The organism is Saccharopolyspora flava (assembly GCF_900116135.1).
GTDB classification, from domain to species: domain Bacteria; phylum Actinomycetota; class Actinomycetes; order Mycobacteriales; family Pseudonocardiaceae; genus Saccharopolyspora; species Saccharopolyspora flava.
Window position 1 is genome coordinate 1 of record NZ_FOZX01000006.1, and the last position, 115343, is coordinate 115343.

General features: G+C 70.7%; 100 protein-coding genes, 4 tRNA genes and 1 pseudogene (1 of these 105 running past the window's edge). 42 read left to right on the forward strand and 63 right to left on the reverse strand.

The window, feature by feature from the left end; genetic code table 11:
• Window positions 1-620: 620 nt before the first annotated feature.
• A complete protein-coding gene (locus BM424_RS17960; RefSeq protein ID WP_245775938.1) occupies window positions 621-1004 on the reverse strand; it encodes an HAD-IA family hydrolase in 384 nt (127 codons plus the stop codon).
• Window positions 1005-1115: 111 nt separating this feature from the next.
• Between BM424_RS17960 and BM424_RS17965 the strand changes: the two genes are divergently transcribed.
• A complete protein-coding gene (locus tag BM424_RS17965; protein ID WP_245775939.1) occupies window positions 1116-1544 on the forward strand; it encodes an Rv3235 family protein in 429 nt (142 codons plus the stop codon).
• Window positions 1545-1568: 24 nt separating this feature from the next.
• Here the strand turns inward: BM424_RS17965 and BM424_RS17970 are convergent, their stop codons facing one another.
• The 7 genes from BM424_RS17970 to BM424_RS18000 all read right to left on the reverse strand — a co-directional run bounded on the left by BM424_RS17970 (window position 1569) and on the right by BM424_RS18000 (window position 11514).
• A complete protein-coding gene (locus BM424_RS17970) occupies window positions 1569-2717 on the reverse strand; it encodes a GAF domain-containing sensor histidine kinase (protein ID WP_093419393.1) in 1149 nt (382 codons plus the stop codon).
• Window positions 2718-2773: 56 nt separating this feature from the next.
• Window positions 2774-6034 carry a thiol reductant ABC exporter subunit CydD gene (gene cydD, locus BM424_RS17975; protein ID WP_245775940.1) on the reverse strand — a complete coding sequence of 1087 codons (3261 nt, stop codon included), beginning with the start codon at window positions 6032-6034 and terminating at the stop codon, window positions 2774-2776.
• Window positions 6031-7038 (reverse strand): cytochrome d ubiquinol oxidase subunit II, encoded by a 1008-nt coding sequence (gene cydB / locus BM424_RS17980; protein ID WP_093419396.1) that lies wholly within the window; start codon window positions 7036-7038, stop codon window positions 6031-6033. Before cydB ends, cydD begins: the two co-directional genes overlap by 4 nt.
• Window positions 7039-7059: 21 nt before the next feature.
• Window positions 7060-8571 (reverse strand): cytochrome ubiquinol oxidase subunit I, encoded by a 1512-nt coding sequence (locus tag BM424_RS17985; protein ID WP_093419398.1) that lies wholly within the window; start codon window positions 8569-8571, stop codon window positions 7060-7062.
• Between the two features lie 171 nt (window positions 8572-8742).
• The gene (locus tag BM424_RS17990; RefSeq protein WP_093419401.1) at window positions 8743-9426 is read right to left on the reverse strand and encodes an IclR family transcriptional regulator; all 684 of its coding nucleotides are present in this window, start codon (window positions 9424-9426) and stop codon (window positions 8743-8745) included.
• A gap of 4 nt (window positions 9427-9430) precedes the next feature.
• Window positions 9431-10636, reverse strand: coding sequence for a fumarylacetoacetate hydrolase family protein (locus BM424_RS17995; protein ID WP_093419403.1), 1206 nt, complete (start codon window positions 10634-10636; stop codon window positions 9431-9433).
• The gene (locus BM424_RS18000; RefSeq protein WP_175548151.1) at window positions 10633-11514 is read right to left on the reverse strand and encodes a hypothetical protein; all 882 of its coding nucleotides are present in this window, start codon (window positions 11512-11514) and stop codon (window positions 10633-10635) included. The genes BM424_RS17995 and BM424_RS18000 overlap by 4 nt, the downstream gene beginning before the upstream one ends.
• A 345-nt stretch (window positions 11515-11859) precedes the next feature.
• On the opposite strand from BM424_RS18000, the gene BM424_RS18005 reads away from it, so the two are divergent.
• Entirely contained in the window at window positions 11860-12642 is a 783-nt protein-coding gene (locus BM424_RS18005; protein WP_093419406.1) for a DUF2470 domain-containing protein, read from the forward strand.
• A gap of 89 nt (window positions 12643-12731) precedes the next feature.
• Here BM424_RS18005 and BM424_RS18010 read toward each other — a convergent pair whose 3' ends face one another.
• Window positions 12732-13106, reverse strand: a complete 375-nt coding sequence (locus BM424_RS18010; protein WP_139274095.1) for a hypothetical protein — start codon at window positions 13104-13106, stop codon at window positions 12732-12734.
• A gap of 124 nt (window positions 13107-13230) precedes the next feature.
• On the opposite strand from BM424_RS18010, the gene BM424_RS18015 reads away from it, so the two are divergent.
• From BM424_RS18015 to BM424_RS18025, 4 genes are all read left to right on the forward strand, one after another.
• On the forward strand, window positions 13231-14040 hold the full coding sequence (locus tag BM424_RS18015) for a CPBP family intramembrane glutamic endopeptidase (protein WP_093419411.1): 810 nt from the start codon (window positions 13231-13233) through the stop codon (window positions 14038-14040).
• A 120-nt stretch (window positions 14041-14160) separates the two neighbouring features.
• A complete protein-coding gene (locus tag BM424_RS18020; RefSeq protein ID WP_093419413.1) occupies window positions 14161-15381 on the forward strand; it encodes an arginine deiminase in 1221 nt (406 codons plus the stop codon).
• A gap of 19 nt (window positions 15382-15400) precedes the next feature.
• Window positions 15401-15553: a hypothetical protein gene (locus BM424_RS28910; RefSeq protein ID WP_175548152.1), complete on the forward strand. Its 153-nt coding sequence runs from the start codon at window positions 15401-15403 to the stop codon at window positions 15551-15553.
• Between the two features lie 100 nt (window positions 15554-15653).
• The gene (locus BM424_RS18025; protein ID WP_093419416.1) at window positions 15654-16214 is read left to right on the forward strand and encodes a ferritin; all 561 of its coding nucleotides are present in this window, start codon (window positions 15654-15656) and stop codon (window positions 16212-16214) included.
• A 27-nt stretch (window positions 16215-16241) separates the two neighbouring features.
• Here the strand turns inward: BM424_RS18025 and BM424_RS28915 are convergent, their stop codons facing one another.
• From BM424_RS28915 to BM424_RS18100, 15 genes are all read right to left on the reverse strand, one after another.
• Window positions 16242-16907: a hypothetical protein gene (locus BM424_RS28915; protein WP_175548153.1), complete on the reverse strand. Its 666-nt coding sequence runs from the start codon at window positions 16905-16907 to the stop codon at window positions 16242-16244.
• A complete protein-coding gene (locus BM424_RS18035; RefSeq protein WP_425442027.1) occupies window positions 16907-17485 on the reverse strand; it encodes a SigE family RNA polymerase sigma factor in 579 nt (192 codons plus the stop codon). Before BM424_RS18035 ends, BM424_RS28915 begins: the two co-directional genes overlap by 1 nt.
• A gap of 152 nt (window positions 17486-17637) precedes the next feature.
• Window positions 17638-18591, reverse strand: a complete 954-nt coding sequence (locus BM424_RS18040) for a DUF5926 family protein (RefSeq protein ID WP_093419424.1) — start codon at window positions 18589-18591, stop codon at window positions 17638-17640.
• Between the two features lie 24 nt (window positions 18592-18615).
• Complete coding sequence (locus BM424_RS18045; RefSeq protein WP_093419426.1) at window positions 18616-19401, reverse strand: glycerophosphodiester phosphodiesterase; 786 nt, start codon at window positions 19399-19401, stop codon at window positions 18616-18618.
• A gap of 59 nt (window positions 19402-19460) precedes the next feature.
• The gene (locus BM424_RS18050; RefSeq protein WP_093420076.1) at window positions 19461-20336 is read right to left on the reverse strand and encodes a DUF4328 domain-containing protein; all 876 of its coding nucleotides are present in this window, start codon (window positions 20334-20336) and stop codon (window positions 19461-19463) included.
• A gap of 32 nt (window positions 20337-20368) precedes the next feature.
• Window positions 20369-20719, reverse strand: coding sequence for a rhodanese-like domain-containing protein (locus BM424_RS18055; RefSeq protein ID WP_245775941.1), 351 nt, complete (start codon window positions 20717-20719; stop codon window positions 20369-20371).
• 175 nt (window positions 20720-20894) lie between these two features.
• On the reverse strand, window positions 20895-22418 hold the full coding sequence (locus BM424_RS18060) for a solute symporter family protein (protein WP_245775942.1): 1524 nt from the start codon (window positions 22416-22418) through the stop codon (window positions 20895-20897).
• Between the two features lie 104 nt (window positions 22419-22522).
• On the reverse strand, window positions 22523-22837 hold the full coding sequence (locus BM424_RS18065) for a DUF485 domain-containing protein (protein WP_245775972.1): 315 nt from the start codon (window positions 22835-22837) through the stop codon (window positions 22523-22525).
• A gap of 350 nt (window positions 22838-23187) precedes the next feature.
• Window positions 23188-24930: a sodium/solute symporter gene (locus BM424_RS18070; RefSeq protein ID WP_093419433.1), complete on the reverse strand. Its 1743-nt coding sequence runs from the start codon at window positions 24928-24930 to the stop codon at window positions 23188-23190.
• Between the two features lie 269 nt (window positions 24931-25199).
• Window positions 25200-25604 (reverse strand): DUF485 domain-containing protein, encoded by a 405-nt coding sequence (locus BM424_RS18075; protein WP_093419435.1) that lies wholly within the window; start codon window positions 25602-25604, stop codon window positions 25200-25202.
• Between the two features lie 10 nt (window positions 25605-25614).
• Window positions 25615-26454, reverse strand: coding sequence for a LytR/AlgR family response regulator transcription factor (locus tag BM424_RS18080; RefSeq protein ID WP_093419437.1), 840 nt, complete (start codon window positions 26452-26454; stop codon window positions 25615-25617).
• Window positions 26455-26754: 300 nt separating this feature from the next.
• Window positions 26755-27666 (reverse strand): S49 family peptidase, encoded by a 912-nt coding sequence (locus BM424_RS18085; protein WP_093419439.1) that lies wholly within the window; start codon window positions 27664-27666, stop codon window positions 26755-26757.
• A gap of 9 nt (window positions 27667-27675) precedes the next feature.
• Window positions 27676-28926, reverse strand: a complete 1251-nt coding sequence (locus BM424_RS18090) for a histidine kinase (protein WP_093419441.1) — start codon at window positions 28924-28926, stop codon at window positions 27676-27678.
• 168 nt (window positions 28927-29094) lie between these two features.
• Entirely contained in the window at window positions 29095-29946 is an 852-nt protein-coding gene (locus BM424_RS18095; RefSeq protein WP_093419443.1) for an Fpg/Nei family DNA glycosylase, read from the reverse strand.
• A gap of 79 nt (window positions 29947-30025) precedes the next feature.
• Complete coding sequence (locus BM424_RS18100) at window positions 30026-30463, reverse strand: DUF983 domain-containing protein (protein ID WP_175548154.1); 438 nt, start codon at window positions 30461-30463, stop codon at window positions 30026-30028.
• Window positions 30464-30679: 216 nt separating this feature from the next.
• On the opposite strand from BM424_RS18100, the gene BM424_RS18105 reads away from it, so the two are divergent.
• Together BM424_RS18105 and BM424_RS18110 are read left to right on the forward strand one after the other, a co-directional pair.
• Complete coding sequence (locus tag BM424_RS18105) at window positions 30680-31078, forward strand: PPOX class F420-dependent oxidoreductase (RefSeq protein ID WP_093419448.1); 399 nt, start codon at window positions 30680-30682, stop codon at window positions 31076-31078.
• Window positions 31079-31169: 91 nt separating this feature from the next.
• Window positions 31170-31242 (forward strand) — tRNA-Gly (locus tag BM424_RS18110).
• Between the two features lie 206 nt (window positions 31243-31448).
• Here BM424_RS18110 and msrA read toward each other — a convergent pair.
• Window positions 31449-32105, reverse strand: coding sequence for a peptide-methionine (S)-S-oxide reductase MsrA (gene msrA / locus BM424_RS18115; RefSeq protein ID WP_093419451.1), 657 nt, complete (start codon window positions 32103-32105; stop codon window positions 31449-31451).
• 20 nt (window positions 32106-32125) lie between these two features.
• Window positions 32126-33490 (reverse strand): acyltransferase family protein, encoded by a 1365-nt coding sequence (locus BM424_RS18120; protein ID WP_245775943.1) that lies wholly within the window; start codon window positions 33488-33490, stop codon window positions 32126-32128.
• 221 nt (window positions 33491-33711) lie between these two features.
• Here BM424_RS18120 and BM424_RS18125 point away from each other — a divergent pair, with 221 nt between their 5' ends.
• Window positions 33712-35031 (forward strand): hypothetical protein, encoded by a 1320-nt coding sequence (locus BM424_RS18125; protein WP_093419453.1) that lies wholly within the window; start codon window positions 33712-33714, stop codon window positions 35029-35031.
• A gap of 67 nt (window positions 35032-35098) precedes the next feature.
• Here the strand turns inward: BM424_RS18125 and BM424_RS18130 are convergent, their stop codons facing one another.
• The 3 genes from BM424_RS18130 to BM424_RS18140 all read right to left on the reverse strand — a co-directional run bounded on the left by BM424_RS18130 (window position 35099) and on the right by BM424_RS18140 (window position 42126).
• Window positions 35099-38317: a glycosyltransferase gene (locus tag BM424_RS18130; protein ID WP_093419456.1), complete on the reverse strand. Its 3219-nt coding sequence runs from the start codon at window positions 38315-38317 to the stop codon at window positions 35099-35101.
• A gap of 99 nt (window positions 38318-38416) precedes the next feature.
• A complete protein-coding gene (locus tag BM424_RS18135) occupies window positions 38417-39484 on the reverse strand; it encodes a class I SAM-dependent methyltransferase (protein ID WP_093419459.1) in 1068 nt (355 codons plus the stop codon).
• Complete coding sequence (locus BM424_RS18140) at window positions 39481-42126, reverse strand: HAD family hydrolase (RefSeq protein WP_093419460.1); 2646 nt, start codon at window positions 42124-42126, stop codon at window positions 39481-39483. The genes BM424_RS18135 and BM424_RS18140 overlap by 4 nt, the downstream gene beginning before the upstream one ends.
• Window positions 42127-42515: 389 nt before the next feature.
• Between BM424_RS18140 and BM424_RS18145 the strand changes: the two genes are divergently transcribed.
• The 5 genes from BM424_RS18145 (at window position 42516) to BM424_RS18165 (ending at window position 47926) form a co-directional block, all read left to right on the forward strand.
• Window positions 42516-42830, forward strand: coding sequence for a hypothetical protein (locus BM424_RS18145; protein WP_093419463.1), 315 nt, complete (start codon window positions 42516-42518; stop codon window positions 42828-42830).
• Window positions 42820-44277 carry a sensor histidine kinase gene (locus BM424_RS18150; protein ID WP_093419465.1) on the forward strand — a complete coding sequence of 486 codons (1458 nt, stop codon included), beginning with the start codon at window positions 42820-42822 and terminating at the stop codon, window positions 44275-44277. Before BM424_RS18145 ends, BM424_RS18150 begins: the two co-directional genes overlap by 11 nt.
• Window positions 44274-44936 (forward strand): response regulator transcription factor, encoded by a 663-nt coding sequence (locus BM424_RS18155; RefSeq protein ID WP_093419468.1) that lies wholly within the window; start codon window positions 44274-44276, stop codon window positions 44934-44936. Before BM424_RS18150 ends, BM424_RS18155 begins: the two co-directional genes overlap by 4 nt.
• Window positions 44937-45151: 215 nt before the next feature.
• Window positions 45152-46573: an SLC13 family permease gene (locus tag BM424_RS18160; protein ID WP_245775944.1), complete on the forward strand. Its 1422-nt coding sequence runs from the start codon at window positions 45152-45154 to the stop codon at window positions 46571-46573.
• A gap of 216 nt (window positions 46574-46789) precedes the next feature.
• Complete coding sequence (locus BM424_RS18165; RefSeq protein ID WP_093419470.1) at window positions 46790-47926, forward strand: glycerate kinase family protein; 1137 nt, start codon at window positions 46790-46792, stop codon at window positions 47924-47926.
• Here the strand turns inward: BM424_RS18165 and BM424_RS18170 are convergent, their stop codons facing one another.
• Together BM424_RS18170 and BM424_RS18175 are read right to left on the reverse strand one after the other, a co-directional pair.
• On the reverse strand, window positions 47927-49729 hold the full coding sequence (locus tag BM424_RS18170) for a gamma-glutamyltransferase family protein (RefSeq protein ID WP_093419472.1): 1803 nt from the start codon (window positions 49727-49729) through the stop codon (window positions 47927-47929).
• A 302-nt stretch (window positions 49730-50031) separates the two neighbouring features.
• Entirely contained in the window at window positions 50032-51339 is a 1308-nt protein-coding gene (locus BM424_RS18175; RefSeq protein ID WP_093419474.1) for a UDP-glucose dehydrogenase family protein, read from the reverse strand.
• Window positions 51340-51499: 160 nt separating this feature from the next.
• Here BM424_RS18175 and BM424_RS18180 point away from each other — a divergent pair, with 160 nt between their 5' ends.
• Window positions 51500-52456: an aldo/keto reductase gene (locus BM424_RS18180; RefSeq protein ID WP_093419476.1), complete on the forward strand. Its 957-nt coding sequence runs from the start codon at window positions 51500-51502 to the stop codon at window positions 52454-52456.
• A gap of 50 nt (window positions 52457-52506) precedes the next feature.
• Window positions 52507-53265: an SDR family NAD(P)-dependent oxidoreductase gene (locus tag BM424_RS18185; RefSeq protein WP_093419478.1), complete on the forward strand. Its 759-nt coding sequence runs from the start codon at window positions 52507-52509 to the stop codon at window positions 53263-53265.
• A gap of 195 nt (window positions 53266-53460) precedes the next feature.
• On the opposite strand, the gene BM424_RS18190 is transcribed toward BM424_RS18185, so the two are convergent.
• A complete protein-coding gene (locus tag BM424_RS18190) occupies window positions 53461-55086 on the reverse strand; it encodes a TM0106 family RecB-like putative nuclease (protein WP_425442038.1) in 1626 nt (541 codons plus the stop codon).
• Window positions 55087-55270: 184 nt separating this feature from the next.
• Between BM424_RS18190 and BM424_RS18195 the strand changes: the two genes are divergently transcribed.
• On the forward strand, window positions 55271-55963 hold the full coding sequence (locus tag BM424_RS18195) for a DUF6474 family protein (RefSeq protein ID WP_342742630.1): 693 nt from the start codon (window positions 55271-55273) through the stop codon (window positions 55961-55963).
• A gap of 70 nt (window positions 55964-56033) precedes the next feature.
• Here BM424_RS18195 and BM424_RS18200 read toward each other — a convergent pair whose 3' ends face one another.
• From BM424_RS18200 to BM424_RS18220, 5 genes are read right to left on the reverse strand one after another with little or no spacing between them, the layout of a single operon-like run.
• A complete protein-coding gene (locus BM424_RS18200) occupies window positions 56034-57029 on the reverse strand; it encodes a glycine betaine ABC transporter substrate-binding protein (protein ID WP_093419482.1) in 996 nt (331 codons plus the stop codon).
• A complete protein-coding gene (locus BM424_RS18205) occupies window positions 57026-57793 on the reverse strand; it encodes an ABC transporter permease (RefSeq protein ID WP_093419484.1) in 768 nt (255 codons plus the stop codon). The genes BM424_RS18200 and BM424_RS18205 overlap by 4 nt, the downstream gene beginning before the upstream one ends.
• A complete protein-coding gene (locus BM424_RS18210; RefSeq protein ID WP_093419487.1) occupies window positions 57790-58992 on the reverse strand; it encodes an ABC transporter ATP-binding protein in 1203 nt (400 codons plus the stop codon). The genes BM424_RS18205 and BM424_RS18210 overlap by 4 nt, the downstream gene beginning before the upstream one ends.
• Window positions 58985-59632: an ABC transporter permease gene (locus BM424_RS18215; RefSeq protein WP_093419489.1), complete on the reverse strand. Its 648-nt coding sequence runs from the start codon at window positions 59630-59632 to the stop codon at window positions 58985-58987. The genes BM424_RS18210 and BM424_RS18215 overlap by 8 nt, the downstream gene beginning before the upstream one ends.
• A 4-nt stretch (window positions 59633-59636) precedes the next feature.
• On the reverse strand, window positions 59637-61241 hold the full coding sequence (locus BM424_RS18220; RefSeq protein ID WP_217649754.1) for a BCCT family transporter: 1605 nt from the start codon (window positions 61239-61241) through the stop codon (window positions 59637-59639).
• Window positions 61242-61562: 321 nt separating this feature from the next.
• Between BM424_RS18220 and BM424_RS18225 the strand changes: the two genes are divergently transcribed.
• The 3 genes from BM424_RS18225 (at window position 61563) to BM424_RS18235 (ending at window position 63499) form a co-directional block, all read left to right on the forward strand.
• Window positions 61563-62159 carry a hypothetical protein gene (locus BM424_RS18225; RefSeq protein ID WP_139274096.1) on the forward strand — a complete coding sequence of 199 codons (597 nt, stop codon included), beginning with the start codon at window positions 61563-61565 and terminating at the stop codon, window positions 62157-62159.
• 72 nt (window positions 62160-62231) lie between these two features.
• Window positions 62232-62960, forward strand: a complete 729-nt coding sequence (locus BM424_RS18230) for a YcnI family copper-binding membrane protein (RefSeq protein ID WP_093419497.1) — start codon at window positions 62232-62234, stop codon at window positions 62958-62960.
• Entirely contained in the window at window positions 62957-63499 is a 543-nt protein-coding gene (locus BM424_RS18235) for a copper resistance CopC family protein (RefSeq protein ID WP_093419499.1), read from the forward strand. Before BM424_RS18230 ends, BM424_RS18235 begins: the two co-directional genes overlap by 4 nt.
• 146 nt (window positions 63500-63645) lie before the next feature.
• On the opposite strand, the gene BM424_RS18240 is transcribed toward BM424_RS18235, so the two are convergent.
• The 4 genes from BM424_RS18240 to BM424_RS18255 all read right to left on the reverse strand — a co-directional run bounded on the left by BM424_RS18240 (window position 63646) and on the right by BM424_RS18255 (window position 69300).
• On the reverse strand, window positions 63646-66063 hold the full coding sequence (locus tag BM424_RS18240; RefSeq protein ID WP_093419502.1) for an L-tyrosine/L-tryptophan isonitrile synthase family protein: 2418 nt from the start codon (window positions 66061-66063) through the stop codon (window positions 63646-63648).
• Between the two features lie 197 nt (window positions 66064-66260).
• On the reverse strand, window positions 66261-66569 hold the full coding sequence (locus tag BM424_RS18245) for a hypothetical protein (RefSeq protein WP_093419504.1): 309 nt from the start codon (window positions 66567-66569) through the stop codon (window positions 66261-66263).
• 392 nt (window positions 66570-66961) lie between these two features.
• Complete coding sequence (locus BM424_RS18250; RefSeq protein ID WP_093419507.1) at window positions 66962-67870, reverse strand: phosphotransferase enzyme family protein; 909 nt, start codon at window positions 67868-67870, stop codon at window positions 66962-66964.
• A gap of 59 nt (window positions 67871-67929) precedes the next feature.
• A complete protein-coding gene (locus BM424_RS18255) occupies window positions 67930-69300 on the reverse strand; it encodes a helix-turn-helix domain-containing protein (RefSeq protein WP_093419509.1) in 1371 nt (456 codons plus the stop codon).
• A gap of 210 nt (window positions 69301-69510) precedes the next feature.
• Here BM424_RS18255 and BM424_RS18260 point away from each other — a divergent pair, with 210 nt between their 5' ends.
• Entirely contained in the window at window positions 69511-69777 is a 267-nt protein-coding gene (locus BM424_RS18260) for a hypothetical protein (protein WP_245775947.1), read from the forward strand.
• A 12-nt stretch (window positions 69778-69789) separates the two neighbouring features.
• A complete protein-coding gene (locus BM424_RS18265) occupies window positions 69790-70128 on the forward strand; it encodes a hypothetical protein (RefSeq protein ID WP_093419512.1) in 339 nt (112 codons plus the stop codon).
• A gap of 579 nt (window positions 70129-70707) precedes the next feature.
• On the opposite strand, the gene BM424_RS18270 is transcribed toward BM424_RS18265, so the two are convergent.
• Window positions 70708-74058 (reverse strand): L-tyrosine/L-tryptophan isonitrile synthase family protein, encoded by a 3351-nt coding sequence (locus BM424_RS18270; RefSeq protein WP_093419514.1) that lies wholly within the window; start codon window positions 74056-74058, stop codon window positions 70708-70710.
• A gap of 479 nt (window positions 74059-74537) precedes the next feature.
• On the opposite strand from BM424_RS18270, the gene BM424_RS18275 reads away from it, so the two are divergent.
• Window positions 74538-75161: a TetR family transcriptional regulator gene (locus BM424_RS18275; protein ID WP_245775975.1), complete on the forward strand. Its 624-nt coding sequence runs from the start codon at window positions 74538-74540 to the stop codon at window positions 75159-75161.
• On the opposite strand, the gene BM424_RS18280 is transcribed toward BM424_RS18275, so the two are convergent.
• Window positions 75131-76336: an amino acid deaminase/aldolase gene (locus BM424_RS18280; RefSeq protein ID WP_245775948.1), complete on the reverse strand. Its 1206-nt coding sequence runs from the start codon at window positions 76334-76336 to the stop codon at window positions 75131-75133. The genes BM424_RS18275 and BM424_RS18280 overlap by 31 nt on opposite strands.
• A gap of 106 nt (window positions 76337-76442) precedes the next feature.
• Between BM424_RS18280 and BM424_RS18285 the strand changes: the two genes are divergently transcribed.
• The gene (locus BM424_RS18285) at window positions 76443-77807 is read left to right on the forward strand and encodes a D-arabinono-1,4-lactone oxidase (RefSeq protein ID WP_093419519.1); all 1365 of its coding nucleotides are present in this window, start codon (window positions 76443-76445) and stop codon (window positions 77805-77807) included.
• On the opposite strand, the gene BM424_RS18290 is transcribed toward BM424_RS18285, so the two are convergent.
• The 4 genes from BM424_RS18290 to BM424_RS18305 all read right to left on the reverse strand — a co-directional run bounded on the left by BM424_RS18290 (window position 77808) and on the right by BM424_RS18305 (window position 81000).
• Window positions 77808-78464: an SDR family oxidoreductase gene (locus BM424_RS18290; protein WP_093419522.1), complete on the reverse strand. Its 657-nt coding sequence runs from the start codon at window positions 78462-78464 to the stop codon at window positions 77808-77810.
• Window positions 78465-78750: 286 nt separating this feature from the next.
• On the reverse strand, window positions 78751-79392 hold the full coding sequence (locus BM424_RS18295) for a hypothetical protein (RefSeq protein WP_093419524.1): 642 nt from the start codon (window positions 79390-79392) through the stop codon (window positions 78751-78753).
• A 357-nt stretch (window positions 79393-79749) separates the two neighbouring features.
• Entirely contained in the window at window positions 79750-80538 is a 789-nt protein-coding gene (locus BM424_RS18300) for an IclR family transcriptional regulator (RefSeq protein ID WP_093419527.1), read from the reverse strand.
• Between the two features lie 379 nt (window positions 80539-80917).
• A tRNA-Leu gene (locus BM424_RS18305) sits at window positions 80918-81000 on the reverse strand.
• Window positions 81001-81216: 216 nt separating this feature from the next.
• On the opposite strand from BM424_RS18305, the gene BM424_RS18310 reads away from it, so the two are divergent.
• From BM424_RS18310 to pknB, 7 genes are read left to right on the forward strand one after another with little or no spacing between them, the layout of a single operon-like run.
• Window positions 81217-82539 carry an FhaA domain-containing protein gene (locus BM424_RS18310; protein ID WP_093419529.1) on the forward strand — a complete coding sequence of 441 codons (1323 nt, stop codon included), beginning with the start codon at window positions 81217-81219 and terminating at the stop codon, window positions 82537-82539.
• Between the two features lie 45 nt (window positions 82540-82584).
• On the forward strand, window positions 82585-83046 hold the full coding sequence (locus BM424_RS18315; protein ID WP_093419532.1) for an FHA domain-containing protein FhaB/FipA: 462 nt from the start codon (window positions 82585-82587) through the stop codon (window positions 83044-83046).
• Window positions 83043-84524 (forward strand): PP2C family serine/threonine-protein phosphatase, encoded by a 1482-nt coding sequence (locus tag BM424_RS18320; RefSeq protein WP_093419535.1) that lies wholly within the window; start codon window positions 83043-83045, stop codon window positions 84522-84524. Before BM424_RS18315 ends, BM424_RS18320 begins: the two co-directional genes overlap by 4 nt.
• Window positions 84524-85948 (forward strand): FtsW/RodA/SpoVE family cell cycle protein, encoded by a 1425-nt coding sequence (locus BM424_RS18325; RefSeq protein ID WP_093419537.1) that lies wholly within the window; start codon window positions 84524-84526, stop codon window positions 85946-85948. The genes BM424_RS18320 and BM424_RS18325 overlap by 1 nt, the downstream gene beginning before the upstream one ends.
• Window positions 85945-87399 carry a peptidoglycan D,D-transpeptidase FtsI family protein gene (locus BM424_RS18330; RefSeq protein WP_093419540.1) on the forward strand — a complete coding sequence of 485 codons (1455 nt, stop codon included), beginning with the start codon at window positions 85945-85947 and terminating at the stop codon, window positions 87397-87399. The genes BM424_RS18325 and BM424_RS18330 overlap by 4 nt, the downstream gene beginning before the upstream one ends.
• A gap of 3 nt (window positions 87400-87402) precedes the next feature.
• Complete coding sequence (locus BM424_RS18335) at window positions 87403-88827, forward strand: serine/threonine-protein kinase (protein ID WP_093419542.1); 1425 nt, start codon at window positions 87403-87405, stop codon at window positions 88825-88827.
• Window positions 88824-90782, forward strand: a complete 1959-nt coding sequence (gene pknB / locus BM424_RS18340; RefSeq protein WP_093419545.1) for a Stk1 family PASTA domain-containing Ser/Thr kinase — start codon at window positions 88824-88826, stop codon at window positions 90780-90782. Before BM424_RS18335 ends, pknB begins: the two co-directional genes overlap by 4 nt.
• A gap of 65 nt (window positions 90783-90847) precedes the next feature.
• Here pknB and BM424_RS18345 read toward each other — a convergent pair whose 3' ends face one another.
• The 3 genes from BM424_RS18345 to BM424_RS18355 are packed head-to-tail and all read right to left on the reverse strand — an operon-like array spanning window position 90848 to window position 92505.
• Window positions 90848-91486: an aminodeoxychorismate/anthranilate synthase component II gene (locus BM424_RS18345; protein WP_093419547.1), complete on the reverse strand. Its 639-nt coding sequence runs from the start codon at window positions 91484-91486 to the stop codon at window positions 90848-90850.
• A gap of 39 nt (window positions 91487-91525) precedes the next feature.
• Window positions 91526-91681: a hypothetical protein gene (locus tag BM424_RS28920; protein WP_093419550.1), complete on the reverse strand. Its 156-nt coding sequence runs from the start codon at window positions 91679-91681 to the stop codon at window positions 91526-91528.
• A complete protein-coding gene (locus tag BM424_RS18355) occupies window positions 91681-92505 on the reverse strand; it encodes a class E sortase (RefSeq protein ID WP_245775949.1) in 825 nt (274 codons plus the stop codon). The genes BM424_RS28920 and BM424_RS18355 overlap by 1 nt, the downstream gene beginning before the upstream one ends.
• A 163-nt stretch (window positions 92506-92668) precedes the next feature.
• Between BM424_RS18355 and crgA the strand changes: the two genes are divergently transcribed.
• Together crgA and BM424_RS18365 are read left to right on the forward strand one after the other, a co-directional pair.
• Window positions 92669-92935, forward strand: a complete 267-nt coding sequence (crgA, locus tag BM424_RS18360; RefSeq protein ID WP_093419552.1) for a cell division protein CrgA — start codon at window positions 92669-92671, stop codon at window positions 92933-92935.
• Window positions 92936-93177: 242 nt separating this feature from the next.
• On the forward strand, window positions 93178-93576 hold the full coding sequence (locus BM424_RS18365) for a PH domain-containing protein (protein WP_245775950.1): 399 nt from the start codon (window positions 93178-93180) through the stop codon (window positions 93574-93576).
• Between the two features lie 7 nt (window positions 93577-93583).
• Here BM424_RS18365 and BM424_RS18370 read toward each other — a convergent pair whose 3' ends face one another.
• Both BM424_RS18370 and BM424_RS18375 read right to left on the reverse strand, forming a co-directional pair.
• The gene (locus tag BM424_RS18370; RefSeq protein ID WP_093419556.1) at window positions 93584-94501 is read right to left on the reverse strand and encodes a rhomboid family intramembrane serine protease; all 918 of its coding nucleotides are present in this window, start codon (window positions 94499-94501) and stop codon (window positions 93584-93586) included.
• Between the two features lie 27 nt (window positions 94502-94528).
• Window positions 94529-95041, reverse strand: a complete 513-nt coding sequence (locus tag BM424_RS18375) for a peptidylprolyl isomerase (RefSeq protein ID WP_093419559.1) — start codon at window positions 95039-95041, stop codon at window positions 94529-94531.
• A gap of 209 nt (window positions 95042-95250) precedes the next feature.
• On the opposite strand from BM424_RS18375, the gene BM424_RS18380 reads away from it, so the two are divergent.
• On the forward strand, window positions 95251-95823 hold the full coding sequence (locus BM424_RS18380; protein ID WP_175548156.1) for a hypothetical protein: 573 nt from the start codon (window positions 95251-95253) through the stop codon (window positions 95821-95823).
• A 165-nt stretch (window positions 95824-95988) separates the two neighbouring features.
• Here the strand turns inward: BM424_RS18380 and BM424_RS18385 are convergent.
• From BM424_RS18385 to dnaA, 11 genes and pseudogenes are all read right to left on the reverse strand, one after another.
• Window positions 95989-96061: transfer RNA gene (locus tag BM424_RS18385), tRNA-Ala, on the reverse strand.
• A gap of 45 nt (window positions 96062-96106) precedes the next feature.
• Window positions 96107-96214: pseudogene (locus tag BM424_RS29230) on the reverse strand (DLW-39 family protein); the annotation flags it as partial.
• Window positions 96215-96286: 72 nt separating this feature from the next.
• A tRNA-Ile gene (locus BM424_RS18390) sits at window positions 96287-96360 on the reverse strand.
• A gap of 127 nt (window positions 96361-96487) precedes the next feature.
• Complete coding sequence (locus BM424_RS18395) at window positions 96488-97396, reverse strand: DUF3566 domain-containing protein (RefSeq protein WP_093419561.1); 909 nt, start codon at window positions 97394-97396, stop codon at window positions 96488-96490.
• Between the two features lie 84 nt (window positions 97397-97480).
• Window positions 97481-99976 (reverse strand): DNA gyrase subunit A, encoded by a 2496-nt coding sequence (gene gyrA / locus BM424_RS18400; protein WP_093419564.1) that lies wholly within the window; start codon window positions 99974-99976, stop codon window positions 97481-97483.
• A 49-nt stretch (window positions 99977-100025) separates the two neighbouring features.
• Window positions 100026-101996: a DNA topoisomerase (ATP-hydrolyzing) subunit B gene (gene gyrB, locus BM424_RS18405; RefSeq protein WP_093419566.1), complete on the reverse strand. Its 1971-nt coding sequence runs from the start codon at window positions 101994-101996 to the stop codon at window positions 100026-100028.
• A 378-nt stretch (window positions 101997-102374) separates the two neighbouring features.
• The gene (locus tag BM424_RS18410) at window positions 102375-102974 is read right to left on the reverse strand and encodes a DciA family protein (RefSeq protein ID WP_425442029.1); all 600 of its coding nucleotides are present in this window, start codon (window positions 102972-102974) and stop codon (window positions 102375-102377) included.
• 82 nt (window positions 102975-103056) lie between these two features.
• A complete protein-coding gene (gene recF, locus BM424_RS18415) occupies window positions 103057-104244 on the reverse strand; it encodes a DNA replication/repair protein RecF (RefSeq protein WP_093419569.1) in 1188 nt (395 codons plus the stop codon).
• 259 nt (window positions 104245-104503) lie between these two features.
• Window positions 104504-105391, reverse strand: coding sequence for a phosphogluconate dehydrogenase (NAD(+)-dependent, decarboxylating) (gnd, locus tag BM424_RS18420; protein ID WP_093419572.1), 888 nt, complete (start codon window positions 105389-105391; stop codon window positions 104504-104506).
• 187 nt (window positions 105392-105578) lie between these two features.
• Window positions 105579-106706 (reverse strand): DNA polymerase III subunit beta, encoded by a 1128-nt coding sequence (dnaN, locus tag BM424_RS18425; RefSeq protein ID WP_093419574.1) that lies wholly within the window; start codon window positions 106704-106706, stop codon window positions 105579-105581.
• Between the two features lie 1289 nt (window positions 106707-107995).
• Window positions 107996-109918 carry a chromosomal replication initiator protein DnaA gene (gene dnaA, locus BM424_RS18430; protein WP_093419577.1) on the reverse strand — a complete coding sequence of 641 codons (1923 nt, stop codon included), beginning with the start codon at window positions 109916-109918 and terminating at the stop codon, window positions 107996-107998.
• A 664-nt stretch (window positions 109919-110582) separates the two neighbouring features.
• On the opposite strand from dnaA, the gene rpmH reads away from it, so the two are divergent.
• The 8 genes from rpmH to BM424_RS18470 all read left to right on the forward strand — a co-directional run.
• Complete coding sequence (rpmH, locus tag BM424_RS18435; protein WP_093419580.1) at window positions 110583-110726, forward strand: 50S ribosomal protein L34; 144 nt, start codon at window positions 110583-110585, stop codon at window positions 110724-110726.
• A 12-nt stretch (window positions 110727-110738) separates the two neighbouring features.
• Window positions 110739-111167: a ribonuclease P protein component gene (rnpA, locus tag BM424_RS18440; RefSeq protein ID WP_093419583.1), complete on the forward strand. Its 429-nt coding sequence runs from the start codon at window positions 110739-110741 to the stop codon at window positions 111165-111167.
• A gap of 17 nt (window positions 111168-111184) precedes the next feature.
• A complete protein-coding gene (yidD, locus tag BM424_RS18445; RefSeq protein ID WP_093419585.1) occupies window positions 111185-111514 on the forward strand; it encodes a membrane protein insertion efficiency factor YidD in 330 nt (109 codons plus the stop codon).
• A 5-nt stretch (window positions 111515-111519) separates the two neighbouring features.
• A complete protein-coding gene (gene yidC / locus BM424_RS18450) occupies window positions 111520-112458 on the forward strand; it encodes a membrane protein insertase YidC (protein ID WP_093419588.1) in 939 nt (312 codons plus the stop codon).
• A 33-nt stretch (window positions 112459-112491) separates the two neighbouring features.
• Entirely contained in the window at window positions 112492-113043 is a 552-nt protein-coding gene (locus BM424_RS18455) for a Jag family protein (RefSeq protein ID WP_093419591.1), read from the forward strand.
• Between the two features lie 520 nt (window positions 113044-113563).
• Window positions 113564-114259 carry a 16S rRNA (guanine(527)-N(7))-methyltransferase RsmG gene (gene rsmG, locus BM424_RS18460; RefSeq protein ID WP_093420101.1) on the forward strand — a complete coding sequence of 232 codons (696 nt, stop codon included), beginning with the start codon at window positions 113564-113566 and terminating at the stop codon, window positions 114257-114259.
• 62 nt (window positions 114260-114321) lie between these two features.
• Window positions 114322-115251 (forward strand): ParA family protein, encoded by a 930-nt coding sequence (locus BM424_RS18465; RefSeq protein WP_093420098.1) that lies wholly within the window; start codon window positions 114322-114324, stop codon window positions 115249-115251.
• A protein-coding gene (locus BM424_RS18470) for a ParB/RepB/Spo0J family partition protein (protein ID WP_093419593.1) crosses the window boundary here: on the forward strand, window positions 115248-115343 show its beginning. 915 nt of this gene lie beyond the right edge of the window; the window shows 96 of its 1011 coding nt (coding positions 1-96); it begins with the start codon at window positions 115248-115250; its stop codon lies beyond the right edge, outside the window. The genes BM424_RS18465 and BM424_RS18470 overlap by 4 nt, the downstream gene beginning before the upstream one ends.

Below are 115343 nucleotides of genomic sequence, written 5' to 3' on the forward strand. Positions count from 1 at the left end.
TGTTAAGCACGCCGCCAGCGTTCGTCCTGAGCCAGGATCAAACTCTCCAACAATGCCTTGTTGAAACAATCCCAGCACACACTCAACAACCCAAAGGTCGGAGCGTGATACTCAAAGAAACCACCAACCACCAAGACACGATCACTCGTGCCCAGTTGGTTAGGGGCATAAAAGAACACTAACCAAAACAGTCCACTGTTGAGTTCTCAAAGAACACACCCACACCATCGCCACAGGCCCTCAAGCCCGCCCACTCCGGGGAGTCATTTCTTCGGTGATTCCCGCTCTCGCGGTGATTCCTACTTTAGACCATCCTGATTTCCTCGGTCAAACCGGGGGTCTCAATCTCGGCCGTTGCTTTTCCGTGACCTTCAAGCAAGTCCCGTACTCACCAACATCAAGCGAATCAACCGCTCAAGCAGTATTCACATTATCAAAAGGTCTTACCCGTTTTTCTCGGGCTCCGAACACGCTACCACCCGAAGGTTTAAGCGAGGTTCTCGGGGCCCCGTCAGGCCCGGCCCGGTTTTTCCCGGCCCGTGTCGCGCTGACATGGAATACTTTACGCACACCCCAAAACCCCCTGAACACCACCCCCCCTTTAAGGGTGAAACCCCAGGTCAGAGGTCTAGGTGGGCCTCGAAGAGCGCTTCCAGCTCCACGGTAGTGGAATCGCGGTCGGAGTGGTGGATCCCGACCATTCCCGTCGCGACCGCGCCATCGACGTTGCGCCGGAGATCGTCGACGAAGACGCACTCCCCCGGTTCGAGCCCGAGCCGCCGCGCGGCGAGCCGGTAGATCTCGGCATCGGGCTTGGCGAATCCGACGGCTCCGGAGAGCACGACCGAATCGAAGCCCTCCGCCAACGCGGGTTCGGGCAGCCGGTCGGCGTTGGAGACGACGGCGACGCGCACCCCGGTGGCCCGGAGCGCGCGGGCGACCGCGCCCATCCCGGGTTCGTCGAGCACGCCGGCGTAGTCGAGAAGCAGTCCGCGCAGATCCACGTTGAGCACCGTAAGGCACACGATCGGGTGGTACCGGCCGAAAAGTGACCGGATTCAGGGGTCTCGCGCCTCTTTCACGTCGAGGGAGGAATCAACGACCGAGGAGGACCCATGACCGCGATCCAGAGCGGCACCGCTCTGCAACCCCGCACCACCTTTCCGCCCCCGGCCCCGACGACCGGGCCTCGCGCCGAGCCACCGCGAGTCCGGCCCGCGGCTCACCGCAGCGCCGTGGCGGTGGCCTCGCTGATTGGCAGACAGGTCTTCGACGTGCTGGCCGGGCGCACGCGCCCGGACCGGGTGCGCGAATCGCTGACGGCCACCGTCTTCGGGAACCTGATCGGCGTCCGGCTGCACGGCGCTCACCACCCGGACTACCGGCTGCACTCGGTGCACGCGTGCGCGGTCGACGACTCCGTGGTGGAGGCCTGCCTGATCGTCGGAGCCCACCGGTTCCGCGCCCTGGTGCTGCGCATCGAGCGGCAGGCGCAGCGCTGGGTCTGCACCCGGCTGGCGCCGATCGAGCGCGGTGCTTTCTAACCGGGGCCTTCTAGCCGGGCCCTTCTAGACCAGCGGGACTTCCCAGGTGACGGTCGTGCCGCTGTCCGGGGAGGAGGCCAGGGTGCACCGCCCGCCGGCCGCGGCGGCGCGTTCTTCGAGGTTGCGGAGACCGCGCTTGCTCACGTCGCGCGGGATGCCGCAGCCGTCGTCGACGACCTGCAGCCGCAGCCCGGACTCCGATCGCCGGACCCGGACCAGGACGGTGCGGGCTCCGGAGTGCCGGACCACGTTGGACAGCGCTTCGCGCAGCGCCGCTCGCGCGTGGTCGGCCACCGGGACCGGGACGTCGGTGAGGTCGCCGTCGATCTCCAGCTTCGGCGGCCTGCCGAGCAGCTCGCCGGCGATCTGCACCTCGGAGCGGATCGAGTCGTCGAGCGCGGGTGCCTGGGTGGGCGTCTCGGGGTCGGCTGAGCGCAGCGTGCGGGCGGTCGCGCGGACCTCGGCGATGGCCTGGTCGATCTGCTCGACGGTCTCGGCCAGCCGGTCGGCGTCGGCGGGGTCGAGGCTGCCCTCGACGCGGCGCTGCAGCACGTCCAGCTGCACGCCCGCCGCGTAGAGCCGTTGCACGATCACGTCGTGCAGGTCGCGGGCGATGCGCTCGCGCTCCTGGTAGACGGCGATCCGCTGCCGGGCGGTGGAGCCCTCGGCCAGCACGAGCGCGAGCCCGGCCTGGGCTGCGAAGGAGGTGAGCACGTCGACCGCGACGCGGTTGAAGGTCGACGCCCCGCGTCGCCGGTAGACGGCGAGGGCGCCGAGGCGCCGCTCGCGGGTGCCGAACGGGGCGACCGCGAACGGGCCGTACACCCGCAGCGACGCGGGCACGTACGGCGCGGTCAGCGGGTCGTCGATCAGGTCGTCGACCACCACGGGAACGCCGCTGCGCGCGACGCGGGCCGCGGCGGAACGGGAGGAGAGCACGGTTCCGACGGGATCGGCGAGCGGGCCGGTCGCGCTCGGGGCGCCGTAGGCGGCTTCGACGGTGAGCCGCCCGTCGTCGGAGCGGACGGTGACCACGCCGAGGTCGGCTTCGGCGAGTTCCGCGGCGCGGCGGACGACCAGCGGCAGCACCGCCTCGGGATCCTCCGCGGACAGCGCCACCCTGGTGATCTCGGTGGACGCGGTGAGCATCCGCCTGGCGAGGGTGGAATCCATGACGCTTTCGAGGCTATAGCGCCCGTGCACGCGATGAAGGGAGTTGCTCGTGCGCTTCATGACACATCCGCCGTGGTCGCGGTGCGGACCCGTCCCCCATCGACCCGGCCGCCGTCCACGCGGATCACGAGGTCGCTGCCCGCGGTCTCGGTGATCCGGTGCGTCACGTGCACGACGGTGCGGCCGGCGAGCCGGTCGCGGAGCCGGTGCAGCAGCGCGTCCGCGGTCTCGGCGTCGAGGTGCGCGGTGGGCTCGTCGAGCAGCACCAGGTCGGCGTCGGAGAGCAGCGCGCGGGCGAGCGCGAGCCGCTGGGCCTCGCCGCCGGAGAGCTCGGTTCCGCCGCTGCCGACCGGGGTGTCGAGGTCCCAGCCGGGCAGTCCGGCGGTGTCGAGCGCGTCGGTGAGCTCGGCGTCGCTGGCGCGGGGCGCGGCGAGCCGGAGGTTCTCGCGGACGGTGGTGGTGACCAGCTGCGGGTCCTGCGGGCACCAGGCCACGCGGCCGGGCACCCGGGCGAGACCGCGCGCGGCGGGCACGAATCCGAGCAGCAGCGCGAGCAGCGTCGACTTGCCCGCGCCCGAGGGGCCGACGACGGCCACGTGCGACCCGGCGGGCACGTGCAGGTCGACGCCGGACAGCACCACCGGGCCGCCGGGCCAGGCGATGTCGGCACCGGCCAGGTCGATCTCGCCGTCGGTCCCGGCCGGGCGCCGCTCGGGTTCCGGGGCGTCGAGCAGCGGCGCGAGCCGGTCGTGGGCGGCGCGCAGGGTGCGCCACTGCTGCGCGGCCGGCGGCAGCAGCGACACGGCCTCGGCGGCGGCGAGCGGGACGAGCGCGAGCAGCGGCGCGAGTTCGGGCGCCAGCCGGCCGTCGGCGACGGCGGTCGCGGCGAGAGGGACGCTGCCGAGCACGGCGGCGCCGATCAGCAGCGTGTGCACGGCGGTCGCGGCGCCGGTGCCGAAGGCGGCGCGGCGGGCGCGGGCGGCGAGCCGCGCGTCGGCCTCGGCGAGCTCGGCGCGGCGCCCGGTGTGCGCGCCGAAGGCGAGCAGTTCGGCGGCGCCGTCGAGCAGCGCGAGCACGCGGGCGGCCACGGCGCGGCGGCCGTCGGCGACGGCGGCGCTGGCGCGCTGCTCGGCGAGCACCGCGACGGCCGGGGTGGCCACGCTCGCCGCGGCCAGGGCGAGTCCGAGGACGAGTCCGGCTTCGGGCAGCACCAGTGCCTGCACGACCACGGCGGCGACGAGCACGACGAACGCGATCAGCGGAGGGAGGACGACGCGCGGGATCTGGTCCCGCACCTCGTCGACGTCGTCGACGAGCCGGGCGACGCCTTCGCCGCGCCGCAGTCCGGCGGTGCGGACCGGACCGAGCCGGACCAGCGCGGCCCACAGCCGTTCGCGCAGGTCACCTGCGGTTCGGAAGGCGGCGTCGTGGGTGACGAGGCGTTCCAGGTAGCGCAGCGCGGCACGCGAGAGCGCGAAGGTGCGGACCCCGACGACGGCCACGGACAGCGTCAGGATCGGCGGCTGCTGGGAGGCGCGGGCGATCAGCCAGGCGGAGGTGGCGGCGAGGGCGAGCCCGGACAGCAGCGACAGCGCGCCGAGCGCGGCACCGGCGAGCGTCCGGGCTCCGATCAGGTCGCGCAGCCGGCCGCGCGCGGCGCGCTCCGCTCCGGCGGGCGCCTCGACGACCGGTGCGGGCGCGTCGGTTCCGGTGTCCGCGGAGGTGGTCCGGTGGCTGGCCAGCACGACGGTCGCGCCGCGCCGGGCGGCGCGGTCGATGGCGGCGTCGACGTGCCGGGCGCTCGCGGCGTCGAGGTGCGCGGTGGGTTCGTCGAGCAGCAGGAACGCGGCCTCGCCGCGGAGTCGCAGCAGGGCGCGGGCGACGGCGACGCGCTGCCGCTCGCCCGCGGACAGCTCGTCGATGCGGCGGTCCGCGAGGTGTCCGGCGGCGGCCTCGGCCAGCGCGTCGTCGAGGTGGTGGGCGAGGTCGGGCTGGTCCGCGGTGGCGACCAGCAGCTCGTCGCGGACCGTGCCGCCGGTGAACGTGGGGCGCTGCGGCACCCAGGCGACCCGGCGCCGCCACTCCTCGACGGTGGGCGTGGCCCCGCCGCAGGTCACGGTGCCGGAGTCGGGGTGGGTGAAGCCGAGCAGCACGGCCAGCGCGGTGGACTTGCCGCTGCCGCTCGGCCCGATGTCGCCGGACCCGACGTCGCCGGCGGCGAGGCGCAGCACGGTTCCGGGCCGGGCGGTGAAGCTCAGCCCGTCCGGCACGAACGCGTCGCGCCGCCGGACCCGCAGCCCGGACACCCGCAGCACGCCGGGCTCGTCGTCGGGGTTGCCGGTGATCGCGAACCCGGCCGGTTCGGGTGCGGACACGATCTCGTCGACCCGGCGGACCGCCTCGACGCCGTCCTCGCTGGCGTGGTGCGCGGCGCCGACCGCGCGCAGCGGCAGGTAGCACTCCGGGGCCAGGACCAGCACCAGCAGCCCGGTCGCCAGGTCGAGGTCGCCGGAGACGAGGCGCAGCCCGATGCCGACGGCGACCATCGCCACCGACAGCGACGAGAACAGCTCCAGCACCAGCGCGGACAGGAACGCGATCCGCAGCGTGGCGACGGTGCTGCGGCGGTGCTGCTCGCCGACCTCGCGGACGACCGCGCGCTGGGCCCGGGCGCGGCCGAACGCGGTGAGCACCGGCAGTGCGCGGATCAGCTCCAGCAGCCGGGCCGACAACCGGTGCTCGGCGTCGGTGGCGCGGGCGGTGCGCTGCTCGGTGTAGCGGCCGACGAGCCACGCGAACAGCGGGATCAGCGGCACGGTCAGCACCACGACCAGCGCCGACACCCAGTCCGACCAGAGGATCCAGGCGCCGACGAGCGCGGGCACGATCGCGGCGGTGACCAGCGCGGGCAGGTACTTGGTGAAGTAGGCGTCGAGCGCGTCGAGGCCCCGGGTGGCCAGGGCGGTGAGCTCGGCGGGACCGCGCTTGCCGATCCACTCGGGTCCGCGCCGCAGAGCGGAGTCGAGCAGCAGGGCGCGCAGCTCCTCCTTGGCTCCCGCGGCGGCGCGGGCGGAGACCGCTTCGGTGGCCCAGCCGAGCGCGGCGCGGGCGAGGACGGCGACGGCCAGCACGACCAGCCGGTCGCCGATCTCGGTGGCGGGCACGCCGCGCACCACGACGTCGGCGAGCGCGCTGCCGATCGCCCAGGCCTGGGCGATGAGCGCGACGGCGTTGCCGGTGGCGAGCAGTCCGCCGACGAGCAGCGCGCGCCGCGCCGACCGGGACAGCCGGGGCAGGGCGCCGAGCGGGCCGCTCACGGGGCGTGCACCGGCGGGATGTGCTGGGTGCCGATGCGCTTGCGGAACACCCAGTAGGTCCAGCCCTGGTAGATCAGCACGGCCGGAGTGCCGAACGCGGCCACCCAGGTCATGACCATCAGCGGGTAGTCGCTGGCGGCGGTGTCCTCGACGGACAGCGAGAAGGCCGGGTCCAGTGTGGACGGGATGACGTTCGGCCACAGCGAGCCGAACAGCGTCACCACCACGCCGGTGAGCGCCACGCCCTGCAGGAAGAACGCCTGGCCCTCCCGGTCCGCGGCGACCCTGGCGAGCCCGAGCAGTCCGGCGACCAGCGCGATGACCAGCGGGATCCAGGTCCAGGCGGAGCCTTCGCGGAGCTGGGCGAGCAGCACCAGCGCGACCACCGGCAGCAGCAGCGGCAGCCCGGCGCGCAGCGCGAACCGGCGGGCCCGCGCCCGCATCTCGCCCTCGGTCTTGAGCGCGAGGAACACGGCGCCGTGCAGCATCGAGAAGGTGACCACGGCGAGGGCGCCGACGACGCTGGGCACGCTGAAGATCGTCCACCAGCCGCCGACCCGGTCGCCGTTGGCGTCCAGCGGCAGCCCGAAGACGTTGGCCGACAGCACCAGCCCGACCATCGCGGGCGCGATCCAGGACGCCAGCACGATCACCGCGTCCCACGCGCGCCGCCACCGCTCGCCGTCGACCTTGCCGCGGTACTCGAAGGCGACCCCGCGCCCGATCAGCACGAGCAGCAGCACCAGCAGCGGCAGGTAGGCGGTGGAGAACAGCGAGGCGTACCAGCCGGGGAAGGCGGCGAAGGTGGCGCCGCCGGCGACGATCAGCCAGACCTCGTTGCCGTCCCACACCGGTCCGATGGTGTTGATCAGGACGCGGCGCTGCGTGTTGTCGCGCCCGAGGATCGGCAGCAGCATCCCGACGCCGAAGTCGAATCCCTCGAGGAACAGGTAGCCCAGCCACAGCAGGGCGATCACGAGGAACCAGAAGGTGGGCAGGTCCATCTCGGCCTCTCAGCAGGACGGTCAGTAGGCGAAGGACAGGGCGTCGTCGGATTCGCCCTCGTGCTTCTCCGGTGGCATCACGGCGTCGAACCCGCCGCGCGAGTAGCGGATCATCAGGAAGATCTCCACGACCAGCAGCACCCCGTAGAGCGCGGTCAGGCTGATCACCGAGGTCAGCATCTCGCCGGGCGTCACGCCGGAGGACACGGCGGAGGCGGTGTACATGTACACGCCGTCCACACCGGACGGGTTGGGGTTGGGCGCGACGACGAACGGCTGGCGGCCCATCTCGGTGAACACCCACCCGGCGATGTTGCCGCCGAACGGCGCCCCGATGCCCAGCAGCGCCAGCGGCGCCCAGCCCTTGCCGCTGGGGAAGCGCTGCTTGCGGGTCAGCCACAGCACGGCCACGCCGCCGAGCGCGGCCAGCCCGCCGAAGCCGATCATGAACCGGAATCCCCAGTAGGTCACCGGCAGCAGCGGCTGGTAGTCGATCGGCTGTCCGGCGAACGCGCCGAGCCGCGGGTCGTCGGGGTAGTGCGTGCCGTACGCGGCCTGGTACTTCGGGATGAGCTCGTTGACCCCGTCGACCTCGCTGGTGAAGTCCCCTTCGGCCAGGTAGGACAGGATGTAGGGCACGGTCAGGCTCTTGACGTCCTCGCAGTTGGGGCGGCTGACGTCGCCGACCGCGAAGATCGAGAAGCTGGCGGGCGCCTCGCTGTGGCACAGCGCTTCGGCGGAGGCCATCTTCATCGGCTGCTGGTCGAACATCAGCTTGCCCTGCACGTCGCCGGTGATCGCCAGCCCGGCGAAGGCGATGACGGCGACCCAGGCGCCGAGCCGCATCGACCCGTGCCAGGCGCGCCGGTCCTCCTCGTCAACGGGTTGGCCCGCGCTGTCGGCCTGCTTGCGCTGCCGCACGATCTGCCAGGCGGCGATGCCGATGAGGAAGCCGCCGGCGACGGCGAAGCAGCCGAAGATGGTGTGCGGGAAGGCCGCCAGGACGGTGGAGTTGGTCAGCACCGCCCAGATCGAGATCAGCTCGGGCTTGCCGTCGACGAGCCGGATGCCGACGGGGTGCTGCATCCAGGAGTTGGCGGCCAGGATGAAGTACGCGGAGAGCACGGTGGCCAGCGAGAACGCCCAGGCGCAGGCGAGGTGGACGCCCTTGGACAGCCGGTCCCAGCCGAAGATCCACAGGCCGAGGAAGGTCGACTCGACGAAGAAGGCCAGCAGGCCCTCCATCGCCAGCGGAGCGCCGAAGACGTCCCCGACGAAGCGCGAGTAGGAGCTCCAGGCCATGCCGAACTGGAACTCCTGCACGATCCCGGTGACCACCCCCATGGCGAAGTTGATCAGCATCAACTTGCCCCAGAACTTGGTCATCTTCAGGTATCGGCGGTTCCCGGTGCGGTACCAGGCCGTCTGCATCCCGGCGACCAGGATCGCCAGTCCGATGGTCAGCGGCACCATCAGGAAGTGGTAGACGGTCGTGATCCCGAACTGCCAGCGCGCGATGTCGAGCAGATCCACGCCCCCACACTGCCGCGCGCACGCGTGCGGGCGCAGAGGCAAGGGCCCCCAATCGCCCGGTCGAGCGTCCCGATCTCAGCGGGACCTAGGTCCTCATCCACGCAGCGCGACCTCGACGCCCACGGGGGACGAAACACCCGAACGTTCAGGTGTCGGGCCCGAAGCGGACCGTCACCGGAGCGCTTCGGCGACCGCCTCCGCCGTCTCGACCACCATCGGCCCGATCTCGTCGGCCACGAGCGGCTGCAGCGCCACGACGCCGACGCTGGCGCGCAGCCCGGGCACGCCGCGCACCGGCGCGGCCACCCCGAAGGCGCCCTGCTGCAGGTCACCGCTGCTGGAGATCCACCGGGGCGCGCCCGCGGGCAGGTCCACCGCCCGCCCGGCGGCGCCGCGCTGGATGGGGTGACGGGTGCCCACCCGGTAGGACACGTGGTAGCTGGTCCAGGACGGTTCGACGACGGCCACGGCCTGCGCCTCGCTGCCGTCGGCGACGGTGAGGTGCGCGGTCGCGCCGACCTTCTCGGCGAGCGCGCGCAGCGCGGGCGTGCAGGCGACCCGCAGCTGCGGCAGGACCCGTCCGGCCAGCCACAGCACGCCCAGCCCCAACCTGACCCGAGACCCTTCGCGCCGCACCAGCCCGCGGCTCTGCAGCGGCCCGAGCAGCCGGTACACGGCGGCGCGGCTCACGCCGATGCGCGCGGCCAGGTCGCTGATCGTCGGCGCCTCGCTCTCCGCGTCGGCCACCGCCTGGAGCAGGCTCAACCCGCGCTCCAGGGTCAGCGAGCTCTCCTTGGTGCCCGCGGGCACCTCGTGCGCCAGGCGCGGGACGTGCGTCGGATCGGGTTGGGCCATCGCGTCACCTCCGAGCCGCCGCGAGCACCGTGCCGGTCACCTCGCCGAGCCCCACGATCGAGCCGCCGGGACCCGGCGCGCTTCCGCTCAGTGTCACCCGGTCGCCGTCCTGGAGGAAGGTCCGCTGCTCGCCGTCGGACAGCGTGATCGGGTCCGATCCGCCCCAGGTCAGCTCCAGCAGGCAGCCGCGCTGCTCGCGCTCGGGCCCGGACACGGTGCCGGAGGCGAACAGGTCGCCGGGCCGCGCCGGGGCGCCGCCGACGGTCATGTGCGCGAGCTGCTGCGCGGGCGTCCAGTACATGTCGGCGAAGCGCGGGTGCGCCAGCGTCGTCTCGTTGCAGCGCACCTCCAGCCGCAGGTCCAGGCCCCACGGCTCGGTCTCCACCAGGTACTGCTGCAGCGGGTGCTCCGGCGGAGGGGCGGGCACGCGCGCGTGCTCGAAGGCCTCCAGCGGGGTGATCCAGCCGGAGATCGAGGTCGCGAAGGACTTCGCCAGGAACGGGCCGAGCGGCTTGGACTCCCAGGCCTGCACGTCGCGGGCCGACCAGTCGTTGACCAGCGCGACGCCGAAGACGTGATCGGCGAACTCCGAGGTGGGGATGCGCGACGCGGCCTCGCCGCCGCAGACGAACCCGACCTCGGCCTCGAAGTCGAGCCGCCGGGTGGGGCCGAACGCCGGGTGCGCGTCGCCGCTGGCCTTGCGCTGCCCGCTGGGCCGGTGGACGTCGGTGCCGGACACGCGCACCGTCCCGGCGCGCCCGTGGTAGCCGACCGGCAGGTGCGTCCAGTTCTCCGGCAGCGGCGCCGCGCCCCGGCTGAGGATGCGCCCGGCGTTCTCGGCGTGGTGCCGGGAGGCGAAGAAGTCGACGTAGTCGCCGACGGTGAACGGCATCGACAGCGTGTGCCAGTCGGTGCGCACCAGCTCGGCACCGGCCGGGGCGCGCTCGGCGGTCACGATGCCGACGAGCCGTTCCCGCAGCTCGCTCCAGATCTCCCGGCCCGCCGCCAGCAGCGGGTCGAGGGAGTCGCCGGAGACCAGGTCGGCCAGTCGAGGACCGAGTTCACCGGAGATGCCCCGCAGCGGCAGGGCGTGCCGCCCGACGCGCACCGCGACCACCGGACCGGTGCCGGTGACGAGCACGCCGTACGGGAGGGTCTGCGGGCCGAACGGTTTGTCCGGGGCGAACTCCGCGTCCTCGATCCAGCTCAAAGCAACCCCAATCCTTCCAGTTCGGCGACGGGGTCCTTCAGCGAGCACGAGCCGTACGAGGCGAAGACGTCGCGCACCGCGTTGGCCGCGTCGTCGGACAGCGAGCGGGCCTCCTCGGCCAGCGCGGCGCCGTCGGTGCTTTCCAGCGCCGCCCGCACATCCTTGCCGGAAAGGGAGCGCGCGGTCGCGACGAGCAGGTTGAGGAAACCGTGATGGGTGAATCCCGTTTCCGGGTCTTCGCCCCGGACGGCGGCGTTGAGGCCGGTGGTGGCCTTGAACGGGACGTCCAGCGATCCGGCGACGGCGAGGAACTCGGCGACCTCGTCGACGGTGGGCACGGCCACGGCGGTCTGGCCGCCGGTGCGCAGCTTGGGCCAGCAGCCGTGCTCGGCGACGCGGCGGATGCCGTCCAGCCAGCCCTCGCCGCCGCGGCGGGGCTCGACGACGCGGGTGATGTCCTCGGGCACGAACTCCGAGACGCGCTCCAGCCAGATGTCGTCGACGTCCGACGGCGCGGGCATCTCGACCATCCGCAGCGCGAGCAGCTCCTGCCTGCCCTCGATGATCGACAAGGCCTTGGGCACGCCGCCCAGGCCGGTGTCGCACACCAGCGACAGCGGGATCGGCGAGGACGGCTTGGCCTTGGCCAGCTCGGTGATCAGCTCGGCGAGCCGGGACGCCTGGCACAGCATCGGCCCGAGCAGGCCGGCGAACTCACCGGCCCGCGCGTCCAGGTGGTCGGCGACCGCCTGCGGTACCGGGGTGGCCACCTCGTTGCGGTTTCCGGGTGGGAAGAGCGCGGCGTCATCGACCAGTCGGGCGAACAGGGGCGGGATGCCGCGCGGACCTGGCGCGCGAAGCTCAACAGCGCTTGACACGGTGGACACGCTAGTGCCGTTGCGCCGAGTGAACAAAGATGCCCGATAAACGGACGTCTGACCGGGTCATATGCGCCTCCCTGGGACGAGTTTGGCGGCCATCATGCACCTCTGCGTAGTCGGCTCACCCACCACCCGGGTGGATTCGTCCGGATGACCACCCGCTCGGACCTGCGCTCACTGGTCCGGTCGGCTCCCCACGGCCACGTCGCACCTGGTAGTAAGGGGTCGGCGGGGAGTCCCGCAGCGCGTTCGAGATCCGCGATTCCGTGATCCGCTCACCGGGACGGGGGCTTTTCCCGCGCTTCAGCTTAAGTTAGGCTTGCCTAAGTTGGAGGTGAGCAGGTGGGCGAGCAGACGATCCGCAAGCCGGCCCGGCCGAGCGCGGCGGAGCGAGCCAGGAGCATTGCCAAGCGCGGCGGGAAGGCGGCACTGCTGCCGTCCGGCGAGGTGTCGGCCCGCGTCGCCCCCTTGCTGCACCACGTGCACCCGGACGGGACCGCGACCGTGCTGCTCGCCGACGACCACCCGCTGGTCGCGGCCGGCTGGCACGCCCCGCGCGGCGAGCTCGCGGCGGTGCTGGAGGTCGCCGACCCGACCCCGGTGCGGCTGCGCGAACCCGTCCGCGGCCTGCTGTGGCTGACCGGCTGGCTCCGGCTGCTCAGCGCCGAGGAGGCGCACCACGAGGTGCTGTCCATCGTCGACGACCGGCCCGACCCGCGGCTGCTCGACGCCGGGCACGGCGCGAGCGTGCTGCGGCTGGAGTCCGCCTCGATCGTGCTCGCCGACGCCGAGGGCACCGACTCGGTGGACGCGACCGAGTTCCAGGCGGCCACGCCCGACCCGTTCTGCACCTTCGAGGACGACTGGCTGCGGCACCTGGAGCTCTCGCACCGCGACGTCGTCGGGCTGCTCTCCCGGCACCTGCCGGAGCAGCTGCGCGGCGGCCACATCCGCCCGCTCGGCCTGGACCGCTACGGCCTGCGGCTGCGCGTGGAGTCCTCCGACGGCGACCACGACGTCCGGCTGGGCTTCTCCCGCCCGGCCGACACCACCGAGCGCCTGGGCTTCGAACTCCGCCGCCTCGTCGGGTGCCCCTTCCTCGCCCAGCAGCGCAACGGCTCCTGACGAGATCGGTGACAGTTTTCATGAAAACTGTCCCCACCACCGAACCCCCCATCCCGAGGTGGGGAAGTTTTCATGAAAACTGTCCCGGGTCAGGTGAGTTCGTCGGAGAACCAGGTCGCCGCGCGGGTGATGCGGCCGTGGCGGAAGCGCAGCGAGCCGTCCTCCCCCACGAGGACCGCCTCGGCGACCTGCTGCTGCCGGGTCACCAGCCACAGGAAGGCATGCGCCACCCGCCACGCCTGACCCTCGGTCAGACCGTCGGAGAAGCGGACCTGCAGACCGCCCGGCTCCGCGTACTGCAACTCCACCAGGAGCCCGTCGCGGATGCCGAAGAAGTCCGTGGCCCCCAGCGCGCTGTTGATCGAGTCGAAGTCGCGCACCTCCCGCAGCACGCGCATCGCCAGCGCGGGCAGGTTCTCGGCCAGCGGCTCGGCTTCCTGCGTTCCCCACACGTAAACGTCCACGCGCACCCTCTCGCGTCGGCGGCACTCATGCGACGGAGCGGGAGCCCTCAGCGGTTCCCCCTCTCTCCGGATCCAGTCGCGACGGGCATCCGGTGACGGCACCGCTGCGGGTACGGTGCGTCCGGTGAGCATCCTGCGCGCCTGGCTGAGCCCTACACGCCCCGATGAGCCCCAGGAGTTCACCGATTCGGCGGAGCGCAAGGCGATCGGTATCGAACTGCTCGTCGTCTTCGCGGTCACGCTGGGGATGTCGGGGCTGCAGAGCCTGATCTCGCTGCTCGACGCGCTGCTCCAGCCGACGCCGCTGGCGCAGCAGCAGGTCGCGATCAACCAGCCGCAGGCCGACCTCGGGCTGCTCGACCTGCTGGCGCAGCTGGTCAACGTGCTGCGGCTGGTCTCGTGGGGCGCGCTGGGGGCGTTCCTGCTGTGGCGCGGCGGGATGGCGCTGTGGCGGATCGGCCTGGACCGGACGCGGCTGGGCGACGACGCGCTGCGCGGGGCGGGACTGGCCGCGCTGATCGGGATTCCCGGGCTGGGCCTGTACCTGCTGGCGCACGCGCTGGGCCTGAGCCTGACCGTGCAGCCCTCGACGCTGACCGACGCGTGGTGGCGGGTGCCGGTGCTGGTGCTGTCGGCGTTCGGCAACGCCTTCGCCGAGGAGGTCCTGGTCGTCGGCTACGTGCTGACCCGGCTGCGGCAGCTCGGCTGGGGCGAGAACCGCGCGCTGTGGCTGGCGGCGGTGCTGCGCGGCAGCTACCACCTGTACCAGGGCTTCGGCGGGTTCGTCGGCAACGTGGTGATGGGCCTGGTCTACGGCCGGATCTGGCAGCGCACCAACCGGCTGGTGCCGCTGGTCGTCGGGCACACGCTGATCGACGTCGTCGCGTTCGTCGGCTACGCGGCGCTGCGGGGTCACGTCGGCTGGCTGCCGTGATCTTGGATTCCGGCACCGCGCGCAACGCATCGCCGGTTCAGGTCCCGGGAAAGTTAATGATCCATCGAAATCGCGCGTGATCAGCGACGATTACGTTCGCCCCGACTAGGCTCTGCGGTTGTGACTCGACCGCACGTCCAGAGCGAGGTCGGACCGCTCAACTCGGTGGTGCTGCACCGCCCCGGTTCCGAACTCAAGCGCCTCACCCCGCGCAACAACGACCAGCTGCTGTTCGACGCGATCCCCTGGGTCGACCGGGCGCAGGAGGAGCACGACGCCTTCGCCGAGGTGCTGCGCGGACGCGGCGTCGAGGTGCTGCTGCTGCGCGACCTGCTCACCGAGGCGCTCGCCGACGCCCGCGCGCGGGCCGCCGCGGTGCACACCGGCGTCGACGAGCTCAAGCTCGGCGCGGACGTCGCCGACACGCTGCGCTCGCACCTGTCGGGCGTCACCGACGCGACGCTGGCCGAGGTGCTCATCGGCGGCATGACCTTCGAGGAGCTGCCGGAGGCGGAGGGCCGCTCGCTGGTGCGCCGGATGCACCGGCCGCACGACTTCGCCGTCGAGCCGCTGCCGAACCTGCTGTTCACCCGCGACTCGTCGGTCTGGATCGGCGACCGGGTGGCGATCGCGGCGCTGGCGATGCCCGCGCGGCGGCGCGAGTCGGCGATCACCGACCTGATCTACGCCTACCACCCGAGGTTCTCGCACGCGGCCCGCGCGTACGGCGCCCACTCGGCGCCGGTCGAGGGCGGCGACGTGCTGCTGCTGGCGCCCGGTGTGGTCGCCATCGGCGTCGGCGAGCGCACCACCCCGGCCGGCGCCGAGTCGCTGGCGCGGTCGATGTTCGCCGACGACCTCGCGCACACCGTGCTGGCGGTGCCGATCGAGCAGGCGCGCGCGTCGATGCACCTGGACACCGTGTGCACGATGGTCGACCGCGACGCGGTGGTGATGTACCCGGCGGTCCAGCACTCGCTGACCGCCTACGCGCTGCGCCCGAAGGACGGCGAGCTGGACGTCTCCGGGCCGGCGCCGTTCCTGGACGCGGCGGCCGAGGCGATGGGCATCGACCGGCTGCGGGTGATCGACACCGGCCTGGACCCGGTGACGGCCGAGCGCGAGCAGTGGGAGGACGGCAACAACACGCTCGCGGTCGCCCCGGGCGCGGTGGTGGCCTACGAGCGCAACGCCGAGACGAACGCGCGGCTGGAGGACGCGGGCATCGAGGTGCTGCGGATCAGCGGTTCGGAACTGGGTTCCGGGCGGGGCGGTCCGCGGTGCATGTCGTGTCCGATCAGCCGGGCCCCGCTCGGTGACACGCGAATCGCGTCCACCTGATCGGGCGAACAATTCCGGTGTGATCGAGAACAACCGCAGAATTTCGGCGGCACCCATAAGCGGAACCCGATATGTTGCTTCGGAGAACGACTTCGCCGCCGTTCCCGTTTTCCCCGGCAGCAGCGCTTCCACCTGCGGCGATGGCAAGGTGTGGCTCACCTTGATTAATTGAGGCAAACCTTTCTCCAGGGCCCCGAGAACTAAGGTTACCCATACGAGAATTAGGTTCGCCTTGAATGTGATTGGACTGGTTCAAAACTATATTGAGCCCCATGGCTGTCACCGCGAAGAAGATTCAGCACAAGGAATCGAAGTTCGAGCACCTGCTGCAGGAACAGGTCAAGAACGAGTTCACCGCCTCGCAGCAGTACATCGCGGTCGCGGTCTGGTTCGACGACAACGATCTGCCGCGGCTGGCCTCGCACTTCTACCAGCAGGCGCTGGAAGAGCGGAACCACGCGATGATGATCGTCCAGTACCTCATGGACAACAGCATCACGCCGCAGATCCCGGCCATCGAGCAGGTCCGCAACGACTTCACCGAGACCCGGGAGCTGATCGCGCTCGCCCTGGAGCAGGAGCGCGAGGTGACCCGCGAGATCGAGACGCTGGCCAAGACCGCCCGCGAGGAGGGCGACTACATCGGCGAGCAGTTCATGCAGTGGTTCCTCAAGGAGCAGGTCGAGGAGGTCGCCTCGATGTCCACCCTGCTCAACGTCGTGGACCGCTCCAAGGGCAACCTCTTCGACGTCGAGAACTACCTCGCCCGCGAGCAGGTGGGCGACGAGGGCGCGGACCCGACGGCCCCCAAGGCCGCGGGCGGCGCGCTCTGACGTCCCGCTCCGATCACCCCGGGTGGCTCAGCCGCTCGGGGTGATCTGCAGTTCGCTGGGCGAACCGTCGTCGGAGGAGCCCCCGCCGCCGGGCGAGCCCCCGCTCGACGGACCCCCGCCCGAGGAACCCCCACCGGACGGACCGCCACCGGACGGTCCCTCGCCGGACGGTTCCTGCATCTTGCTCGGGCTCTGCTGCTCCGACGGTCCCGGCTGTTGCTGCTGCGAGGTCTCCGGAGCCGGCTGCTGCTGGGAGGTCTCCGGGTCGGCGCTCTGCGACGGCGCGGTGCGCAGGATCGACGGGTCGTGGCTCTCGCTGATCGACGGCTCCGGCTCCTGCGGCGAGGTCTGCTGCCAGCGGGTGTCCGGCGGGGACGACGGCGGCGGGAGGTGCCCGGTCGGCGGCACCAGCGTGCCGGTCGACGGCAGCGGCGGCGGGACCTGCGGTCCGCCGGGCTGCTGGATCACCGGCTGCCGCGACGGCGACAGCGGCGACTGGTCGTTGCCGACCAGCGCGACTCCCCCGCCCACCAGCAGCACCGCCCCCAGCGCGACGCCGGTGGCGGCGAGCATCGAGTTCCGCTGACGGCGGCGACGCGCGGCGGCCACCAGCGACCACTCCGCGCCGGTGCGGACCGGGACGTCCAGCCGGTCGTCGCGCAGCAGGCGCTGCAGCTCGTCGTCCAGATCCATCACACGTCACCTCCCTCGACGGTCTCGCCGAGCCGCTTCCGCAAGGACGACAGAGCCTTGCTCGCCTGGCTCTTCACCGTTCCGCAGCTCACGCCGAGGGTCTCGGCGATCTCCAGTTCGGACAGACCTTCGTAGTAACGCAGCACGACCACCGCGCGTTGCCTCGGCGGGAGATCTCGCAGCGCCTGCCACACCGGCTCGTTCTCCAACCGGTCGTGCTGCGGCACCGCGGGCACGTCCGGGAACTCGGCCAGCAGCGTCTCGCGGCGGGTCCGGCGCCAGCGGCTGATGTGCGCGTTCGCCATCGCCTTGCGCACGTAGGCCGTGGGGTCCTCGGTGGTGCGGCTGATCTTGCTCCAGCGCGCGCCGACCTTCTCCAGCACGGTCTGCACCAGGTCCGCCGCGTCGTGCGGGTTGCCGGTGAGGGCATGGCCGTACCGCATCAGCCCAGGTAGTGCCACCCGGACGAAGTCGGCGAAGTCGTCTTCTGTCGCAGCCATGTCCCCCCGGCGCGCCTGCCCAACAGGAAGCCCGGACGCCTCGGCAGCGGCCGGCACGGCAGGCGAGTGCGCGGTCACCCCTCCACCCCCTCGACGCCGGGTCCCACTGTGGAGGGATACGCACCGCCGCGCCACTTCGTTGCCCGCAAGAACGAGATCACCCGAACGGAGCAGAAAAACGTGAAGGCTCGTTTGTGGTCGCCTTGCTCGGCGGTGCGCTGAGGGTCGAGTCAGCGGATGGTGATCTGGCGTCCGCGCAAGCCGTCCCGAGCGCGCCTCTCCGTGCTGGTGAGGGGCTCGTCTTCGAGGGAGGCCAGGGCCTCGTCGAGGCGGGAGCCGAGGGCGGCGGCCGGTTCGTCCCACTCGCGGGCGTGCAGTTCGCGGTCGAGGTCCCAGACCGGGACGAGCAGGCCGTGCGCGCGGAACGAGCCCGCGTAGCGGCTCTCCTCGCCCAGGGCGAGCTCGCCGCGGGCCGCGAGGCGGGCCAGCGCGGCCAGCAGCTTCTCCTCCGGTTCCGGGCGGACCCAGCGCAGGTGCGCCTTCTCGCCCGCGTCGACCCAGTAGGCCGAGTCGACGCCCTCGCCGCGGAGGCGGTCGGTGGGCATGATCGCGGCGTTGGCGCGCTCCAGCGACAGGGCGACCTCGCCCGTCGGGTCCACGTCCTCCGGCAGCCACCAGGCGAAATCGCCGTGCAGCTCGACGTCGAGGGCGGCGTCGGTGTCGATCAGGTCCTGCAGCCGGGTCGGCACCGCGCCGGCTTCGGCGGTCTCCGGGCCGACGACCGACAGCGACTGGCCCTCGCCGGCCTCCTGCACCCACTCGATCGCGCGCGCCAGGTCGCGGCTGATGTCACCGGAGTGCGTCTGCACCTGCAGGCCGACGAACCGGATGCCGTCGTTGCGGTGCAGCGCGGCGGCGGCCATCGGCAGCACCGTGGCCAGGGTGATCGCCGAGCCGTCGCGCATCGGCAGCGTCGCCGTCGCCGACGGGACGAACTCGCGCAGCGCGACCAGCTCGCACTCGGCGGCCAGGCCCTCGAACGGCCGGGTCACGATCACGTCAGCGGCGCCACCGGCCTTGCCGTGGCAGGCCTTGTAGCGCTTGCCCGATCCGCACGGGCAGGGCTGGCGGGGACCGACGGCCCCTTCGGTCTGGGCTGGCTTGGTCGCGGCTCGCTTCGACACGGCTGATCCAATCGCTGACGGTGACTACAGCGCGACGCTACCGAATCGGGAGGAATCGGGATCAGCCAGGTGGAGGCGGGTCGCCTCGGGCGAGTTGGTCGCCAGGTAGCGCACTCCGGCGCCCCGGCACAGCTCGATGTCGGCGGGTTCGTCGACCGTCCAGCAGTAGGTGTCCCGGCCCAGCGCGGCCGCGCGCGCCACGAACCCCGGGTCCTCGCGCAGCAGTCGCACGTCCGGCCCGGCCAGGTCCGCCCACGACGGCAGCACGCCGCCCCGGCGGAGGCCGGTGAAGCGGGAGAACAGCAGGACCGTCGGCACGTCCGGCGCGGCCTCCTTGAAGCGGCGGACCGCGGCCGGCGCGAAGGACATCATGAACACCGGGGATTCGGCCGGGTCAGCGGGAGCGGACAGGCCATGCCGGGCCAGCAGCGCGACCAGCTTCTGCTCCACCAGACCGCCGTAGCGGACCGGGTGCTTGGTCTCGACGAACAGCCGCGTCCGGCGCGGGCTCGCGCGCACCATGCCGAGCAGCTCGTCCAGCGTGAGCACGCCGTACTCGGCGGCCGAGCGGCCGAAGTCGACCTCCGCCATCGCGGCCACCGTCAACGCGCTGACCACGCCGCGGCCGTTGGAGGTCCGGTCGATGCGGCGGTCGTGCACGCAGACCAGGTGGCCGTCGCGGGTGACGCGGACGTCGCACTCCAGCGCGTCCGCGCCCTGCTCCAGCGCCAGCTCGTAGGCGGACCGGGTGTGCTCAGCGCGGTGCGCCGACGCGCCCCGGTGCGCGACGACCTCGGGAATCTCCGCCACCCCTCCAGTATCCGGAACGGCCGCCGTCCGCGCCGTCACCTGTGACCGATCCTGCGGTGTCAGCGGCGCGCGGTGTCCGGCCGCGGCGCGCGTTCCGGCGGCGGGGCCGCGCGGACGGCGTGCACCCGCAGCCTGCTCAGCTCGGTCGGGTCCGGCGGCAGCAGCAGGCGCATCAGGTGGTCGACGAGCCGGGCCGTCACCACCGCCAAGGCCGCCACCAGCGCGTCGTTGACCGCGTGCAGCACGACGCCGTCGGCCAGCGCCTGCACGCCGTCGCGGAAGGTCCACCCGAAGGTGAGCAGGGCGACCAGCACGGTCGCCGCCCACAGCGCCCACCAGAACCGGACCCGCAGGCTCGGCGAGGGACGGGCACCCTGGTCGCGGTCGCCCTCGGCGACCAGCAGGCAGTGCTCCAGCTCGGCCATCGCCGACCCCGGGACCAGCAGGTTCAGGCCCGGGACGAGGACTCCGGCCACGACCTGCCAGTCCGGACGGGCGTTGCGGACCCCGATCCGCTCGGCCGCGGCGGCCCGCGCGCGCAGGCCCCACAGCACGGTGAACACGCCGGTCAGCACGCCCATCAGCAGCAGGATCACGCCGGTGGTGCCCACCAGCGCGTCGGAGATCGCCAGGACCGCGCGGGACAGCGCCTCACCCCTGCTGAGCAGCAGCAGGACGTACCGCCACACCTCGGCGACGGTGGCCAGGGCGGCGACGCCCGCGGTCACCCACAGCGCCGCGATGGCGGTGGCGGCGGTGGCCGCGGCCCGTTCGGCCAGGTCGACGCGGTCGTGCGTGGGCAGCGCCAGCGGCCAGCGCCAGGCGAGCAGCGGGAAGCCCCAGCGCGGTGGTGCCGGGTAGGACGGCGGACCGGTGTAGGGCCGCGGCCGCCGCGGCGGGCGGGTGCGGCGCGGTCCGCCGGGCGGAGTGGCCACCCACTCCACCCGGTCCGGCTGGGGCTGCCCGGTCACAGCACGTACGGATCGCCGTCGGTGGCCACCAGCGGGCGGCCGATGGCCGACCAGCCGTTCATGCCGCGCTCGACGTTCACCGCGTCCCAGCCGTTGGCGTTGAGGTAGGCGGTGACCTTGGCCGAGCGGCCGCCGGAGCGGCACACCACGTAGACCTGGTCGGCCTCGGGGATGTCGTCGAGGCGCTCCACGAGCTTGCTCATCGGGATGTGCACGGCCTCGGGGGCGTGGCCCGCCTGCCACTCGTCGTCCTCGCGGACGTCCAGCAGCACGCTGCCCTCGGGCAGCTTCTCGGGCAGTTCCTCCGGCTCGACGCCGGGCACCTGTCCAGGAGGAGGAGTAGTCACGCCCCGATGCTGCCACGCCCGCTGTGTCCTCGGGGTGAGGGTGGGGACAGTTTTAGCCATAATCACCCATGATCAATGTCCCTTTTGTCCGGACAATTATGGCTAAAACTGTCGCCGCTGCAGCGAGAAGCGCCCCGGACCGAGGGGCCCGGGGCGCTCTGCGGGAGGGATCAGGTCAGTGCTGGACCGCCTTCTCCGAGCCCGCCCCGGTGAGGGAGCGGACCTCCATCTCCGCGTACTTCTTGCCGCCGTTCTCGTCCTTGCTCAGCTTGGTGCCGAGGTAGCCGAGCAGGAACGACAGCGGGATCGACACCAGACCCGGGTTCTTCAGCGGGAACAGCGCGAAGTCCAGCGACGGGAACATCGCCTCCTCGTCACCCGAGACCGCGGGCGAGAAGATGATCAGCACGATGGTGATCACCAGACCGCCGTAGATGCTGAACAGCGCACCGGTGGTGTTGAACCGCTTCCAGAACAGCGAGTACAGCAGCGTCGGCAGGTTCGCCGAGGCCGCGACGGCGAAGGCGAGCGCGACCAGGAAGGCCACGTTCTGCCCGTTGGCCGCGATGCCGCCGAGGATCGACACGACACCGATGACCACCGCCGTGATCCGCGCGACCTTGACCTCCTGCTGCTTGTCGTCGACCTGGCCCTTCTTGATCACGTTCGCGTAGATGTCGTGCGCGAACGAGGCCGAGGCCGTGATCGTCAGACCGGCCACCACCGCCAGGATCGTCGCGAAGGCGACCGCGGAGATGAAGCCGAGCAGCAGCGGACCGCCCAGGTGGGAGGCCAGCAGCGGCGCCGCCGAGTTCACCCCGCCCGGGGCGTCCTTGATGACGTCGGGTCCGACCATCGCACCGGCGCCGTAGCCCAGCACCAGCGTGAACAGGTAGAACAGGCCGATCAGCCAGATCGCCCAGACCACCGAGCGACGGGCTTCCTTGGCGGTGGGCACCGTGTAGAAGCGCATCAGCACGTGCGGCAGACCCGCGGTGCCCAGCACCAGCGCGATGCCCAACGAGATGAAGTCCAGCTTGCTGGTCTCGGTCTTGCCGTACTGCGCGCCCGGGTTGAGGACCTTGTCGCCGGCGACGTCGGCCGCGTGGCCGAGCAGCGCCGAGAGGTTGAACCCGTACAGGCCCAGGACCCACACGGTCATCACGAAGGCACCGGCGATCAGCAGCGCCGCCTTGATGATCTGCACCCAGGTCGTGCCGCGCATGCCGCCGACCAGGACGTAGAGGATCATCAGCGCGCCGACCACCGCGATCACGATGGCCTGGCCGCCCTTGTCGGTGATGCCCAGCAGCAGCGCGATCAGACCGCCGGCACCGGCCATCTGCGCGAGCAGGTAGAAGAAGCTCACCACCAGCGTCGACAGCGAGGCCGCCGTGCGCACCGGACGCTCGCGCATCCGGAAGCTGAGCACGTCGCCCATCGTGTAGCGGCCGGTGTTGCGCAGCAGCTCGGCGACCAGCAGCAGGGCGACCAGCCAGGCCACCAGGAAGCCGATGGAGTAGAGGAAGCCGTCGTACCCGTTGACCGCGATGGCCCCGGCGATGCCGAGGAACGACGCCGCCGACAGGTAGTCACCGGAGATCGCGATGCCGTTCTGCGGCCCGCTGAACGCGTGGCCCGCGGCGTAGTAGTCCGACGCGGTCTTGGTGTTCCGGCTGGCCCGGAACACGATGACCATCGTGACCACCACGAATACCGCGAAAATTCCGATGTTCAGCAGCGAGTTTCCACCGGTCGCTTCTTGAGCGAGCGGTTGGGTGGCGGAAATTGCCTGCACCGAGCTCACTTCCCGCCTCCCTCGACGTTGTCGCGGATCTGTTCGGCGACCGGGTCCAGATTCTTGTTGGCGTAGCGGACGTACCAGGTCGTGATCACGAATGTAGACACGAACTGGAGCAAGCCGAGCACCAGGCCGACGTTGATGTTGCCGACGAGTTTGATGCTCATGAATCCGTGCGCGTAGTCGGCGAGCAGCACGTACACCAGGTACCAGACCAGGAACAACGCCGATACCGGGAAGACGAAGTTGCGCAGTCGCTTGCGCAGTTGGGCGAATTCGGGACTGCTTTGCGCAGCGGCCCAGGTTTCGGCGTCAATACCGGACCCGGACCCGTTTTGGTCCGTGGCGCTCACGGCTCTCCTTCCACAAAGAAAGGCTCACTCTCGCGTTATCGCCAAGCGTGAGCCTGAATCACACAACGCCGGAACGCTACGGAACCCGGTGCGCTGGTGGGTAGGTCCGTTGGGAGTACGCGTGCTAACGATCGAGTGAAGGTTGACGCGGCAACAGGATGCCTCGATTCGGGCCGTTTGGGAAGCTTTTCATTCGAACGGCCTATTGATCGTCCAGAAATGTCGACGCAAAGTAGTTAATTGCGAAACCAATTACCCGTTCAGCCGCAGAAGGCCTCGGACTCCTTCGGGAGGCAGGGCGGGAGGAGCGGATCTCAGCGCTCGTGGCGGCCCTGGCGAGGCGCCTGCTCGGCCACCGGCCTGCTGTCGACGAAGCCCAGCCGGTCCGGCGCGTGCAGCCGCAGCATCAGCCGCGACACCCCGCCCGGCACCCGGCTCCGGGTGGCCAGGCTGACCAGGTAGGTCACCAGGAACGCCAGCGGCACGGTGACCAGCGCGGGCTGGCCGATCAGCTCGCTCCACGCCCCGTGCCCGCCGACGAGGTGCGAGGACAGCGCCGCGAGCAGCACCAGCGAGCCGCCGGTGAGCATCCCGCAGGCCGCACCGGCCGCGGTCAGCCCGCGCCACCAGATGCCCAGGATCAGCACCGGGCAGAACGTCGAGGCCGCCATCGCGAACGCCAGTCCCACGCTGCGCGCGATGTCGTGGTCGTGCACCACCAGCGCCAGCCCCACCGGGACCACGCAGGACAGCACCGCCGCCGAGCGGAACCGCATGCTCTTGCCCCACAGCACGTCCCGCGAGGACAGAACCCCGGCCAGGCTCATGACCAGGCCCGACGAGGTGGACAGGAACGCGGCGAACGCGCCCGCCGCGGTGATCGCGGCCAGCACGCCGCCCACCCAGTTGCCCAGCATCGCGTGCGGCAGCAGCAGCACGGCCGCGTCGGTCCGGCCGGTGACCAGCAGCTGCGGCACGTACAACCGGGACAGCAGCCCGAAGATCGTCGGGAACAGGTAGAAGGCGCCCAGCATCCCCAGCACGTACAGCGCCGTCCGGCGCGCTCCCGAGCCCGAGGGGTTGGCGTAGAAGCGGGCCAGCACGTGCGGCAGGCCCATCGTGCCCAGGAAGGTCGCGATCAGCACCGAGTAGGTCGCCAGCACGCCCGGCAGGCCCTCCTGCTCGGGACGCAGCCAGCTCGCGTTGTCGGTCACCGAGCCGGTCACCACCGGCACCGCGGCCCCGGCCGGGAACCGCAGCTCGCTGCCGGCCCGGACCGGGTACTCGCCGGGCTGCAGGTAGACCGCGCCCTCCTGACCGGGCTCCTCCGAGGAGGTCAGCCACACCGGTTCGGTGACCCGCAGCGTCACGTCGGTCTCGACGTGGGCCGAGGTGTCCTGCTGGAAGAACGGCGTGGCCGGCTCGTCCAGCGCCTGGCGCTGCCCGCTGACCAGGAACACCATCAGCAGCGCGAACGCGGGCAGGGTGATCGCGAACAGCTTCACCCAGTACTGGAAGGCCTGCACCAGCGTCACCGCGCGCAGCGCTCCGCTGACCACGCTGACGTGCACGATCAGCGCGACCACGAGAATCCCCGCCTGGTAGCGGATTCCGACGATGGCCGACAGCGTCATCCCGGCCGCCTGCAGCTGCGGCACCAGGTACAGCCAGCCGATCACGACCACGACGACCGTCGACAGCGACCGCAGGTTCAGCGAGTTCAGCCGCGCCTCGACGAAGTCCGGCATCGTGTAGGCGCCGGAGCGGCGCATCGGGGCGACCACGAACAGCATCAGCGCCAGGTACCCGGCGGCGAAACCGATCGGGTACCAGAGGGCGTCGACGCCGTCCTTGAGCACCAGCCCGGCCACGCCCAGGAACGAGGCGGCCGACAGGTACTCGCCGGAGATGGCGGCGGCGTTGCGCTCCTCCCGAACCGGCTTGCGGGCGGCGGAGAAGTCGGTGGTCCGAGCCGAGCGCGAGCCCCACAGGCCGATGCCCAGCGTCGCGACGACGATCAGCGCGACGCCGCCCAAGGACCACAAGTTCGCCAACATCTCACCCAGCCGCCCTGGTGCCGAAGAGTCGCACCCACCTTACGCAGAGCAGCCGCCAGACCCGAAACAGCCGTCACGAAGCGCCGCAGGCGCTTTCTCTTTTCTCCTTCACCACCTAAGACACCGGCACCGCCTCGGGTTCTCAGACGTCGTCTGGTGAGGACAGCCGTAGCGCCGTGTATTGGCATACATCAGTCTCGGATCCCGGAGCCAGACGGCGTCTGAGGTTCCGCTACCCGCACCGCCAAGCAGAGGGACCACATCAGGTCCTACTCCTCGAGCATTCCGAGGAAGTCCTCTTCGTTGCGCTCTGCTCGGCGGTTGTAGAGCAGGCCGATGACCACCAGGAACGGGTAGGCCAGGACTCCGAGGAGCAGCCACGGGAGGCGCAGGCCGAACAGCTCGACGTCGCCGAGGGCGGGGACCAGCCAGAACGCCAGCGGCAGCCCGAGCAGCACCACCGCGACGATGCCGGACAGCAGCAGCGCGACGCGGAGCTGCTTCTCGACCAGGTCGCGGACCAGGCCCTCCAGTGCCCCGGTCTGCTCCTCGACCTCGACGCGCACCCGGGGGACGTGCGGTCCGCGCCGGTCGGCGAGCACGACGCGCTTGCGCCGCGGCCGGGGCGAGAACTCCCCGAGCCGGGCGCGGACGTCGAAGCTCTCCGGGCTCATCCGACCTCGCTCACTGCTGACCCCAGTTGTCGCGCGGCGCCTTGACCAGCCGGTCCTTGAGCTCGCGGGTGTGGCGCCGGGACACCGGGAGTTCCTTGGGCGGCCCGCCGCCGAGCACCACCGAGTAGCCGGACGAGGACATCCGCAGCTCGGTGACCAGCGCGAGCGAGACCAGGAAGGACCGGTGGATGCGCAGGAAACCGGCCTCGCCCCAGCGCTCCTCCAGCTGCGCCAACGGGATTCGCACCAGGTGCGAGCCCTCGGTGGTGTGCAGCCGGGCGTAGTCGCCCTGGGCCTCGACCCAGCGGACCTCCTTGCGCGGGATCATCCGCGTGGTGCCGGCGAGCTCGACCGGGATGACCTCGTCGTCGTCGGGCGCGGGCGCTTCCAGGGGTTTCGGGCCGTTGCCCGCCGGAACGGCCTGCTGCTTGTTCTTCTCGATCCCGCGCAGCGCCCGGTCGACGCGGTCGGCGTTGGCCGGCTTCATGATGTAGTCCAGCGCCCCGACCTCGAAGGCCTCCAGCGCGTTCTCCTCGTGCCCGGTGATGAACACCAGCGCGGGCGGGTTGCGGAACGCGGTGAGCACCCGAGCCAGTTCCATGCCCGACAGGCCCGGCATCGACACGTCCGCGAACACCGCGTCCACAATGGACTCGTCTTCGTCTCTGCGGCCGATCAGCTCCGGGTCGTCGCTGCGCAGCAGGCGCAGCGCCTCGGCGGCGTCGAACGCGGTCAGCACTCTGCCGACGCGAGGGTTGCTGCCGAGCAGGAACTTCATCTCGTCAAGCCCGGCCCGCTCGTCGTCGACGGCAAGGACGACGAGACCGGCGGGATTCTCACGTGTACTCAATGCAACGCCATATCGTGCCGCGCCATCGGCGCACTGTCCATGTCCCGTTCTTCCCCTTCGGTGCCTCCCGCACCGATCCGCGAAAATGGCCGCGAACCCTAGTTGTTAGCGCAGCGGAAGGGCTCTCCACGAGGGGGCGGCGGCGAAAATCAGCTCCGCGAAGCCGAATTTCGCCCGAATGGATCAGCGATCTGGTCCGACCGCTCCACAGAGTTGTCACCGAAACGGACGCATTTCCACCGGAATTCCGCGCAAAACGGTCCCCGCCGAAACTCGCGGCGGGGACCGTCGAAGCGAGGCTCACAAACCGAAACGATCCCACATGGCGCGGTGTTCCAGTGCGTCGAGGCCGGAAATCAGGTTGGCGACGGGATTCCGGGACACGCCCGAGGACATCCCCAGCCGCGCGAGCAGCGGCTTGCGGCCCTCCACCGTCTGCACCTGGGCGTCCGGGTACTTGCGCTCGACGATCTCGCGCAGCGTGCCGACGCCGTCGATCAGGCCCAGCTCAGCGGCCCGCGCACCGGTCCAGACCTCGCCGGAGAACAGCTCGCCCTCGTCGCCCTTGAGCTTGTCGCCGCGGCGCTCGCGCACCCAGTCGCGGAACTGGCCGTGCAGCTCGTCCTGCATCCCGCGCAGCCACTCCACGTCCTCGGCCTTCTCCGGGCGGAACGGGTCCAGCCGCACCTTGTTCTCGCCCGCGGTGTAGACGCGGCGCTCCACGCCGATCTTGTCCAGCAGGCCGGTCATCCCGAAGCTGGAGCTGACCACGCCGACCGAGCCGACCATCGAGGTCTGGTGCGCGTAGATCTCGTCGGCGGCGCAGGCCAGCCAGTAGCCGCCGGACGCCGCGACGTCCTCGCAGTAGGCGACCACCGGAACGCCCTTCTCCTGCGCCAGGCCGCGAATCCGGTCGGCGACCAGCGCGGACTGGGTGGGCGCACCACCGGGCGAGTTGATCGACAGCACCACGGCGCTGAGCCGGTCGTGGGAGAACGCGCGGGTGATCGCCGAGTCCACGGTCTGCAACGAGATCGAGGGCCGCCCCATCGGCGACGGCTGCGGCGTGATGACGCCGTGCAGCTTGACCACCGCTACGACCGGGCCGCGCTCGGACACGCCCGGCAGCTTGCCGGGGAACCTGTCGGTCAGCTCCTTGGGCAGCTTGGCCGTGACCACGTCGACGAACTTCTGCGGTGCCTTCTCGTTCATACCTCGACGTTACCGGCCGGCGGCCGGTCCGGCGGCCAAACCCACGCCCGGCTCCTCCACGGCCAGCGGCTCGGGCCGCACGCCCGGGGCGAACTTGGGCACCCGCATGATCACCTTCATGCCCGCGCCCTTCTCGGTCTCCACGACCAGCCCGTAGTCGTTGCCGAAGGTGGCGCGCATCCGGTTGTTGATGTTGCCGAGCCCGACGTGCGCGCCGGTGAGGTGGGCGTTGGCCAGCTCCGCGTCGAGCAGCTCCGGGTCCATCCCGATGCCGTCGTCGTCGACGCTGATCAGCGCCTCCGAGCCGTTGTCCTCGGCGGTGACCGAGACGGTGCCGCCGCCGGGCTTGTTCGCCAGCCCGTGCCGGACCGCGTTCTCCACCAGCGGCTGCAGCGCCAGGAACGGCACCACCACCGGCAGCACCTCGGGGGCGATCTTGAGCTGCACGTTGAGCCGGTCCGGGCCGAAGCGGGCGCTCTCCAGCGTCAGGTAGCGGTCGATGTTGCGGATCTCGTCGGCCAGCGTCGTGTAGAGGCCGCTGTTGCGGAACGAGTAGCGGGTGAAGTCGGCGAACTCCTGCAGCAGGTCCCGGGCGTGCTCCGGGTCGGTGCGGATCAGCGAGGAGATCGTGTTCAGCGCGTTGTAGATGAAGTGCGGGGAGATCTGGGCCCGCAGCGCGCGCACCTCCGCCTGGGCCAGGCGCTCCTTGGACTCCTGCAGCTCGGCGAGCTCCAGCTGGGTGGACACGTGGTGGGCGACCTCGGCGGCCGCCCGCAGGAGCCGCTTGCGGTCCCCGCCGGCGATCACCGTCAGCACGCCGCGGACCTGGCCCTCCACCTCCAGCGGGACCACGGCCGCGTGCCGCATCGGGCAGGGCCGCTGCTCGCACACCACGTCGCCGTGGTCGAGGAAGTCGCGCTTGCCGGTGCGCAGCACCTGCTCGATCTTGGTGCGCAGGTCCGCGTAGTGGTGGTTGGCCTCGCCGTCCCAGGTCAGCAGGGTTCCGTCGGCGTCGACGATGCCGACGGCGACGCAGGCCAGCAGCTCGCGGAGGTGCGGGCCGGTCTTGTCGGCCGACTCCTGGTTGAGCCCCTCCCGCAGGTGGGGTGCCGCGCTGGTCACCCGGTGCAGAGCCGCCAGCGTGGCGTCCTCCACCGAAGTGCTCACCCGACGCGCCCGGCACAGCAGAACGAACATGCCCAGCACGGCGAGCGCCGCGAGCGTGGTCAGGACCGTCCGCTCCGTCAACAACTGCGCCACAACATCAATCTGCCCGAGCCGCGCAGTCCGAATCAAGGCGGCTACGACCAGTGCGAGGTTTCCGTCGGTGAACGGTCAGGTTCCCTTCTAGTCAGCGGAAACCGCTCACCCGTTCGTCCTAACTCGGCTGTGCACAACCCCACGAGTTGTCCACAACCTGGGGACAACTCACTTCAGCAGCCGGGACATCCGCCGATCCGCCAGCTGCTTCCCACCGGTCTGGCACGTCGGGCAGTACTGCATCGACCGGTCCGCGAAGGAGACCTCCCGCACCGTGTCACCGCACACCGGGCACGGCAAACCGGTGCGGCCGTGCACCCGCAGACCCGAGCGCTTCTCGGCCTTGAGCCGCGCGGCGTCCTGGCTCAGCGAGCGCTCCACCGCGTCGCGCAGGATCTCCTGGACGCTGTCGTGCAGCCGGGCCACCGCGGCCTCGTCGAGCCTGCCCGCCGTGGCGAACGGGGACAGCTTCGCGGCGTGCAGGATCTCGTCCGAGTAGGCGTTGCCGATCCCCGCGATCGTGGACTGCTCGGCGAGCACCGTCTTGATCCGCTCGGTGCGCCCGTCCAGCAGCGCGGCGAGCCGCTGCGCGTCGACGTCCAGGGCGTCCGGGCCGAGCTTGGCGATCCCCGGCACCTGCTGCGGGTCCTCGACGATCCAGGCGGCGAGGCTCTTCTGGGTGCCGGCCTCGGTCAGGTCGAAGCCGACGCCGCCGAGGTGCACGCGCAGCGCGATCGGCCCGCGCCCCGGCTTCGGCGGCGTCGCGGCGAGCTTGTCCGACCAGCGCAGCCAGCCCGCCCGGGCCAGGTGGCAGACCAGGTGGATCCCGTCGCAGTCCAGGTCGAGGTACTTGCCGTGCCTGGTCGCACCGGTGACCTCGCGCCCGTGCAGCGCCGTGAAGGGCGGATCGGCGGTCTTGAGCGCGCTCATCGAGGCCACGTCCACGCGCGCGACCGTCCGCCCCACGGCGTGGTCGCGGAGGTGCTGGGCCAACGCCTCCACCTCGGGAAGTTCCGGCACACGGCCAGTGTGCCCAACAGAACCCCCGACCGTCAGGCAAGCGCGTCGGGTCCCCTGCCCGCACCGCCCCGCGAACCACTCACTCAGTGGGTTGCAGGCGGCCGTTCATGTCCGGCTCTGCGTAGAGCTCGATGTGGCGCGCGACCTGGGAGACCTCGGTGCGGACCTCGATGAAGCCGCGGACGACTCCGACCCAGGTCTCCGGCGGGTTCTCGTCGGCGTCGCCCGGGGTGGAGGCGGTGAGCGTCCACGGCCGGTGCAGCACCCAGCGGACCGGGAAGAACAGGATCGCGACGACGAAGATCAGGATCAGCCACGGCGGGATGATCACCTCGGCGGGCGTCCAGGCGACGAAGATGACCACCAGGGCCGCGAGCGCGGCTCCCACCACGATCGCCGGGGCGTTGCCGCCGTTGACGTCGTGCTCGAACTCGTCCACCACGATCGGGTTGGACCACTCCAGATTGGCCTTGATCGTCCACTCGCGGCCGTCGGAGCCCCGCACCACCCGGTTCATCGTCGCCTCCCCGCCCACCCGGGCTGGTCACTCGATCGTCAACTCACGAACACCCGTCACCGAGCGTGATCTCACGGTACCGGTTCCGCGCACGGAGCGGTGCGTGTTCACCACCTCATTGTCGATCATGCGGCGTCCTCCGGCCAACCCTCGAACCCGGAAACAACCCACCTGAACCACTACGCTTCGCCACGAGCCGAGTACCGGAGGTGCGCGATGGACGTCGACGAAGCCCGCGAGCTGATCCGCTCCCAGCACCGGGCCGTGCTGGGAACGCTGCGCGGCGACGGGACACCGCTGATGACGCCCGTGCTGGCGGCCGTGGACGCCGAGGACCGGGTGGTGATCAGCACGCGGTCGAGCTCGGGCAAGGTCCGCAACCTCCGGCGCGATCCGCGCGCGTGGCTGTGCGTGCTGCCGGACGAGTTCTTCGGGCGCTGGTTCCAGCTCGACGCGAGCGCGGAGATCGTCGAGCTGCCCGACGCGATGGGGCCGCTGGAGGAGTACTACCGCGCGATCTCCGGCGAGCACGACGACTGGGAGTCCTACCGCGACGCCATGCGCAGGGAGAACAGGGTGCTGCTGCGGCTCACCCCGACCCGCGCGATCGGCTGAGGGGACCCCCGGTGAACGGGCCGCGAACCATGGGCTAAAGTATTCACCAACAGCCCACCGGGGGCGGAAGCAACCGGGAGGCGATGAAGATGCGGATGTAGCGCAGCTGGTAGCGCATCACCTTGCCAAGGTGAGGGTCGCGGGTTCGAGTCCCGTCATCCGCTCGCACCGGGAGTCCCCGAGGTAACCACCTCGGGGACTCCCGCTTTTCATGGTCGGGTTCTGCGGAGCGGGTGTGGGCAGGGGACAGTTTTTCCTCTAATTGTCCGGGCAAAACGGACATTGATCATGGGTGATTCGAGGAAAAACTGTCCCCTGGTGACGCTTCACGCCCCAGCCGCTCCCCACCCCGCGCTCTCCCGGGGAGGGGTCAGCTCTGGACTCCGAGGCCGATGGGGCAGGAGACTCCGGTGCCGCCGAGGCCGCAGTAGCCGTTGGGGTTCTTGGCGTCCGAGAGGTACTGCTGGTGGTAGGTCTCGGCGTAGAAGAAGTCGCGCAGCGGCGCGATCTCGGTGGTGATCTCGCCCTTACCCGCCGCGGTCAGCGCCTGCTGGAAGGCGTCGCGGCTCGCCTCCGCCTCGGCCTTCTGCTGGTCGTCGGCGTAGTAGATCGCCGAGCGGTACTGGGTGCCGAGGTCGTTGCCCTGGCGCATGCCCTGCGTGGGGTCGTGGTTCTCCCAGAAGGCCTTGAGGACCTGCGAGAAGCTGATCTTCTTCGGGTCGAAGACCACCAGGACCGCCTCGGTGTGGCCGGTCAGGCCGGAGCAGACCTCCTCGTACGTCGGGTTCGGCGTGTAGCCGCCCGCGTAGCCGACGGCGGTGGTCCACACGCCCTCGGTCTGCCAGAACACCCGCTCGGCGCCCCAGAAGCAGCCCATGCCGACCACCGCGGTGGCCAGGCCCTCCGGGAACGGCGGCACGATGCGGCGGTCCGGGAACACCGCGTGGTGCTCGTCGACCGGCATCGCCGAGTCCCGGCCCGGCAGCGCCGACGACGGGTCGATCATCTTCAGCTTCGCACCGAACATGAATCCAGCCTACGCCGTGGTCAACGGCGATCCAGCCGATTGGGATCCCCGTAACGCCCGGGCTCGGGCCGCGCGTGCCTGCCGCGCGGGGCCTCCCCCCGTTGTCCCGGCAACCGCCTCGGGGCGGGCTGTCCCGGGGGTGGGGAAGTTTTCATGAAAACTTCCCCCACCCCACGATCGCCCGGAGCCGGGGACGGTCTCCGAGGGGGCTGCCGGAGGGAGGTCGTGGCCTCCCCCGGAGCCCGGTCGCGGGAGGGCGCGAGGTCGTCGGTCCGGAGGGTTTCCGTGGGGGCTTCCGCGGGATCCGGCCGGGTCGCGGGCGCCGGGGTGAGCAGGTGGCGGAGGCGCATCGTGGGGTCTTCGACGTACTTCCACGACAGCGTCCCCAGGACGTAGGCGATCGGGGCAGCGCACAGCAGCATGAGCCACTGGTCGCGGATGCCCGCCAGCGCCAGGAGCTGCTGGACGGGGAAGCCCCAGACGTAGACGCCGTAGCTGCCGTTGACCCACACCCCCGGCACCGTCAGCTTCGCCGGCCAGAAGTGCCCGGCGACGATCACCGCGTAGCTGACCGCGAACGCCATCCACGCCGAGGCCGTGATGGTGTTGCCCATCACCACCAGCACCACCAGCCCGGCTCCCGCGGCCAGCGGGGACAGCGGGATCCGGTAGAGGTTCAGCAGCACGCCCGCCGCGAAGGCCACCAGGAACGCCACCAGCGACTCGACCGGCACGCTCAGCAGCGACCCCGCCGACTCCGCGCCCGGGATCTGCTCCAGGTGCCGGTCCCAGGCCACCAGGCCGATCAGCGCGAGCACCGCCAGCCAGCGGAGGTTCTTCCTGGCCGTGCCCAGCAGGAGCAGGACGAACAGGCCGCCGTAGGCCAGCAGCTCCATCGGCAGCGTCCACAGCGAGCCGTTGACCGCGTCCGGCCACGGGTTGCTCTCGAACACCCCGGGCAGGTCGTGCCGCAGGGTCAGCAGGCCCGCGTTGTTGACGATGTATCCCCAGGTCTCGTGCGCCCGGAAGTACTCGCCGACCGGCAGCGTGGTGATCATCGGTCCGACGACCAGGGCCATGCCGACCGAGACCGTCAGCATCGGCGGCCACAACCGCAGCACCCGCTTGACCGCGAAGCGCAGCGCGTGCGGATCCCGCATCCAGCTCTCGGTGATCTGGAACCCGCTGAGCGCGAAGAACCCCATCAGCACGCCCTCGTCGGGCTGCACCGGCCACTCGGGCGGGAACAGCTCGCCGCTGCCCACCAGCGGGGAGCTGTGACCGTAGATGACCAGCAGCGCACCGATCATGCGGATCCAGGCGAAGCCGTGGTTCGGGGCGGCGAACAGCTCGGGGCGAGCGTGCAGCACGCGCGCAGCGCTCAACCCGGATCACCCCATCGATTCGTGCCCGAAGCGGACGTCAACGCTGGGTAGCCTAGCCGGGGTCCGCGCGCCGCGGGCCCTTTACAACCCGGAAGCCCGTCCGGACCAGGGGTGCGGACCGGATCGTTATTCGGCCGGTGCACCCCGAACGTGGCGCTGAGTGCCAGAATGGCGTCGTTCGCAGCAGCGGCGTTCATGGAAATCCGGAAAGGGCGCTATCGGTGACCTGGCAAGACGAGTTGCAGAACCTCGACGCCGAGCTCGCGGCGGGACGCATTTCCGCCGAGGAGTACCGACAGCGCAGGGACGCGGTGCTGGGCAGGGCGCAGGGTCAGACGCCGTCGAACCCCGGCGGATTCCCGCAGCAGGACCAGACCCCACCGGCTGATCCCTCGTCCGGGGGCTTCCCCCAGCAGCAGCCCGCCCAGCAGCAGTCCGCGCAGCAGCAGCCGCCGCAGAGTCCGTTCCCGCCCGCCTTCAGCTGGGGCGACGCCGCCAAGCAGCAGCCGCAGCAGGGCACCGGCGAGGAAGCGACGCAGGTCGTGCAGAACCCGTTCGCCCAGCAGCAGCCGCAACAGCAGCAGCCGCCCGCGGACGCCGACAGCACCCAGGTCGTCAGCTTCCCCCCGGCCCGGAACCCCCAGGCTCCGCAGGCCCAGACTCCGCAAGCGCAGAACCCGCAGGCGCAGACTCCTCCCCCGCCGCCGCAGTGGGGCCAGTCGCAGCCGCCGTGGGCCGCTCAGCAGCAGGGCCCGCAGGGCTGGGGCCCGGTGGAGACCACGGGCACGCCGTGGGGCGATGACCTGCCCGGATCCGATTCCGGCGAGGCGTCCTGGATGCGGCAGGGCCCGGAGGTCTTCGAGTCGGCGGGCAAGCCCGGCAAGGGCAAGCTGATCGCGGGCCTGTCCATCGGCGCGGTGCTGCTGGTCGTGGTGATCGTCGCGGTCATCTTCTACTTCGCCGGCAGCGGAGGGAGCACGAGCGGCGGCGAGACCGCGGCTCCCGTTCCGCCGCCGCCCGCGCCGACCACGACGCAGCTGCCCGAGCCGCCGGCCGCGAAGGCCCCGCCCGCCACCACCCAGGAGGTGCTGGTCCCGGTCAACGGCCCGGCGCACCCGTGGTCCGGGCTGCTGGACCTGCCGAACCTGCAGGGCGCCAAGGGCGGTCTGCTGCAGCCGAAGCCGGTGCTCGACACCGCGTTCCAGAACGGCCTGGCCGAGGGCTGGTTCAACGGCACGGACGGCGTGCAGCCGAAGACGACGCTGCTCGCGCTGAAGATGCCCGACGCCAACGCCGCCAAGACCGTCGTGGACAAGTACCTGGCCGCGCAGCAGGGCCTGTCCGAGGTGGAGGACCTGTCCTACCAGGGCGTTTCGGTGGTCTCGACGGGTGCGACGTACCGGACCGCCTACGTGGCGCACAACTACGCGGTGATCATCGACGTGAGCGGCCCGCCGGAGCAGAAGGACGCGGCCCAGCAGGCGTTCAAGGCGACCCTGGACCAGCAGCTCACCCAGACCCCGCCCACGATCCGCGAGTAACGCGCGCGACAACGACGAGGGCCGCCGATCTCGAACCCGAGGTCGGCGGCCCTTCTCGTGCGCGCGGCTATTCGGCCGGGATGGTGCTGAGCAGGGACGTCAGCGCCGCCCGGGAGGCGTCGGGCCCGAACTGGGCCGCGATGGCGGTGCGGCCCGAGTCGGCGAGGGCGCTCCAGGTGTCGTCCTGGGTGAGCAGGCGGGTCACGGCGTCGGCGAGCCCGGCCTCGTCGTCGGCGACCAGCACGTCCTGGCCGGGTTTGAGGTGCATGCCCTCGACGGCGACGGTGGTGCCCACGACCGGGACGCCCACCGCGAGGCTCTCCCCGACCTTGCCCTTGACGCCGGCGCCGAAGCGCAGCGGAGCGAGGGTGACCCTGGCCCGCGCGTAGTGCGGCTCCAGCGACTCGACCCAGCCGTGCACCTCCACGCCGGGCCCGGACAGGGCCCTGACCTCGTCGGTCGGGTTGCTGCCGATGACGTGCAGCACCGCGTCCGGGCACCGCTCGCGGACCAGCGGCATGATCTCGCGGGCGGCCCAGCGGGCGGCGTCGACGTTCGGCGGGTGGTCGAAGCTGCCGACGAACAGCACGTCACGACGGCCCTCGACCCGCACCGGCGCGTCGTCGATCTCGTGCACGTTGGACAGCACCCGCACGTCGGCCTCGGGCACCAGCTCGCCCAGCAGCGTCCGCTCGGCCTCGGACACCACCAGCGTCACGTCGCAGGCGCGCGCCAGGCCCAGCTCCATCTGCTGCGAGGCGAAGGCCTTGCGGCGCAGCGCCTCCGCGCGGTCGGTCTCGCCCTGCCGCTCGGCCAGCTCGGCCTCCCGCTGCAGGCGCAGGAAGTGCACGTCGACGGTGTCGTAGGCGATGACGGCCTGCGGCGCGCGGGTGCGCAGCTCCTCCACCAGGCTCCACGCGACCTGCGGCCGGGACAGCAGCGCCAGCGAGATCTCGGTCCCGGCCTCGTGCAGGAACGCCTGCTGCAGCTCGGGCTGCGGCAGCACGGTCACGCCGATCTGCTGCAGGTCCTCGGTGTAGGGCTGCAATGCGGCGTGGTTGCCGGGGAAGAACACCACCCGGTTGCCGAGCTCGACGAGCTGCCGCAGCACCCGGAAGATCCGCACCGAGCCGGAGTCGAAGTCCGGGCGCGGCACCTGGTGGTCCTTGACCAGCACGATCGGCCCGAAGTGGCCGCGAGCGCCGCGCTGCCGGGCCAGCCACAGGTTGCGCGGCGAGGCCTCCGGCAGGTGCTCGGCGCGCAGCACGTCCGCCCACTTCTCGACGAACACCCGGCGGTTGAGCTCCTGGTGCTTCTTCACCCCGGAGTTGACGTCGGTGCCGTGCGAGACGCCCTCGTGGTGCACCACCACGGCCTTCGGCTGCACGACGGTGCGGTAGCCGGCGGCGCGAATCGCGAACGCCAGGTCGGTGTCCTCGTAGTAGGCGGGCGCGAACCGGCTGTCGAAGCCGCCGACCTGCCGGAACAACTCCGCGCGCACCAGGATCGCCGCGCCCGAGCAGTAGTCGACGTCGCGGACGACGTTGAACTCCGCGCCGCTGCCGTCGGTGCCGCGCCCGTAGTTCCAGCCGGTGCCGTCGGCCCAGACGATGCCGCCGCACTCCTGCAGCCGCCCGTCCGGGTAGACGAGCTTGGCGCCGACCAGCCCGATCTCCGGGTCCGAGTTGATCGTGTCCACCAGGACGTCCAGCCAGGACTCGGTGACCTCGGCGTCGTTGTTGAGGAAGAACAGGTGCTCGCCGCGCGCGTGCTCGGCGCCGAGGTTGCAGGCGCCGATGAACCCGAGGTTGCGCTCGGCGCGCACCAGCCGGACGCCCTCGCAGGCGGCGAGCTTGTCGGCGCTGTCGTCCGGCGAGGCGTCGTCGACGACGATCACCTCGAACGGCACCGACACCAGGTGCCCGGCGAGGAACCGCAGGCACTGCCGGGTGTAGGGCCACTTGCCGTGCACCGGGATGATCACGCTGACCAGCGGGCGGTCGCTGGTGGGCACCGGCAGCGGACCGGTCTCGACCTGCTCGGCGACCTCCGGGATGCCGGGCTTGCGGCCGAGCGCGATCTCGTAGGCGTCGCGGCGGGTGGTGCCGCGCGGGGCGACGCGCTCGACGACCTGGCGGTACTTGGTGACCGCGCGCTGCACCAGCGCGGAGTTCTGCGCGGCCAGCTCGGCGTTCTCGGCGGTCAGCCGCTCGGCCCGGCTCTCGGCGTCGGCGAGCCTGCCCTCCAGCCGAGACGCGGTGTCGCGCAACCACTCGACGCGGGCGGTGTCGCGCTGCGCCTGCAGGTCGCTCTGCCGCAGCCGCTCGCGGAGTTCGGCGAGCTCGGCCGCGCTGGTCTCGGCGCGCTGCTCCTCGGTGCGGCGCAGCTCCTCGAGGCGCGCGACGGCGGCCTTGAGCTCCTCGGCCTCGCCTCGGCTGCGCTGGTAGAGCTCGTTGAGCTTGGCGACGTCGGCGACGGCCTCGTCGCGCTGCCCGATCAGCTCGGCGGTGTCGCCCGCGCGCGCCAGGGTCAGCTTCGCGTCGGTGAGCACGGCCGCGGCCGGGAGCTTCGGCAGGTGCTTGTCGGAGGCCACGCCCAGCAGGTAGGTGTGCGGCACGCCGCGGCTGACCGACCAGTCGCCCGCCTCGGTACGCTCGATGGTCTGCAGCCGCACGCCCTCGATCGCGGTGTCGCGGTCGCCGGGGTCGGCGGGCACCACCAGCGAGCCGACGGTGACGTTCTGCTTGAGCACCGCGACGTGCCGGAACGACTCCTCCAGCATCGCCTCGTACTCGCGGGCGGTGAGCTCCTTGACGTGGAACGGGTTGTCGTTGCCGTGCTCGTGGCTGTACACGGCGGTGTCGGGGGTGCTGGACAGGAACAGCCCGCCCTGCTTCATCCGGGACCGGACCAGCCGCAGCACCGCGGCCTGATCGGCGACGTGCTCGATGGCCTCGAAGCACACCACGACGTCGAACGGCTTGGCGTCGGCGAGCAGCTCGGGATCGGTCATCGAGCCGACCTCGAAGCTCACATCCCGACCGGCGTAGTTGTGCCGGGCGTGCTCGACGGTGCGCTCGTCGATGTCGACGCCGACGACCTCGGCGCCCTCGGCGGCCAGCAGCGCCGCGCCGTAGCCCTCGCCGCAGGCGAGGTCGAGGACCCGCTTGCCGCGCGCGAAGGGGGCCGCCAGCGCGTACCGGTGGTAGTGCTCGTAGACCACCTGCACGTCTTCGGTCCAGGGAACGCAGCGCTCCCCGGTCCAGTCGATCAGCCGCTCGTCCATCGGATCCCTTCGCCAGGTCGCCTACCTGGAACGCAGGCTAGCGCCTGGCGGAGCGGGACCGGTGCGGGTCGGGGATTTCCGGCTTCAGCGGTTCCGGCTTCAGCGACCGAATCTCCGGCGGAATCTCCGGGCGAGGTGGAGCAGCGCGCGGACGAACCGCGGCGGGCGCTCGGCGTCGAACCGGCGGCGCAGCTCGGCGTTCCGCTCCCGGAGCGCGGCGAGCTCCTGCTCGTACCGGTCGCTGAGCTCGTCGCAGCGCCGGTGCAGCCGTTCGACCTCGGTGTGCCGCTCGGCGAGCAGCCGCACCTGCCGATCGGCTTCCTCGGCGTGCGCGACCGCCTCGTGCTGCAGCGCGAGCACCCGCGTGTAGAGGGCGATCCGGTTGTTCTCCAGCGCCGCCAGCAGCGCCGAACCGGTGAACGGCCGCAACGCCTCGACCAGGTCCTGATCGGTGTCCTCGCGCAGGATCACGCCGAGCCCGAACACGGCGGGCACGATCTCCAGCCGCCGCCCGCCGTGCTCGGCGAGGGCGTCCTCGACGGCGGTGAGCACGCCGTTGCGCTCGCCGCCCGCGGTCCGGGCGACGGTGAACTGGCCGAGTCCGACGAACCCGGCCGGGGTGACCTCGTCGTGCCAGACGGTCGGCCCGTCCGCGGTGCGCGGGTGGGTCCGCTCCTCGGGCAGCAGACACGGCTCGTAGTACAGGTCCCGCCGCGACCAGGGCCACAGCACGTCGTGCAGCGCGATCAGCGCGTTCGGGGCGTGGGTGAGGATCCAGTCCAGCTCGGCGCGCACGGTGGCGTAGTTGTGGTCGCCGTCGATGACGTAGAGGTCGGCGACCGGCAGCTGCGAGAGCACCTGCGGCGAGCGGCCTTCCACCAGGTGCAGCGCGTCGTGCCCGGCCATCGCCGCCCGCATCTCCTCGGTGGGGGCGCTCTCGACGCAGTGCACGGCCTCGGCGCCGAGCTCCGCGTAGCAGGCGCTGACCTGCCCGGTCTCCACGCCGATCTCGACGACCGTGCGGATCGGGCGCCGGTCGAAGAGCTGCGCGAACAGCTCGCGGAACAGCGCCATCGAGTGCAGCAGCAGCGGCTGGTTCCGGGCGTCGCGCGCCTGGGCGTGCGGGTCGTCCCTGGTTCCGGTGCCGGGTTCGAGCACGCGGGTCATCGGATTCCTCCCATCTTGCGGAGCGCCAGTCGCGCACCGCCGGCGGCGATGCCGCGCACCCCGCGGGAGCGCAGCTCCTCCCGGACCCGGCCGGTCAGCCGCGCCAGCTCCGGCGCCGGCGGCACGCGGTGTGCCAGCCCGGAGCGGGACTGGGGCAGGCTCGCGAAGGCGATGGTGATCTGCGCCGAGGTGATCGGGCCGCCTGCGCGGGTCGCGAGGGGCAGCCAGACGGCGCCGTGCGGCGCGTGGAACTCGACCATCGTCCCGCCGAGCCAGTCGCAGTCGGCGAACACGAGCCCGGCGAAGTCCTCGGCCCGCTCCCAGCGGAGGGTGCGGGGCTCGGGGTCGCCGCGCACGTAGGCGGTGGCCTCGATCCAGTCGATGCGCACGATCGCGGGCTGGCCGGGGATCGCCAGCGAGACGTCCAGCGCGCCGCGGGATTCGAAGGCCAGGCGGGCGAACGACAGGCCGTTGTGGTTGATCCGGGCGCGGCGGCGCTGGGCGTCGTGCCACTCGTCGTCCTCGGTGCGGAACCGCAGCAGCGTGTCCGGGCACTCGCCGGACCGCTCGAACACGGCCGGGTCGAGGGCGCCGCTGTGCAGCGCGCTCACCGCGGCGCCGAGCTGCGGGTCGGCGGCCGCGAGCAGCGCGGGCCAGAACGCGTCCCGCATGTGCAGGTCGTCGAGGTCGCCCGGCGACATGTACGGCACGGCCGGCAGCAGGTCGCGGGGCACGATGTCGGTGACCACCGAGGAGCCGAAGTTGTCGTCGTGCCACCAGTTGCCGAACACCGAGGCCTCGGCGGCGCTGGGCGCCTTGAGCGCGGCGGTGATGATCGCCGCGAGGCGCTCCCGGTTCAGCTCCGGCCAGGCGCCGTCCGCGGCGGACACGTAGCGGTTCCAGGAGCGCTGGAAGGCGCGGATGCCGTCCTGGACCGCGCACCACTCCAGGTCCTGGGTCGGGGTGCTGTGGAACGGCCCGAGCACCGGTTCGCCGGACTCGGTGAAGTCGATCAGCGAGCCGACCCGCGCGCTGACGCACTGCTCGACGACCTCGGGGCTGCGGACGAGCGCGTAGACGACCTCGTGCGGCCAGCCGCTCTGCCCCAGGTAGCCCTCGGCGGCCTGCCCGGCCAGCGACAGCCGGCTGGAGCGGTGATCGGTGGCCAGGTAGTACCCGGCGGTCCGGACGCCGATGCCGTTGCGCCGCAGCACCCGCGACAGCTGGTACTGGATGGTGCCGCCCCAGCCCAGGTCGACCAGTGCGATCTCCTCGCCGTCGAGCGCCCCGGCCGCGCGCAGCGAGCGCAGCAGCCGGTCGCAGGCGGCGGTGACGGTGGCGGCCAGCCGGTTCCGCAGGTGCGGCGCCTCGGTGAGCGCCACGGTGACGCGCTCGCGGAGCTCGGGCTGGTCGAGCAGCATGTCCAGCTTGTCGGCCAGGGCCGGGACGTCGCCCGGGCGCAGGTGCAGCGAGGCGAGCAGCTGGGCGACGGTGAGCCGGTAGCTGCGGCCGATGAACTCGCCGACGGCGTCCACGTCGTAGCTGTCCAGCGCGGCCAGCGAGGTGACCTGCCGGGACAGCCAGATCGGTTGCGCGGTGACGTCCCAGCCGCGCGCGGCGGCGGCCTCGTTGACCAGCTCGGAGAGCAGCTCACCCTCCCGCATCGGGCACCAGACGACCCGCTGCCCGCGCCGGTGGGCGCGTTCGGCGACCCAGGCGGCGAAACCGGTGAGCACCGGCCCGAGCACGCCCGCGCCGAAGCGCCACGCGACGCCCACCGCCTCCCCGGATTCCTCGGAGGCCGCGCGAACGGCCTTGGCGCGCAGCGTGGTCAGCCCGGCGTCGCCGTGCGCGGGGTGCAGGTGGCGGTCGGGCGGGCCGAAGGAGTCGGTCGACTCGCGCTCCCGGTCGAGGACCCCGGCGAAGTCGTCGTCGATGCGCGCGTGGTGCACGGTCCGGATGCCGAGCTTGGCGGGGACCTCGTCGTCGGCCACGGCGTTGTCGCCGACGTGCACGATCTGCTCCGGCCGGGTGCCCAGCTCCTGCAGCACGATCTCCCACAGCCCGGAGGCCTTGTCCAGGCCGTGCTGGTGCGAGCGGAAGGTCTTGGCCTCGGCCAGCGGGGCGAGGGCGGGCCGGTCCAGCAGGTGCGCGAGCTGGTCGGCGGTGAAGTAGGTGTCGGAGACCAGCACGATCGGCACCGCGTTGCGCTCGGCGGTGCCGATCACCTCGGCGATCTCCAGGTCGGGCACCGTGATCTCGCGCTCCAGCTCCACCTCGGCGCGCACCAGGTCGTCGAGGTCCCCGGGGCCGAACACCTCGATCGGCATCTCGCGCCAGATGTCGAACAGCGAGATCTCGCCGCAGGCCGACAGGCTGCGCTTGCGGGCCCGCTTCTCGGCGTCGATGCGCATCAGCCGGAAGGTGGTGTCGGTGACCCAGCCCGGGCAGCGGCCGGCGGCGCGCAGCCGCGCGCCCAGCATCGCGAACGCGTCGGTGGGCCGGGGCACGCGCCGCCACAGGACCGTGTCGAACACGTCCAGGGACAGCACCGCGCACGAGCCGTCGCTCACCAGCCGGTGCAGCTGCTCCAGCTCGGGTGCTCGGGCCGGTGGTTCGTTGGTAGCAGTTCGGTTCCGCACGTTCCGCCTCTCCCCAGGGTGCCGAGACGCACATCGGCAAAGCGCGATCATCTACCGGAATGATTCTTGGTCGATTTCCCGACAATCGAGACTAGACCTGATCGATCGGGATCGAAGATTCCGGTTCATCCCATCCACGCGAACTGATGAATCCGTTTCAGCGGATCGTTCCGGCTGGTAGCCGGGCTTCACCCGGAATCTTGTGACAGTTCTTCACGAACGCTCCGAGGAATTTGTTTCACGAATAATTCTCATGGTTCCGGCCGTTCCACGACCTCTCCCCCGAGAACCCGGTCGCCGGTGATCGCGGCCACCGCGCGGCGGCGAAGATGAGGAGGTTCTCATCCCCGCTTCACCTGGGCTTGCCCGCGACAGGTCAGAGTGGACCCATGCGTTCCGTTCCCCGGGGAGTCCTGCTGCTCGCGGCCCTGGCACTGCCCATCGCCGCCGTGCTGGTCAGCTTCGCGCTGACCGGAGGCACCCGCGCGCCCCAGATCCCCGAGACCGTGCGCGTCGGCAGCACCCCCGGCCCCGGCCCGGAACCGGACACCGGCGTGCCGCTGCCGGTCGTCCCCGGGCCCACCGACGCACCCGCTCCACCGGACGTGCACGCGCCCGGGGCCCCGCCGCCTCCCGCCGAGCTGCCGCCACCGGCGCCCAACGACGACGACCCGGACGACGACGCGGACGACGATGACGACTGATCTCCCCACCCGCCCGCTGACCAGGCTCGCCGGTCGCCGCGGCACCCGGGTCCCGGCGCGCGCCCAGATCATGGGCTGGCTGCTGCTCGTGCTGGTCCTGGTGCTGCTCACGGTCATCGTGATCGTCCGCGAGTACCTGCACGACGAGGTCCACCGCCGGGTCACCAACTCCCTCGAGCAGGAGGCCAGGGAGTTCGTGGCCTTCGCCGAGCACGGGCGCGACCCGGTCACCGGCAGGATGCTCGCCGACCCCGCGACGCTGCTGCACAACTACCTCGGCCACCAGTACCCGGACACCGACGAGGCGCTGATCGGCGCGTGGCCGGTGGCCAGCGGGCTCGGCGTCGTCTCGCAGGAGCAGACCGAGCCGATCAAGGCCGTCGCGCACGACCGGGCGGTGCTGCGGCAGATCGTCGACGCCCCCGGCGCGCACGGCGTCCTCGACACCGCCACCGGCCCGGTGCACTGGGTGAAGGTGCGCGCCGAGACCGCCCAGGGCGGCAGCGCGTGGTTCGTCGTCGAGCGGCACATCGCCGCCGAGACCGCCGAGGTCGACCGCAGCGTGCGGGTGCTGCTGCTGGTCAGCGCCCTCGGCGTGGTGCTGGCGGCGCTGATCTCGTGGATCGTGGCGGGGCTGATCCTGGCTCCGGTGCGCGCGGTCCGGCAGGCCGCCGCCGAGATCACCGAGCACGACCTCACCCGCCGCATCCCGGTGGACGGGCGCGACGACATCGCCGCCCTGGCCGACCAGTTCAACGCGATGCTCGACCGGCTGGAGGACGCCTTCCGCATCCAGCGGCAGTTCGTCGACGACGCCGGGCACGAGCTGCGCACCCCGATCACCATCGTGCGCGGCCACCTGGAGCTGCTCGGCGTCGATCCCGCCGAGCGCGACGAGGTGGTCCGGCTGTGCACCGACGAGCTGGACCGGATGACCCGCATCGTCAACGACCTGCTGGTGCTGGCCAAGGCCGACCGGCCGGACTTCGTCTCCCCCGCCCCGGTGTCGCTGGCCGAGCTGACCAGCGACATCGACGCCAAGGTGCGCACGCTGGGCGACCGGCGCTGGGTGCTGGCCGAGATCGGCGAGGGCGAGTTCGAGCTGGACGGCCAGCGGATCACCCAGGCGATGGTGCAGCTGGCGCAGAACGCGGTGCAGCACACCGAGGACGGCTCGACGATCCGGATCGGGTCGGCCGTCGGCGAGGGCACCGTGGAGCTGTGGGTCAGCGACGAGGGGCCGGGCGTCGACCCGGCCGAGGTGGACTCGATCTTCGAGCGGTTCACCCACGGCAGCGGCCGCAAGGGCGGCGCCGGGCTCGGCCTGGCGATCGTCCGGGCCATCGCCGACGCCCACCACGGCCGGGTGCTGGTGCGCTCCACCCCCGGGTCGGGCGCGACCTTCCGGCTGGAACTGCCCGCGACGAGCGCGGAGGACGCGACATGAGCAAGGTCCTGATCGTCGAGGACGAGGAGCGCATCGCCGCGTTCATCGAGAAGGGCCTGCGGGCCAACGGCTTCACCACCACCGTCGTCGCCGACGGCGACGCGGCGCTGCACCACCTGGTCGACGGCGAGTACGACCTGGCCGTGCTCGACCTGGGACTGCCCGGGCGCGACGGGTTCTCGGTGCTGCGCGAGGTGCGCGCCCGGCGGGTGGCGGTGCCGGTGATCATCCTGACCGCGCGGGACACCGTGCACGACACCGTCGCCGGCCTGGAGGGCGGCGCGGACGACTACATGACCAAGCCGTTCCGGTTCGAGGAGCTGCTGGCCCGCATCCGGTTGCGGCTGCGCTCGGCGGAGCGCGCCGAGGAGGTCACGGTGCTGCGCGACGGCGAGCTGTCGCTGGACCTGCGCACCCGCCGCGCCCAGGTGCCGGACGGCACGGTGGACCTCACGGCCCGGGAGTTCGCGCTGCTGGAGCTGTTCCTGCGGCATCCCGGCCAGGTGCTCAGCCGCGAGCAGATCCTCTCCCACGTGTGGGGCTACGACTTCGATCCCGGTTCCAACGTCGTCGACGTCTACGTCCGGGCGCTGCGCCGCAAGATCGGCAACGGCCACATCGGCACGGTCCGCGGCATGGGCTACCGCCTCGGCGGCTGACCCCGCTCTCGCCCGGGTTTCCCCGGGGGGCGAGTGTGTGCACAGCTGTGGATAAGTTCATCCACAGCTGTGCACAACCACGCCTGAGCGGTTCGATCATCCCTGGTCACATGCCTGTGGATAACTCTATCCACAGGCATGTGGACAACTGGGGATGAAGGGGCTCTCACGCGAGGTTCACGAAAGCCTTAGGGGCGCGCCCGAGAGTGGTTCTCGTGCAGGCCAAGAGCGTGGAAGCGAACCCGGTCGACGGGCGGGGATGGGCCGTGGGGTTCACCCTCGCCGGCGTCGGCGTCTTCGGAGTGCCGGCGGTGCTCACCGTCCCGGCCCAGTCCCCGGAGGGCTCGCTGAGCCGCGACGGCGTGCTGACGCTGGTCGTGTTCGGCGCGGCGATCATCGGCTGGACGAGACCCCGGATCGACGACGCCTTCGTCGCGCTGCTGGCCGCCTCCGCGCTCGCGGTGCTGGGCGTGCTGGAGTCCGAGCGGCTGTTCGCGGCGCTCGGCGAGGACCAGATCTGGCTGCTGGTGGCCGCGTTCATGCTGGCCGCCGGCATCAACCGGACCGGGCTTCCCGCGCGGATCGCGCTCGGCCTGGCCGGGCGGGCGCGGACACCGCGGTCGCTGTGCCACCTGCTCGCGCTCGGCCTGGTCGGCACGGCGCTGCTCATCCCCAGCACCAGCGGCCGGGCCGCAATGGCGCTGCCGCTGCACCGAGCGCTCGCGTCCGCCCTGCCGGAACGGCTGGTCCGCACGACCGGACTGCTCGTGCCGGTGGTGATCCTGCTGTCCGCGATCGCCACCCTGACCGGTGCCGGAGCGCACCTGATCACCAGCCAGGTGCTGGCCGCCACCACCGGCGAGGGCATCGGGTTCGGCTGGTGGCTGCTGTGGGGACTGCCGTTCGCGCTGGTCAGCTCGCACCTGGCCGCCGAGCTCGTGCTGCGGGCGGGCGGCGCGGACCGGCGGACCCCGCTGCGCGTCGACGTCGCCGCGCTGCGCGCCGAGCTGGAGGTGCCGGAGACGATGCGGCCCACCGAGGTCCGGGCCGCCGCGCTGCTGGCCGTCGTGGTGTTGCTGTGGAGCACCGAACCGTGGCACGGCCTGCCGCCCGCGCTGGTGGCGCTCGGCGCCGCGCTGCTCGTCGTGTCCCCGCGCTTCGGGACCGTGCCGATGAAGGCCGCGGTCGGCGAGATCCCCTGGTCGCTGCTGCTGTTCATGGCCGCGACGGGCGCGCTGGGCACCGCGCTCACCGATTCCGGCGCGGCGGGGTGGATCGCCGGGCACGCGCTGGTCGGCGACGGCCCGGTGCCGCTGCTGATCGCCGTCGTGGCGCTGAGCACCGCGCTGCACCTGCTGGTCACGTCCCGCTCGGCGCGTTCGGCGGTGCTGGTCCCGCTGCTGGTGCCCGCCGCGCTGGCGGTCGGGGCGAACCCGGTCGCGGTGGCGTTCGCCTCGACCGCGGCCGCCGGTTTCTGCCACACCCTGCCGTCCTCGGCCAAACCGCTCGCGCTGTTCGCCGACGAGTACGACCCCCGCGACCTGCGGCGCCTCGCCCTCGTCCTCGGACCGCTCACCGCCGTGCTGGTCCTGCTGTTCGCCCTGCTCATCTGGCCCGCCCTGGGCCTGTCGCTCTAGGGGGTGCTCCACCATGCGGCGGAGCCGCATTCTCTTCCGCCACCCGAGCAACTCGCACCGCCGCGGGTTCTGAGCGCCTTCGTGGCGAGTACGCCGGGACGCCGCGTATTCGAATACTCAAGGAGCGGCGCACGGAGTCCACGAAGGCGCTCAGGTTCCGCCACCCGCACCGCCAAGCAACGCAAGTCCCATCAATTTTCAATCCCTGGAGGGGACATGTTTCGGATCGTGGTGGCTCCCAGCGGTTTCAAGGAGTGTCTGGACGCCGAGCAGGTGGCCGATGCCATCCAGGCCGGCATCCGGCGCGTCATCCCCGGCAGCGTCGTGGACACCGTGCCGCTGATCGACGGCGGTGAGGGCTCGGCGAAGCTGCTGGCCCGCGCGACCGGGGGTGCGCTGGTGCCGGTGACCGCGACCGGTCCGGTCGGCGAGCCGGTGGACGCGCACTTCGCGCTGCTCGACGAGGACACCGCGTTCGTGGAGATGGCGGCGGCCGCCGGGTTGTCGCTGGTCCCTCCCGGCGCCCGCGATCCCGGCCGCACCACCAGCCGGGGCGTCGGCGAGCTGATCCGCGCGGCGCTGGACTCGGGCGCGCGAAGAATCGTCGTGGGCTGCGGCGACTCGGGCATCTGCGACGGCGGGGCGGGTGCGCTGCAGGCGCTGGGCGCGCGGATCCGCGATGACGAGGACCGCGAGATCGGTGCGGGTGGCGCGGAACTGCTGCGGGCGAACCGCGTCGACGTCTCCCGGCTCGACCGCCGGTTGTCCGAAGTGGACATGACGGTGGCGGTGAACCCGCGCAACGTGCTCTGCGGCCCGGACGGCGTCGCCCGCCGCTACGGCCCGCAGAAGGGAGCCTCGGCCGACGACGTGGAGCTGCTGTCCGCGGCGATGGACAACTGGGCCCGGCTGCTCGACCCGGGCCTGGGCGGGTTACCGGGCGCCGGGGCCTCCGGCGGGCTGGCCGCCGGACTCGCCGGAATCCTCGGCGCACGGCTGGAATCCCGCTTCGACGTGTTCCTCAGCAGCACCGACCTGGAGCAGCGGCTGCGCACCGCCGACCTGGTGATCACCGCCGAGGGCGCCATCGACGCCTCCACCGCGCTCGGCAAGATCCCGACCGAGGTGGCGCGGCGCGCCAAGCGGCACGGCAAACCGGTGATCGCGCTGTGCGGCACCATCGGCCCGGGCGCCGACACCAGCTACGAGCACGGCATCGACGCGATCACCGGCATCCTCACCGGCCCGGTCGCCCTCCCCGACGCCATCACCGGGGCACCCCGCCTGATCACCGACGCCACCGCCCGAACCCTGCGAATGCTGCTGCTGGGAACGACCCTCCCGGCGGCGTGATCACCGGCCCGCGGCGTAGCCCTGGGCTCCGCGCGGGTTGGCGGCGGCCTTGAGCAGGCCGGTGTCGGGGTCGCGGGAGACCGCCGAGAGGCGGCCCAGCGACCAGGGGCCGTTGTCGGTGACGTGGTGGCCGCGCCTGGTCAGCTCCGCGATCGTGTCCGCGCCCAGGCGCGATTCCACCGCCACACCACCGGGTTCCCACTCGCGCGGGTAGAACGAGCGCGGGAACGCGGTGCTGTGCCAGGCGGGCGCGTCGATCGCGGCCTGCAGGTTCAGGCCGCCGCGCACGTGCGCCAGCCAGAAGCACAGCTGCCACTGGTCCTGCTGGTCCCCGCCGGGCGTGCCGAACGCCAGCGCCGGGACGCCGCCGCGCAGCGCCAGCGACGGGCTCAGCGTGATGCGCGGGCGCTTGCCCGGAGCCAGCGAGTTCGGGAGTCCTTCGTCCAGCCAGAACATCTGGGCGCGGCTGCCCAGGCAGAACCCGAGTTCCGGGATCGTCGGCGAGGACTGCAACCACCCGCCGGACGGGGTCGCCGAGAGCATGTTGCCCCAGCGGTCGACGACGTCGACGTGCACGGTGTCGCCTCGGCTCTCGCCGTTGGCCAGCACCGTCGGCTCGCCGATGCCGACGCCGCTCGGGTCGAACGCGCCGCCCACTCCCCTGCCCTCGGCGACGAACGCCGGCAGGACCGGGGTGCGGCCACCGGGCGAGCCGGGGCGCAGGTCGAGCGAGGCGATCTCGCCGATGAGGGTGCGGCGCTGCGCCGCGTACCCGTCGGAGACCAGGTCGGCCAGCACGCCGGGGTCGGCGGAATCGCCGTAGAAGGCCTCGCGGTCGGCGAACGCGAGCTTGGCGGCCTCCACCGCCGCGTGCACCGTGTCGGCCGAGGCGACACCGTCCACGTAGGACACCGGGAGGTCCTCGACGAGCTTGAGCTGCTGGGCCAGCGCCGGTCCCTGGGACCAGATGCCGAACTTCGCCAGCGTCCAGCCACCCGGCAGGTCGACCGTCAGCGGCTCCTCGTAGGTGGTCTCGAACTCCGCCATGTCCTGCGCGGTGAGCACGCCCGCGTGGTCGCGGCCGGAGTTGTCGCGGTGCGGGATCCGCGCGAACCGCTCCACCTCCTCGGCCACGAAGCCCTGCGACCAGGCCCGGCGGGCGGCGTCGATCTGCGCCTCCCGGCCGGTGACCGACTCGGCCTCGGCGAGCAGGCGCTCCCAGGTGTCGGCCAGGACCGGGTTGCGCAGCACCGAACCCGGTTCCGGCACCGAGCCGCCGGGGGTCAGCCACCAGCGCGCGGAAGTCGGCCAGTGCTCCCGGAACATGCCCGCGACCATGCCGATGGTCTCGCTGATCCGCGGCACGATCGGATAGCCACGGCGCGCGTAGCCGATCGCGTGGCCGAGCACCTCGCGCAGCGTCTTCGTCCCGTGGTCGCGCAGCAGCGTCAGCCACCCGTCCCAGGCGCCCGGCACGGTCGTGGCGAGCAGCCCGGTCCCGGGGATCAGGTCGAGTCCCAGCTCGTCGCGGTAGTGCCCGATCGTCGCGCCCGCGGGCGCGGGACCCTGCCCGCACAAGGCCTTCGGGCGCGGGTCGGCGGCGGTGGCGAACAGCGCCGGGACCTCACCGCCCGGGCCGTTCAGGTGCGGTTCCACCACCTGCAGCACGAACCCGGCGGCCACCGCGGCGTCGAACGCGTTCCCGTCGTCCTCCAGCACGGCCATCCCCACCGCCGAGGCCAGCCAGTGCGTGGACGCGACCATCCCATGAGTACCGGCGAGCTCCGGCCGAGTCGTGAACACGCGCTCACCCTAGAACCCCGAAAAGCCCCTGACGAGGGTCCGATTCCCCACGTCCCCACCGGTTCTCGACGTGGTCGACCCGATTACTCCGGTATTCGGGTCCCCGATTACCGCCGTAATCCGGTCCCCGATTACGGCGGTATTCCGGGTACGGACTACGGCGGTATTCCGCGTGCGGATTACCGGCGTAATCGGGTCACCCACGTCGAGAACGGGGGTCGGCCGAGGGCGGTGACCGGGGTATCGAGGGTGGTGACCGGGTATCGAGGGCGGTGACCGGGGTATCGAGGGTGGTGACGGGGTCAGCTGAGGGCGGTGACGGGGGTGCGGCCTACTCCTCGCCAGGAGAGGTTGGCGCGGCAGAGGACGTCGGGGTCGAGGTGGTTGCGGGTGTCGACGACGACCAGGCCCGCGAGGGCGTCGGCGATGCGGTTCCAGTCCAGGGCGCGGAACTCCTGCCACTCGGTGAGCAGCACCAGGGCCGAGGCCTCCTTGGCCGCCTGGTACGGGTCGTCGACGAGGGTGAGACCGGCGGGCAGTTCCGGCTCGTCGCCGCGCAGGCCCGGGTCGTAGGCGACGAGATCGGCGCCCTCGGCGGCCAGCAGCTGCGCGACCTCCAGGGCGGGCGAGTCGCGGAGGTCGTCGGTGCCCGCCTTGAACGTCAGGCCCAGCAGGCCGATCCGCTCGCCGGCGAGGGTGCCGCCGCACGCCTCGCGGACCTTGGCGACCATCCGCTGCCGCTGGTGCGCGTTCGACGAGATCGTGGCCTGCAGCAGCGGGAAGTCGAAGTCGACGGCCTCGGCGACCTGCAGCAGCGCCGCCGTGTCCTTCGGCAGGCAGGACCCGCCCCAGCCCGGCCCCGGCTGCAGGAACGACTGCCCGATCCGCCGGTCGTAGCCCATGCCCTCGGTGACGTCGGTGATGTCGGCGCCCAGCTGCTCGCACAGCTCCGCGATCGCGTTGACGTAGGACAGCTTGGTGGCCAGGAAGCAGTTCGCCGCGTACTTCACCATCTCCGCGCTCGCCGCGTCGGTGAGCACCGTCGGCGCGCCCAGCCGCGAGTACAGCGCGGCGACCCGCTCGGCGGCGTCCTGGGTGTCGGAGCCGACGACGATGCGGTCCGGGTTGAGGAAGTCGTGCACCGCCGAACCCTCGCGCAGGAACTCGGGATTGCTCACCACCGCGACGTCGGCGCGGTCCAGGTGCTCGGCGAGCCGCTTCGAGGTGCCGACCGGGACCGTCGACTTGGTGACCATCACGCAGCCGGCGGGCAGCACCTCGCGCACCTCCTGCGCGACGGCCTCCACCACCGCCAGGTCCGCGGCGCCGCCGGACCCCATCGGGGTCGGCACGCACAGGAACACCACCTCGGCCTCGGCGACCGCGCCCGCGGAACCCACCACGAACTCCAGCCGGCCCGCCGCGATGCCCTCCTGCACCAGCTCCGCCAGGCCGGGCTCGTGGATCCGGACCTCGCCCCGGGAGAGCTCGGCGACCTTCTGCTCGTTGACGTCGCTGCACACCACGCGGTGGCCAAGCGACGCCAGGCACGCACCGGTGGTCAGTCCGACGTAGCCGGTGCCGACAACGACGATTCGACGGGCGAACACAGGCCCCAACCCCTTCCGTAGAACGACCGGGCGGTCGCCTCCAGCCCCCTCGAAAGTGATCGTGGCACATGTTCGAGCTGGGAAAACCCGCTTCGCTCAGAGTTCACGCTCCCGACGTCGCAGGTGACGAGTTGGGAACCTGCCGTTTAGGCTGCGCGGCGTGGATCAGCGACGTCTGGGGGAATCGGGTCTCGCGGTGAGCGCGGTCGGTCTCGGCTGCAACAACCTCGGCAGGCCCGGCACCGCCACCGAAACCTTGACCGGAGCGCGCGCCGTCGTCGACGCCGCGCTGGACAGCGGCATCACGTTCTTCGACGTGGCCGACGCCTACGGCACGCCGCGCGGGCGCAGCGAGGAGCTGCTCGGGCAGTCGCTGTCCGGGCGGCGCGACCTGGCGATCATCGCCACCAAGTTCGGCGTGGACATGCAGGGCGCCAACGGCCCCGACTTCGGCGCGCGCGGTTCCCGCCGGTACGTGCGCCGCGCCGTGGAGTCCTCGCTGCGGCGGCTCGCGACGGACTGGATCGACCTGTACCAGCTGCACCGGCCGGATCCGCTGACGCCGCTGGAGGAAACCCTCTCGGTGCTCGACGACCTGGTGCGCGAGGGCAAGATCCGCTACGTCGGGCACTGCAACCTCCCCGGCTGGCAGGTCGCCGACGCGGCCTGGACGGCGAACTCGGCGGGCCTGACCGCGCCGGTGTCCGGCCAGCACCACTACTCGCTGCTGTCCCGCGAGGTGGAGCGCGAGGTGGTGCCGGCCGCGCGGCGCTTCGGGATCGGCCTGCTGCCGTACTTCCCGCTCGCCAACGGGCTGCTCACCGGCAAGTACCGGCGCGACCAGATCCCGCCGGCCGACAGCAGGCTGGCCGGGCGCGCGCAGCTGCTCGCCGACGCGCCGTGGGACCGGATCGAGAAGCTGCGGGTCTTCGCCGAGCAGCGCGGTGTCCCGATGAGCACCGTCGCGCTCGGCTGGCTCGCCGCGCAGGACCCGGTCGCCTCGGTCATCGCCGGGGCGACCACCCCCGAGCAGGTCCGGGCCAACGCGCAGGCCGCGGACTGGGTCCCGGGACCCGACGACCTCGCGGCGCTGGACAGCATCTGCCCGGCGGCGTGACCTTTCCGGCAACACCGGCTTTTCCGGCAACACCAGGAGGAAGAACCAGCATGCAGATCACCGACACCGCAGCGATCGTCACCGGCGGGGCGTCCGGCCTCGGAGCGGCCACGGCGCGGGCGCTGGCCGGGCGGGGCGCGAAGGTGTTCGCGGTCGACCTGCCGGGCGCGATCGAGAAGGCCCCGATCGTCGACGGCGTCACCTACACCGCGGCCGACGTCACCGACGCCGACCAGGTACAGACCGCGGTCGAGCAGGCGGCCGGCGCCGGGAACCCGCTCCGGATCGTGGTGAACTGCGCGGGCATCGGCCCGTCCGCCCGCATCGCGGGCCGCAAGGGCGTCCACGACCTGGAGCTGTTCCGCAAGGTCCTGGAGATCAACCTGCTGGGGACGTTCAACGTGATGCGGCTGGCCGCGGCCGCGATCGGCGAGACCGAGGCCGACCAGCACGGGCAGCGCGGCGTCGTGGTCAACACCGCGTCGGTGGCGGCCTACGACGGGCAGATCGGGCAGGCCGCCTACGCGGCGTCCAAGGGCGGTGTCGCGAGCCTGACCCTGCCCGCGGCCCGCGACCTGTCGTCGTCTGGCATCCGGGTGATGACCATCGCCCCGGGCATCGTGGACACCCCGATGCTGGCGACGGTGAGCGAGGAGTTCCGCCAGGGCCTCGCCGACGGCGTCCCGTTCCCGAAGCGGCTCGGTACCCCGGAGGACTACGCCCAGCTCGCCCTCGACATCGTCGAGCACGACTACCTCAACGGCGAGGTCATCCGCATGGACGGCGCCCTCCGCATGGCCCCCCGCTGACCCCGCGCGGCCCCACCTCGGCGGGCTGATCACCCGGGGTGGGGCCGCGCCGGGCTCCGAGTCCTGGCCAGTGGACAGTTTTAGCCATAATTACCCATGATCAATGTCCAAAATGTCGGGACAATTATGGCTAAAACTGTCCACTGGTGACGAACGCGCTCGGCCGGACCACCGCCGCGGCCCCGGAGGGCGGGGTCAGAGGTCCTCGGCGTAGGGGATGTCGTGGGCTGCTTGCGAGGTCATCCAGGTGCGGATGGTGTAGGTGGCCCGGACGTCGTCCTCGTTGTAGGTGAGGAGGCGCTCGCGCTGGCTGAGGTCCTGCTCGCCGCCGTCGAGGGCGACCGCGTCGCGGTACCAGCGCATCGAGTTCTCGCCGCCGGCCTCCGGATCGCGCCAGGAGAACCCGGCGCTGGGGGCGATCACCTTGAGCCCCTTGCCGTTCGGGCACAGGAACTGGTCGCGGACCACCGCGAACAGGTCGACCCACTCGGCGGAGGCGATGAACTCCTTGACCTCCGACACCGGCGGCACCCCGGGCTTGCCCGCGAAGCGCTCCGCGGAGGCCAGCATCCAGCGGTTCTCCGCCAGCTCGTTGTAGCAGTAGGCCCGGAAGCTCAAGCCCCGCTCGAACGCCTTGCGGCGCACACCGGTGAACCAGCTCCAGAACTCGGCGAAGGACCGCGCCTCGTCGTCGGTCGGCAGCGGATCCCAGGTCACGAACGCCCGGTAGCCCTGCTCCTCGCCGATGTCGGCGCCCGACAGCCAGCAGCCCCACATGTAGGCACCGGCGTCGGCGTAGCTCTCCATGTCCACGTCGACCTCGACGTCCCCGCGCGGCACGTCGAGCTCGCGGACCCGCCGCACCAGCGGCATCTCCCGCAGCCACGCCTTGGCCAGCAGGATCGCGTCGGCGTTGCGCACCCCGGTGAGCTGCAGGTCCTCGGCGGCATCGAGCGGCGTCGCGGCCAGCTCGTCGACGGTGGTGATGCCCTGGCCGCGCAACGCGGTCGCGTCCTCGCCGCGCACCACCAGGCTCACGTCGTTGCGCTCGCGCAGCTGCGCCTCGCAGGTCGGCCACCAGGGGCAGCCGCGGCACTCGGTGATCCGGGACGGCTGCGCCAGCGGCTCGTCGCCGCGGGCGGCGGCGCGGGCGACGTCGAGCCGGTCGCCGAAGCGTGCGTCGTACTCGGCGAGCGCGGTGCGCCCGCCGGGCCAGTTGGGGCTGCGCAGGTCGTGCCAGACGACGACGTCGGCGTCGACGCCGATCACGCCCGCCGTCCGATCGCCCGCGCTGAACCCGCACGCCTGCAGCAGCCGCACCGCGTGCACCAGGCGCAGCTGGTCGCGGGGCTGCGGGCGGACCTTGCGGGTGGAGTCGACGGCCGCAGCCTCGGGAACCGGCTCGCCGATCGGCGAGACCTTCGCCCCGCTGCCCGGGTCGGTGACCTTGTGCCGCACCACCAGCACCGGGACGTAGCCGTTGCCGCTGCGCACCAGCAGGTCGATGGCGCCGCGCCTGCCGCCGTCGGCGTCGTCGGGCAGCTGCGCGCCGGAGATGTGCCCGACGCCCTCGCGCATCGCCTCCAGCGTGAGCCGGGCGCGCTCGGCGTAGGGGACGCCGCGCGGGATCTCGGTCCAGGACTCGCCCAGCAGCTCACCCAGCTGGGCGGCGACGGAGCGGCGGTGCTCGGTGGCGTCGGCGATGCGCTGCTCGACGCCCAGGTCCAGCGGCGCGGTCTCGACCTCGCGCATCGCCGGGTCGTTCTCCAAGTGCACGCGTCGACGGCACCGCGTCACCACGCCCGCGTCGAGCAGCACCATCTCCTTCACGCGTAAAGGGTATGCGGTAGCCCTGACAGCCGCGCCCATCACCCCGGTGACATCGCGTACCGGCGACGACCACAGCGGGTGCACACCCGATCGCGTTGTGCTTTCGTGCGCTGCTCCATCCGGACTTATGGTGATCGCGGAGCTGGGAGAACGCGGATCCGGGGAGGTGTGCGCGGTGAGGAGACTCGCCAGGCGACGCGGGACGATCACGCACCGGGGGTGCCGGAGGTGCGCCGCCGGGAAGGCCAGGGCCGACAAGCGGGCACGTCGCCAAGTCGACAAAGCCGCCGCGCGAGCCCGCAAGGAGCAGCAGGCCAAGACCCAGCAGCCCGAGCAGCCGCTGGTGACACCGGCACCGGTGGGCAAGAAGGCGGCGAAGGCACTGCGCAAGGCCGACAAGCAGACCGCCAAGGCGATCAAGAAGGGCGAGTACGGCGCGGTCACCCCCGGCAACGCCAAGAAGATCATCAAGATCGCCAAGATCGTCGGCCCGGTGCTCGCCCCGTTCGCGCTGCGCGCCGCGAGCTCGGTCCGCGCGGGCTACGACCGCTCCCGGGCGCGCAAGCTCGGTGTCGGGGTGGACGAGCTGGGCCGGTTCACCGGTCGCGGCGCGGCGCTGCACGCCCGCATCGCCGGCGACTCCAGCGCCCTGCGCGACCTGCGGGAGCAGGCCACGAGCGAGGAGCGCGGCGCCGCCGAGACCTACGCGGCGCAGGCCGACGCCCGCCTGGCCCAGCTGACCAGCGCGGTCCGCGCCGCCGAGCGGATGCCCGCGCCGCGCCGCAAGTCCGCGCACCGCGCGGTGGACCAGGAGCTCACCCGCATCGAGAGCGAGCTGCTCACCCGCTTCGGCGTCCCCACCCGCTGAGACCACCGACCGGGAAACGAGAAGCGGGGCACCTCCACACCGGAGGTGCCCCGCTTCCGCACCGCGTCGATCAGCTCTGACCGGGGATCTTGATCAGGCCCTGCTCGGCCATCCAGTCCCGCGCGACGTCGGCCGGGTCCCGGCCCTGGACGTCCACCTGCGCGTTGAGCTTCATCAGCTCCTCGTTGGTCAACCGCTCGGAGATCGGCTGGAACACCTGCGTCAGCTGCGGGTAGCGCTTCAGCATCTCGTCCCGGAGCGTGACTCCGACGTTGTACCGCGGGAAGAACTGCTTGTCGTCGGCCAGCACCTTCAGGTTCAGCGCCTCGATCCGGCCGTCGGTGGTGAACACCTCGCCGAACGTGCACGTCCCGTCGGCCGTGGCCTGGTAGATCGCGCCCTCGGTGAGCACCTTGACGTTGTCCGGGTTCGTCTTGAACCCGTAGGTCTGCTCGACCCCGGGCAGGCCGTCGTTGCGGCTGGCGAACTCGGTGTCGACGCAGAACGTGGCGTCCTGCGGGCGCTCGGTCACGATCCGCTGGATGTCCGAGAGGTTCTGGACGCCCAGGCGCTTGGCCGCGTCCTGGTTGACGGCGAACGCGTAGGTGTTGTCCACCTGGTAGTCCACCGCGGTCCAGGCCACGCCGTTGCGCTCGAGGTCCTGCTTGCGCACGGCCTCGAACTGGGCGCGGGCGTCCGGGATCGGATCGTTGTTGCCGTTGTAGCTGATCCAGGACGTGCCGGTGTAGTCGAAGAGCACGTCGATCTGGTCGCTGGTCAGGGCCTTGCGGGCGGTGGACGAGCCCTGGATGGAGCTCAGGTCCCGCACGTCGGCCCCGGCCGCGGACAGCGCGAACTCGCCGAGGTAGCCCAGGACGAGCTGCTCGGTGAAGTTCTTCGACCCGACCGTGATCGTCTGGCCCTCCAGCTCCGGAACGGGCTGGATGATGCCCGGTTCCACGGCCAGCGGGACCGACGAACCGGAGCTGAGACCGCATCCGGCCAGCATCAACCCGGCCGCCGCCAGCGAGGCCGCCTTGAGCGCACTGCGCGTGCGGAGCTTCATCGCAACCCCCTCGGCGACAGGTAGGTCTCGGCCAGCGCGCCCAGCCAGTCGACCAGCAGCGCCAGCGCCATCGCCAGCACCGAGCCGACGATCATGACCGTGTAGTCGTTGAGCTTGTACCCGGTGTCGATCAGCTCACCCAGGCCGCCGGCGCCGACGAACAGCGCCAGCGTCGCGGTTCCCACCGCCAGCACCAGCGCGGTCCGCAGACCGGCGAGGATGAACGGCACCGCCAGCGGCATCTCGATCCGCAGCAGCACGGCCGAACCGGACATGCCGATGCCGCGGCCCGCGTCGACCAGCGACGCGTCCACCGACTGGAGCCCCACGATGGTGTTGCGCAGGACCGGCAGCAGCGCGTAGAAGGCGATCGGCAGGACCGCGATCCAGAACCCGGTGGAACCACCGGTGAACAGGAAGAACAGCACCAGCAGACCCATCGACGGCGCGGCCTGGCCGACGTTGGCGATGCCGATCACCACGGGAGCGATGCGGCGCGCCCACGAGCGGCTGAGCAGCACGCCCAGCGGCACCGCGACCAGCACCACGATCAGCGCCACGGCGAGGCTGATCAGGAAGTGCGTCCAGGTCAGGCTCAGGATCGTCGTCGAGTTGAGGCTGCGCAGCGTCACCTCGTCGTTGTCCCGGGTGAACGCCCAGCCCAGCACCGCCGCGACCAGCACCACCACGGTCACCGGCTGCGCCAGCAGCCGCAGCCGCTCGGCGCGCCCGGACCCGGAGTCGGAAGCGAACGTGCTGCTCATGAGGCGTCAGCCCCCGACTCGGCGGCCGGCTCATCGGACTCGTCGGAGGCGTTCTCCTCGCGCAGCGCCTTGATCGTGTTCATCACGGTGTCGATGTCGACGATGCCGACGTACTCACCGCGCGAGCCGACGACCACGGCGACGCCGTCGTCGTCGGTGAGGATCGCCTCGAGGGCGTCCTGCAGGGTCGAGGCCCGCGACACCGAGTCCTCGACCGGACGACCGGCGCGCGCCAGGTCCGACACCGAGCCCGCCTCGCGGGCGGTCGCCCAGCGGATCGGCCGGTTGCGCTTGTCGAGCACCAAGCCGATCGCGCCGCGGCGGGTGCCCAGTCGTTCGCGCAGCACCGAGGGTGCCTCGTCGACCGTCGCGGTCGGCACCTCGCCGACCTCGATCTCGCGCACGCGGCGCAGCGTGAGCTGCTTGAGGGCCGCGCCCGCTCCGACGAATCCGGCGACGGTGTCGTCGGCCGGGTTGGTCAGGATCGCTTCCGGGGTGTCGTACTGGAGGATCTTCGAGCGCTCGCCCAGCACCGCGATCCGGTCGCCGAGCTTGACCGCCTCGTCGAAGTCGTGCGTGACGAACACGATCGTTTTGCCCAGGTCTGCCTGCAGGCGCATCAGCTCGTCCTGCAGCACACCGCGGGTGATCGGGTCCACCGCGCCGAACGGCTCGTCCATCAGCAGCACCGGCGGGTTGGCCGCGAGCGCGCGGGCGACGCCGACGCGCTGCTGCTGACCACCGGAGAGCTGCCGCGGGTAGCGGCCCCGGTACTCGGCCGGGTCGAGGTTGACCAGGTCGAGCATCTCGTCGACGCGCTCGGAGATGCGCTTCTTGTCCCAGCCGACCAGGCCGGGAACCATGCCGACGTTGTCGCCGACGGTCATGTGCGGGAACAGGCCGGCCTGCTGGATCGAGTAGCCGATCTCGCGGCGCAGCTTGTCCGCGTCCAGGCTCAGCACGTCCTGACCGCCGATGGTGATCGTGCCGGAAGTCGGCTCGATCAGGCGGTTGATCATGCGCATGGTGGTCGTCTTGCCGGAACCCGAGGGCCCGACCAGCACGACCGTCTCCCCGGCGGGGATGGTCATGGTCACCGATTCGACGGCGGCCTGCTTCTGCCCCGGGTAGCGCTTGGAGACCTCGTCCAGCTTGATCTCCACGCCGTGCCCGGCGGTCTTCTTCTCGTCGTCAGCCACGGATACCTCTCGAAGTCGTCAACCGCCCGAACAGCACGAACAAGGCGTCGAGCACGAGTGCCAGGATGACCACGCCGACGGTGCCGGAGATGGCCATGTTCAGAGCGTTCGCGCCGCCCAGCTGGCCGAGGCCCTGGAACAGCAGGTTCCCGAGTCCCGGGCCCTTGGCGTACGCGGCGATGGCGGCGATGCCCATGAGCATCTGAGCGCTCACCCGCATGCCGGCGAGGATCGCCGGCCAGGCGAGGCGGAGTTCTACGCGGGTGAGCACGCTGAAGCGGTTCATGCCGATTCCGCGTGCCGCGTCCAGAATCGGCTGGTCGACGTTCGACAGGCCGACGATCGTGTTGCGCACGATCGGGAGGAGTGCGTAGAGGACCAGCGTCACCACCGAGGGCGCCACGCCCAGGCCGAGAACGGGGATCAGCAGGCCGAACAGCGCGAAGGACGGGATGGTCAAGATCGCGCTGGAGAGAGCGGTGGCGATCGCCGCCCCGGCGGGGCTGCGGTAGACCGCAACCCCGACCAGGACGCCGATGATCGTCGCCAGCAGGATGCACTGCACCACCATGCTGACGTGCTGGTACGCGTTGACCAGCAACGATTGCCACCTGGATGCGATGAAATCCAGGAGATTCACTTATTTACTCTTTCTTGCCGGCTTCCGCCGATTCGGACTCCTCGTCGGTGGCTTCCGCGGGAGACGTGACCAGCTGGAACTCGCCGTCGTGCTCTTCAGTACCGGAGATGACGGCCTGCTCGAGCACTTCCGCGCCCTTCTGGTCGCGAACGGTGATGTCGTCGGAGCGCAGGTCCTTGACCATCGCCACGCACATGAAGATCATCACGATCGCGAACGGCAGGGCGCCGACGAAGGTCAGGTTCTGGATGCCCTGCAGGGCTTCGTCCTGACCGATCACCAGCATCACCGCGGCGACGGCACCGGTGGCCGCACCCCAGAAGATGACGACCCACTTGCTGGGCTCGATCGCGCCCCGCTGCGACAGCGTGCCCATGACGATGGACGCGGCGTCGGCACCGGAGACGAAGAAGATCGCGACCAGGACCATCACCAGGACCGCGGTGATCACAGCCAGCGGCATGTGGTCGAGCAGCGAGAAGGTTTGCGCCTCCGCGCTGCCGTCGCCGTAGACGTTCGAGCCGCCCTTCTGGCTGTCGATCGCGGCACCACCGAAGATCGCGAACCAGATGAGGCTCACGACGCTGGGCACCAGCAGCACGCCGCCGATGAACTGGCGGATCGTGCGGCCCCGGCTGATCCGGGCGATGAACATGGCGACGAAGGGCGTCCAGGAGATCCACCAGGCCCAGTAGAAGACGGTCCAGCTGCTCAGCCAGTCCTGCATCTCGGCCCCGCCGGTGGCACCGGCGCGCGAGGCCATCTCGCCGAACTGGCTGATGTAGGAACCGACCGCGGTGGGCAGCAGGTCCAGGATGAACACCGTCGGGCCGAGGACGAACACGAAGATCGCCAGGATGGCCGCCAGCACCATGTTGATGTTGGACAGCCACTGGATGCCCTTCTCCACGCCGGACACGGCGGAGAGGATGAAGCACAGCGTCAGCACGGCGATGATGCCGACCAGCACGTTCGTGCCGGCGTTGCCCATCGGCCAGTTGGCGGCCTGCATACCGGACCTGATCTGCAGCGCACCGAGACCCAGCGAGGCCGCGGAGCCGAACAGCGTCGCGAACAGCGCCAGGATGTCGATGATCTTGCCGATCGGGCCCTCAGCGGCCTTCTTGCCGATCAGCGGGGTGAACACGCCCGAGATGGTCTGCTTGCGACCACGCCGGAAGCTGCTGTAGGCGATCGCCATACCGGCCACCGCGTAGATGGCCCACGGGTGCAGCGTCCAGTGGAACAGCGAGGTCGCCATCGCCGTCTTGACGGCCTCTTCGCTCTCGCCCGGGACCGATCCCGGCGGCGGGGAGACGAAGTGGCTCAGCGGCTCGCTCACGCCGTAGAACATCAGACCGATGCCCATGCCGGCGCTGAACATCATGGCGATCCAGGACACAGTGCGGAACTCAGGTCCCTCACCGTCGTTGCCCAGAGGGATCCGGCCGTACTTGCTGAAGGCCAGGAACAGGGCGAAGATGACGAACCCGGTCGCCGCGAGGACGAAGCCCCACCCGGTGTTCTTGATCAGCCAGGTCAGTGCGGCCGACGAGGCCGCGCTGAGCGAGTCGGTTGCCAACGCGCCCCAGGCGACCACCAAGAACATGATGATCGCTGTGACGCCGAACACGACCCAATCGGTTCTTGGTTTGCCGAGGAACTCGGCATCCGTTCCGGTGGATTGGCCGCCGGATGCGGCCCCACCGCTTTGTTCAGTTTCGGTCGACACAGGTTTCGGCGCCGACTTTCGGCGACGCCCCCTCCTCTCCGTCGTCGGTTACGACGTTTCCGGAACCAATCGAACCGCCATTTCGTTGAGTTCGTGGCTCCAAATCGTCGTCAACCTGTAAACCGTGACCCAATCGGGTTAACAAGGCAAGCTCACCTGCGGTCAGCGTGGCCGAACCGACACCTAGACTGACCCACCGTGAAGGCAGGTCTGACACCGACGCAGGGCGCTCTGCGCGTCCTGCGCGGTGCCGGTTTGGCCTGCACAGCGGCGTCACTGTCGGTAGCCGCCCACACTGCGGCGGGAGGCTCGACCCCGGGTCTGGGGCCGACCGTCGTGATCACCGTCCTGCTGACCGGTGCCGGCGTGGCGCTGGCTGATCGCAAGCGCGGGTCGTGGGGCATTCTAGGGGCACTGTCGGTCAGTCAGCTGGCACTTCACTTCTTCCTCGAGCTCACGGCGCTCAGCGCGCACGGCTCGGGGCACCACCACGGGCCACCGCCGATCCCGCTGTCCCCGGCGCTGATGACGCTGGGCCACGTGATCGTCACCATGCTGACGGCGCTGGTCATGGCGCACGCCGAGCGAGTACTGTTCGTGGTCACCCGGTTGTTGCAGGCGATCTTCCCCCGGAAGACGACGCCGTTACCGGTAGTCACCCCGCCACCGTCCGCGTGCATCCCGGCGCCGGTTCCGCGGACCCTGGCACAACTGATCTACCAGCGGATTCACGCTCGTCGCGGGCCTCCGAAATCTCCGTTCGAAAGCAACGATCCGATGTATATCGGCATCTGATCATTGCCATTCCGATGAATCGCGCCTATACGCGCGCGATTAACAAATCGAACCTGGAGATCTCAAGAGAACATGTCGACAAATCGATTGATCACCCGTTCCGCGAACGTGCTCGCGATCAGCGGAATCGCGCTCGCGCTGGGAACCGCGCCCGCCTACGCGCACGTGAGCGCCCAGCCCGACGAGGCCGAGAAGGGCGGCTACGCCAAGATCGCCTTCCGCGTTCCCAACGAGGACCCGGTGGCCGGAACCGTCCAGGTCAAGGTGACGCTGCCGGAGCAGTACCCGCTGAGCTCGGTGCGCACCAAGCCGATCCCCGGCTGGACCGCGCAGGTCGAGAAGGCCCAGATCCCGCCGGTCGAGGTGGACGGGGCGCAGGTCACCGAGGCGGTCCGCAGCATCACCTGGACCGCGCAGCCCGGCACCCGCATCGGACCGGACGAGTTCAACGAGTTCGAGGCCACCCTCGGCGCCCTGCCGGACAACGCCGACGAGCTGCTGCTGCCCACCACCCAGACCTACGACAACGGCAAGGTCGTGGAGTGGAACCAGCCGACCCCGCCCGGCGGTGAGGAGCCGGAGCACCCGGCCCCGACGGTCAAGCTCGTCGCCGCCGAAGAGGGCGGCCACAGCCACGGCGGCACGCCGTCCGGCACCCCCGAGCAGGCCTCCGACCAGCACGGATCGTCCGACGAGACGGCCCGCTACCTGGGCGGTGCCGGACTGCTCGTCGGCGCGCTGGGACTCGGTGTCGGTGCCGGCGCGCTGGTCCGCGGACGGCGTTCCGGTGGTGAGTCATGAGGCGACTGCTGACCGTCGGCGCCCTCGCCCTGGCCGCGCTGCTCGGCGGCGCGGCCCCGGCGATGGCGCACAACGTGCTGGTCGGCAGCGACCCGGCCGAGGGCGCGCAGCTGTCCACCGGTCCGCGCGAGGTCAAGCTGACCTTCGACCAGCCGGTCCGGGCCGGCGAGTCCTACAACACGGTCAACGTGGTCGGACCGGACGGCACGTTCTGGGCGGACGGCCCGGCGCGGGTCGAGGGCAACTCGGTGATCGCCCCGGTCCGCGAGCTCGGACCGGCGGGCACCTACACCGTGGGTTACCGGATCCTGTCCAGCGACGGGCACCCGGTCCCGGGCAAGGTCACCTTCACGCTGACCGCGCCCGGCAAGGGCACTCCCGCCCCCGGACCGCAGGGCGGCCAGGACTCCGGACAGCCGTCTGACCAGGCGCAATCGGATTCCGGCGGGATGCCGATCTGGCCGTGGATCGCCGGTGCGGTCCTGGTCGTGGTCCTCGGTCTGGTGCTGGCGCTGCGCCTCGGCAAACCGAAGAGCTGATCGCGGGAAACCGGGAGGGTGTCCGACAATTCGGACACCCTCCCGTCGTGTTTCCGGACCGGGAATCGCGCTGGTTTTCACCGGAATTCCAAGGTCGTCTTGTGGAATTCCCGTTTCCGGATTCGGCGATGTGAATCCGCGAATGATCATTTCGAGCGGAGTTGGATCCCGTCCCGCACCTCGGGGAGCAGAACTCCGTCGCGCACCAGATCCGGCGGCACCATGAACCACGGCTGCTCGTGCCCCTCCGGCGCCCACACCGGCAGGTAGCACTGGTCGATCAGCGAGATCGCGAAGTCCGTCGACACCTCGTTGCCCCTGCCCAGCGCCGCCGTCCCCTGCCAGGGCATCACCGCCGAACCGCCCAGCGGCACGAACCGGAACCGCCCCCGCTCCGGGCGCAGCGACAGGCTCATCCGGACCCGGTCGTGACGCCACAGCGCCGCGTAGTCCAGCTCGACGTCGACGTGCTTGTTGGACAGGTAGGTGATCGTCTCGTCCCAGGCCAGCGCCAGCAGCTCGGCGCGGGCCTCGCCCAGCTCCGGATCGGCCAGGTCGAACGGCTCCGCGTAGACGCGGCGGGCGAACTCCACCGGATCGTCGCCGGTGCGCGGGACGTCGACGGCGTGCACGATCGACCGGAACATCTCCGCGAACCGCGGCTGACCGGGGCATCCCGGGTCCCGCTCGTCGGCGGCGGCCAGCGCGCCCCGCGGATCGCCGAGCAGGTCCAGCCCGGCCAGCGCCGAGCGGTAGCGCTCACGGTGCCGGGCCAGCAGCTCCGCCCGCTTGTCCGCGTCACCGCAGCCGTGCTCGGCCGCGACGTCGTCGACGTTGCGCACCCGCACCAGCCGGTCGGCGCCGGTGAGCTCCAGCATCCGCCGGAACTCCCGCTGGTAGCCGCAGTACCGGTGCTCCTCGCGGACCCGGAAGTGGCTCGGGTCGGCCAGCGCCGTCACCCGGATGCCCGGCGGGTGCACCCGTCTGACCGCGGCGTCCAGCTGCAGCAGTCTCGCCAGCATCGCGACCTCGGCCAGGTCCGGCAGACCGCCGAGCGCCTTGAGCCGCGACCCGTCCTGCTTCGTCGGCGGCCCCAGGATCACGAACTCGGCCGGCTCGCCCGCCGCCACCGCGCGGGACAGGTCCGCCTCGGCGTGCTCGACCGGGTAGGCCGAGCGGGAGGCGCCGAACAGCTTCGCCTGCATGACCTGCCAGATCGCCCGGGCGCTGCCGGTCTCGATGGCCGCCACCCGATCGCCGAGCCGCTCGCCGGTCTCCTGGGCGCCGCGGCACAGCGCGGTCACGATCCCGGCCTGCTCCTCCTCGGTCAGGTGCACCCCGCGCCGCCACAGCGTCGGGCGGGTGCGCATCGCGTCGAGCCGCAGCTGCGCGATCGACGTCGCGTGCGACAGGCTCGGCCCGGCCGAGTGGCCGCGGCCCAGCGGAACCGGCTGCGGCACGGTCTCGAAGGTGGCGATGGCGTCCGGCTCGTCCACGCCGGTGAACCCCGGCGCGGCGACCGGGACCACCACGGCCTGCGGGAACGCCGCCCGCAGCGCGACCCGGTTGGCCTCCTTGTCGTCGAAGGCCGCCACCGGTTCCCAGCCCGCCATGCCGCGCAGCGCGGCGACCTTCTGCGCCCCGACGTCGGCGCCCTCGTCGGTGGTGCGCAGCTCCAGGTGCCCGAGGCCGTGCCGGGCCAGGGCGCGCTCGGTGGCGGCACGCATCCGGTGACGGCGCCCGGTCAGCAGCACCACCCGGCCGCCCGCCTGCGCGACGTCGCGGGTGAACCGCCGCACGCCGGGGGCGAGCTCGTCGGTCAGCAGCGCCTCGTCGTCCCAGGAGATCGCCCGGCGGAAGTCCGCGTGCGCCAGCTCCTCCGGCAGACCGGCCGGCTCCCGGAAGGGCTCCCACCCCGGCTCGTACAGCCCGGGCAGCACCGGGAGCGGCCCGGTCACGCCGAGCGCGGCCAGGGCGTCGCGCACCCGCGCGCGGGGGTGGAAGGCGCAGAAGTCCAGGTCCAGGGCGACCAGCGGTCGCGGCACCTGCGGGTCCCTGCGGTGCGCGCTCGCCCGCTCCTTGACCAGCCGCAGCACCCGCTGCAGCACCTCGTTCTGAGCGCTGGGCACGTGGTGGGCGAAGCGGGTCCACGCGTGCTCGCCGGCCAGCACCGACAGCAGGCCCGCCGAGCAGAACCGCAGCTCCTCGGCCACGACCCGATCCGCCTCCGGGCTGATCGCGGTCAGCGCCCGGTGCAGCTCGTCGATCACCTCGGCGGTGCGGGCGGGCTCGGTGGCGGCCAGCCCGGGCACCACGACCCGGCCGCCGGCCAGGTCCACGCGCGGTTCGCCGACCGGGACCGCGCCCGCCGCCAGCAGGCTCCGGACCGTGATGACCACCGGCCGCACGACGAGCTCGAGCCGATCTCGTTCGGCGAGCTCCGGCAGGTCCGCCAGTCCGACCCCGTCCCGGGGAGCGGTTCCGACCTGGCAGTACTTCGCGAGGAGGGAGTCGCGCGCGAGGGCCTCCCGCGCGCGTTCCGGCAGCGTGCCGGTTGCGTACACCGCGTCTCCTTTTCGATTGCAGCGCTCGTCAGGCCTTCCACGTGCGCGGATGGCGGCTGCGCGAGGGACGCGAAGTTCGGCTCGACCGAAACCGATCGGCACCGACCGGCGAACCCGCAGGTCAACGCGGGAAAAATCAGGTCAGGAGACGCCTGTGCGGCGGTCCGGAGGACGACTGCGCGTAAGTCTGCGAGCGGTCATTCACCGTCGACGAGTTGCACGGTGGACCGCCCGCTCCGCTCGTCCATCCGACGCAGCGCCGCGCGGGCGCGCCGGTGGAGCTCCCGGCGCGAGATCCAGCCCGCCGCGTAGTGCCGGTACGCCTGGGCCACCAGCACCAGCTCGGCGAGGTGATCGGCGTAGGGCTCGCGGAGCTCCGGCGGCAGGTCCCCCACGGACCGGAGGTGGTCGTCCACGATCTGGTTCAGCACTCGGGCGCTGGCCAGAGCGCGCGCACGGCGGGAGCGCGGGGCGTGCTCGCCCGGCGGGAACTCAGCGATCCTCATCGACAGCCCATCCGCTTTAGCACCGACTCGATGCACCAGTTCGCTCGTATGGTCTACCCCTTCAGATCGAATCCGGTAACTACAACCGGCCGAGAAGTCCCCAAGAGCCCCCGAACAGCCGCCCCGGAACTCCCCCGGAAGACCCAACCGACTCCCCCGCACCCCCGGTTCGGAGGGGAGGGAAGTTTTCATGAAAACTTCCCTCCCCCAGAGAACTCCGGGGCACGGGAACTCCTGGTCACGTCCCTCTCGGGGTCGGTGAACCCTCCGGGTCCCGGTGTCGTGGGTGGGGGAAGTTTTCATGAAAACTTCGCACCCACCTCGAAAACCGGAGCCAGGTTCGGGTTTTCGAGGTCGTCGTGAGGACGTCGGTTCTCACGACGCGCTCGGGGTCAGCTGTAGGGAGCCCACTGGGTGTCGAGGTCGCCCTCCCGGATGGTGCGCAGCCGCCAGGAGACCTGCTCGCGCACGCTCGGGTTGGTCCGCAGGATCGGCAGCACCCCGGTCGTGATCTTGAGTTCGCGCAGCTCGCGCAGCACCGGGAAGCCCTCCCACGACGTGATGTCGAAGCCGTAGGCGTCCGCCAGCTCGCGGTGCCACTCGGCCGGATAGCCCATCCGCAGGCTGCCCACCGCGATCGGCGTCAGGTCCCACTCGGGCTGGCCGATGCACAGCGAGTCCAGGTCGCACAGCAGCGGGCCGTCCGGGCCGCCGATCACGTTGCCCAGGTGGGCGTCGGCGTGGATGACCGCGCGCGGCAGCGGGAAGTCCAGCTGCTCGAGCTGCTCCTCCAGGTAGTCGCACCGCTGCTGGAGGAACCGGTGGTCCTCCGGGTCGATGTCCACGGCGTCGCCCAGCCTGCGCCGGATGTCCGCCATCGGCTTCCAGGGCTTGAACGTCTCCTCCGCGAGCGGCTGGGAGTGCATCTGCCGCAGCAGATTCCCCAGGTCGGCGCTGCCGGGGACGCGGCCCTCCTCGGGCACGTACTGCCACAACGTCGCGCAGTGCGCACCCGAGCTGACCGGCTGCTCCACACCCGGCAGCAACCGGACCGCGGGCACCCCGTGCATCGCCAGCCAGTGCGCGGCCTCGACCGCCGTGCGGGCCCGGTGGGCGAACGACGGGGACAGCACCAGCCGGACGATGACCGGCTCGTCCCGCAGCAGGAAGACGCCGTTGTTGATGAACCGGAGAAGACGAGCACCGCGCGGGTTCAGGCCGACGGTCTCGCAGATCTCGGTGAGTGCCAGCTCCAGCTCCGGCGGGACGGACTGGTGCTGGTGAACCTGATATGTCTTCATACGCATGTGTGCTCTCACACCGGCGATGAGCCAGCGGGTCTCCCCAGGTCAGGGTGACCTCATGCCTGGCGGAACCGCCGGACTTCCTCGAAGAGGTCGCGGGAATCCGAGTTGGCCCGGTGCTTGCCCGCTTCCAGCTCCAGTGGTTTGAGCCGGTCGGCGACACGGGCGGACTTCACGCGCTCACCGAACTGCAGCGCGCGACGTCCGACCTTCAGGGCCTCCTGAACGTCGCCGGCCCGGAAGTGGTTGGTTGCCTGCAGACTCAGCCCGAAAACGTGGGTGCGCTGCATGTCCGCGCCGTAGGCCTCGTTGCACTTGATGGTCTCGGCCACCGCGATCGAGGCGTGCTTCTTCGGATCGAACACCGCCAGCGCGTCGTGCGCGGAGCCGATCATGCCGTGCAGGTCGTTCTCGGTGAAGAAGCGGACCCAGTCCGGGGCGTCGTCCACGTTGGCGCGCGCGAACTCGTCCTTGGTGCGGCCCACCATCTTCTGGACCTGGTCCGGCTTGTTGAGCATCCCGTAGGCCCACGCCTCGTTCGCGCACAGCACCGCGACGGTCAGCGACGAACCCGATTCCTGCGCGGCGATCTGGCCGAGCTGGAACAGCTTCAGCGCCTCGTTGGGCTCCTGGTAGTGCAGGTAGACCCGGCCCATCCGGTACAGCACGCTGGCCACGAGGCTGTCGTCGTCAGCGCGCTTGGCGAACTCCAGGGCGCGGCCGAAGTGACTGCGCGCCGGGTCCAGCAGGCCCACGTCGAACGAGGTCCAGCCGGCCAGGCTGTGCATGTCGGCCAGGGCCACGAACAGCTGCTTGCGCACGGGGTCGCTGGACGTCGAGTCCAGCAGCTGCTGGGCCCAGGACAGCTGAGCGACCACGGCGTCGCGGCAGGTGCCGCCGCCGTATCGGTAGTCCAGATCGCGCAAGGCCTTCGTGGCGGCCTGGATCTGCTGCACATCGGTCATACCGATGCGCGCCGGAGCCGGAGTCGAGGCGCTGGCGGGCGCCCAAGCGCTGTCCTCGGTGCCGAACACCGAGGACCCCATGGTCACCGCGGCAGCGTGGGACAGGAACTTCCGACGCTTCACCGATTCGTCCTCCTCAGCTTCCAGGGCGTTCGTCGCTTTCGCGACCCGCATGGCGGTCGCCCCGTCGTAGGCGAGGCCCATGTAGCCCCGCGGGATGCCGAGCCCGTCGGCTATTCGGGCCAACACGTCGTACGCCATGACCTGCCGGCCCTTGAGGATCTCGGACACCTCGGACTGGGACTGACCCGTCGAGGCGGCGATCTGCCGCTGCGAAACGCCGTGCCGGCGCAGCTGCCGGTAGACCTCGCTGACGTCCCTCCGGGCCAGCGCATCCCGCATGTCCCGCTCGTTCCAGACGTCGGGAGTAACGGGCGAGCCGCCAGATCCGATGATGTTCATTTGACCCCCTGACGCTCTGATCGGGCGTTGGTCGCAGAGTAAGCGCACTACGGCAAGTCGGTGAAGCCCGTATCGGTAGAGGTGATCGGTTGCGGTGAAGTCCGCTTACCGCTCGTCGCGGCCTTCGGTCCGGTCGTCGCCCGTCCTCTAGGCGCGGCGACCTCCAGGCACCAATGTAGTCATCAGCAAGCAGCGAGCACAGACGGGATCTTGAGGCAGACGATGGACATTCCAGCGACGCACTCGCGGCAGGAGGGTGACGGAACCCCGCACGTTCCGGCGCTCGCCGACCGCCGTCGTTGGTGGCACGTCGACTGCCGCGATGTCGCCAACGCGCATCGGAGCCTGGCCGTGCTCGTCAATCGGGACAAGGTGGTGCTCGTCGGACCGCCCGGCCACACCGCGGAGCTCGAAACCCGCGGTGCCGGTCAGTTGTCGATGGCGTTGCGGGATGCCGCAGCGCAGGCGAGAAAGTGACGGTGGAGTCTCATGGACGAGGTCCTGGGGCAGGTGTTGCGAAGCGCGGTGCGTGAGCGGCTCGATGTGCTTTCCGAGCTCGCCGACCACGCGGACGCCACCTCCCTGCTGTCCGTGGCGCGCTCCGAACTCCCGCGGCTGACCGCGGGATGGCGAGCGCTGCTCACCGCTCACGAAGCCGACGAGAAGGGCAACTGCCCGGAGTGCTCAGGACGACGACGTCCCACGAAAGCACCGTGCACGGTGTGGGAGTCGGCCTACGAGCACCTGGTGGCGGGCGCCCTCGCACCCCGTCCCGCACGGCACCTGCGACCGGCGCACGCGCTGCAGCCGGCCACGCCGGTGCCGTAAGCCGGCGGACTCGGCCCCGGAAACACAGCACCTCCTCCCCGACCCGGGACGCCGAGCAACCGCCAGGTGGCGGCCGATGAGCGCTTAGTCGCGAATCCCCGACCCCGGCCAACGCGAGTCGGCCGCCACCAAGCTCCACACAACAGAAGACTTCCGCGGGCCGGTGCTGACGCACTCCCCTCCCCCCGACCGGTACCGGTCCGCGGACTCCAACCACTCCGGATCACCGTTTCCCCGGACGGCCCGGAGCAGGAAAAGCCCCTGGACGCGAAATCCCCGACTCGCGCCCAGGGCCTTTCCATTTTTTGAGGTGGTGCCGGTCCCGGTGCCGGTCAGGTGACGGATCTGGCTGTGCGGAGCCTGGTTCCGTCTACTGACAAGACTCCGTGGTCCCTTTGCTTGGCGGTGCCAGAAGCGGAACCTCAGACGCCCTCTGGCTCCGGGATCCGAGACTGATGTATGCCAATACACGGCGCTACGGCTGTCCTCACCAGAGAACGTCTGAGAACCCGCGGCGGTGCAAGCGTCTTAGGTGGGGTACTGCGAAAGCGCCTGCGGCGCTTGCCTGACGGTGGTCGGTTACTTCCGCCGCAGACGAGCCTTCCTCAAGAACTCCTCGTCCAACCGCAGCCCGGTGCGAACCGAAACCCCGCGCTGAACGGGAAAAGTGGACTCGATCAGCTTGGTCCGATCCGCTGGAACCATCGCCCAGGGTTGGCGTGGGCCGAGCAGCGGCGAGTAGACCGGGACGAATCCCTGGTCCTGCAAGGAGATCGCGAAGTCGATGGCGACGTGCCCGCGCGGGTCTAGGACTCCGGTGCCCTGCCAGGGGAGCAGGCCGGAGCCGCCGAGGTAGGTGAACCCGAGGCAGCCCTGGCGGACCGCGCTCAGCGTCAGCCGGACGCGGTGCGGGAACATGCGCTCGTAGCCGAACTCCTCGTCGACCTGCATGGTCGCCATGTAGCGGATGACGGTGTGCCAGGCGCGGCGCAGGACGGCGCGGCGGCCTTGGCGGACTTCGGCGGTGGTGCTGGGGTCGGTGACGTTGTAGATGTCGGTGTAGAGCGCGGCCGACCACTCCATCCGGTCGGTGCCCGCGGGAACGGTCACCGGGACCGAGTACACCAGCGACATCAGGATTTCCCGGAACAGCCCGATGACGTGCGGCGCGAAGTCGGTCTCGGACCTCGACCAGTCGTGCACGGCTTCGAGGGTGCGCAGCGGGTTGTCGGTGATGTCGAACTCGCGCAGCCGGTCGCTGAGCAGCTTGCGGTAGTCGGCGATGCGGCGGGTGCGTTCGGCGGGCAGGCCGGGTCCGAGCCGCTGCTCGGCGACCTCGTCGATGTCGGCGACGGTGGTGCGGTCGCCGATGCCGACGAGGTCGACGTATTCGCGCAGCTTGCGCTGGTACGCGTCGGCGATCGCGGCGGGCCGGCTCCGGAAGTGCCTGCCGTCGGTGAGGATGTTGAAGTGCAGCCCGGGCGGGTAGACGGTGGCGACGGCCCGCTGCATCTCGCGGAGTCGGGCCATGGCGCCGAGTTCGGCGAGGTCGGGCAGCGGTCCGGAGGCCTTGAGCCGGTTGAGGCACTGCTTGACCGGGAAGCCGAGCAGCACCACGTCGATGGGCCGGCCCGCCCGCACCGGGGTTTCGGCGTCGCGGAGCAGGTCGGCGAGCCGGTAGTTGGCGCGGGAGCCCTTGATGAACTGCTTGCGGGTGAGCACGTGGTGCAGCGCGGCCAGGACCCGGTCGACGTCGTCCGGGTGCTCGTCGACGCCGAACTTGGCGGCGGCGCTGCGGCCGGTGCGCAGCGCGGCGCGGTCGGTGTCGGCGAGGATCGAGTTCACGATGGACTGCGTCTCGGACTCGGTGAGGTGCACGGCCCAGCGCCGGGAGATCCGGTTCCGCCGGAGGGCGCCGATCTGCAGCTCCTCCAGCGAGTGCGTGTTGGACAGCTTCGGGCCGCCGGGCGTGCTGGGCCGGGTCTCGAAGGTGGTGATCACGGCGGCGCCGTCGGCGACCGGGTCGTCGGGGCGGCGTTGCGGCGCGAGGCCGGGGATCTCCACGGCGACGGGCAGCGCATCGGGGAAGTCCTCGCGCACCGCGGTCCGGTTCTCGGGTTCGTCGTCGAAGACGGCGACGACGTCGAGCCCGCCGAGCGCGCGGAGGCGCTCGGCCTTGACCTCGGCGATGGGCCGGGCCGCCTCGTCGGGCACGACCAGCAGCGTCGCGTCGGGGACTCCGGCGTCGGCGAGCAGGTCGGCCGTGACGTCGCGGAACCGCTCCTTGCGGGCGGTGCAGAACACCACCTGACCACCGGCGTCCTGCACGTCCCAGACGAAGCGGGCCAGTCCGGCGTTGACCCGGTCGGTGCCGAGGCGTTCGCGCGGCCGGGATTGGAAGGCGCGCAGGAAGTCGCCGCGCAGCGCGTCCCAGTCCACGCCCGGGTAGCGCTCGCCGAGCCCGCTGGCGCGCACGAAGTTCTCCCAGCTGCCGGGCGCGTGCGTGGGCAGCACCGGGAGCGTGGCGGGGCCGGCGAGTTCGAGGATGCCGGCGGGCGCGCCGGGGCGGGGTCCGGAGATGGCGCGGGTGGCGTCGGCGATGCGCTGCAGCGGGATCAGCCCGCACAGGTCGACGTCGATGACCACGGCGGGTCGCGGCGCGTCGGGGTCCCACCGGCGTCGGCGGGTGCCCTGCTGGACGCGGTCGAGGACGGACTTGAGCACCTCGTCCTGGCTCTCCGGGACGGTGTGCGCGTAGCTCTGCAGCGGCTGTTCGCCGGAGAGCAGTTCGGCGGTGTGCGGCGCGAGGTAGCGGAGCTCCTCGGCGGTGACCCGGCGGACGGCGTCGCGCACCTCGCAGGCCCGGTCGGCGCCGCGGAGCGCGGCGAAGCCCTCGCCGAGCCGTTCCAGGGTGCTGACCAGCGCGCGGACTCCGGTGGTGACCTCGGCGCGGCTGGGTTCGGCGGTGATCCGCTCGTGGTCGGTGACCACGATCCGGCCGGTGGCCTGCAGCTCGGGTGAGAGCTCGACGGCGAAACCGGTCTCGTCCAGCGCGAACAGCCCGAGCCCGTGGGTGTCGAGGGCGCGCCGGAACACCCGCAGCAGCGGGCGGACGAGGTGTTCCAGGAAGTGGTCGAGCTCGTCCTCGCGGCGCGTGAACCGGTTGTCGAGCACGACGCGCAGCAGCTGCGGGGTCCCGTCGGCCCCGGGGTGCAGCAGCGCGTCGAGGTCGGCGGCGATGGTGCCGCCGGGGTGCCGGGGGTGCGCGGGCGCGGGGTCGACGACGCGCAGCAGCGCGGTGCTGCCGGTCCCGGTGTCGACGACGGCGCCGGGCACGGGCTGGGTGGCGCAGTGCATCCGCAGCTCGGGGTCGCCGGCGACGACCGCGGCGAGGCGTTCCCAGCTGCGGAGTTCGCGCAGCGCGCGGTCGCGGGAGTCGACGGCCTGCACGCGGACGGCGCGTTCCCGCCGTCCGACGGTCACCCGGGCTTCGGGGAACGGCACGGTCGGGCCGGTCGCGGGGCCGTGCAGCGAGGCAAGCACCCGGTGCGCGAGTTCCCGGTCGGTTCCGGTGAGCAGGTCGACCTGCTCGGCCGGGACCTCGGTGATCTGCGCTGATCGGGCGGGTTCCGGGTCGAGCGCGCCGGTGAGCCGGTTCAGCCAGGCGGCGTCGAAGACCCTGCGGGTGCGGCGGAGCCGGACCAGCGCGCGGTACAGATCGGCCCAGGTGGCGGTCTCGCCGAGCCGGATCCCGGTGCCGATGCCGGCGAGCAGCAGCGCGCCGTCGGGTTCCTGCTCGACCCAGAGCCCGTAGCCGCCCGCGGTGAGCAGGTCGTTGGCCTCGGCGACGGTGAGCGCGCGCCAGGGACCGGGGGCCGGGATCTCGGCCACCGCCCAGTCGTCCTCCAACAGCGGCAGGTCCGCCTCCACCTGTCGGGTCGTCGCAGCACCCCGGGTCGTCACGGTGTCCCGAGCCGTCACGGGGCCGTGCGGGTGATCTCGGCACACCGGCGAGCGAACCCCGGTACGGCAAGCAGACGTGGGGCAGCCGTGCAGTAACCCACAATGACCCTTCTGTCACGGAGAATGACGACTCTCGTCACACTAGATAGCGACCCTCCGCGTTGACAACATGACTCAATGCATACCGAAATCCTGTAACGCTCACGGATCACCGGGCCGAGCAGCGTTTTCACCCGCATGGGATGTAACACTGGACGAAAATCAAGCAACGCCCGTTGAATTCACCCCTTCGCCTGACGGTGTCGCGGCATGTCCGGAACGCACGGATGTCGGCTCAGCAGCAGACTGGTCGGCACAACTCCAACCAGGGAGGCGCATTGCCTGCAGAAATAGCCCCGCTGCGGCGCAAGCCCGTGCAGCAGCGGAGTGCCCAGCGAGTGGAGAAGATGCTGGCCGCGACCGCCGGCTTGATCGACGAGGTGGGATACGACGGATTAACGACCACCCTGATCGCGGAACGTGCGGGTGTCGCGGTCGGATCGCTCTACCAGTTCTTCCCGGACAAGCGCGCCGTCGTGCAGGAGCTGACGTTGCGCAACCTGGACCGGTTCGTGCGGACCGTGTCCAGCCGCTTCGAGCAGCTCGAGCTGGCGCACTGGTGGGATGCCGTCGACGCGGTCTTCGACACCTACCTGACCATGCACCGCGAGGTCCCGGCGTTCAGCCGGCTGCACTTCGGGGACGTGGTCGACCTGCGCCTGCTCGACCCGGGCAAGGACAACAACGCGGTCATCGCGGAGAAGCTGACCGGCCTGATCGCCGAGGAGTTCCAGCTCGACCCGGCCGATCTCGCTCTCCCGCTGACCATCGCGGTGGAGGCCGCGGACGCCGTCCTGCACCTGGCGTTCCGCCGCGATTCGCAAGGTGACCAGGCGATCCTGGCCGAGGCCAAGGACCTCGTCCGCGGTTACCTGTCCAACCGGATCACCGAAGAACAACGGGTGACCTCGACGCCGATCGGGCCGACGGTCGTGTCGAACTACCCGAACGACCTGCCCTCACCCCGGTAGGTCGGCACCTCTTCGACGGCCGAGCTCCCCACGCTCACCAGGCGGCCGTCGACCAGGTGGTACCGGTTGAACCGCTCCGCGAGCTCGCCCGCCTTGGCGTGCCGGAACCAGACCCGATCACCGATGCGCAGGCCGCGCGCCGCCGCACCGGACACCGGCGTCTGCACTTCGCCCGCGCCCTCGGTTCCCAGCAGCCCCAGCCCTTCCGGCCAGTGCGGCGCCGGAACCCGGTCCGCGCCGGGCGGACCCGACGCGATGTAGCCGCCGCCGAACAGCGTCGCGATGCGGCGAGCCGGCCGGTGCACCACCGGCAGCGCGTAGAGCACCGCCGGACGCGGCCGGAAGCCGCGGTAGCCGTCGAACAGCGTCGGGCCGATCAGCCCCGATCCCGCCGCGACCTCGGTGATGACCCCCGCTTCTCCCGCGGTCCGCTCCAGGCTCCCGGTACCGCCGCCGTTGACGAACTCCAGGTCCGCGACCTCGCGCACCGCCCGCACGATCGCCGCGCGCCGCTGCGCGAGCTCGGCGGCGGAGCGGCGCTGGATGGCGCGCAGCAGCGCCCCGCGCAGCGGCCTGCCGGGCGGCGCGTCGCCGAGCCCGGCGATCTGACCTTCGTAGGCCATCAGCCCGACCAGCCGGAATCCCGCGCGGCGCTGCGCGGTCTCGGCGAAGCGCCGGACCTGCGCGGGGCTGTGCAGCGGTGAGCGGCGGGTGCCGATGTGCACGCCGGGCAGCGGTTTCCAGGACGCGTCGACCTCGGCGCAGAGCCGGATGTCGGGCCGGTCCGGTCCGACGGCGGCGTCGATGAAGTCGAGGTGATCGGCGGAGTCGACCATGATGCTGATCGCCGCGGCGGCCGCCGGGTTCGCGGCGAGTTCCCGCAGCGCGGCGCGGTCCGCGGTCGGGTAGGCGACGAGGAGGTCGTCGCTGAGCCCTTCGCCGTGCAGCCACAGGGCTTCGGCGAGGGAGTAGCACATCAGGCCGGAGTAGCCGTCCATCCGCAGCGCGCGGGCCAGGAGTTCCCGGCAGCGCACGGATTTGGTGGCGATCCGGATCGGCACACCGGCCGCGCGGCGCACCATGTCCTGGGCGTTGTCGTCGAAGGCTGCCAAGTCCACCGCGGCGAACGGTGGCTCGATTTCGCTGGTGATCTCGTCGATCCGGCGCACGCCCACAACCGTATGCCTAGGGGCTTGTTATGTGAATTGGTTTCACATAACTTCAGCCCATCGCGCCGAGCACCTCACCCGTTGGAGCGCGCCACCCTCTTGGAGGCCCGGCATGCAGCGTGATCTGGCCCCCCGCGATCGGGTCCCCGGCGATCCGGCCACCGCACGGCCGTGGACCAACTGGGCCCGCACGGCCACCGCGCGGCCGGCGCGGACCGCGACCCCGCGCGACACCAGCGAAGCCGCCGAGGTCCTCGCCGCCGCGAGCCGGCAGGGCCTGCGGGTGCGGCCGATCGGGTCCGGGCACTCGTTCTCCGCGGTCGCCTCACCGGGATCCGGTGTGGCGCTGGACCTGCGGCACTTCTCCGGGATCATCCACGCCGATCCGGGGACCGGGCTGGTCACGGCGCACGGCGGCACACCGCTGCACGTGCTCAACGCCGAGCTCGACGGGCTCGGGCTGGCGATGGCCAACCTCGGCGACATCGACCAGCAGACCCTCGCGGGCGCCATCTCCACCGGAACCCACGGCACCGGAGCGGGTCTCGGCGGCCTGGCCACCCAGGTGGAGGCCCTGGACCTGCTGCTCGCCGACGGTTCCGAGGTGAGCTGCTCGGCGGAGGAACGACCCGAGCTGTTCGCCGCCGCGCGGCTCGGCCTGGGCGCTCTCGGCGTCATCACCACCGTGACCCTGCGCTGCGTCCCGGCTTTCACGCTCTCGGCCGAGGAGGGCCCGGCGCCGCTGGAGGACGTGCTCGCCGACTTCGGCGGGCTGGCCGAGGCCAACGACCACTTCGAGTTCCACTGGTTCCCGCACAGCCACCACGCGATGGTCAAGCGCAACAACCGGCATCCGGGACCGCCGCGCCCGCTGAGCCCGGCGCGGCACTTCCTGGAGTACGAGGTGATGGAGAACCGCCTGTTCGGCGCGATCTGCGGGGTCGGGCGCGCGGTGCCGCCGCTGGTCCGGCCGCTGAGCCGGTTCTGCGCGGCGACCTGGTCGGCGCGCTCCTACCGGGACCGCTCCTACCGGGTGTTCACCACGCCGCGGCGGATCCGCTTCGTCGAGTCCGAGTACGCCTTCCCGCGCGAGGTGGTCCCGGACGTGCTGCGCGAGCTGCGGGCGGCGACCGCGCGGCTGGCCGACCCGGTGATGTTCCCGGTGGAGGTGCGGGTCGCCCGCGCCGACGACGTGTGGCTGTCGACGGCGTACGGGCGCGACACCGGCTACGTCGCGGTGCACCAGTACCTGGGCATGCCGTACCGGGGCTACTTCGACGCGTTCGAGTCGATCGCCCGGGACGCGGGCGGGCGACCGCACTGGGGGAAGATGCACCGGCTGGACGCCGCGGCGCTGTCCGGCCTTTACCCCCGGTTCACCGAGTTTCGGCAGGTCCGCGAGGCGGTCGATCCGCGCGGGATCTTCCACAACGCGTACCTGGAGCGCGTCCTCGGGCCTGTGGATAACCCGAACTGATTACGCCGCCGCGGCCCGCACCGCATCGGTGATCGCAACGTCACCGTTGACGAGTTCCAGGGCCCGTCCGACGGTCCCCGTTTCGGGCAGCAGGGCCGCCAGCACGGCGGCCACGTCGCGGCGGGTGACGGCGTCCCGGCCGACCTCCGGCGCCAGCGTCACCCGGCCGGTCGGCTCGTCGTCGGTGAGCCGTCCCGGGCGCAGGATCGTCCAGTCGAGATCGCGGCCGCGCAGGTCTTCCTCGGCGGCCCGCTTGGCGTCCAAATAGGCCCCGAACACCGGGTCCACGTCGGGCGGGTTGGGGGTGCGGGTTCCCATCGAGCTCACCTGCACGAAGCGCCGAATTCCGGCCTGCTGACAGGAATCCGCGAGCAGCACGGACGCCCCGCGGTCCACTGTGTCCTTGCGCGGGGCACCGCTGCCCGGGCCCGCCCCGGCGAGGAACACGGCGGCGTCCACTCCGGACAGATGCCCCGCCAGATCGGCCGCCGAGAGCGACTCCATGTCCAGCACGAGGGGCTCGACCCCGTCGGTCTCGAGGTCGGCGGCGTGGTCGGGGTTGCGGATGATTCCGAGGACCTGGTCGCCCCGCTGGGACAGCAGCCGGCCGAGCGGCCGAGCGATCTTCCCGTGGGCTCCGGCGATGACGATGCGCATGCCTCCACGGTAGGCCCGGAGGCGCTCCTCAACCGTTTCAGCGCGGCCTGTGGACAACTCGCCGTTCCTGGGGATAAACCACCTGTGGACACACCTGTGGACAACTCGGCGAACGGTTCAGCGGACGGAGCCCCGCCCCCACGCTGCGCGGTGCGTGGTTGGGTTCGGGCGGGTCTCCGTCCGCTCCTTTCCCCCTCCAGCAGGCTTTCCCCCACCCGCCGGTCGGTAGGTGCAGTTCCAGTTGAAGCCCCCCGGTCCAACTGGAACTGCGCCCCCCAGGGGCCGGTCAGCTGCGCGACGGCGCAGGCGCTTCGGCCGCCAGCAGCTGCTGGTAGACCACCTCGTTGACCCACCGCGAGACGGCGGTGTGCTCCACGGGCGGCGCGTCGGCGAAGCTGTGCCCCGGGAGTTCCACCCGCACGTCGTCACCGTCGCAGCTGAGCACCGCGATGCCGAACTGGCGGGCGCGGATCAGGCAGGTCTCGGCGAAGTCCGGGGCGACCGCCACCGAGCGGGGCACGACGATGGCGGCGTCGGCGAAGCGCGCGAACGGCACGGCCGCGGTGAGCGCGGTGCGCCAGTGCCGGGCGGGCGCGAGGAAACCGGTGATCCGGGCGGCGGCCGGCGGTACCCGGCCGTCCATCTCGGGCCAGACCCAGGTGGCGATCTCCGCGCGGTCGAGCACCGGCCCGCTGCCGAAGACGAGGCGTTCGGCGTGGGCGTCGGGGACCAGTTCCGCGGTGGCGATGATCTGCCGTCCGAGCAGCTTCACCGGCGGCAGCGTGCTGCCGGTCCACCCCAGCGCGTCGACCGATCGCTGGGCGAGCCGGCCCACGGAGGCGGCCAGCCCCAGCGGCGACCGGACCTGCGTGGTCGAGCAGGCTCGGAGCTCGTCTTCGGACCAGGCTTGTCCGGGAATTCCGGTCACAGCGTTCCGCCTCCCTCGGCTACGTGCACTCCGCGTCTTCGGCTCCTCCGGCACCGTCGGGGTGGTCGCCGGTGCGGGAGCCATGTTGACTAAAACAGCTCCGAGGGGGTTCTGCGCTGCTCATCGGGGGTCGCTGCGATCGGCGGCGGGCAGCTGTCGGTGACCGGTCGACGAATGACATGGACGCTTCAGCCCAGCGATGCGGCCAGACGGGTGATCGCTACCCGACACCCGCACGACTACGCCTCCCATCCCTCATTCGTGGTCAGGGAAATCGGCGCATGATATCGACGCCGGTCACACGACCTGCACAAATGTACAGTTGACGGATTATTCGCCCGGTAAGCGGAAGATTATTCACCGATGAAGCGCGTCGAGGTTGACCCGTTCGCCGTCAGCCAGCCGCTGCCGGATGCCGTCGGCCGCGGGCAGCAGTGAGCGGACGAGCCGGGCGACGTCCGCGCGGACGCTGTGGGCGACGACTCCGAGGGCCGCGACGACGGTTCCGGCGGCGTCCTGGACGGGCACGGCCACCGAGCAGTTCCCGAGGGTCATCTCCTCGTTGGCGGAGGCGTAGCCGCGGGAGCGGACGCCTTGGAGCTCGCGGCCGAGCCTGCCGGGCTCGGTGATGGTGTAGGCGGTGTGCCGGGTGAGGCCGCTCTCGCAACAGGAGTGCAGCACCGTCGCGGGCGCGTGCGCGAGCAGCACCTTGCCGACGCCGGTGGCGTGCAGCGGCAGCCGCCCGCCGGTGCGGGAGATGATCGGCACGGAGCGCGGGGTGGTGAGCTTCTCCACGTACACGGCGTCGTGCCCGTCGCGCACGGCCAGGTGCACGTTGTCGTGGGTGGTCTCGCACAGCTCCTGCATGTAGGGCAGCGCGGCTTCGCGCAGCCGCCCGCTGACGGGGGCGAGCAGTCCGATCTCCCACAGCCGGAGCCCGATGACGTACCGCCCGTCGGAGTCGCGCTGCAGCGCTCCCCACAGCTCCAGCTCCCGCACCAGCCGGTGCGCGGTGGCGAGCGGGATGTCGGCGCGCTGCGCGATGGCGGTGAGCGTGAGCCGAGGGTGCTCGGCGTCGAACGCGGTCAGCACGCTCAGGGCCCGAGCGGTCACCGACCGCCCGGGATCACGACTGTTTCCCGCCACGAGGCACCTCCGAGCGACGGCCCAACCCCCAGCCGGACACCCCCACCCCAGCACAAGACAAACAGAACACCAAGAAAGATCACGAAAAGATTTCGCCCAACGCTGAACCCCCCCATGACAAACCGCACACCCAACCGAAGAGCCGAAGAACCAGACGAGCAGCAGAGCAGGAGGAGGAGAACGAGAAGAAGGAGGCAGAGGAGGAGCCCGACGGCGAAGCCGAGCAGAAGCCTTACGTGAGCAGGCCGAGCGGAAAACAACCGCAACGACCAGGAAGAACGAGCCCAGCCGCACCGTGGAGGGCATGGGGGGTTCGACCCCCCAACACAATACGAAGAAGGCCCTCCCGGCGAAGCATGAGCCGGGAGGGCCTTCGAAGTGGGCGAGGAGGGAGTTGAACCCTCACGTCCTTTCGGACACACGGACCTGAACCGTGCGCGTCTGCCATTCCGCCACTCGCCCGTGGCACGATGAGAAGCTTAGCTTGCCGCTTTTCACCGCTGGGCACCGGGGTCGGCTTTCGCTTTTCCCTGCTGCCCTGTTGGCAAGAAGAACATTAGCACGGTCCCGAGAGGGGTCTGCGCAGGGGGGTCGGGAAGTTGGGAACTGGGCGGTGTCTCGGGCCGTTGGCCCAGATACGATGGTCAGCAGGAGTCGTACGCGTGGAGGGATGTTGCCGTGGGCCTCGTGCAGCGCTTTGAGCGCCGGATCGAAGGCATGGTCGGCAATGGCTTTGCGCGCGTGTTCGGCGGGAACGTAGTCCCGCAGGAAGTCGCCCAGTCCTTGCAGCGCGATGCCGAGCTGAAGGTCCGGGAGCTTGCCGGTGGACGGTTGCTCGCTTGTAACCACTACGTTGTGCAACTGAGCCCGTCGGACCATGATCGGCTCACCGGCGATGAGGCCCGGGTGACGGACCTCCTCGCCGACTGCGTTCAGGAGCATCTCACCGAGCAGGGGTGGGACACATATGGTGACGTCGTAGTCTCCCTGGAGCGCTCTGAGACGCTGCACACGGGACAGTTTCGAATCAGTTCGACCGTCGACCCCGACGTAACGCGACGGCCGACACAACCGCGTACCGCAGGAGACCGACCCATGAGCCAGCCACCAGGCCACTACCCCCAGGGAGATCCGTACAACCAGCAGGGGCAGTACGGCTACGACCAGGGATACGGCCAAGGCCAGGACCCCAACTACGGCTACGGCCAGCAGCCGGGTTACGACCAGGGTTACGGGCAGCCCCCGCAGCCCGGTTACGATCAGGGTGGCTACGGCCAGCCGCCGCAGCCCGGCTACGACCAGGGCTACGGGCAGCCCCCGCAGCAGCCCGGGTTCGACCAGGGTTACGGCCAGCCCCCGCAGCCCGGTTATGACCAGGGCTACGGCCAGCCGCCGCAGCAGGGCTTCGACCAGGGCTACGGCCAGCCCCCGCAGCCGGGTTACGACCAGGGCTACGGGCAGCCGCAGCAGGGTTATGACCAGGGCTACGCACAGCCCGGGTTCGACCAGGGCTACGGCCAGCCGCAGCAGGGCTTCGACCAGGGCTACCCGCAGCAGCCCGGTTTCGACCAGGGCTACGGGCAGCCGGGCGGTGCCTACCCGCAGAGCGCCCCGGGCGGTTTCCCGGACCAGGGCGGCTACGGCCAGCCCGGCGGCGGTTACCCGCAGAGCGCCCCCGGCGGTTACCCGGCCGGCGGCCCGCGCGGTCAGATGACGGCCACGCTGCACCTGGACGACGGTTCGAACCGCTCGTACACGCTGCAGCACGGCTCGAACATCATCGGCCGCGGCCAGGAGGGCCAGTTCCGGCTGCCCGACACGGGGGTCTCGCGCAAGCACATCGAGATCACCTGGGATGGTCAGAGCGCGATGCTGGCTGATCTCGGTTCGACAAACGGCACCACGGTGAACGGCACTCCGGTGCAGACTTGGCAGTTGGCAGATGGTGACGTGATCAGGGTCGGGCATTCGTCCCTGGTCTTCCGCGCCCAGCAGGGCTGAGCGCGGTTCGCCGATCCCCGTTACGAGTAGGAGCGTTCACAACAAGTGCCGGAGCTGATGATTCAGCTGACCAGAGCAGGGTTCCTCGCCCTGCTCTGGTTGTTCGTGCTGGCTGCGCTTCGCGTGGTTCGTTCAGATCTCTACTCCGCGTCGGGGATGCGCGTCCCGATGCCAGGTGCGAGTCGGGCCCCGGGCAAACCCCGGGGCAAGAGCAAAGCGCCTCGCCAGATGGTGGTGACGCACGGCGCTCTCGCCGGCACGCGCATTTCCCTGGACGGCCGGCCGATCCTGATCGGCCGAGCCGATGACTCCACGTTGGTGCTGGACGACGACTACGCGTCGACCCGGCATGCTCGGTTGTCGCTTCGCGGCTCCGATTGGTACGTGGAGGATCTAGGCTCAACCAACGGCACATACCTCGATCGGGCGAAGGTCACGGGGCCGACCAAGGTTCCGCTCGGCGTTCCGATCAGAATCGGCAAGACGGTGATCGAGCTGCGCTCATGACCCTCGTCCTTCACTACGCAGCCCGCAGCGACCGCGGCCTGGTGCGCTCCAACAACCAGGACTCGGTCTATGCCGGCCCACGACTACTCGCCCTCGCGGACGGCATGGGTGGACATGCCGCCGGTGAGGTCGCCAGCAAGGTCGTCATCGCGGCGTTGGCGCCGTTGGACGACGACGAACCGGGTGACGACCTGCTCGGACAGCTCCGCGGTGCGGTGCTCGACGGCAACAGCGCGATCGCCGAGCTGGTGGCCAACGACCCGGAACTGGACGGGATGGGCACCACCCTCACCGCTGTGCTGTTCGCAGGCAGCAAGCTGGGTCTGGTGCACGTCGGCGATTCCCGCGCCTACCTGGTCCGCGACGGCGAGCTGACCCAGATAACCCACGACGACACCTTCGTGCAATCGCTGATCGACGAAGGCCGGATCACCGAGGAGGAGGCCGCCAACCACCCGCAGCGCTCGCTGCTGCTGCACGCGTTGACCGGCCACGAGGTGGAACCGAGCCTGGCGATCCGCGAGGCTCGCGCGGGCGACCGCTACCTGCTCTGCTCGGACGGCCTGACCGGCCCGGTGAGCACCGAGACGATGGCGGAGGCCCTGCGCATCCCGGACCCGCAGCAGTGCGCGGACCGGATGATCGAGCTGGCGCTCAAAGGTGGCGGTCCGGACAACGTGACCGTGATCATCGCCGACGTCGTCGACGTCGAGTTCGGCGACGACGCCCCCATAGTGGGGGGTGCGGCGGGAAATGGCGATGAGCATCCGCAACCCGATTCGTCGGCGGCGCGCGCGTCCGCGGTGACCATGCCGCGGCCGCAGCCGAAGCGTTTCGAACCCACCTCACCTCCGGCGGAGCAGCCGCGCAAGCGGCGCTGGCTGACCTCGCTGCTGGTGACCTGCGGCGTGCTCATCGTGTTGGCGGCTGTCGCGCTGGTTGGGCGTTGGTGGGTGCTCAACCAGTACTACATCGGCACGAACAGCGCCGATGAGGTCGTGATCTACCAGGGCGTTCAGGGCTCCACGCTGGGCGTGGCGCTGAACTGGCAGGTCGAGACCTCGTGCCCGCCGGACTCGGCCAAGGACTGCCAGCCGATCAAGCTGGACGACCTGCAGGAAGCCCAGCGTCCGGACGTGCGCAACGGCATCACCGAGGTCAACGGCCTCACCGAGGCGCGGGAGGCGATGCGGCGGCTGCGGATGACCGCGCTGCTGCCGGAGTGCGCCACCCCCGAGCCCTCGGTGCCGACCGTGCCGCCGTCGGTGCCGGGCCAGCCCGTCCCGGGCTCCCCGACGCCGGGTGCGCCGCCCACCGGTGCGCCGACACCACCTCCTCCGGGCCAGCCCTCGGTGCCGCCCACCCCGGGTGCGCCGGTGCCCGGCCAGGCCCTGCCGCAGGACCCGTCCGCGGCGGACGCCACGCCGCTGCAACCGGAGGAGCCGAAGCCGGGCGTGAACTGCCGGACGGTGAGTTGATGTCCGAACCGGCAGCTACGTCCGGAGCAGTCAACGGGGCCCCCCGAGTGAACACTCGGCGGGGCACCGAACTGTTCATGCTCGTTTTCTCCGCGATCATCGTCACCGCGGCGCTGGTCGTGGTGGAGCTCTCGCAGGAGCAGACCGTCACCCGCGAGCTGCTGTTCTACGGGCTCGCGTTCCTGGTGCTCTACGGTGCCGCGCACTACGGCGTGCGGTACTTCGCGCCCTACGCCGACCCGCTGATCCTGCCGCTGGTGGCGCTGATCAACGGGGTGGGCCTGGTGATGCTGCACCGGCTGGACCTCGCCCCGGTTCCCGGGGCGCCGTACACGCCGAAGCAGATCCTGTTCACCACGGCGGGCGTCGTGCTGTTCATCCTCGTGCTGTGGCTGGTGAAGGATCACCGGACGCTCGCGCAGTACGGCTACACGTGCGGTTTCGTCGGGCTGGCGCTGCTGGCGCTGCCCGGTGTGCTGCCGTCGAGCATCTCGGAGGCCAACGGCGCCAAGCTGTGGGTCAACCTGGGATTCATCTCGATCCAGCCGAGCGAGTTCGCCAAGATCCTGCTGCTGATCTTCTTCGCGTCGTTCCTGGTGGGCAAGCGCGAGCTGTTCACCACGGCCGGCAAGCGGTTCCTCGGCGTCGACTGGCCGCGGCCGCGCGACCTGGGCCCGGTCCTGGTCGCCTGGCTGCTGTCGATCGGCATCGTGGTGCTGGAGAAGGACCTCGGCACCTCGCTGTTGTTCTTCGGCATCGTGCTGGTGATGATCTACATCGCCACCGAGCGCGCGGTGTGGGTCGGCCTCGGCCTGACGCTGTTCGCCGCGGGCGCGGTGCTCGCGTTCAACCTGTTCTCGCACGTCCAGGTCCGGGTCAACACCTGGCTGGACCCGATGATGCGGGTGCCCGACGGTGACTCGGACCCCGGCTACCAACTGCGGACCGGCCTGTTCGGGATGGCGCACGGCGGCATCCCCGGTTCGGGCCTGGGCAACGGGATGCCGAACATCACGCCGCTGTCGTTCAGCGACTTCATCATCCCGGCGCTGGGCGAGGAGCTCGGCCTGATCGGGATGATGGCGGTGCTGCTGGTCTACGTGCTGCTGATGATGCGCGGGCTGCGCAGCGCGCTGGCGGTGCGCGACTCCTTCGGCAAGCTGTTCGCCGGCGGTCTGTCGTTCACCATCGCGCTGCAGCTGTTCGTCGTGGCGGGCGGTTCGACGGGCCTGATCCCGATGACCGGTCTGACGGCCCCGTTCCTGGCGGCCGGTGGTTCGTCGATGCTCGCCAACTACGTGCTGATCGCGCTGCTGCTGCGGATCTCCGACGCGGCCCGGCGCCCGCAGGCCCCGGCCAAGCCGAAGCCGAAGCAGGCGCCGATCGCCGAAGCACACACGGAACTGGTGGAGCGTCCCCGATGAACAAGCCGCTGCGCCGCGTGGCGCTGGCCATGATGGCGATGGTCCTGCTGCTCATGGGCAACATGACCTACGTCCAGGTCATCAAGGCCGACGAGTACCGCGACGACGCCCGCAACACGCGCACCCAGCTGGAGGAGTTCTCCCGGGAGCGCGGGCAGATCATCGCGGCCGGCCAGTCGCTGGCGACGTCCAAGCCGATCGACAACGACCGGTACAAGTTCCAGCGGACCTACCCGAACGGTCCGATGTACGCGCCGGTCACCGGGTTCTACTCGTTCTTCTACGGGTCGAACGGCATCGAGCGGGCCGACGACAAGATCCTCAACGGCACCGACGACAGCATGGCGTTCGGCCGCTTCTCGGACATGATCACCGGCAACGCCCCGAAGGGCGGCAGCGTCGAGCTGACCATCAACCCGGAGATGCAGCAGGTCGCCTACGACCAGCTGACCAGCAAGGGCTACCAGGGCTCGGTGGTGGCGCTGAACCCGTCGACGGGCGAGATCCTGGCGATGGTCAACGCGCCGTCCTACGACCCGAACCGGCTCGCGGGCACGGACAACGACGAGGTCGCCAACCAGTGGTCCGAGCTGGAGAAGGCCCAGGGCAACCCGATGGCCAACCGGGCGGTCTCCGAGATCTACCCGCCCGGCTCGACGTTCAAGCTGATCACCACGGCGGCCGCGCTGGAGAGCGGGTACACCCCGGACAGCAAGGTGCAGGACGCCGCCTCGATCACGCTGCCGCAGTCCTCGACGCCGCTGCCCAACTACGGCGGCAAGCAGTGCGCGGGCAACACCCTGACCGAGGCGCTGGCGCACTCGTGCAACACGGCGTTCGCCGAGATCGCGGGCAAGGTCGGTGCGGACAAGCTGCGGGAGACCGCGGCGTCGTTCGGCTTCGGCCAGGACCTGCAGATCCCGATGAGCGTGGCCAAGTCGGACACCGGCCCGATGGCCGACGGCGCGTCGCTGTACCAGAGCGGCATCGGCCAGCGCGACGTCCGCGTCACGCCGCTGCAGAACGCGATGATGGCGGCGGCGGTCGCCAACGGCGGCAAGCTGATGAAGCCGCAGCTGGTGAAGGCCACCCGCGCCCCGGACATGGAGGAGCTGGACTCCTTCCGCCCGGAGGAGCTCAACCAGGCCGTCTCGCCCGACGTCGCGAGCAAGATCCGGGACATGATGCTCCAGTCGGAGAAGTACACCAAGGGCTCCGGCAAGATCACCGGTATCGACATCGCCTCCAAGACCGGGACCGCGCAGCACGGCGACCCGGATGACAAGCCGCACGGCTGGTACGTCGCGTTCGCACCCGCCGAGAACCCCACGATCGCCGTCGCGGTGATCGTGGAGAACGGCGGCGACGAGGGCGCCGAGGCCACCGGCGGTTCGCTGGCCGCCCCGATCGGCCGGGAGGTCATCCGGGCCGGTCTGCGAGGGGGTGGCTGATCCGTGCTGACCACCGGCCAGTTACTCGCCGAGCGCTATCGCCTCGGCCGCCGCATCGCGGTCGGCGGCATGGGCGAGGTGTGGGAGGCGGTGGACGTCCGGCTGGACCGGACCGTGGCGGTCAAGGTCCTCAAGGCCGAGCTGTGCGGGGACGCCGAGTTCCTGCACCGCTTCCGGACCGAGGCCCGCACCACCGCGTCGCTGAACCACCCGGGCATCGCGGCGGTCCACGACTACGGTGAGACCGCCGCCGTCCCAGACGGTCCGGAGGACACCGCCTACCTGGTGATGGAGCTGGTCGAGGGAGAGCCGCTCGCGGCGATCCTGGCTCGGGAACGACGGATCAACACCGACCACGTGATGGACATGCTGGAGCAGGCGGGTCAGGCGCTGCAGGCCGCGCACGAGCGCGGCCTGGTGCACCGGGACGTCAAGCCCGGCAACATCCTGATCACCCCCGAGGGCAAGGTGAAGCTGACCGACTTCGGCATCGCCAAGGCGGCCGACGCGGCACCGGTCACCCGCAACGGGATGGTGATGGGAACGGCGCACTACATCGCGCCGGAGCAGGCGCTCGGCAGCGACGCCACACCGGCCAGCGACGTGTACTCGCTGGCGGTGGTCGGCTACGAGTGCCTGATGGGGCACCGCCCGTTCCTCTCGGAGAACGCGGTGACGGTCGCCATGATGCACATCCGCGAGATCGCCCCGCCGCTGCCGCCGGACGTGCCCCCGGCCGTGCGGGCGCTGGTCGAGGCGACCCTGGTGAAGGACCCGTGGCGGCGCTACGCCGACGGCGGGGAGTTCGCCTCGGCGGTCGCCGCGGTGCGCTCGGGCCGGCCGCTGCCGACCCCGTCCGCACTGGTCGCGCAGCAACAACAGCAACGACCGGTGGGCGTGCCCGGACCGGGGACCGGGGTGCACCCGGTGCCGCCGGGCTCCCCGCCGATGGGCAACACCTACCCGCCCGGGGTGATCCCACCCCAGCAGCCGGCACCCCACCAGGCGGCACCGCAACAGCAGCAACAGGTGCCGCAGCAGCAACCGGCGCAGCAGGCGGTTCAGCAACACCAGGTCTCACAGCAGCAGGTCGCGCAACAGCAGACCCCGATGCCGATGCCCACCGCGGGCGCGGCCGGGGCGATGGGTGGCAATGCTCACCGGCCGAATGCCAACACCAGGGTCGTCGCGTGGATTCTGATCGCGGCTCTGGCGGTAGTCTTGCTGGTCGCCATCGGTCTGCTCGCCTACTGGGCAGTACCCCGCTTCGACCTGGGCATGGCCGGACGCGGTCCGGTGGCCGCCCTGAGCCTGGATTCCACGAACGGTTTGGGACAGACTTCGCATCGGCAGGAACCCATGATCGGAATGCCTCCCGCGGGTGAGATGGGACGATCGTTGACAAGGATCGGAACGACGATTCGATGAGTTCACCTCGACTTCTATCCGACCGCTACGAGCTCGGCGAGACTCTCGGCTACGGCGGTATGTCGGAGGTGCACAAGGGCCGCGACACCCGTCTGAGCCGAGACGTCGCGGTCAAGATCCTGCGTGCCGACCTCGCCCGGGACCCCACCTTCCAGCTGCGCTTCCGCCGCGAGGCGCAGAACGCCGCGGCGCTGAACCACCCGGCCATCGTCGCGGTCTACGACACCGGCGAGACGGACTCCGAGAACGGGCCGCTGCCCTACATCGTGATGGAGTACGTCGACGGGCGGACGCTGCGCGACATCGTCAAGACCGAGGGGCCGCTGTCGCCCCGGCGGGCGATGGAGGTCATGGCGGACGCCTCGGCGGCCCTGGACTTCAGCCACCGGCACGGGATCGTGCACCGCGACGTGAAGCCGGCCAACATCATGATCACCCGCTCCGGCGCGGTGAAGGTGATGGACTTCGGCATCGCGCGGGCGCTGCACGACGGCCAGGCCGCGGTCACCCAGACCGCGGCGGTCATCGGCACCGCCCAGTACCTGTCGCCGGAGCAGGCGCGCGGCGAGGCGGTGGACGCGCGCAGCGACGTCTACGCCGCGGGCTGCGTGCTGTTCGAGCTGCTCACCGGGGAGCCGCCGTTCACCGGTGACTCCCCCGTCGCGGTCGCCTACCAGCACGTCCGGGAGGAGCCGCGCAAGCCCTCCGACGTCGTCCCGGCGACCCCGGCGTCGCTGGACGCGGTGGTGCTCAAGGCGCTGAGCAAGAACCCGGCCAACCGCTACCAGTCGGCGGCGGAGATGCGCGCCGACCTGGTGCGCGTGCTGTCCGGTCAGCGCCCGAAGGCTCCGATGATCATGTCGGAGGAAGAGCACACCGCGATGCTCGGCCAGGGCGGCGGCGCCACCGAGATGATCGGTTCCGGCAGGCACCGCTCGGAGGACGTCGAGGACTACCCGGCGGGCCCGCCGGAGCGGCGGCGCAGCAAGAACGCCGTGGTCGCGCTGGTCACGCTGGCCTGCGTGGCGGTGTTCGCGCTGGCCGCGTGGCTGGTCACGATGCTGGTCGGCGCCGGCGAACCGGACCGGGTGGCGGTGCCGAACCTGATGGGCATGACCGCCCAGGCCGCGAACGAGAAGGCCAAGTCCGAGGGCTGGATGGTGCTGCCGCGCTCGTGCCCGTCGAGCGAGGACAAGATCGGCTCGATCGTCCAGCAGAACCCGAACCCCGGGGCGCTGGGCGTCAAGGAGAGCACCAAGATCGAGCTCTGCGCGGGAACCGGGCCGGAGTCCACACCGGTCCCGGACCTGTCCGGCATGACCATGACCGAGGCGCAGCAGGAGCTGGAGAAGGTCGGCCTCAAGATCGGGTTGAACCCGGAGAAGGAGGAGACCTCCGACTCCTCGATGGTCGACAAGATCCTCGACTGGGACAGCAAGGGCACCGAGGTCGCCAAGGGCACCACGATCAACGTGGTCGTCGGCCAGGCGATCCCGCAGACGGAGGTCCAGGACCTGCGCGGCCAGCAGCTGGACACGGCCAAGGCGTTCCTCGTCGGCGCCGGGTTCCAGGTCAAGGTCGACCAGCGCGACTCCGACCAGCCAGCCAACACCGTCATCGACCAGTCGCCGTCCGGCGGGACCAAGGCCCGCACCGGTTCGACCGTGACCCTGGTGGTCTCCAAGGGCAACCAGATCACCATGCCGAACCTGGAGGGCATGTCGAAGGAGGAGGCCGAGTCCGCGCTGAAGGCCTCCGGCTGGAGCGGCTCGCTCAACGAGACCGAGCAGACGACCGGCGACTCCTCGAAGGACGACAAGGTCGTGGGCAGCTCGCCGCAGGCCGGTCAGAAGATCAGCAAGAACCAGTCGGTCACGATCTACGTGGGCAAGTACGACAGCTCGAGCACGAGCACCCCGCCGGGCAACGGGGGCGGGTTCTTCCCGTTCCCCTGATCCCCGGTGACGAGAGAGGGGCGGTGGCCGCGATGGCCACCGCCCCTCTCTTCTGTTCGGGTGGGTCAGCGCGCGGCGGCCGCGACCTTGCGCATGTCGGCTTCGAGCCGGTCGACGACGTGATCCGGGACCGGGTGGCCCGCCGAGGCCATCCAGTTGGCGAGCATCCGGTGGCCGCCGTCGGTGAGCACCGACTCGGGGTGGAACTGCACGCCCTCGATCGGCAGCTCGCGGTGGCGCATGCCCATCACGATGCCGGAGTCGGTGCGGGCGGTGACCTCGAAGTCGTCCGGGATCGTGTCGGACAGCACGATCAGCGAGTGGTAGCGGGTCGCGATGAACGGCTGCGGCAGCCCGGCGAACACGCCGGTCCCGGAGTGCTCGATCTCGCTGGTCTTGCCGTGCAGCAGCTCGGGCGCGCGCTCCACCGAACCGCCCCACACCGCGCCGATGGCCTGGTGCCCGAGGCACACGCCGAAGGCGGGCTTGCGCTCGGCGGCGCAGCGCTGGATGAGCTCCATCGTCCGGCCCGCACGGTCCGGCGTGCCCGGACCGGGGCTGAGCAACACCCCGTCGGCCGCGGCCACGTCGTCGTCGGTGACGGCGTCGTTGCGGCGCACCACGCACTCGGCGCCGAGCTGCGCGAGGTACTGCACCAGGTTGTAGACGAAGCTGTCGTAGTTGTCGACCACCAGAACACGCACCCCGTCAGGGTACGCGGTCCCGCCAAGGGATTTACCCGGTCAACCGGTGGTGACGTCGTTGAACGGCAGCAGCGGCTCGGCCCAGGGGAACACCACGAACAGCAGCAGCGCGACCACCGCCGCGACGAGCACCAGCGCGATCAGCGCCTTGGCCGGGAACGGGCCGGGCAGGTGCCGCCAGATCCACGCGTACATCAGCGCTCCTCCAGTTCCGGGGGCCGCAGGTCGGGGTGCTCGGCGACCTTGGGGTACTGCTTGGTGAGGACGCCGTGGATGATCATCCGCTCGCGGGCGGAGAACTCCGGGTTGCAGGTGGTCAGCGTGATCAGCCGGGTGAGCTGCTCGCGCGGGAAGGCCGCCGGGTCCAGGCCCGGGACCGGGTGGATCACCTCGCCCTGCGCGGGCTTGACGATGTGCCTGCCGACGACTTGGTCGTAGGGCGCGGGGATCGGCGCCACGCCCCGGCACCGCGGGTCGCCGCCGTGCCCGTTCCAGCCCGCGACCTCGTCGCCCATCGGCAGCACCCGGTAGACGTACCAGTGGGTCGCGGTCTCCACCACGATCGGCGCGCACGAGGGCAGCTTGTCCAGGTCGTTGAACGGCGCGCCGCGACCGATCCGGTGCCCGGCGACCGCGAAGTTGCCCTGCTCCCCCGGCCACGCCGTGCCGGTGTAGTGCCCGGGACCGCGCGCGAGGGTCTTGAGGTCGGTGCCCTCCAGCACGGTGAAGTCGAAGTCCGGCCCGAACTCCGGCAGGTAGAGCTGCGCGAACCCGGCCCCGTGCGCGGGCGGCGGTGGCTCGGCGATCGGGTGCAGCTGCTGGGCCTGCCACCGGTCGTGCATCCGGCCGGTCGCGCTCGCCTGGTCCCGCGCGGTGAACAGGTCCGTCACGTACACCACGTAGAACACGAACAGCAGCAGGACCAGGCCGGCGGTGATCATCAGCTCGCCGAGGACCCGGATCACCGCGCGCACCCGGTTGCCCTTCGGCGGCGGAGGCGACTGGGGCGGGCTCTGCACGGACGAAACCACGACGTTCCTCTCCGGTCACGGCTTTGCGAGGGGTGCTCGATCAGCGCTGTGATTACGTTAACGTGGTAGGTGGAAGAGGAGCCGTTCCGCCGCCCCTGGATCGGGTGATGTCGCGGGACGGCGGTGCCGCATCACCTGGCGAGGACACCACATGCCGAAGTCCAAGGTCCGCAAGAAGGACGACTCCAACCCGGCTGTCGATCGCCGCACGCCGGTGAAGGCGAAGGCCGTCGGCCCGTCGCACCCGATCTACGTCGCCGTCATGCTCGGCCTGATGATCATCGGGTTGCTCTGGCTGGTCGTCAACTACATCGCGGGCGACAAGATCGGTTTCATGAGCGACCTGGGCGGGTGGAATTTCGCCGTGGGCTTCGCGTTCATGATCGTCGGCCTGCTGATGACCATGCGGTGGCGCTGAACCGGTCCGCTGACCTGCGGTGATCCCCGCCCTCGACCGCGCCATAAGGCCGGTGGGCGGGGTGCGCAATTCGAGTCCGGAGCGCGACGACGCTTCGTGCACGAGCTCCGAAGGGGTGAACTCCTTCGGAGCTCACTCATCCCATCGCCGTCTTGACAGACGGTCAGCGAAACACACGTGTGTAACTAGTCCCCAGTGGGGATAAGTCCTGTGGATAACTCGTCGATAGCGGGTGGATAACGGTGGACGCGAAGCGCTGGGCACCCCCGGCGGCGCTGGTCGGCTGCGGCTGGGTGCTCGCCGCGGGCGCGCTGACCTGGGCTTTCCTCGCCACCAGACCACCCGACCGGCTCTTCGCCGGAGTCCTGGCGGTCGCGCTGCTGGCCGCGTCGCTGTTCGGCACGCTCTGCCGGCCCCGGCTGCAGGCCGACGCCACCGGCATCACGGTGCGCACGCTGACCGGGCGCAGGCACTTCGCGTGGGACCGGGTCACCATCCGCGTCCGGGAGACCCGCAGGCTCGGCCTGACCGGCACCAGCCTGGAGCTCGACGCGGACCCGGACCTCACCGTCCTCACCCGCCTCGACCTGGGCGAAGACCCCTACGCGGCGGCCGACGCGCTGCACGCGCTCCGCCGCTGAGGCCGCGTCAGCCGCAGACCACCTCGTAGCCGGAGCCGAAGCAGGACAGGTCGCCGTAGCCGGTGTCGCGGACGAACAGGACCACGACCAGCAGCACCAGCAACCCGACCAGCGCACCGGCCTGGACCAGGTCGCGGCGCCGGCGCGGCGCGTAGACCAGCGCGGCCGTCGACGCGGCGCCGAGGAGCAGCCCGCCGATGTGCCCGAGCAGCGAGATGCCCGGGATGAGCACGCTGGCCACGATGTTCAGCGCGATCACGGTCACCACCGGCCGCAGGCTCACCTTGAGCCGCAGCGCGGCGACCGCGATGCCGCCCATCAGCCCGTACACCGCACCCGACGCACCGGCCACCGGGCTGTCACCCGCGCCCAGCAGGAACACCGCGGTGCTGCCGCCGAGCAGCGACAACCCGTAGACCGCGGCGAACCGCGCGCGACCGAGCAGCAGCTCCAAGTCCCGCCCGATCACCCACAGCGCGAGCATGTTCATCACCAGGTGCACCACGCCGATGTGCAGGAAGCCCGAGGTGACCAGCCGCCACCACTGACCGCCCGCCACCGTGATCGGCACCAGGGCGTAGTCGATGAACAGGTTCGAGTGGAAGTTCGCGCCGAAGTTGCCCGCCTGGACGGCGGTCGCCACGTAGGCGGCGACGTTCAGCGCGATCAGCAGCGGCACCAGGAGCGGCTTGTCGCGCAGCCGCGCACCGGCGACCGTCACCGGTCGCCGCACGGTCGCGCCCGCCTCGCGGACGCAGTCGACGCACTGCTGGCCGACGGAGGCGTCGCGCAGGCACTCCGGGCAGGCCGGGCGTTCGCACCGGGTGCAACGCAGGCCGGTCGGCCGGTCGGGGTGCCGCACGCACGTCGGTAACTGCGGCGGCGCCCCGTCCGGTCCGGGCGTCGTTCCGGGTGGCACAGTCACGGGTGAGACCTGCTTTCCCGGGCGGTGTCAGCCGCGCTCGATCGAAACCTTCTCGATGACGATGTCGTTGACCGGGCGGTCGTTGCGACCGGTCGCGGTGCCGGCGATCGTGTCGACGACCTCGCGCGACGCCTGGTCCGCGACCTCGCCGAAGATGGTGTGCTTGTAGTTCAGCCAGGACGTCGCCGCCACGGTCACGAAGAACTGCGAGCCGTTGGTGTTCGGCCCGGCGTTCGCCATCGCGAGCAGGTAGGGCTTGGTGAACTGCAGTTCCGGGTGGAACTCGTCCGCGAACTGGTATCCGGGGCCACCGCGGCCGGTGCCCGTCGGGTCACCGGTCTGGATCATGAAGCCTTCGATGACCCGGTGGAAGATCACGCCGTCGTAGAACGGCCCGGAGCGTTCGCCCTTGGCGTTCGGCTCCGTGTATTCCTGGGTCCCCTCGGCGAGGCCCACGAAGTTCTTCACGGTCTTGGGCGCCTGGTCGGGGAACAGGTTGATCCGGATGTCGCCCTGCGAGGTGTGCAGGGTCGCGGTCAACTTCGTCCCAACGAGCGATCCGTTGTCTTCAGCCACCCGACCATCCTGCCATCGAGCGGGCCGATTGCGGTGTCTGGGTGCAGTATGGGCGGGTCCGCGCCCTTTACCCGGCTTTCCCGCAGTCGCGAGGCCGGGTGGGCGATTGGCGCGTGCTCATCCCGGGAAACCCGACTGGTGGAAAGCAGCCAGGCCGAGGAGGTCAACAGGCGATGGATGAAGTGAAGGCGATGGCCAGGGCCGGCGAGACCGTGGGCAAGGCGGTCGGTACCGGCATCAAGCAGGCCCGCCACGGCGCGAAGAGCGCAGGTGAGACCGGCGCGGCGCTGTCCAAGCAGGCGGCGGCGCGGGCGGAGCAGGAGCTCTCCCGGCGCGGCTACTCGACCGAGGAGCTGCAGGAGCTGATCGCTCAGCGCGCCACCGGCAAGTCCCGCAAGGAGCTCGCCAAGCAGGCCAAGCAGGCCCGCGCGGAGTGGGAGAAGCGCACCAAGGAGTCCCGCAAGAAGCTCGCGGCCCGGATCGATCCGGCCCCGGCCAAGAAGCGCCGCCGCTGGCCGTGGGCGCTGCTGGTCCTGATGCTCCTGGGCGCGGCCGCCGCGGCCGTCGCGCTCACCCGGCGTCCGCAGGAGCTCCCACTGGCCACCGCGGAGGACGAGCCCTGGGACGCCCACACCCCGGGCGCCCCGCAGGCCCGCCACCGGGCACCGGCCGACAGCGCGCCCGCGACGACCGACGGCCACCGCGACAAGGCGGAAACCCCCAGGTCAACGCCACCGACCCGCTGACCTGAACGACGAGAAGCCGGGCCAGACGGCCCGGCTTTTCCATGCTCAGCATTAATAGTGAGTGCCTCCACTGGCTGCTGAGAAATCAGTGGCACCACGCGACGAGAAACCCGGCCACCAAAAGCGAAAACGCCCCGCGTTGTGCGGGGCGTTTCAATCGCTACGTGGAGACGAGGGGAATCGAACCCCTAACCCCCGCCTTGCAAAGGCGGTGCTCTGCCAATTGAGCTACGTCCCCCAATGGCGGCGGAGGTCAGGGCCCCCGGCCTGAGGATCAGGCCTCGGCGGTGGCCTCGCGCCAGAGGTCGGCCTCGGCCTTCGCGGCCTTGTTGCGACGAACCACGAACAGCACGACTCCGGCAACTGCGGCGAGTGCGAGCAGCTTCTTCATTCCGGTCGCCTCCTACCTGGCATCCATGCCAGTGATGTTCGAGTCTGAGAGAAAAGGGAAGAACTTCCCGAGTGGGCCTAGAAGGACTTGAACCTTCGACCTCTTCGTTATCAGCGAAGCGCTCTAACCGCCTGAGCTATAGGCCCTCGTTCGTTGTGCTGCAAACATTACAGGACGGGTTCCGGCCCGTGTCACCGGGGGTCACCTCGTCCTGCCCGGGCCGCGGCGGCGCTCTCCGACCTCGGAAAACGCCGCCGCGGCGCGGTCAGCGTGTCACTCGCGCTCGGACAGCGTGATCTCGATGCCGCCGGCGAAGTCGGCCGCCACGTTGTAGATGAACGCGGCCACCGTCGCCAGCGCGGTGATCAGGACGATGTTGATCGCACCGATGATCGAGGCGACGCCGAAGACCCTGCCCGCGCTGATCAGCGGCTCGTTGACCGCGTCGTCGGGCTGGGTGAGCTCGGTGAAGGTGCCGTTGAGCTGGTCCCAGACGCCCATGCCGTCGAGCACGCCGTAGAGCACCGCGACGGCGATCATCCACACGAAGAACAGCGCGACGCTGAGCACCAGGGCCAGCTTCAGCACCGACCACGGATCGAGCCGCTTGACCTGCAGGCTCGCCCGGCGCGGACCCCGGCTGGGGCGCCGCGCGGAGGTGCCGGCCGCGCTGCGCTGCTGGCTTCCCGCGGCCGCCCCGGCACCGGTGTAGGACACCTGGGTGCGCGAGGCCTGCGGGATCTGCGTGCGGACGGTCTCCTGGTCGGAGACCGCCTTCGGGATCGTCTGCGTGTCGTCCACGTCGCCGTTGGACGCGGCCGCGCCGGCGGTGCCGCCGAGGGCACCCGCCGCCAGCGAACCCGAGAGGCTGCTCGACTCGCGCTCGGAACCGTCCGAGGCGGCCGCGCCGCGCTGCCACGGCGGCGGCGCGTCGGTGCCGTCGAGCTCGTCGGCCCCGGCCGACTCGGTGGTCGACTCTGCGGCCGACTCGGCGCTCGCCCCAGCGGACGACTCGGTGGTCGAGCCGGACTCCTCGGTCCCGTTCGCAGAGGCCCCAGCCTCAGAACCGGTCGTCTTCTCGTCGACTTCCCGGGTCTTGTCGTCGACTGTTTGGGTGCTGGCCGAGGCCCGGCCCGCATCCTGCTGCGGGTCCGAGGACTCCGGCTTCTCGGAACTAGTCACGAGCGATCCTTCGGTGATCGTCGGCGTCGGTGTGCCCCGTGGCGTACCACGGCCTGTTCAGTTCTTCAGCGCGGCCCGCGGGCCTCACGCCTGCTTGGGCTCCGGTGCGGCGTCCGGATCCGCTGCCTCGTCGGCGTTGCGCGCCACCGCCAGCAGGGTCGTCCCCTCGTCGAGGTTCATCAGGCGAACGCCCTTGGTCTGCCGACCGGCCTTGCGCACCTCCTTGGCGGTGGTGCGGATGACCCCGCCGGACGAGGTGATGGCGTAGAGCTCGTCCTCCAGCTCGACGATCTGCGCCCCCACAAGCCTCCCACGTTTGCGGTCGTACTGGAGGGTCAGCACGCCCTTTCCGCCACGCCCCTGGACCGGGTAGTCCTCGATGGGCGTCCGCTTCGCGTAACCGCCCGCGGTGGCGACCAGGACGTACCGGTCATCGCGGCACACACCCATCGCGAGCAGCTCGTCGCCCTCGTTGAAGCGCATGCCCAGCACGCCCGAGGTGGCCCGGCCCATCGGCCGGAGCGCCTCGTCGGACGCGTGGAACCGGATCGACTGGCCTTCCGCCGACACCAGCAGCAGGTCGTCGTCCGCCGAGCACAGCACGGCGCCGACGAGTTCGTCCTCGTCCTTCAGGTTCACGCCGATAAGACCACCCGATCGGTTGGAATCGAAGTCCGTCAAACGGGACTTCTTGACCAGACCGTTCTTGGTCGCCAGCACCAGGTACGGCGCCGCGGTGTAGTCCTTGATCTGCATGACCTGGGCGATCTGCTCGTCCGGCTGGAACGCCAGCAGGTTGGCCACGTGCTGACCGCGCGCGGTCCGGTTGGCCTCCGGCAGCTCGTAGGCCTTCGCGCGGTAGACCCGGCCCTTGTTCGTGAAGAACAGGATCCAGTCGTGCGTGGAGCAGACGAAGAAGTGCGACACGATGTCGTCCTGCTTCAGCGCCGCGCCCTGCACCCCCTTGCCGCCGCGCTTCTGCGCCCGGTACAGGTCGGTGCGGGTCCGCTTGGCGTAGCCGGTGCGGGTGATCGTGACGACCACGTCCTCGTCGGCGATGAGGTCCTCCATCGAGACCTCGCCCTCGAACGGGACGATCTTCGTGCGGCGGTCGTCGCCGTACTTGTCGACGATCTCCATCAGCTCGTCGCGGATGATCTGCCGCTGCCGCTCGGGCTTGTCGAGGATGTCCTTGAGGTCCTCGATCTCCCGCTCGATCTCGGCCAGCTGGTCGATGATCTTCTGGCGCTCCAGGGCGGCCAGGCGGCGCAGCTGCATCTCCAGGATCGCGTTGGCCTGGATCTCGTCGACGTCGAGCAGCTCGATCAGGCCGGTGCGCGCGTCGTCGACCGTCGGCGAGCGGCGGATCAGCGCGATGACCTCGTCGAGCATGTCCAGCGCCTTGACCAGACCGCGCAGGATGTGGGCCCGCTCCTCGGCCTTGCGCAGCCGGAACCGGGTCCGGCGGACGATGACCTCGATCTGGTGCTTGACGTAGTACCGGATCACCTGGTCGAGCCGCAGCGTGCGCGGCACGCCGTCGACCAGCGCCAGCATGTTGACGCCGAAGGTCGTCTGCAGCTGGGTGTGCTTGTAGAGGTTGTTGAGGACCACCTTCGGGATCGCGTCCCGCTTGAGGGTGATCACGATCCGCATGCCGCGCCGGCTGTTGGACTCGTCGGCGATGTCGGAGATGCCGGTGATCTTGCCTTCCCGGTGCATCCCCGCGATGTTCTCGATGAGGTTGTCCGGGTTAACCTGGTAGGGCAGCTCGGTGATGACCAGCGTGGTCCGCCCCTTGCTGTCCTCCTCCACGTCGACGACGGCCCGCATCTTGATGGAGCCGCGGCCGGTCCGGTAGGCGTCGGCGATCGCGTTGGTGCCCAGCACCAGGCCGCGGGTCGGGAAGTCCGGGCCCTTGATCCGCTCCATCATCGCTTCGAGGAGCTGCTCGTCGTCGGCCTCGGGGTTCTCCAGCGCCCACACGACGCCGTCGGCGACCTCGCGCAGGTTGTGCGGCGGGATGTTGGTCGCCATGCCGACCGCGATGCCGCCACCGCCGTTGACCAGCAGGTTCGGGAACCGCGACGGCAGCACGTCGGGCTCCTGGGTGCGCCCGTCGTAGTTGTCGGAGAAGTCGACGGTGTCCTCTTCGATGTCGGCGAGCATGTGCATCGCCAACGGCGCCAAGCGCGACTCGGTGTACCGCATGGCGGCGGCCGGGTCGTTGCCCGGGGAGCCGAAGTTGCCCTGGCCGTCGATGAGCGGGTGGCGCATCGACCACGGCTGGGCCAGGCGGACCAGGGTGTCGTAGATCGCCGAGTCACCGTGCGGGTGGTAGTTGCCCATCACGTCGCCGACGACGCGGGAGCACTTCACGTACCCGCGGTCCGGGCGGAAGCCCGAGTCGTACATCGCGTAGAGCACGCGCCGGTGCACCGGCTTGAGACCGTCGCGCACGTCCGGCAGGGCGCGCGCGACGATCACGCTCATCGCGTAGTTGATGTAGGAGTTCTGCATCTCCTGCTGGAGTTCGACCGGCTCGACCCGGCCATGTTCCGGCGGCAGGATGTCCGTCATGCTCTTCCCTTGCTGATTCGGAGAGTTCGGTGGCTGACCTGCGCGCGGCTCACACGTCCAGGAAGCCGGCGTCCTTGGCGTTGCGGGTGATGAACGAGCGGCGCGCCTCGACGTCCTCGCCCATCAGCACGCTGAACAGCTCGTCCGCGGTGGCCGCGTCGTCCAGCGACACCTGCAGCAGCAACCGGGACTCGGGGTTCATCGTGGTTTCCCAGAGCTCGTCGGCGTTCATCTCGCCGAGACCCTTGTAGCGCTGGATGCCGTCGTCCTTGGGCAGCTTGCGACCCTCGGCGGCGCCGCGCTCCAGCAGCGCGTCGCGCTCCTTGTCGCTGTAGGCGTACTCCGGTTCCGAGCGCGGCCACTTGATCTTGTACAGCGGCGGCTGCGCGAGGAACACGTGGCCGTTCTCGATCAGCGGGCGCATGAAGCGGAACAGCAGGGTCAGCAGCAGCGTCCGGATGTGCTGGCCGTCGACGTCGGCGTCGGCCATCAGCACGATCTTGTGGTACCGCAGCTTGGACAGGTCGAACTCGTCGTGGATGCCGGTGCCCAGGGCGGTGATGATCGCCTGGACCTCGTTGTTCTTGAGGACCTTGTCGATCCGCGACTTCTCGACGTTGATGATCTTGCCTCGCAGCGGCAGGATCGCCTGGAACCGCGACTCGCGGCCTTCCTTGGCCGAGCCGCCCGCCGAGTCGCCCTCGACGATGTAGAGCTCGCACTCGTCGGGCTGGTTGGACTGGCAGTCCTTGAGCTTGCCCGGCAGGCCGCCGATGTCCATCGCGCTCTTGCGCCGGACCAGCTCCTTGGCCTTGCGCGCCGCGACCCGGGCCTGCGCCGAGGAGACCGCCTTGTTCACGATCGTCTTCGCGTCGGCCGGGTTGCGCTCGAACCAGTCGGTCAGCCACTCGAACGCCGTGGTCTGCACGAACGACTTGACCTCGGTGTTGCCCAGCTTGGTCTTGGTCTGGCCCTCGAACTGCGGCTCGGAGACCTTCACCGACACGATCGCGGCCAGGCCCTCGCGGACGTCATCGCCGGTGAGGCTGCCGTCCTTGTCCTTGAGCAGCTTCTTGTCCTTGGCGTATGCGTTGACCACGCGGGTCAGCGCGGACCGGAAGCCCTCCTCGTGGGTACCGCCCTCGTGCGTGTTGATCGTGTTCGCGAAGGTGTACACCGACTGGTTGAAGCCGGAGTTCCACTGCAGCGCGACCTCCAGCTCGTGCCCCTTGCCGGAGGCGTTGAAGGCGACGACCTTCTTGTGGATCGGCTCCTTCGTCGCGTTGATGTGCTTGACGAAGTCCTCCAGGCCGCCCGGGTAGTGGAAGGTCCGCTCCTTGGCCCTGGCCTGGGTGCCCTCGGCGTCCTCGCCCTCCGCGGACTCCTCCACCCGCTCGTCGCGCAGCGAGATGGTCAGCCCCTTGTTCAGGAACGCCATCTCCTGCAGCCGCCGGGAGACCGTCTCGGCGTTGTAGGTGGTGGTCTCGAAGATCGTTGGGTCGGCCCAGAAGGTGATGCTGGTGCCGGTCTTGGAGGTCTTCTCGCCCTTCTCCACGTCGGCGACGGGCTTGGAGTCCTCGTAGCGCTGGCGCCACACGTGCCCGTCGCGGTGGATCTCGGCCTCGAGGACGGTCGACAGCGCGTTGACCACCGACACGCCGACGCCGTGCAGACCACCGGAGACGGCGTAGGAGTCGCCACCGAACTTGCCGCCCGCGTGCAGCACGGTCAGCACGACCTCCAGGGTCGGCTTCTTCTCCACCGGGTGGATGTCGACCGGAATGCCTCGGCCGTCGTCGGTGACCCGGACGCCGCCGTCGGCGAGCAGGGTGACCTCGACCTTGCTCGCGTACCCGGCCATCGCCTCGTCGACCGAGTTGTCCACGACCTCCCACACCAGGTGGTGCAGACCGCGTTCACCGGTCGAACCGATGTACATGCCGGGACGCTTGCGGACGGCCTCCAGGCCCTCAAGAACGGTGATGGATGAAGCGTTGTATTCGCTCTTCTTCGGTGCCACGGGCCTCGATTTCTCCTCAAGCCGACTGTGCTGTCACGGTGATCGGTCGATGCCGGCCTGGTTACCGGCTCCGGCGCACCTCTACGACCACTTCGGGGCGACTCGGCTGCCGGCGCCGCACCCCGGCGCGGCCCGGTCCGGGCCCCTCGCCACTAGCGACCGGGGAGCGCGTCGGGTCACACCCACCTTGATTCTACTGGTCCCCCGCCGCAGAAGTGGGGCAAGGACGCCCCTAGCTTGCTCACAGAGTCGAGAACTCGGATCTATCCACCATCGGAGAGCCGTGAACACCCGCTCGGAATTCTCTGCGGCGATCGGCCGCCCGACGATCCCCACCTGCGCTCCGAGGCCTCCCGACACCCCGCAGCGCGGAGATTACTAGCCGTAGGTGTCTCGCGGGCCGCGCCCGGAGATGTGCCGCGGGCCGTGTCGCCAGCTCGGCGCCGCTGGTCCCTGCACCTTGATCCGCTTGACCACGTCGCGCCCGACGCCGTCGCTGATCCGCTTGAGGATCTGCCGCTGCAGCAGCCGCAGCTGGGTGGCCCAGGCCGTGGACTGCGCCTGCACGGTCAGCTCGCCCTCCTTGAGCTGAACCGGCTTGGTGTGCTCGGCGATCTCCTCGCCGACCAGCGAGTTCCACCGCGCGAAGACCTGCCCGCCGGAGAGGTGCTCGGTCCAGCCCTGGTCCTTGGCGATGCGGGCGGCGAGCCTGCCCAGCGGCTGCGGGTCCCGCTCGTCGGGCCCGGCCCCGGTCCAGCCGCGACGCCGGCGAGCGGTGCGCAGCTTGCCCGTCTTGCCCGCGGCGACCCTGGCCTTGCGCTTGGCCGCGGACTGCTCGCGGGCCGCCTGCAGCGCCGCGCGGGCCAGGTCCGGTCCGGCGAGCTCGCTGCCGTCAACGCTCTGACCTGCGGTTTCCGCTCCGGGCAGGGAGGCGCCGTCGGAGCCGCGAGGAGCCTTCGAGTTATCCACACCATCCACAGGGTTATCCCCAGATGTGGGTAGTTCCACGGATGACTCCGTGGTCGCGGTCACTCTGCGTGTAGTTTTTCGTCCGTTTCCGTCAGGCGGCACGGTGCACCTCACCTTCCCGGACATCGAATCGGGTACCGGAGAGCTCCGGCGGCACGTCCTCGCCGACCGCGGCCGTCACCAGCACCTGCTCGGCCCCCGAGACCAGCTCGGCGAGCCGGGAGCGCCTGCGCCGGTCCAGCTCGGCGAACACGTCGTCCAGGATCAACACCGGTTCCGCGCCATCCTCGGTGAGCAGGTGGTAAGAAGCCAGCCGCAACGCCAGCACGAACGACCACGATTCGCCGTGGCTGGCGTAGCCCTTCGCGGGCAGCTCGCCGAGCAGCAGGTCCAGGTCGTCCCGGTGCGGGCCGACCAGCGACACGCCGCGCTCGATCTCCTGCGGCCGCACCCGCTCCAGCTCGGCGAGCAGCGCCGCCTCCAGCTCCGGCACCGCCTCGTCCCACGGGATCTCCGGTCCGCCGGGAACGCCGTAGCGCTCCGGCAACGACTCCCCCAGGCTGCTGCGATACCGCAGGTCGGCGACCCGCCCGGAGGGCGTGCTCGCCTCGTCGGTCGCGGCGACGTTCGCGTACGCCGCGGTCACGTGCGGCGCCAGCGCCGAGACCAGCGACAACCGGCCGGCCAGCAGCTCGGCGCCGAAGCGCGCGAGGTGACCGTCCCAGACCGCCAAGGTGCTCAGATCCGCTTTGCCCCCGCCCCGGCGCGCGGCGCCCGCCGACTTCAGCAGCGCGCTGCGCTGCTTGAGCACCCGCTCGTAGTCGGAGCGGATGCCCGCGTAGCGCGGCGCCCGCGCGACCAGCAGGTCGTCCATGAACCGGCGGCGCTCACCCGGGTCGCCGCGCACGATCGCCAGGTCCTCCGGTGCGAACAGCACGGTCCGCAGGATTCCCAGCACGTCGCGCGGCTTGCCCGCCGCGCCCCGGTTGATCCGGGCGCGGTTGGCCTTGCCCGGGGTGATCTCCAGCTCGACCAGCAGCTCCCGGCCGTGGTTGACCACCGCGGCCCGCACCACCGCGCGGCCCGCCCCGTAGCGGACCAGCGGCGCGTCGTTGGAGACCCGGTGCGAGCCGAGCGTGGCGACGTAGCCGACCGCCTCGACGAGGTTCGTCTTGCCCTGACCGTTCGAGCCGACCAGCACGGTGACCCCGGGTTCGAGCTCGAGGTCGGCCAGCGGCCACGACCGGAAGTCGTTCACCTGCAGATGGCGCACGTACACGACGATCCAACTTAGTTGTTCTTGCCGGGCAGGTTCCTGCCGGGACGCGCGGTCACGCCGTCCGGCACCGTCCGCGGTCCGGGCCCGAGGCGGTGTCCGGACCGTGCCGGACACCGGTGTCCGCGCCGCGACCAGCGCGGACACTCGCGGCCACCGCCGAGGGGACAAGGTGACTTGTCGACAAATCCCCCGGTCCGGTCCCCGTGGTGGGGGTGGGGAAGTTTTCATGAAAACTTCCCCACCCCACGAGACCGGGAGGTCAGCCCTCGGACTTCTGGACCGCGTGACCGCCGAACTGGTTGCGCAGCGCCGCGACCGCCTTCATCGCGGGCGAGTCCTCCTGGCGGGAGGCGAACCGGGCGAACAGCGCCGCGGTCATGACCGGGGCCGGGACCGCGTTGTTGATCGCTTCCTCGATGGTCCACCGGCCCTCGCCCGAGTCCTGCACGTAGCCGCGCAGCTCGGCCAGTTCCGGGTCCTCGTCGAGGGCGCGGACCAGCAGGTCCAGCAGCCAGGAGCGCACCACGGTGCCCTGGCTCCAGGCCTTGATCGTCGCGGGCACGTCGGTGACCACGTCGGACGCGGCCAGCAGCTCGAAGCCCTCGGCGTAGGCCTGCATCAGGCCGTACTCGATGCCGTTGTGCACCATCTTCGCGTAGTGACCGGCGCCGACCGGACCGGAGTGCGCGAAGCCCTGCTCGCGCGGACCCTCCGGACGCAGCGCGTCGAAGATCGGCAGCGCGCGCTCGATGTCCTCCGCGTCGCCACCGGCCATCAGGCCGTAGCCGTTCCGCGCGCCCCAGACACCGCCGGACACACCCACGTCGACGTACTTGATGCCGTTCTCCGCGAGCAGCGCGGCGTTGGCCTGGTCGTCGGTGAACTTCGAGTTGCCGCCCTCAATCACCAGGTCACCGGCGGACAGCAGGCCGGACAGCTCCTCGATGGTCTGCCGGGTCGGGTCGCCGTGCGGAACCATGATCCACACGATCCGCGGACCGGACAGCTTCTCGACCATCTCCGCCACGGACGCCGCGTCGCTGACGTCCGGGTTGCGGTCGTACCCCACGACCTCGTGGCCGGCGGCCCGCAGCCGCTCGCGCATGTTGAAACCCATTCGGCCGAGGCCGACAAGCCCGAGTTGCACTGGAACTCCCTATCCGAACTGTGTGTCGACTTGTGGAGGTCGGCGCGTGGCCGGCCGCGCTGCGGGCGAACCCGCTGAATCGATCTGGCCGGAGCCTACGACCGCGGACCCCGGCGTCCGGCCGGGTGGTGCGCCGGATGTGAGCCGCGCACCACCCGTACCGGACCGCGGCGATCGCGGGCGGACGTCAGCCCGGCAGCCGGACCGGCATCAGCAGGTAGAGGTACCCCTCCTGGACCTCGCCATCATCACCGATCGGCTTGATCAACGCCGGGCGGTTGGCGGTGGTGAACTGCAGCTGGGCGCGCTCGGACTTCAGCGCGCTGAGCCCGTCCTGCAGGTACGCCGGGTTGAACGCGATGGTCAGCTCCTCGCCGCCGTCGAGCTCGATCGGCAGCTCCTCCTCGGCGCTGCCCTCGTCGTCACCGCCGGCGGACAGCCGCAGCAGGCGGTCGGAGAACTCGAGCCGGACCTGCGTGCCGCGCTCGGCCACCAGCGACACGCGCTTGATCGCCTCGGCCAGCGGCGCGACGTCGATGTTCGCGGTCAGCGCGGTCTCGGACGGCAGCAGCTGGCGGTACTTGGGGAACTCGGCGTCCAGCAGGCGGCTGGTGTTCCGCCGGCTCGTGCCGGACAGGCCGAGCAGTCCGTCGCCGGACGCCAGCGAGATCTCGACCTTGCTCGCCCCGGCGCCCAGCGTCTTGGCCGAGTCCGCGAGGGTCTTGGCCGGGACCAGGACCTGCGTGGACTCCACGCCGCTGCCCGGTTCCCAGGTGATCTCGCGCATGGCCAGCCGGAACCGGTCCGTGGCCACCATCGTCAGCTTGTCCTCGTCGATCTCCATCCGGATGCCGGTCAGCATCGGCAGGGTGTCGTCCTTGCCCGCGGCGATGGCGACCTGGCCGACCGCCTCGCTGAACAGGTCGGTGGGCACCGAGCCGACGTGCTCCGGCATCTCCGGCAGCGCCGGGTAGTCCTCGACCGGCATGGTCGGCAGGCTGAACCGCGAGCTGCCGCAGGTGATCGTCACCCGGGAGCCGTCGACGGTCAGCTCGACCGGGCGCGCCGGCAGCGCCTTGGTGATGTCGGCCAGCAAGCGCCCGGAGACCAGGGTCTTGCCGCTGGCGTCGATCGAGGCGTCGATGGTGACCTGAGCCGAAACCTCGTAGTCGAAGCCGGAGATGGTCAGCGCTTCCCCGGTGCTCGCATCGAGCAGCACCCCGCCCAGCACCGGCACCGGCGGCCGCGACGGCAGGCTGCGCGCGACCCAGGCGACGGCGTCGGCAAGACCGTCACGCTCCACGCGGATCTTCATGGGTGTCCTTTCGGTTTCAGCCGTGGCTCGGCTGCCGAGAACTGTGTCGAGCCGTGCGCGGCTGGAAGGTTCGGTGCGCTCCGCGTCGGGGGCGAAGCGACCCGCATCGAGAACGGCCCGAACCTTCACCAGGAGTTCGGACCCAGGACTGCGGGCCCGGAAGTTCGGGCGGGAGTTCTCGTTGCGGGAGTTCCACCGTAGAGCGTGCTCGTGGATCCCCGCATCCGGGTCGGGGCACTCGGTCCGCGCCGGTTCGAGGCCGCGGCGCGGGAGTTGTCCACTTATCCACCGCCCCTAGTTCTCTTTTTCTTTTTTCTTCAAAGAGAAGAAATGTCCGCAGTAGTAGTAAGGCCTGTGAGTTGTGGGGACAACCGTCGTTTGGGCTGGTCGAGCGGCCTGCACCGGTGTGGATGACCACTGGAAGTAACCGGGGACTGCGACAGCCGGGTGGTGGACAACTTCTGGCCTCATCGAGTTGTTCCACAACCATCCCCAGTTGTCCACACCCCCATCCACAGTCGGACCCCCGGTTGTACCCATCCCCGGGTGGATCGCGGGTTCTCCACCGGTCGGGTTGTGGGCAGAGTTGTGGGAACTCTGTTGGCAACCGGTCCGAACCATGTGGGCAGGATGTGCACAGCCTGTGGATGGAGTGGGGAAAAGGGCTGGTCAACCCTGGGGATCGAATTTCTGTGGACAGCCGGCCGTTCCGGACGCTTTTTTGCCACCGGGGTGAGGTGAAGCCCACGGGGCCGCGCAGAAAACTTCTGCCTGTGAATGTTCCCGGCCCCACGCACCGAGATCGGACGAACACTGAAAGTGGTGAACTAGCCGCCCAACCCTTGCGCCCAGGCGTCCGAAGACCCCCACCGAACCCCGTTTCTTTCTGCCGACCCCCTCCGGCCGCACCCCACCGCCCGAGCAGAAACCCCGCGGACCCGCTCCCCCGGGTCAAAACCTGCGGTATTCGCCCCGACAAAACCTGCGGTATTCGACCTCCGGAGCCGCCGGGCGGGGTGCCGGGGCGGGGTGGAGCCGGGTCGGGGCGGCGGAACTTTACTGCTGGAGCGGGTGGGCGGGAGCGGGCCGCCTTATCAGAAAGTGCGAGCGCTCGCGGGCCAGGGAATCACACCGGGGGACCCGAAAAATGCCGTCAGCGGCCAAATGAGCGGCTGACGTTCTAAAAGTGCAGGTCAGAGAGTCGACTTGACCGTCTCAGAGCGGGTCTGCGGAGCGGAAGCGGACGCAGGACGCCCCGGACGGCGGTTGCCCTCACGAGCTTCGGTGGTTCAGCGGGACTGCTGCTTGATGCGGGCGGTGAGCTCCTGGACGTGCTCGTACACGCGCCGGCGCTCGGCCATCTCCTTGCGGATCTTCTTGTCGGCGTACATGACCGTGGTGTGGTCGCGGCTGCCGAAGTACTGCCCGATCTTCGGCAGCGACGAGTCCGTCAGCTCCCGGCACAGGTACATCGCGATCTGCCGCGCCTGGGCCAGCGCCTTCGTCTTGCCCGGACCGCACAGGTCGTCGATGGTCACGCCGAAGTAGTCCGCGGTCACGGCCATGATCGTCGGCGCGGTGATCTCCGGCGTCTGCGAGTCCGGGATCAGATCGCGCAGCACGATCTCGGCCAGCTGCAGGTCGACCGGCTGCCGGTTCAGCGACGCGAACGCCGTGACCCGGATCAGCGCGCCCTCCAGCTCGCGGATGTTGCGCTCGATGCGCGAGGCGATGAACTCCAGCACGTCGGCCGGCGCGTTCATCCGGTCCTGCGCCGCCTTCTTGCGGAGGATCGCGATCCGCGTCTCCAGCTCGGGCGGCTGGATGTCGGTGATCAGACCCCACTCGAACCGGGTGCGCAGCCGGTCCTCCAGCGTGCGAAGCCCCTTCGGCGGCCGGTCGGAGGACACCACGATCTGCTTGTTGGAGTTGTGCAGCGTGTTGAAGGTGTGGAAGAACTCCTCCTGAGTACCTTCCTTGCCCTCCAAGAACTGGATGTCGTCGACCAGCAGCACGTCGACGTCGCGGTAGCGGCGCTGGAACGCCACCTGCCGGTCGTCGCGCAGCGAGTTGATGAAGTCGTTGGTGAACTCCTCGGTCGAGACGTAGCGGACCCGCATCCCCGGGAACAGCCGCTGCGTGTAGTGCCCGACCGCGTGCAGCAGGTGCGTCTTGCCGAGACCCGACTCGCCCCAGATGAACAGCGGGTTGTACGCCCGGGCGGGCGCCTCGGCCGCGGCGACCGCGGCTGCGTGCGCGAACCGGTTCGACGAACCGATCACGAAGGTGTCGAAGGTGTACTTGGCGTTGAGCCTGGTCTGCGACGTCGGCGGCGCGTGCTTGGGCGCGGTGAACGGCTGCCCGTGCTGCGGCTCGGCCGACGGGATGGTCTGCGAAGGTCCCTGCGCTCCGGGGCCGGCCTGGCTCCCGGCGTCGTTCGAGCCGGGACCGCTCTGGGCGCCCTGACCTCGACCGAAGGTCGGCCAGACGCCCTCGTCGGCCTGCTCGGCGGACTCGGTCGCCTCCGGCTCGGCGGGCTCTTCTGAATCAGCCGCATCCGATTCGGTCTCGGGAGCGGAACCCGAATCGGGCTCGGGCGTGGCCGCGGGCGGCTTGGGGATCTCGCCGTTCGGCCACTTGAACTCGGCCGTCGGGAAGTCGATGTTGGCCGCAGGGGTGGGCTGCGGCTCGGGGGCCGAGTGCTTGCCGCGGCTCTCCGAGCTGCGGTTTTCCGGCGCCAGCTCGGACGAGGGCCGGGTGTCCGGCGTGCTGGGCACGATCGGGATGGACCCCGTGTGCCCGATGGAACCGGTGTGGGCGGTGTGACCGTAGGAGCTGTCACCGCCGAAACCGGGCACCGAGACGTAGCCGGTCGGGGACTGGTCGTCGCCGCCGCGCGGGCTCCAGGTCTCGGGCGCGGGCGCGGCGACCGGGCGGGTCGGCGCGGGCACCGCGGTGTCGACCTTCACGGCCAGCGAGACGTCGCGGCCGAGCCGGCGGGACAGGGCATCGGTGATCGGGTCGCGCAGCGCGCGCTCGATGGCTTCCTTCGCGAAGTCGCTCGGAGCGGCCAGCAGCGCGGTCCCGTCGAGCAGGCCGATGGGGCGGGTGACCCGCATCCACGCGCGTTGCTGCGGCGAGAGCGTGCCGGAGGACAGCTCCTGCACCACCTCTTCCCAAACTCGACCGAGATCGGCTTGGTGGTCGGACACCGCCTGCTCCCCTCCCCTCGCTTGATGCTCCCCGGTTGCGACCCGGGTCCCCAGCCCTCACAGTTGCACGGGCAGCGGGTACCACGGGACGGGTGGGCGACTCGGCGGACACACGTGTCCACAGAGTTGTCCACAACGTGTGTATGAAGGTACGGCAGGCCGCTTCGGTGTTTCCCCCTGGGGCCGTAGTACCCACTGCGATCGAGGTCAGTCCCCCTGACTGCCGACCGATGCTCCCACCCACCGGCCGCGCCATCGCAGGGAGGCACGCTAACAAGCGGCGGCCGCCGCCACAAGCAGATCCCCGGGGCCTCGCGGTGATCGTGATGTGGCAGGCTGTTCTGCGTCGACGAGCGGTGTTTCGATCACCTGCGCTGACCTGGTTCTTCACCCGGTGACGTCGCCTCACCGGCCTCGGTGGCCTTCGTTATGGCCTCGAGACCGCCGGAAGCCACCCCGGCTGCGCACCCGCTGTCGGCCCTGACGTACCCTTCTACAGTCCCCCGCTTGTGCAGCGGGCATGTCGGCGCGCCGACATCACGCCCGGCCTGGCGGCTCTCGGTCCGCTCCCTGCGGACCTGCGGGTTGAAGGACCGGGGACACCAAGACCGAACCGTGGTTCACAAGCGACCATCGGTGCCTGTAGTAACCGGGAGATCCGACCGTGAGCAAGGGCAAGCGCACTTTCCAGCCGAACAACCGCCGCCGTAGCAGGAAGCACGGGTTCCGGCTGCGCATGCGCACTCGCGCCGGCCGGGCCATCGTGGCCGCGCGCCGTCGCCGGGGCCGCGCGCAGCTGTCTGCCTGATCGCGTCCGGCCGTGCTTCCCACGGCAGCCCGGCTGACCAGGAACCAGGACTTCCGCCTGGTGGTCCGTCGTGGTCGTCGGGCCGGACGTCCCCGACTGGTGGTCCACGTCCTGCGCCCGGACCAGTACCGGGCTCGAGTGAGCGAGGCCCAGCCGGAGGCTCAAGCTAATACGGCACCCACCCGGGACTCGACTCCTTCGACCCGGGTGGGTTTTGTCGTGAGCAAGGCCGTGGGCGTCGCGGTGGTGCGCCACCGGGTCGCCCGCCGCCTGCGGCACCTGATGCGCGACCGCCTCGCCGACCTGCCCGCTGGCACACTGGTGGTGGTCCGGGCGCTGCCCCCGGCAGCGGACGCGTCCAGCCGAGAGCTCGGCTCGGACATCGACGCGGCGCTGAAGAAGCTTCGCGTTCGTTACCTCGACGGCCCGGACAGCGGTTGATGGCGGGGTTGTAGGAGATGGCACCGGAATGTCGGCGTGACGATACGCATGACGAAAGTCGTGCGGATCGCAAACCCGGCTTGTCCGCGTGGCTCCTGCTCGGCCCCGTCCACGCCTACCGCAAGGTCATCTCCCCTCTGCTGCCGCCGATGTGCCGGTTCTACCCCAGCTGCAGCGCCTACGCCGTCGAAGCGCTGACCGTGCACGGGCTGTTCCGCGGCGGCTGGCTCACCCTCCGCAGGCTCCTGCGCTGCGGGCCCTGGCACCCCGGAGGACTCGACCCGGTCCCACCACCCCGTGAGCGGCGAGCCGGTGTTCGCCTTCCCGACCAACCCGCCGAGGAGTAGCCCGCGTGCTGGACTTCATCTACTACCCCGTGTCGGCCATCCTCTGGTTCTGGCACAAGGTCTTCGGATACGTGCTCGACCCGTCGAGCGGGTTCGCCTGGGCGCTGTCGGTGATCTTCCTCGTCTTCACCCTGCGCGCGCTGCTGTTCAAGCCGTTCGTGCACCAGGTGCGGTCGATGAAGAAGATGCAGGAGTTCGCTCCCCTGGTGCGCGAGCTGCAGGAGAAGCACGGCGACGACCGGCAGAAGCTCGCGGCCGAGATGCAGAAGCTCCAGACCGAGCAGGGCTTCAACCCGCTGTCCGGCTGCCTGCCGATGCTCGTCCAGGTCCCGGTGTTCATCGGGCTCTTCCACGTCCTCAACGGGTTCAAGCCCGGAGCGCCCGGCAACTTCGTCTTCAACGCCGCCGACGTCGCCTCGTTCGTCGAGGCCGACCTGTTTGGCGCGAAGCTCTCCAACACCATCAGCCAGGCGCCCGAGGTGCTCGCCACCTTCGGCACCGACCGCATGGCGATGATGACCGTGGGCGTCCCGCTGATGATCGCCGCCGCCATCGCCACCCACTTCACCGCCCGGCACTCGCTGCAGCGGCAGAGCGCCCAGGCCGCCGCCAACCCGCAGGCGGCGATGACCAACAAGCTGATGCTGTGGATCTTTCCGATGTTCGCTATCGTCGGTGGTCCGTTCCTCCCGCTGGCCATTCTGATTTACTGGCTCGCCAACAACTTCTGGACGCTGGGACAGCAACGAGTGGTGTACCGCCGGATCGATCGCGAGGAGGCTGCGTCGGCAGACGCGCCCGCGGTCGTCGAGTCGACCGCTGTGGAGTCGACCACCGGTGACACCTCCGCCGCTGAGAAGGCGTCCGCTGACCAACCCGGTGAGATCCCCGGGGTGATCGAAGACCGCGCTCGCGATGCGGACAAGCCGGGCGAGACCCGCTGACCGCATCACGAACCCCTGGAGAGGAGACACCCAGTGTCTGAAACTGTGCAGGAGAGCCCGGCCGTCGCCGAGGCCACCGACTCCCCCGCCACCGATGAGTCCTCCCCCGAGGTGTCCAACACCGAGGCCCTGCTCGTGCAGGAAGGCGACATCGCCGGCGACTACCTCGAGCGCCTGCTCGACCTGCTCGACTACGACGGCGACATCGACCTCGACGTCGAAGCCGGCCGCGCCGTGGTGAGCATCGACGGCGGAACCGACCTCGAGAAGCTCGTCGGCGGACGCGGCCAGGTGCTGGAAGCGCTGCAGGAGCTGACCCGCCTCGCCGTGCAGCAGGACACCGGCGTCCGGTCCCGCCTCATGCTCGACGTCGCCGGCTGGCGCGCCGGGCGGCGCGAGGAGCTCTCCGAGATGGGCCGCTCCTCGGCCGAGGAGGTCCTCAAGACCGGGCAGGCCGCTCGGCTCCGCCCGATGACCCCGTTCGAGCGGAAGATCATCCACGACGCGGTTGCTGCGATCGAGGGTGTGCACAGTGAGTCGGAAGGTGAAGAGCCCAACCGCAAGGTCGTCATCTTCAAGAGCTGATCTTTGGGGTGTTGCGCCCCGCTTCGTGTGCCCCGTTGGGTTGATGCCCGGCGGGGCACCTTTTTGTCTTGGTGCGGTCTACTGATCAAGAACTCTGTGGTCCCTGTGCTTGGCAGTCCCAGAAGCGGAACCTGACACGCCTTCTGGCTCCGGGATCCGAGGCTTATGTATGCCAATACACGGCGCGTCGGCTGTCCTCCCCAGAAGACGTGTCAGAACCCGCGGCGGTGCCAGTTGCTTGCTTGGGGTACTGAGAAACCGGCTTTGCCGGTTGCCTGACGGTTGTTGGTTGGGGTGCTTGGGTGCTGAGGAACCGCCTTCGGCGGTTGGGTGTGGTTGCGTTGTTGGCCTCTTGGCGCAATGGTTCTGCAACTCTGGTGTGGCTGAATGGTGGGTGCCCTGCCGTACTCGTTCGGCGTGGTTTCACGTGAAACAGCGGGTTGGTGCACGACTCCGGATCGGGATCCGGCAGTCTAGACACGAAGTCTTCGGTTTCACGTGAAACAGCGGGGTGAGTGTCTTGTCCGGAGGGGTGCCCGAGGCGGCGCGGGTCGTTTTCGGTGACCGAGTGGAGCTGGCGGAGAGGTTCGCCGAGTTACTCCAGGAGCACGGAATCCGCCGCGGCCTGATCGGTCCCCGCGAGTTGGATCGACTCTGGGAAAGACATCTGCTGAACTCTGCTGTGATTGCGGAGTTGCTCCCCCCTGAAAGCCGGGTTGTCGACGTAGGCTCAGGGGCGGGGTTGCCGGGCATCCCGTTGGCGATCGCTCGCCCGGATCTCACCCTCACCTTGCTGGAGCCGATGGCTCGGCGGGTGACGTGGTTGCAGGAAGTCATCACCGAGCTGGCACTCACCGTTGAGGTGGTGCGTGGTCGTGCCGAGGAGGGACCGGTGCGCGAACGACTCGCCGATCAGGACGTCGTGACCGCGCGCGCCGTGGCACCCATGGAACGGCTCGCGAAGTGGTCCCTCCCCCTGCTGCGGCAGAACGGTCTCCTCCTCGCCATGAAGGGCGAGAGCGCGGCCGAAGAACTCGAACGGGATGCGGCGGCGATCGCCGCGGCCGGTGGCGGTCGTGGCGAAGTCAAATCATGCGGTGTCGGCGCACTGGAAGTGCCGACGACCGTTGTCGTGGTGGAGCGGGTCGCGGCGGCCCGAACCTCGTCCGGTCGGCGTCGTGACACACGTCGAGCGAGAAAGGAACGTGGACGGTGAATCCGGAGGAAAACGGAGCGGGTCAGGTTTCACGTGAAACAAGGGGGCGCGCGATGGGCGCCATGCGATTCCCCTCCGGCCCGGAGAGCAGCCCCGTGAGCTTCGGCCGGGACGACATCGGCTGGACTCCCATCATGGAGGAGGCTCAGCGCGCGACGCGCGTCCTCCACCCCGACGAGTTGGATCTCCCCCGGCCCAAGAACCGGCGCATCATCACGGTGGCCAACCAGAAGGGCGGCGTCGGCAAGACGACGTCCACGGTGAACCTCGCGGCCGGTCTGGCGCTGCACGGGCTCAAGGTGCTCGTGATCGACCTCGACCCGCAGGGCAACGCGAGCACGGCGCTGGGGGTCGAGCACCGCGGCGGTGTCCCCTCGGTCTACGAGGTGCTGCTCGGCGAGATCAGCGTGGCGGACGCGGCGGCCAAGAGCACGCAGTCCGACAACCTCTACTGCGTGCCGGCGACGATCGACCTGGCGGGCTCGGAGATCGAGCTCGTCACGATGGTCGCCCGGGAAGGCCGGCTCAAGGAGGCGCTGAACGCCGAGGCGGTCGAGGCGATGGACTTCGACTACGTCTTCGTGGACTGCCCGCCCTCGCTCGGCCTGCTCACGGTGAACGCCTTGGTCGCGGCGCACGAGGTGCTGATCCCGATCCAGTGCGAGTACTACGCGCTGGAGGGCCTGGGACAGCTGCTCCGCAACATCGAGCTGGTGCAGTCGCACCTGAACCCGGCGCTGTGGGTCTCCACGATCCTGCTCACCATGTACGACGGTCGGACCAAGCTCGCGGATCAGGTGACGGCGGAGGTGCGAGGTCACTTCGGTGATCTCACCCTGAGAACCGTGATCCCGCGTAGCGTGAAGATTTCTGAAGCTCCGGGCTTCGGTCAGACGGTTCTGACCTACGATCCGGGATCACGAGGCTCGATGAGCTACCTGGATGCGGCGCGAGAGATCGCGGAGCGGGGTGCCGAAAGGAAGACAGCATGACCGAGCGACGAGGTGGTCTGGGACGCGGTATCGCCGCGCTGATCCCGAGTGCTCCCCCGGCCGGCGCCGATGGCGCCGCGCTGGGCGGGGTG

Coding starts and splice junctions, on each gene's coding strand:
- BM424_RS17965 (WP_245775939.1), top strand. CDS start 1,116: ATGACCGCGATCCAGAGCGGCACCGCTCTGCAACCCCGCACCACCTTT.
- BM424_RS17970 (WP_093419393.1), bottom strand. CDS start 2,717: ATGGATTCCACCCTCGCCAGGCGGATGCTCACCGCGTCCACCGAGATC.
- cydB (WP_093419396.1), bottom strand. CDS start 7,038: ATGGACCTGCCCACCTTCTGGTTCCTCGTGATCGCCCTGCTGTGGCTG.
- BM424_RS17990 (WP_093419401.1), bottom strand. CDS start 9,426: ATGGCCCAACCCGATCCGACGCACGTCCCGCGCCTGGCGCACGAGGTG.
- BM424_RS18025 (WP_093419416.1), top strand. CDS start 15,654: ATGGCTGTCACCGCGAAGAAGATTCAGCACAAGGAATCGAAGTTCGAG.
- BM424_RS28915 (WP_175548153.1), bottom strand. CDS start 16,907: ATGGATCTGGACGACGAGCTGCAGCGCCTGCTGCGCGACGACCGGCTG.
- BM424_RS18060 (WP_245775942.1), bottom strand. CDS start 22,418: ATGGTCATCGTGTTCCGGGCCAGCCGGAACACCAAGACCGCGTCGGAC.
- BM424_RS18070 (WP_093419433.1), bottom strand. CDS start 24,930: ATGTTGGCGAACTTGTGGTCCTTGGGCGGCGTCGCGCTGATCGTCGTC.
- BM424_RS18075 (WP_093419435.1), bottom strand. CDS start 25,604: ATGAGCCCGGAGAGCTTCGACGTCCGCGCCCGGCTCGGGGAGTTCTCG.
- BM424_RS18085 (WP_093419439.1), bottom strand. CDS start 27,666: ATGAACGAGAAGGCACCGCAGAAGTTCGTCGACGTGGTCACGGCCAAG.
- BM424_RS18100 (WP_175548154.1), bottom strand. CDS start 30,463: ATGAACCGGGTGGTGCGGGGCTCCGACGGCCGCGAGTGGACGATCAAG.
- BM424_RS18105 (WP_093419448.1), top strand. CDS start 30,680: ATGGACGTCGACGAAGCCCGCGAGCTGATCCGCTCCCAGCACCGGGCC.
- msrA (WP_093419451.1), bottom strand. CDS start 32,105: ATGTTCGGTGCGAAGCTGAAGATGATCGACCCGTCGTCGGCGCTGCCG.
- BM424_RS18130 (WP_093419456.1), bottom strand. CDS start 38,317: ATGGACGAGCGGCTGATCGACTGGACCGGGGAGCGCTGCGTTCCCTGG.
- BM424_RS18135 (WP_093419459.1), bottom strand. CDS start 39,484: ATGACCCGCGTGCTCGAACCCGGCACCGGAACCAGGGACGACCCGCAC.
- BM424_RS18145 (WP_093419463.1), top strand. CDS start 42,516: ATGCGTTCCGTTCCCCGGGGAGTCCTGCTGCTCGCGGCCCTGGCACTG.
- BM424_RS18150 (WP_093419465.1), top strand. CDS start 42,820: ATGACGACTGATCTCCCCACCCGCCCGCTGACCAGGCTCGCCGGTCGC.
- BM424_RS18155 (WP_093419468.1), top strand. CDS start 44,274: ATGAGCAAGGTCCTGATCGTCGAGGACGAGGAGCGCATCGCCGCGTTC.
- BM424_RS18165 (WP_093419470.1), top strand. CDS start 46,790: ATGTTTCGGATCGTGGTGGCTCCCAGCGGTTTCAAGGAGTGTCTGGAC.
- BM424_RS18185 (WP_093419478.1), top strand. CDS start 52,507: ATGCAGATCACCGACACCGCAGCGATCGTCACCGGCGGGGCGTCCGGC.
- BM424_RS18190 (WP_425442038.1), bottom strand. CDS start 55,086: ATGGTGCTGCTCGACGCGGGCGTGGTGACGCGGTGCCGTCGACGCGTG.
- BM424_RS18200 (WP_093419482.1), bottom strand. CDS start 57,029: ATGAAGCTCCGCACGCGCAGTGCGCTCAAGGCGGCCTCGCTGGCGGCG.
- BM424_RS18205 (WP_093419484.1), bottom strand. CDS start 57,793: ATGAGCAGCACGTTCGCTTCCGACTCCGGGTCCGGGCGCGCCGAGCGG.
- BM424_RS18220 (WP_217649754.1), bottom strand. CDS start 61,241: ATGTTCTTGGTGGTCGCCTGGGGCGCGTTGGCAACCGACTCGCTCAGC.
- BM424_RS18230 (WP_093419497.1), top strand. CDS start 62,232: ATGTCGACAAATCGATTGATCACCCGTTCCGCGAACGTGCTCGCGATC.
- BM424_RS18235 (WP_093419499.1), top strand. CDS start 62,957: ATGAGGCGACTGCTGACCGTCGGCGCCCTCGCCCTGGCCGCGCTGCTC.
- BM424_RS18245 (WP_093419504.1), bottom strand. CDS start 66,569: ATGAGGATCGCTGAGTTCCCGCCGGGCGAGCACGCCCCGCGCTCCCGC.
- BM424_RS18250 (WP_093419507.1), bottom strand. CDS start 67,870: ATGAAGACATATCAGGTTCACCAGCACCAGTCCGTCCCGCCGGAGCTG.
- BM424_RS18255 (WP_093419509.1), bottom strand. CDS start 69,300: ATGAACATCATCGGATCTGGCGGCTCGCCCGTTACTCCCGACGTCTGG.
- BM424_RS18265 (WP_093419512.1), top strand. CDS start 69,790: ATGGACGAGGTCCTGGGGCAGGTGTTGCGAAGCGCGGTGCGTGAGCGG.
- BM424_RS18275 (WP_245775975.1), top strand. CDS start 74,538: ATGCTGGCCGCGACCGCCGGCTTGATCGACGAGGTGGGATACGACGGA.
- BM424_RS18285 (WP_093419519.1), top strand. CDS start 76,443: ATGCAGCGTGATCTGGCCCCCCGCGATCGGGTCCCCGGCGATCCGGCC.
- BM424_RS18290 (WP_093419522.1), bottom strand. CDS start 78,464: ATGCGCATCGTCATCGCCGGAGCCCACGGGAAGATCGCTCGGCCGCTC.
- BM424_RS18320 (WP_093419535.1), top strand. CDS start 83,043: ATGACCCTCGTCCTTCACTACGCAGCCCGCAGCGACCGCGGCCTGGTG.
- BM424_RS18325 (WP_093419537.1), top strand. CDS start 84,524: ATGTCCGAACCGGCAGCTACGTCCGGAGCAGTCAACGGGGCCCCCCGA.
- BM424_RS18330 (WP_093419540.1), top strand. CDS start 85,945: ATGAACAAGCCGCTGCGCCGCGTGGCGCTGGCCATGATGGCGATGGTC.
- pknB (WP_093419545.1), top strand. CDS start 88,824: ATGAGTTCACCTCGACTTCTATCCGACCGCTACGAGCTCGGCGAGACT.
- BM424_RS28920 (WP_093419550.1), bottom strand. CDS start 91,681: ATGTACGCGTGGATCTGGCGGCACCTGCCCGGCCCGTTCCCGGCCAAG.
- crgA (WP_093419552.1), top strand. CDS start 92,669: ATGCCGAAGTCCAAGGTCCGCAAGAAGGACGACTCCAACCCGGCTGTC.
- BM424_RS18380 (WP_175548156.1), top strand. CDS start 95,251: ATGGATGAAGTGAAGGCGATGGCCAGGGCCGGCGAGACCGTGGGCAAG.
- gyrA (WP_093419564.1), bottom strand. CDS start 99,976: ATGACGGACATCCTGCCGCCGGAACATGGCCGGGTCGAGCCGGTCGAA.
- dnaN (WP_093419574.1), bottom strand. CDS start 106,706: ATGAAGATCCGCGTGGAGCGTGACGGTCTTGCCGACGCCGTCGCCTGG.
- yidD (WP_093419585.1), top strand. CDS start 111,185: ATGGCACCGGAATGTCGGCGTGACGATACGCATGACGAAAGTCGTGCG.
- BM424_RS18465 (WP_093420098.1), top strand. CDS start 114,322: ATGCGATTCCCCTCCGGCCCGGAGAGCAGCCCCGTGAGCTTCGGCCGG.